At 71.9% G+C, this 103,392-nt stretch carries 60 protein-coding genes and 5 pseudogenes; 43 read left to right on the top strand and 22 right to left on the bottom strand.

Features of this window, described 5'->3' with window-relative positions; genetic code table 11:
* Both BMZ82_RS25620 and BMZ82_RS25615 read right to left on the bottom strand, forming a co-directional pair.
* Positions 1-435: pseudogene (locus tag BMZ82_RS25620) on the bottom strand (transposase); the annotation flags it as partial.
* A 739-nt stretch (positions 436-1,174) separates the two neighbouring features.
* Entirely contained in the window at positions 1,175-1,366 is a 192-nt protein-coding gene (locus BMZ82_RS25615; RefSeq protein ID WP_093779727.1) for a hypothetical protein, read from the bottom strand.
* Positions 1,367-1,629: 263 nt separating this feature from the next.
* Here BMZ82_RS25615 and BMZ82_RS25610 point away from each other — a divergent pair, with 263 nt between their 5' ends.
* From BMZ82_RS25610 to BMZ82_RS25590, 5 genes are all read left to right on the top strand, one after another.
* Positions 1,630-4,797, top strand: a complete 3,168-nt coding sequence (locus tag BMZ82_RS25610; RefSeq protein ID WP_256252107.1) for a DEAD/DEAH box helicase — start codon at positions 1,630-1,632, stop codon at positions 4,795-4,797.
* Between the two features lie 200 nt (positions 4,798-4,997).
* Positions 4,998-6,545, top strand: a complete 1,548-nt coding sequence (locus BMZ82_RS25605; protein ID WP_093779725.1) for a TIGR02677 family protein — start codon at positions 4,998-5,000, stop codon at positions 6,543-6,545.
* Positions 6,546-6,558: 13 nt separating this feature from the next.
* Positions 6,559-8,001 carry a TIGR02678 family protein gene (locus BMZ82_RS25600; protein ID WP_093779723.1) on the top strand — a complete coding sequence of 481 codons (1,443 nt, stop codon included), beginning with the start codon at positions 6,559-6,561 and terminating at the stop codon, positions 7,999-8,001.
* On the top strand, positions 7,998-12,107 hold the full coding sequence (locus BMZ82_RS25595) for a TIGR02680 family protein (RefSeq protein WP_093779721.1): 4,110 nt from the start codon (positions 7,998-8,000) through the stop codon (positions 12,105-12,107). Before BMZ82_RS25600 ends, BMZ82_RS25595 begins: the two co-directional genes overlap by 4 nt.
* A complete protein-coding gene (locus tag BMZ82_RS25590; RefSeq protein ID WP_093779719.1) occupies positions 12,097-13,392 on the top strand; it encodes a TIGR02679 family protein in 1,296 nt (431 codons plus the stop codon). The genes BMZ82_RS25595 and BMZ82_RS25590 overlap by 11 nt, the downstream gene beginning before the upstream one ends.
* On the opposite strand, the gene BMZ82_RS25585 is transcribed toward BMZ82_RS25590, so the two are convergent.
* Complete coding sequence (locus tag BMZ82_RS25585) at positions 13,386-13,937, bottom strand: Uma2 family endonuclease (RefSeq protein ID WP_037753081.1); 552 nt, start codon at positions 13,935-13,937, stop codon at positions 13,386-13,388. The two genes, BMZ82_RS25590 and BMZ82_RS25585, sit on opposite strands and share 7 nt — an antisense overlap.
* A 315-nt stretch (positions 13,938-14,252) precedes the next feature.
* On the opposite strand from BMZ82_RS25585, the pseudogene BMZ82_RS42770 reads away from it, so the two are divergent.
* Positions 14,253-14,450 (top strand): annotated as a pseudogene (locus BMZ82_RS42770) (IS701 family transposase); the annotation flags it as partial.
* Between the two features lie 764 nt (positions 14,451-15,214).
* Here the strand turns inward: BMZ82_RS42770 and BMZ82_RS25575 are convergent.
* The 3 genes and pseudogenes from BMZ82_RS25575 to BMZ82_RS25565 all read right to left on the bottom strand — a co-directional run bounded on the left by BMZ82_RS25575 (position 15,215) and on the right by BMZ82_RS25565 (position 18,003).
* Positions 15,215-16,632: pseudogene (locus BMZ82_RS25575) on the bottom strand (aldehyde dehydrogenase family protein).
* Positions 16,633-16,681: 49 nt separating this feature from the next.
* Positions 16,682-17,245: a hypothetical protein gene (locus BMZ82_RS25570; RefSeq protein ID WP_093779715.1), complete on the bottom strand. Its 564-nt coding sequence runs from the start codon at positions 17,243-17,245 to the stop codon at positions 16,682-16,684.
* Entirely contained in the window at positions 17,242-18,003 is a 762-nt protein-coding gene (locus tag BMZ82_RS25565; protein ID WP_256252106.1) for a thioesterase II family protein, read from the bottom strand. The genes BMZ82_RS25570 and BMZ82_RS25565 overlap by 4 nt, the downstream gene beginning before the upstream one ends.
* A 205-nt stretch (positions 18,004-18,208) precedes the next feature.
* Between BMZ82_RS25565 and BMZ82_RS25560 the strand changes: the two genes are divergently transcribed.
* Positions 18,209-18,556 carry an acyl carrier protein gene (locus BMZ82_RS25560; RefSeq protein WP_107487684.1) on the top strand — a complete coding sequence of 116 codons (348 nt, stop codon included), beginning with the start codon at positions 18,209-18,211 and terminating at the stop codon, positions 18,554-18,556.
* A gap of 263 nt (positions 18,557-18,819) precedes the next feature.
* Here BMZ82_RS25560 and BMZ82_RS25555 read toward each other — a convergent pair whose 3' ends face one another.
* Positions 18,820-20,106, bottom strand: coding sequence for a beta-ketoacyl-[acyl-carrier-protein] synthase family protein (locus tag BMZ82_RS25555; protein WP_093779711.1), 1,287 nt, complete (start codon positions 20,104-20,106; stop codon positions 18,820-18,822).
* A gap of 302 nt (positions 20,107-20,408) precedes the next feature.
* On the opposite strand from BMZ82_RS25555, the gene BMZ82_RS25550 reads away from it, so the two are divergent.
* The gene (locus tag BMZ82_RS25550) at positions 20,409-21,416 is read left to right on the top strand and encodes an ATP-binding cassette domain-containing protein (protein WP_093779709.1); all 1,008 of its coding nucleotides are present in this window, start codon (positions 20,409-20,411) and stop codon (positions 21,414-21,416) included.
* Positions 21,417-21,469: 53 nt separating this feature from the next.
* Here the strand turns inward: BMZ82_RS25550 and BMZ82_RS25545 are convergent, their stop codons facing one another.
* Positions 21,470-21,913 carry a hypothetical protein gene (locus BMZ82_RS25545; RefSeq protein ID WP_093779707.1) on the bottom strand — a complete coding sequence of 148 codons (444 nt, stop codon included), beginning with the start codon at positions 21,911-21,913 and terminating at the stop codon, positions 21,470-21,472.
* Between BMZ82_RS25545 and BMZ82_RS25540 the strand changes: the two are divergent.
* Positions 21,908-25,744 (top strand): annotated as a pseudogene (locus BMZ82_RS25540) (RHS repeat-associated core domain-containing protein); the annotation flags it as partial. The gene BMZ82_RS25545 and the pseudogene BMZ82_RS25540 sit on opposite strands and share 6 nt — an antisense overlap.
* A gap of 213 nt (positions 25,745-25,957) precedes the next feature.
* Here BMZ82_RS25540 and BMZ82_RS25535 read toward each other — a convergent pair.
* Together BMZ82_RS25535 and BMZ82_RS25530 are read right to left on the bottom strand one after the other, a co-directional pair.
* On the bottom strand, positions 25,958-27,133 hold the full coding sequence (locus BMZ82_RS25535; RefSeq protein WP_093779703.1) for a DUF6183 family protein: 1,176 nt from the start codon (positions 27,131-27,133) through the stop codon (positions 25,958-25,960).
* Positions 27,087-28,559, bottom strand: coding sequence for a polymorphic toxin-type HINT domain-containing protein (locus BMZ82_RS25530; RefSeq protein WP_177244665.1), 1,473 nt, complete (start codon positions 28,557-28,559; stop codon positions 27,087-27,089). Before BMZ82_RS25530 ends, BMZ82_RS25535 begins: the two co-directional genes overlap by 47 nt.
* 153 nt (positions 28,560-28,712) lie before the next feature.
* On the opposite strand from BMZ82_RS25530, the gene BMZ82_RS25525 reads away from it, so the two are divergent.
* From BMZ82_RS25525 to BMZ82_RS25515, 3 genes are all read left to right on the top strand, one after another.
* A complete protein-coding gene (locus BMZ82_RS25525; RefSeq protein ID WP_256252105.1) occupies positions 28,713-29,138 on the top strand; it encodes a sorbitol dehydrogenase family protein in 426 nt (141 codons plus the stop codon).
* On the top strand, positions 29,135-31,096 hold the full coding sequence (locus BMZ82_RS25520) for a GMC family oxidoreductase (RefSeq protein ID WP_256252104.1): 1,962 nt from the start codon (positions 29,135-29,137) through the stop codon (positions 31,094-31,096). Before BMZ82_RS25525 ends, BMZ82_RS25520 begins: the two co-directional genes overlap by 4 nt.
* 65 nt (positions 31,097-31,161) lie before the next feature.
* Positions 31,162-31,977: a hypothetical protein gene (locus BMZ82_RS25515; RefSeq protein ID WP_256252103.1), complete on the top strand. Its 816-nt coding sequence runs from the start codon at positions 31,162-31,164 to the stop codon at positions 31,975-31,977.
* 12 nt (positions 31,978-31,989) lie between these two features.
* On the opposite strand, the gene BMZ82_RS40305 is transcribed toward BMZ82_RS25515, so the two are convergent.
* Positions 31,990-32,382, bottom strand: coding sequence for a hypothetical protein (locus BMZ82_RS40305; protein ID WP_143098912.1), 393 nt, complete (start codon positions 32,380-32,382; stop codon positions 31,990-31,992).
* Complete coding sequence (locus BMZ82_RS25505; RefSeq protein ID WP_093779691.1) at positions 32,316-32,621, bottom strand: hypothetical protein; 306 nt, start codon at positions 32,619-32,621, stop codon at positions 32,316-32,318. Before BMZ82_RS25505 ends, BMZ82_RS40305 begins: the two co-directional genes overlap by 67 nt.
* A gap of 307 nt (positions 32,622-32,928) precedes the next feature.
* Here BMZ82_RS25505 and BMZ82_RS25495 point away from each other — a divergent pair, with 307 nt between their 5' ends.
* Positions 32,929-33,417: a MarR family winged helix-turn-helix transcriptional regulator gene (locus BMZ82_RS25495; protein ID WP_218159048.1), complete on the top strand. Its 489-nt coding sequence runs from the start codon at positions 32,929-32,931 to the stop codon at positions 33,415-33,417.
* Between the two features lie 13 nt (positions 33,418-33,430).
* Complete coding sequence (locus tag BMZ82_RS25490; RefSeq protein WP_093779685.1) at positions 33,431-34,759, top strand: alpha-amylase family glycosyl hydrolase; 1,329 nt, start codon at positions 33,431-33,433, stop codon at positions 34,757-34,759.
* Positions 34,760-34,989: 230 nt separating this feature from the next.
* On the opposite strand, the gene BMZ82_RS41235 is transcribed toward BMZ82_RS25490, so the two are convergent.
* Entirely contained in the window at positions 34,990-35,601 is a 612-nt protein-coding gene (locus BMZ82_RS41235) for a helix-turn-helix domain-containing protein (protein ID WP_256252102.1), read from the bottom strand.
* A gap of 485 nt (positions 35,602-36,086) precedes the next feature.
* On the opposite strand from BMZ82_RS41235, the gene BMZ82_RS25480 reads away from it, so the two are divergent.
* The 6 genes and pseudogenes from BMZ82_RS25480 (at position 36,087) to BMZ82_RS25465 (ending at position 41,900) form a co-directional block, all read left to right on the top strand.
* Positions 36,087-36,356: a phosphopantetheine-binding protein gene (locus BMZ82_RS25480; RefSeq protein WP_177244664.1), complete on the top strand. Its 270-nt coding sequence runs from the start codon at positions 36,087-36,089 to the stop codon at positions 36,354-36,356.
* Positions 36,349-36,636: pseudogene (locus BMZ82_RS42765) on the top strand (SDR family NAD(P)-dependent oxidoreductase); the annotation flags it as partial. The gene BMZ82_RS25480 and the pseudogene BMZ82_RS42765, both read left to right, overlap by 8 nt.
* A gap of 85 nt (positions 36,637-36,721) precedes the next feature.
* Positions 36,722-37,243 carry a beta-ketoacyl-[acyl-carrier-protein] synthase family protein gene (locus BMZ82_RS42010; protein WP_256252101.1) on the top strand — a complete coding sequence of 174 codons (522 nt, stop codon included), beginning with the start codon at positions 36,722-36,724 and terminating at the stop codon, positions 37,241-37,243.
* Positions 37,240-38,625 carry a beta-ketoacyl-[acyl-carrier-protein] synthase family protein gene (locus BMZ82_RS42005; RefSeq protein WP_256252100.1) on the top strand — a complete coding sequence of 462 codons (1,386 nt, stop codon included), beginning with the start codon at positions 37,240-37,242 and terminating at the stop codon, positions 38,623-38,625. Before BMZ82_RS42010 ends, BMZ82_RS42005 begins: the two co-directional genes overlap by 4 nt.
* On the top strand, positions 38,622-40,508 hold the full coding sequence (locus BMZ82_RS25470) for an acyltransferase domain-containing protein (RefSeq protein ID WP_093779677.1): 1,887 nt from the start codon (positions 38,622-38,624) through the stop codon (positions 40,506-40,508). Before BMZ82_RS42005 ends, BMZ82_RS25470 begins: the two co-directional genes overlap by 4 nt.
* A 333-nt stretch (positions 40,509-40,841) precedes the next feature.
* Positions 40,842-41,900, top strand: coding sequence for a DMT family transporter (locus BMZ82_RS25465; RefSeq protein WP_093779743.1), 1,059 nt, complete (start codon positions 40,842-40,844; stop codon positions 41,898-41,900).
* 142 nt (positions 41,901-42,042) lie between these two features.
* On the opposite strand, the gene BMZ82_RS25460 is transcribed toward BMZ82_RS25465, so the two are convergent.
* Positions 42,043-42,825: a helix-turn-helix transcriptional regulator gene (locus tag BMZ82_RS25460; RefSeq protein WP_177244663.1), complete on the bottom strand. Its 783-nt coding sequence runs from the start codon at positions 42,823-42,825 to the stop codon at positions 42,043-42,045.
* A gap of 269 nt (positions 42,826-43,094) precedes the next feature.
* Here BMZ82_RS25460 and BMZ82_RS40860 point away from each other — a divergent pair, with 269 nt between their 5' ends.
* The 18 genes from BMZ82_RS40860 to BMZ82_RS25375 all read left to right on the top strand — a co-directional run bounded on the left by BMZ82_RS40860 (position 43,095) and on the right by BMZ82_RS25375 (position 66,202).
* Positions 43,095-43,271, top strand: a complete 177-nt coding sequence (locus BMZ82_RS40860; RefSeq protein ID WP_177244662.1) for a hypothetical protein — start codon at positions 43,095-43,097, stop codon at positions 43,269-43,271.
* A 36-nt stretch (positions 43,272-43,307) separates the two neighbouring features.
* Positions 43,308-44,102, top strand: a complete 795-nt coding sequence (locus BMZ82_RS25455; RefSeq protein ID WP_256252099.1) for a thioesterase II family protein — start codon at positions 43,308-43,310, stop codon at positions 44,100-44,102.
* Between the two features lie 91 nt (positions 44,103-44,193).
* On the top strand, positions 44,194-45,096 hold the full coding sequence (locus tag BMZ82_RS25450) for an isocitrate lyase/PEP mutase family protein (RefSeq protein WP_093779673.1): 903 nt from the start codon (positions 44,194-44,196) through the stop codon (positions 45,094-45,096).
* Positions 45,093-46,058 carry a beta-ketoacyl-[acyl-carrier-protein] synthase family protein gene (locus BMZ82_RS25445; RefSeq protein ID WP_093779671.1) on the top strand — a complete coding sequence of 322 codons (966 nt, stop codon included), beginning with the start codon at positions 45,093-45,095 and terminating at the stop codon, positions 46,056-46,058. The genes BMZ82_RS25450 and BMZ82_RS25445 overlap by 4 nt, the downstream gene beginning before the upstream one ends.
* Positions 46,058-48,289 carry an iron-containing redox enzyme family protein gene (locus tag BMZ82_RS25440; protein WP_093779669.1) on the top strand — a complete coding sequence of 744 codons (2,232 nt, stop codon included), beginning with the start codon at positions 46,058-46,060 and terminating at the stop codon, positions 48,287-48,289. Before BMZ82_RS25445 ends, BMZ82_RS25440 begins: the two co-directional genes overlap by 1 nt.
* A gap of 10 nt (positions 48,290-48,299) precedes the next feature.
* Complete coding sequence (locus tag BMZ82_RS25435; protein ID WP_093779667.1) at positions 48,300-49,508, top strand: acyl-CoA dehydrogenase family protein; 1,209 nt, start codon at positions 48,300-48,302, stop codon at positions 49,506-49,508.
* Between the two features lie 66 nt (positions 49,509-49,574).
* On the top strand, positions 49,575-50,738 hold the full coding sequence (locus BMZ82_RS25430; protein ID WP_218159047.1) for a cytochrome P450: 1,164 nt from the start codon (positions 49,575-49,577) through the stop codon (positions 50,736-50,738).
* Positions 50,739-50,813: 75 nt separating this feature from the next.
* Positions 50,814-51,857, top strand: coding sequence for a saccharopine dehydrogenase (locus BMZ82_RS25425; RefSeq protein ID WP_093779665.1), 1,044 nt, complete (start codon positions 50,814-50,816; stop codon positions 51,855-51,857).
* Positions 51,850-53,016, top strand: a complete 1,167-nt coding sequence (locus BMZ82_RS25420; RefSeq protein WP_093779663.1) for a saccharopine dehydrogenase family protein — start codon at positions 51,850-51,852, stop codon at positions 53,014-53,016. Before BMZ82_RS25425 ends, BMZ82_RS25420 begins: the two co-directional genes overlap by 8 nt.
* A 177-nt stretch (positions 53,017-53,193) precedes the next feature.
* The gene (locus BMZ82_RS25415; RefSeq protein WP_093779661.1) at positions 53,194-54,537 is read left to right on the top strand and encodes a lysine N(6)-hydroxylase/L-ornithine N(5)-oxygenase family protein; all 1,344 of its coding nucleotides are present in this window, start codon (positions 53,194-53,196) and stop codon (positions 54,535-54,537) included.
* Positions 54,534-55,640 (top strand): NAD(P)/FAD-dependent oxidoreductase, encoded by a 1,107-nt coding sequence (locus BMZ82_RS25410; protein WP_093779659.1) that lies wholly within the window; start codon positions 54,534-54,536, stop codon positions 55,638-55,640. Before BMZ82_RS25415 ends, BMZ82_RS25410 begins: the two co-directional genes overlap by 4 nt.
* Complete coding sequence (locus BMZ82_RS25405; RefSeq protein ID WP_093779657.1) at positions 55,637-57,889, top strand: class I tRNA ligase family protein; 2,253 nt, start codon at positions 55,637-55,639, stop codon at positions 57,887-57,889. Before BMZ82_RS25410 ends, BMZ82_RS25405 begins: the two co-directional genes overlap by 4 nt.
* Positions 57,886-61,221, top strand: a complete 3,336-nt coding sequence (locus BMZ82_RS25400; RefSeq protein WP_256252098.1) for a non-ribosomal peptide synthetase — start codon at positions 57,886-57,888, stop codon at positions 61,219-61,221. Before BMZ82_RS25405 ends, BMZ82_RS25400 begins: the two co-directional genes overlap by 4 nt.
* Entirely contained in the window at positions 61,221-62,855 is a 1,635-nt protein-coding gene (locus BMZ82_RS25395) for an AMP-binding protein (protein WP_093779655.1), read from the top strand. Before BMZ82_RS25400 ends, BMZ82_RS25395 begins: the two co-directional genes overlap by 1 nt.
* 4 nt (positions 62,856-62,859) lie before the next feature.
* On the top strand, positions 62,860-63,132 hold the full coding sequence (locus BMZ82_RS25390; RefSeq protein WP_093779653.1) for a hypothetical protein: 273 nt from the start codon (positions 62,860-62,862) through the stop codon (positions 63,130-63,132).
* Between the two features lie 5 nt (positions 63,133-63,137).
* Complete coding sequence (locus tag BMZ82_RS25385) at positions 63,138-63,752, top strand: GNAT family N-acetyltransferase (RefSeq protein WP_093779735.1); 615 nt, start codon at positions 63,138-63,140, stop codon at positions 63,750-63,752.
* The gene (locus BMZ82_RS25380) at positions 63,749-64,813 is read left to right on the top strand and encodes a C45 family autoproteolytic acyltransferase/hydrolase (protein ID WP_256252097.1); all 1,065 of its coding nucleotides are present in this window, start codon (positions 63,749-63,751) and stop codon (positions 64,811-64,813) included. Before BMZ82_RS25385 ends, BMZ82_RS25380 begins: the two co-directional genes overlap by 4 nt.
* A gap of 276 nt (positions 64,814-65,089) precedes the next feature.
* Positions 65,090-66,202 carry a cytochrome P450 gene (locus BMZ82_RS25375; RefSeq protein ID WP_256252096.1) on the top strand — a complete coding sequence of 371 codons (1,113 nt, stop codon included), beginning with the start codon at positions 65,090-65,092 and terminating at the stop codon, positions 66,200-66,202.
* Positions 66,203-66,234: 32 nt separating this feature from the next.
* Here the strand turns inward: BMZ82_RS25375 and BMZ82_RS25370 are convergent, their stop codons facing one another.
* The 4 genes from BMZ82_RS25370 to BMZ82_RS25355 form a co-directional block, all read right to left on the bottom strand.
* Positions 66,235-67,380 carry an alpha/beta hydrolase gene (locus BMZ82_RS25370; protein WP_256252095.1) on the bottom strand — a complete coding sequence of 382 codons (1,146 nt, stop codon included), beginning with the start codon at positions 67,378-67,380 and terminating at the stop codon, positions 66,235-66,237.
* Positions 67,377-69,674, bottom strand: a complete 2,298-nt coding sequence (locus BMZ82_RS25365) for a thioester reductase domain-containing protein (RefSeq protein WP_093779649.1) — start codon at positions 69,672-69,674, stop codon at positions 67,377-67,379. The genes BMZ82_RS25370 and BMZ82_RS25365 overlap by 4 nt, the downstream gene beginning before the upstream one ends.
* 86 nt (positions 69,675-69,760) lie before the next feature.
* A complete protein-coding gene (locus BMZ82_RS25360) occupies positions 69,761-84,532 on the bottom strand; it encodes a type I polyketide synthase (RefSeq protein WP_093779647.1) in 14,772 nt (4,923 codons plus the stop codon).
* 145 nt (positions 84,533-84,677) lie between these two features.
* Entirely contained in the window at positions 84,678-86,444 is a 1,767-nt protein-coding gene (locus tag BMZ82_RS25355) for a fatty acyl-AMP ligase (RefSeq protein ID WP_093779645.1), read from the bottom strand.
* A gap of 282 nt (positions 86,445-86,726) precedes the next feature.
* Between BMZ82_RS25355 and BMZ82_RS25350 the strand changes: the two genes are divergently transcribed.
* Positions 86,727-87,176 (top strand): hypothetical protein, encoded by a 450-nt coding sequence (locus BMZ82_RS25350; protein ID WP_093779643.1) that lies wholly within the window; start codon positions 86,727-86,729, stop codon positions 87,174-87,176.
* 32 nt (positions 87,177-87,208) lie between these two features.
* Here BMZ82_RS25350 and BMZ82_RS25345 read toward each other — a convergent pair whose 3' ends face one another.
* Complete coding sequence (locus BMZ82_RS25345) at positions 87,209-90,697, bottom strand: DNRLRE domain-containing protein (RefSeq protein WP_143098911.1); 3,489 nt, start codon at positions 90,695-90,697, stop codon at positions 87,209-87,211.
* Between the two features lie 390 nt (positions 90,698-91,087).
* On the opposite strand from BMZ82_RS25345, the gene BMZ82_RS25340 reads away from it, so the two are divergent.
* The 3 genes from BMZ82_RS25340 (at position 91,088) to BMZ82_RS25330 (ending at position 100,194) form a co-directional block, all read left to right on the top strand.
* On the top strand, positions 91,088-99,310 hold the full coding sequence (locus BMZ82_RS25340) for an RHS repeat-associated core domain-containing protein (RefSeq protein WP_143098910.1): 8,223 nt from the start codon (positions 91,088-91,090) through the stop codon (positions 99,308-99,310).
* Positions 99,311-99,357: 47 nt separating this feature from the next.
* Positions 99,358-99,816, top strand: a complete 459-nt coding sequence (locus BMZ82_RS25335) for a hypothetical protein (protein ID WP_143098909.1) — start codon at positions 99,358-99,360, stop codon at positions 99,814-99,816.
* An 84-nt stretch (positions 99,817-99,900) separates the two neighbouring features.
* Entirely contained in the window at positions 99,901-100,194 is a 294-nt protein-coding gene (locus BMZ82_RS25330; protein WP_093779635.1) for a hypothetical protein, read from the top strand.
* A gap of 139 nt (positions 100,195-100,333) precedes the next feature.
* Here the strand turns inward: BMZ82_RS25330 and BMZ82_RS25325 are convergent, their stop codons facing one another.
* The 3 genes from BMZ82_RS25325 to BMZ82_RS25315 all read right to left on the bottom strand — a co-directional run bounded on the left by BMZ82_RS25325 (position 100,334) and on the right by BMZ82_RS25315 (position 102,876).
* Positions 100,334-101,683, bottom strand: a complete 1,350-nt coding sequence (locus BMZ82_RS25325) for a COG1361 family protein (protein WP_177244660.1) — start codon at positions 101,681-101,683, stop codon at positions 100,334-100,336.
* 132 nt (positions 101,684-101,815) lie between these two features.
* Complete coding sequence (locus BMZ82_RS25320) at positions 101,816-102,025, bottom strand: DUF397 domain-containing protein (protein WP_093779633.1); 210 nt, start codon at positions 102,023-102,025, stop codon at positions 101,816-101,818.
* Complete coding sequence (locus BMZ82_RS25315; RefSeq protein ID WP_093779631.1) at positions 102,025-102,876, bottom strand: helix-turn-helix domain-containing protein; 852 nt, start codon at positions 102,874-102,876, stop codon at positions 102,025-102,027. Before BMZ82_RS25315 ends, BMZ82_RS25320 begins: the two co-directional genes overlap by 1 nt.
* Positions 102,877-103,073: 197 nt before the next feature.
* On the opposite strand from BMZ82_RS25315, the gene BMZ82_RS25310 reads away from it, so the two are divergent.
* The coding region (locus tag BMZ82_RS25310) for an ATP-binding protein (RefSeq protein ID WP_107487683.1) at positions 103,074-103,392 on the top strand (319 nt) is incomplete at its 3' end.

Raw genomic sequence — 103,392 nt, 5'->3', positions numbered from 1 at the left:
GTGCGTGACCCAGTCCGCGGCGGCCAGCTTCGACGACGGGGCCAGGGCCCGGTTCGCGACCATGGAGAACAGCACCCGCTCCGTCACCGGCATGTCCCGGCGTCGGCCCCGTTTGGGCTGCCCGACCTGCCCGACGATCTTGTCGATCTGCAGCCGCCGCCACAGATGATCGAGGACGTAGGTGCCGCCGAACGGGACCGACGAGACGAACTCCAGGTCACCCGCCGCGGTCGACGCCAGTGCCTCGCCCGGTTCCAGCAGCCGCGATAGAGACGCGACCAGGCGCTTCACCGCGTCCCGGTCGAGGTCGTCCTCACGGCCGAACGAGAACAGCACCTTCGGGACCGCCCGGCCCTTCACCGGATCCCACTCGTTGTGAGCCAGGTGCAGGTACCGGACCGTGCCGGACTTGTTCTCCCGCTTCGTCGTCTTCACATACACGACTCCAGAACATACGGAGCAAGACCAGTTCAGCGCAGGTGAATCCGGAAAATCGCGTCTCTAGGCGAATCCGGCCGTGTCACCAGACTCCAGCCTGCTGACCTGCACCTTCACCTCGACAGGGACTCCAGAACCCCTGAATTGCGCGGAACGCAGGACAATGGCGTTCCGGCTGCCCGGGACACCCGTGGGTGTGGCCATGTGCGGCCAGAGTGCGGCCGGACGCCTTTGGACGGGATAACACAGGGTGTCATGGTGGAACTGTTCCCATGTGTTCTGATCAGGCAGAACAGCACCGGGCGGCACGAGCTGGAACCAGGTGTCACGAACCCCCGTGGTCTCGTAATGCGTAGGTCTCGGGTTCGAATCCCGAAGGCGGCTCCATGGTGAACCCCAGTTCAGGCCTCTGAGCTGGGGTTTCTTGTTTTGATTGACCTTGGAATTCGGGCCAATCGGGCTCGTGCGGTCCTGTGCATCGCAATGCGTAGGTCTGAAGTTGACGGCCAGTTTCGGTTGCGGATTGCGGGGCTGTGACCTCGGCATTTGTTCATGGCTGTCGATTTCCCCGGCTCCGTCCGGTTCGAGTTGGTGGCCATTTGGTGGCCAGGCGTGCAGAGGTCGTGCAGATGGCTCCTCGGTCAGCCTCGCCGTTTTCGCATGGGAGTTGTGCCATCCGGACAATCGCGCGGCCGGCCGGGTTTCCGGGGGGTGTGGGCGACGACGTGCTGCTTCACTATCGGCCGTCCCCGTAGGGCGAACCGAGCTGGATCGCGTCGTCGGCCGGTACGGCGACCTGCTGCGCGGAGGCTCCGGGGTCCTCGGTCGCCTGAGTGGCCGTGTACGCGTGACCGCCCGCGTCGACCGCGTCGGCGACCGTCTTGGCGGCCTCGGCTCCGTCGGCCCTGGACCTCGCGACCCACGACAACAGCCGTGACGGCCGATCCAGCCGGGGCCCATCTGTGCGGCGTCGGTGCACGGTGCGGGATGACTTGGGCTCGGCGGATACCGGTCAGGGCGCCGTGCTGTCGTGGCCGCTCGACAAGGCGCCATCCGTGGGCGTCCGCGCGGCGAGGCCGTGACTCCCTTGGCCGTTGGGTGTAGGCCGCGCTCATGGTCATGGAACCCGTAGTGGTGGAAGACGTGGAAACCGCCTGCGGGTGTGGATCACGACATGCCACAGTCGCGGGTATGCGCGGCGCTGACGGAGTGACGGACGGCTGTGTCCCGGCACAGTCGGGGGTGGGCACGGAGGCGTCCGTGACCGAGGTGGTGCGGCGGCGGTGGGGTGTCGCCCTGGGCGGGGAGCTCCCGGCGCGGTTCTTCGAGCCCGGCTGGGCCTACGAGGAACGGGTGGAGCGCCGTTGTCCCGTCTGTGAGGGGGAGTTGCACGCGCTGCGCAGGCCGTACGAGTCGCAGGGGCGGGTGTACCGGTATGTCGCGCTGGTCTGTCCTGGCTGCCCCACCGCGTTCAGTCTCGCTGACTTGGGGGTGAAGACGTACGACCAGCTCACGGCAGCGTCTTCGGCGGCCGTGTCCGTGCCGCTGGGGCCCTGCCCGAGTGGTCCCGGGGTCAGCGTGACCGCGATCCGCGGCCCCGGGCAGTTCCCCGGGGCAATGCGCGGGGGACACCCTCCGGCGTGGCCGGACGACCTGGCCGTGCCGGAGCAGGCCGAGCAGCGGGCCCTGTTGTGGTGCAAGGTGACCGATCCGGACTGGCGCCCCACCGAGGAGGCGGTCGCGGCGGCGGAGGACGTGCGGGTGATCCTGCCCGAGGGGCCGGGATACGACGCGCTGCGGACCTGGCTCGCGAAGCACGGCGTCCCGTACCGGGTCAGCCGCTACTGGGAAGAGGCCGAAGAGATCGGCACGGTCAATGAGTTGGGCGGCCGTACAGATGTGGTCGCGGTCGGTCCGGGTGGCGCTGTCCCGGCCGCGGGTCCCTGGGCGTTGGCGGCCAGGGATGCCTTCGCCGCGCAGTGGGACGGTTTGGAGAAGTTGCCGGAGGACGACGGCGATGCGTACGTGCCCGTTGGGGAGTTGGTGCCCGCCGAGTGGGCCGCGCTGCTGCCGCATCCGTCGTTCAACCCGGCCCAGGCGGCTGCCGTTCCCGTCGTACGGGAGGGCACCGGGCATCTGGTGGTGGTGGCGCCCACCGGCGCGGGCAAGACCCCGATCGGCATGGTCGCGGCGCTGGACGCACACGCCCGGGGCGAGAAGGCCGCCTGGCTGGTGCCTCAGCGCTCGCTCACCGACGAACTCGACCGGGAGCTCCAGCTGTGGCGGCGCCGGGGTCTGCGCGTGGTACGGCTGACCGGGGAGGCCGCCGTGGACTCCGGGCTGATCCGGGCGGCCGATGTGTGGGTGGCGACGACGGAGAAGTTCGAGGCGATCTGCCGTGCGGGATCGTTGCGCGACGCGCTCGCCGAGGTGGGCTGTCTGGTCGTCGACGAGATCCATCTCCTCGGCGATCCGGTGCGTGGCGCCGTACTGGAGGCGCTGCTCACGCGGGTACGGGAGGACGGTGCGGGCGCGCGGATCGTCGGGCTGTCGGCGACGGTCGCCAACGCGGACGAGGTCGCCGAGTGGCTGGGCGCTCGCCTGGTCCGCACCGCCTGGCGGCCCACCCGGCTGACCTGGCAGCTGCCGGTCCTGCCGACGGCGGAAGAAGCGGACTGGGCGGCGCGGGCCGCCGTCCGCACCGAGGCCGCTGTACGGATCGCCCGCGGGGTCGGTGCGGACGGCGGCAGCGTGCTGGTGTTCTGCGGCAGCAAGCGACGGGTGCGGGCGACCGCGCTGGCGCTGGCCGCCGACCGTGGCGTGTCGACCGCAGGCGTCGACGCGGACGACGCCGAACTCGTCGAGCGGCTGTGCACCAAGGCCGGGGTGCGGCTCCACTACCGGGACTGGCCCTACAAGCGGCACGCCGAGCAGGCCTTCCGAGCCCGCGAGGCAGACATCCTGGTCGCCACCTCCACCCTCGCCGCGGGCGTCAACCTCCCCGCCCGGGCCGTGATCGTCGCCGACACCACCATCGGCCTGGACCGCGTCGAGGTGTCCATGGTCCAGCAGATGTTCGGGCGGGCCGGCCGCATCGGCGCCGGAGAGCGCGAGGGCTGGGCGTTCCTGCTCGCCGACCCGGGGGAACGGGCGCACTGGCAGGCCCGGCTCGCCGCCGGATACACGGTGCGGTCACGGCTGGGCGACCACCTGCCCGACCACCTCCTGGCGGAGGCCGTCCAGGAACGGGTGGGCGGCGTGGAGGAGGCGGAGCGGTGGTGGTCGGGGACGCTGGCCGCACACCAGGGACACGCCGGCGTCGAACCACTGCGTGAAGCGGCGAGGTTCCTCACGGCGGCGGGTTGTCTGCGCGCCATCGCCGACGAGGGCTGCTGGGAGACCAGCCCGCTGGGCAGGCTGACCAGCCGCTTCATGGTCGACGCCGTCCTCGCCGACGAACTGGCCACCGCGGTGCGGGAAGCCCCCGTACCCGAAGACGCCTTCACCGCCGAGCGGTCGCTGGCGGCCCTGCTCAGCACCCGCCTCCCGGTGCTCGAACAGGCGCCGTTCACCGACCGGGCCCGCGTGGCGCTGCGGCGCGTCCTGCGCGAGACGGAGCGGGAGCACGAGGAGCCGGAGGAGAGCGACGAGCCGGAGGAGGACGCGTCGAAGCCGGTGGCCGGCGACCTCGCCCGCGCGGTCCTCCACCTCGTCGCCGACCGACCGGGCCTCTTCCGCGGCCGTCCCGGTTACGTCCTCGGCATCCCGGTCGACTCCATGACCGGCATCCTGGAAGAAGCCCAGCGCTATCTGGCCTGGCTCGGTGCGCAGGGTCCCCTCGGCACGGTCCACCCCTGGGCTGCCGTGGTCGCCGGTGATCTGGCCCAGCGCATCCGGTGGCGCGCCCTGGGGCCCGGACGGGGAGCGGGACGGCTGCTGTGGATGTGCGAGCGGATGGCCACCGCGCCGCTCGCGTCCGATCTCGTTCCCCGAATGTGGCGCGCGGCCCGCGCCCGCGGCGTCGATGCCCCGGACTGGAGCGGCACGACACCGCCGAACGACTGCGCCCTGACCCCGGATCGCTACCGCGCGCTGCTCGCGGAGCGTGCCACAGGCGTCCACCTGGACCTGCGGGAGGACAGGTTGCGGGTGGCGGCCCCACCGGGCTCGGTGATCCGGCTGTGGAACGGCGCGACCACCACGCTGCACAGCGGCGACGGCGAGGCGGCCACCTTGCTCCTGCCGCCCGACGACCCGTCGGAAAACTCGCCCGGCAGCAGCGGCGCGGCCGTCTTCACCAGGGGTGGTGACCGGCTGGGGACGGGGTGGCTCGGGGCGTACGCGGCGATCCGCCGCTGAGCCGGCCACAGGGCGGGTCCCTACGGGGGCCACAGCCCGGCAGGGAGCGTGAAACGGGCGCATAGTAGCACAAGTGGCATGGGCCGAGGAGCGGCTCACACGCACCGAGCGGGGTGCGGCAGACTGGTGTGGATCGGCTGGTACACCTTCGGCCGGACGTGTGCCGGCCGAAGCAGGGGAGAAGGGAAGCCCACAGTTCCGTGAGTGACGAGCCCGACGTCCCGGAGCCCGATGCCGCGGACCCCGTCGACGAGGGCGCGTTCGGTATCGACGCGTTCTCCCTCGACGACCGGCTGCGGCTGTTCCACTTCGCCGCCGCCGAGAAGCGTCACGAGTACCTGTGGCTGCTGCGGGCCTTCGACCGCGGACGTGCCAACTACCAGGTGCTGCTGCACGCCTCGGACGCGGTGGGACTGCTGGAGCGGCTCGCCGCCGACCATCCCGCCGCGGGCGCGGTGGGCGGGTCGGCCGGTGTGCAGCCGTTGCTCGACGCGCTCGCGGACTGGCAGGTGCTGGACCGGTCGTACGACGGGACGCGCGCCGCGAACCTCGCCGAGTACCGCAACCGGCACTACGTGTACCAGTTCACCCAGGCCGGGTACCGGGCGTACCGGGCGGTGGAGGACGTGCTCGGCGCGAGCCTGGAGGACGCCCAGCTCTCCCGCCTCGTCTTCCCCGACATCCTCGGTGACCTGCGAGCGCTGGCCGAGGCCAACACGGCGGGCGACGGCGAGGAGGTGTACCGCAAGCTCGGCCGTCTCGACTCGGTGCTGAACGAGATGGCGCAGCGTGCCGCCCGTTTCTACCTCATGCTGGGCGACCTGGCGCGCACCAACGACACCCGGCCCGAGGTGTTCCTCGCCCACAAGGACACGCTCCTCGCGCACATGCGGGAGTTCACCGCCGAACTCGGGCGCTACGCCCCGCTGCTCGCCGAGGCGGTCGAGAAGGCCGCGGCCACCGGTGTGGACCGCATGGTCGAGTTCGCGGCCGAGGCCGACGAACGGCTCTTCCGCAGCCCCGCCGAGCGCCTCGCGGACTGGCGGCACCGGTGGGACGGCATCGTCCACTGGTTCGCGGAGCGCGAGCACAGCGAGACCGAGCGGCTGCAGGACGCCACCGTCACCGCGATCCGCTCCGTCCTCGCCCTGCTGCGCCGGGTCACCGAGGCCCGCCGGGGCGGGGTGAGCCGGGAGAGCCAACTGCGCCACCTCGCCCAGTGGTTCACCTCCTGCGAGAACGACGAGGACGCGCACGCCCTGTTCCAGGCCGTCTTCGGGCTCGGCGCGCCCCGCCACATCGCGGTCCCGTACGCCGACCCCGAGCGGATCCCGTCTCGTACGTCCTGGTGGGAGGCCGAGCCGGTCGAACTCGCCCGCACCCTCGTCCAGTCCGGCCGCACCCCCGCCCTGCACGGCCCCGGCCGCATCGAACGCGACGACGACCGGCGGGCCCTGCTCCGCGCCGAGCAGCTCAAGGAGCAGGCCGAGCGCCGCGGCGCCGCGAACTCCCTCGCCTCTGACGGCGTGTACGGCCGGACCCTCGATGAGCCCGAGACACGCGCCCTGCTGGCCCTGCTGGACGTGGCGCTCGCCGCCCGCGTACCCACCAGCCGCCGGATCGCCGCCGCCTCTGGCTCCGCCCACGGGGTACGGCTCACCCTCACCCCCGCCGAGGGCTCCACCACCGTCGACACCGTGCGCGGCCGTCTCCATCTCGAGGGGCTGCGCCTGGAGGTCACCACATGAGCGAGGCCGTCGTATGAGCCGTGTTGCCGAAGGCATCACCCCGCTCGAACTCGCCGACTACCAGAAGGCGGTACGGCTCGTCCTGCGGCACCCGCTGGTCACGTCCGGGTACCCGGACAAGGCGGCGCTGGCGACGGTGCGCCGCTGGGCCGACCAGTTGCGCACCGACCTGATGGAGGCACTCGGGTACCGGCTCGTCACCACCGCCGACACCGTCCGGCTCCAGCGCGCCCAGGACGGCCTGGACACCACCCGCCCGGCCCTCACCCGAGCGGGCCGCCCCTTCGACCGCCGCCGCTACGCCTACCTCGTGCTCACCCTCGCGGCGCTGGGCCGCCACGGCGCGCAGGTGGCGCTCGGCGAACTGGCCGACGCGGTCGCCGCCGACGCCGTACGCATCGACGGACTCGGCCTCGACACCGCCCGCAAACCCGACCGGGACGCCTTCGTCGACGCCGTCACCTGGCTCACCGAACGCGGCGCGCTCACCCTCGCCGACGGCTCCGCCACCGCCTGGGCCGGCGATCCCGAACGCGCCGAGGCCCTGTACGACATCGACCGCGAGATCCTCCTCGCCGTCCACCACCCGACCCGGGTCCTGCAGCATCTGACCTCGGTCACCGCGCTGCTGGACTCCTCCGGCGCGCTGGGCCTGTCCGCAGGCCGTGCCGCTCAGCGCCGCGACCAGGCCCGCCGCGCCCGCCGCCTGGTGCTGGAGAACCCGGTCGCGTACTACGCCGACGCCGACACCGAACTCCTGGGCCAGCTGCGGGCCCCCGCCCTCGCCGAGGACCTGGAGCGACTGACCGGGTTGACGGTGGAGCGGAGGGCCGAGGGCGTGGCGCTCATCGACACCTCTGGCAGGCTGTCCGACATCCGCTTCCCCGGCGGCGGTACCGTCGCGCAGGCCGCGCTGCTCCTTGCCGCCCGGATCAGCGCCGCCGTGCAGCGTTCCGGACGGCACGCTCTCGAACTGCTGCCCGTGCCCACCGCCGCCGAACGCCTGACGGTCCGCGCCCGGCGTATCGACGCGGCCCTGCCGTCGCGTGGACTGGTCGCCGAACTCGCCGAGCCGGACGAGGAGTCGGCGTACGAGGTGTCTGTGTACGAGACGCCCGACGACGAGGGCCGGGAGCCGGCGGAGACCCGCTACCCCTTCGTCACGGACTCCTGGCTGCGGGGCAGGCTCAAGGAGATCACCACCGAGTACGGCGCGGGCTTCGCCGCCGATCTGCGCGGCGACCCGGACCGGTTGCTCGGCCAGGCGCTCGACCTGCTGGCCGCCATGTCGCTGATCGCCCGGGTCGACGGCGGGGCCCTCGCCCTGCCGCTGATCGCCCGCTATCGGGGGGTCACGGCCCGGGTGAAGACCCGTACGGTGGCCGGGCCGCCCTCTCAGACCGCCCTGTTCGCCGACGACACCGTCAACGACACCGCCGAGGACCCGACTCCGTGAGCACCCCCGCCCCAGCAGCGCGCTACGTCCCTACCCGCGCCGGGATCATCAACCTGTGGGACTACCGGGACGAGGAGTTCTCCTTCGCCGGCGGCTGGCTGGTGCTGCGCGGCCCCAACGGATCCGGCAAGACCAAGGCCCTCGAAGTCCTCTTCCCCTTCGTCCTCGACGGCCGTATCGACCCCAAACGGCTCAACCCGTTCGCCGCCGAGGACCGCACGATGAAGTCCAACCTGCTCTTCCGAGGGCAGGACAGCGCGCTCGGCTACGTCTGGATCGAGTTCACCCACCGGGAGACGGGCGAGGCCGTCACCTGCGGCATCGGGCTGCACGCCCAGCGCCACCGTGACACACCCGCCCGCTGGCACTTCGTGGCAGAGGGCCGCGTCGGCGAGGACTTCTCCCTCCTCACCCACGACGACCGGCCGATGACGAAGAAGCAACTCGCCGCCGAACTCGGACGCGAGCTGATCGCCTCCACGGCCGACTACCGCGCCGCCGTAGACCAGCGCCTGTTCGGTCTCGGCCCGGAGAGGTACGAGCAACTGCTCACTCTGATCCTCACGCTGCGCCGCCCGCAGCTCGCCAAGAACCTCGACCCGGCCAAGCTCTCCGACACCCTCACCGCCGGTCTGCGCCCCCTCGACGACGACCTGATCGCCGAGGCCGCCCGCTCCTTCGACGACATGGAGTCCGTGCAGCGCACCCTGGAGGGACTGGCCGCCGCCGACGACGCCACCCGCGCCTTCCTCGCGAGCTACTCCACCTACCTGCGGGTCCACGCCCGCGCCGCCGCGGACCGGCTCACCGTCCGCCGTACCGAGACCGCCGAGCGCGCCGCCGCGCTGCGCACCGCCACCACGGACCTGGCTCAGGCCCGTGAACGGCAGGCCGCCGCCGAGACGACCGCCGAGTCGGCCGACGCCTCGCTCGCCGCCCAGCGCGCCCGCCTCGACCAGCTGCGCTCCTCCTCCGCCTACCAGGCCGTCGAGCAACTGGCCGACCTGGAACGCCTGGTGCGCACCTGCGAGCAGACCGCCCGGCAGGCGACCGCCGACCGTGAACGCCGTACGGCTGCTACCGGCCGCGCTCGCGCCGAGGCCGAGCACGCCGCGCGGCTCGCCGCCGAACTCGACGCCGCAGTCTCCCGGGACGCCGCCGCCGTCGCCGACCACGCCCACACCGCCGGTCTCCCCTGGACCCCGGCCGACGCCGAGCCCACCCGCCTCGCCGAACGCTCCGCCGCACTCGCCGCGGCCCGCCACGAGGGCGTCCGGGCCGTGCGCGGCGCCCAGCAGGCGGCACGCGGCGCCGAGCAGACCCGTGACCTCGCCCGGGTCTCGCTCGACCGTGCCGAGGAGGCCGTCAGCGCGGCCGAAACCGCCGAGACGGCCGCCGAGTCGGCTCTCGAATCCGCTCGCGAGCAGGCCCGTGAGGCACTGGGACAGTGGACGGAGGCGCACGGTGAGCTCCTGACCGAGGAGGGGGTCGGCCGACTCGCCGAAGCCCTCGAACTCACCGGCGAGGCGGAGAGCTCGGGTGTGCCCGTCACGCTCGCGGACGCCTTCACCGAGGCCACCGCCTCCGCCGTACAGGAACTGCGTGACTCCCTCGCCGCCCTACGCGCCCAGCGCACCGATGTCGAGCGCCGACGCGCCGAGACCGAGGCCGAACGCGACCGGATCGCCGCCGAACACGACGACGCTCCGCCCCAGGCCCGTGGCCGCACTGCCGAGAGGGCGCCCGGTGAGGGGGGTGTTCCGCTGTGGCGGCTCGTCGACTTCGACGATCACCTGACGGACCGTCAGCGGGCGGACCTGGAAGCCGCCTTGGAGGCATCGGGCCTGCTCGACGCCCTCCTCTCCGCCGAGGACGCCCCTGTGGCGGCCGGTCGCAGCGAGGGTTGGCTGCGAGCCGGTTCCCCGGTGAGCGGACCGAGCCTCGCCGACCTCCTGCGCCCCGAGGTCCCCGAGGTCCCCGAGGCCGGCGATGCGATCCCGACCGCCGCTCGGATCACCGCCGTACTGCGATCCGTCGCCGTCACCGGCGACCTCGACACCGGCATCCCGCAGATCAGCCCCGACGGCCGGTACGCCGCAGGTGTCCTGGTGGGTGCCCACACCAAGGAGCACGCCGAGTACGTCGGCGCGACCGCCCGTGCCCGGCGGCGCGCCGCCCGGATCGCCGCCTGCGAGACGCTCCTGGCCGAACTCTCCGCCCAGCTCGACGAGTTGGCGCGTGTGCAGGCCCGTACGGACGCCGCCCTCGACGGGTACGCCGCGGCCCGCGCCGCCCTGCCCCGCACCACCGGCATCACCGAGGCGCTGCGCGAACTGGACAGAGCCGCGGCGAGGCTGCGCGCCACCCGCGACGCCGCCGACGCCGCCCAGGGTTCCTACGACGAGTCGGTGGCCGCCTGCTCGGTCGCCGAGCGCGCCCTGCGCCGCACCGCCGCCGAACACGCCATCGAGACCGACCGCGTCGACGCCGTCGAGACCGCCACCCGCGCCTTCGAGACGGCGGTCCGTGAACTGGCCGCCCGCCGCCGCGAACACGCCCGCCAGAGTGAGGCGGCCGAGGCGGCCACCGACCGACTCACCGTCGCCGCCGAGGACGAGGAGGCGGCGGCGGACACCGAGCGCGCGGCACGCCGCCGGTACACCGAGGAGGCCGCGGGACTTGAGGCCCTCCAGGAGGCCGTCGGGGCCGAGGCGCAGGAGGTGATGCGCCAGGTGCAGGAGACCGAGGACGGCATCGACGCCCTGGTGGGGGAGGCAAAGACGGCCCGCACCGCTCAGCACGGCGCGATCGCGGGTACCGCGGCGGCCGAGGCCCGCCGTACAGCCGCGGCCGAGGCCCGGTCGGTCGCCGCGGCGGAGGAGAAGGACACCGCCCGCTCCCTGCGCCCGTATGCCGTCAGGGAACTCCTCGACATCCTGCGCTGCCCGCCCGGCCTCGCCTGGCCCGCCCAGGAGGCCGACTGGGCCGGCGAGACACTCCCGCCAGCCGTGGCCGCCGCACACGAGGCGATCCTCGCCGCGACCCGCGACCTCACCCCCACCGAATCCAGCCTCAAGCAGTCCGTCACCCGTCTCACCAAGGCCCTGGACGACCTGCAGGCGCAGCTGGCCGCCGCCGGGCAGGACTACCGGCCCGAGTGGGACGGTTCCGACGGGGTCATCGTCGTCCGTGTGGCCGACGAGGAGGGCCCGCTGCCGGTGGCGGCCTTCGCGCAGAAGATCTCCGCCCATCGCCGTGACCAGGCCGAACTGCTCTCCGAGTCCGAGCAGCGCATCCTGGAGGACGCCCTGCTGACCCGGCTCGCCCAGCAGATCCACGACCGCACCATCGACGCCCGTGACCTGATCCGGCGGATGAACGCGGACATGCGCCGGCGCACCATGTCCTCGGGGACGACGGTCGGCGTGAGCTGGCTGCTCGCCGACCACCTCGACGACGAACAGCGCGGCGTCTGCGCCCTCCTCGACGCCGACGCCGTCCGCCTCGGCCCGGACGGTCTCGCCCGGGTGCGCACGCACTTCGCCGCGCAGATCAAGAACGCCCGCGCCCGCCACCGTGACCAGCCCTACCGCGAACTGCTCGCCGAGGTCCTCGACTACCGGCGCTGGCGGCACTTCGCGTTCCAGCTGGTACGCCCCGACAAGACGGAGGAGCGGCTCACCCGAGCCCGGCACAGCCGCCTGTCGGGCGGTGAGCAGTCGGTGTCGCTCCATCTGCCGCTGTTCGCCGCCGCGCACGCCATGCTCAACTCCGCCCACCCGCACGCCCCGCGCCTGCTCGCCCTCGACGAGGCCTTCGCGGGCGTGGACGACACCGGGCGCGGTGAACTCATGTCGCTGGCCGCGCAGTTCGACCTCGACCTGTTCATGACCGGCTACGACCTGTGGGCCGCCCACGCCTCCGTGTCCGCCGCCGCGCACTACGACCTGGCGCACACCGCCGTCGACCACACCGTCTCCGCGCTGCTGCTCGTCTGGGACGGCGACCGGCTCCTCGCCGACGACACCGGCGACCTCACCGCGGCCCTCGGCTCGCCCGGCACCCGGCGGGTCCCGGCGCCCGAGGGGGCCGCGGTTGTCCACTGAGCGTGAGCCGTCGGCGTACGACGAGCTGCGGGGCGAGGGATGGACCCGGCTGCTCGCCGCCGCCCGCCGCAGACTGGAGCGCACCGGCGGCGCGCTCGACGGCGACGTCGGGCTCACGGGGCCCAGCGAGGCCGAGCGCCGCACCGTCATCGGTGTCACCGGCCGCTACCGGCCCGAGACCGCCAGACGTCTCGCCGTACCCATACGCGAACTGGACGGGTACCTGTACGACCGCTACGGCACCGGTCTCCTCCAGACTCTCGGCCGTCTCCATGGCCCGCTGCGCGACCGGCCCGCCGAACGGGCCGACGAGGAATCGCGCCGCGACCAGGCCCTGAAATCCGTCCGCTCCAGCAGGCTCGCCGGGCAGGGATGGTTCGCCGCCTGGCTGGAGCGGATCGCCGCCGACGGCACCCTCACCCGTCTTGTACGCCGGGGGGACGTGCCGCTCCTCGACGCGGCGGCACGTGTCCTGGAACGGCTCTGCGACGACGGGGACCGCTGCACGGGCTCGCCGGAACGGTCTTCCGCAGTCCTGCCGCTTCCGGTCCTCGCCGAATGGGCCACCGGCGACACCAAGGCCCTGGTTCCCGGCACACCGCTCGAACAGCTCGTCCTGCGCGCCCTTGCCCAGCGCGTCGGCGACGGCCGCGCCGTACCGCGCGACCGGGCCGGGCGGCGCGCCCTGTGGGAGAGCGCCGGAGCCATCGCGGACGACCTCGCCAGCCAGGTACTCGTCCTCAACATCGGCGCCAGGGGCGACACCGTCGTCTGCGGCTGGCTGCGCGACGCCGCCGGCTTCGGCATACCCTTCCGGCTCACCCTCCACCAGCTCGCCACCGACCCCGTCGTCCCCGCAGCCCGCACCATCTTCGTCTGCGAGAACCCGGCTGTCCTGCGTGCCGCGGCCGGCGAACTGCAGGACACCGGCGCCGCCCTGGTCTGCACCGAGGGCGTCCCGTCCGCCGCCTGCCACAAACTGCTCGGCGACGCCGTCCGCGCGGGAGCCCGGCTGCACTGGCGCGCCGACTTCGACTGGGCCGGCCTGCGCATCACCGCGGACGCCGTGGCCCGCCACGGCGCCCACCCCTGGCGGATGACGGCCGCCGACTACACGGCCGCACTCGGTGAGGGCGAGTCCACACCGCTCGCGGGACCGCCCACGACCAGCCCCTGGGACCTCGAACTGGCCCGTGCCATGCGGGAGTCCGGCGGCGCGGTCATGGAGGAACGCCTCCTGCCCGCGCTCCTGTCCGACCTGGCCCGGCCGGTGTTTCCTCAGTGAGCGCCGGCTTCCGGCTCAGGGCGGGGGAGCTCGTCGAGGTCGAGGGTGAAGATGCGACCGTCGGCCAGGGGGACGGGGAGTTTGCCCGTGCCGTACGCGCGCTTGAGCGCGGTGCTGTAGCCGTTCGCGGTGGGCTGGGTGTGCAGGACGACTTCACCGGCGTAGGGGTCCACGACCAGGTAGATCGGGATGCCGTAGCGCCCGTACTTGGTGGTGCAGTCGTCATAGTCCTTGCGTGCCGAGGAGGTCGAGACAACCTCGGAGATCAGCAGGACGTCCTCGAAGCTGTAGCGCTTGCCTTCCTTGCGAGCGTCCTCGCGCAGGATGGCGAGGTCGGGGGCGGAGTTCTCGTCGGCTGGGAAGTCGATGTAGACGTCGGAGGTGACCTTCGCGTGACGACCGAGGGCGAGAGAGTCGATCTGCATCGACCTGATGGTGCTGGAGTGCTCTTCGCTCTGCGGGGTCATGATCACCTTTCCGTCGGCCCCGAACAGGACCGTGTACCCCTTGGGGAACTCGGTGTGCATGATCGAGTCGACGCTCATGGCGGGCTCCTTCCCGTGTGCGGTCATGATACGGCGGACAGCGCTGCTCCAGGGGTGGACTTCAGTGGCGTGCGCGCACACCGCAGCGGGGAGCCCTCCGCACGAGCGGGCGTTGTGACGCGGGGTGTGAGCTGGGCCCGTAAGTGTTCGGACCCAACAGGTGGCGTTGGGTGACTGCCAGGGGCAGCGGGCACCTTCCGGCGTGGCCATGGGGCGGCCGGACGCCTTTGGACGGTGCGGTACCAGTACCGGCGTCCGGTACGGCGCATGCGGTCTGATCAGGCACAATGGCATCTGGCGGCATCAGCCGTCACGGGGCTGGCCGGGCTGGATGAGCACCAGGTCCGCCGCTACCCCGCCTGGGCCCGTTGGGCCATCCTTGCGATGCCGGCCCACGCCTTCCTCGCCGTCGTCCGCGCCGACGAACACGCATACCGACCCACGTCGGACGACCTGATCCCGTTGTCCTGCGACGGGATCTGCCGCCTGTTCGTCGCGCTCGTCGTCCGGACCGCCGCGACGCGCCCCACCAACTTGCCTGTTCCGAAGGCGGGAGGACTTTGTCCGAGTCCGACAACGCAACGATTCGAGACCCGTTGCTTCGGGAGTGCCCGATCCGGTGGCCGCTCGGTGGCCGGACGTCGTTGGACGGGGCAGCATGAGGTAGCAGGGAGCAACCTGTCGCAGGTACTCTGATCAGGCACGACATCACTCGGCGGCATCAAGTGGTATCCAGCAACATGATCGCTCACGGTCTCGTAATGCGTAGGTCTCGGTTCGAATCCCGAAGGCGGCTCTTTGGTGAACCCCAGGTCAGGGATTTGACCTGGGGTTTCTTCCTTTGGGTGACCTTGGAATTCGGGCTATTCGGTCAGTTGGCTTCTATGCATCGCAATGCGTAGGTCGTTGATCTACTACCTGTCGGGTCTGGATAGCCCAAGGGGCCTTGACCTGTGGTTTTGCTGCACTGAAGCGTTGAATTGGTCCGAGGGGCGGCGCGTCCGGTGGACAGCCGGTGGGCAGCTGTGCGTGATGCTTCGTCAGAATCCTCTCGCTCCTCTCGATCGGTGGGTGATGGGTCGTGTATCCGAGGGAAGGGGACGGGCGGCATCGGGCTGTGAAGGGTCGACAGACAGCAAGGCTGGTTGCTGGGCTTGGCGAACACCACCCGGCCTGCGTCCGCCTCGATCAGCCGGGCGCGGAACTCACTGAGCACCGAGAAGTCGTGGCGTACGCGGACGGGATCTGACACTCACCACGGGCTCGGCGCCTCCGCCTCACACTTGCAGTGATTTCGTCTGGAGGTACTCCATCAGGCCGTGCCGGCCCAGTTCGCGGCCGATGCCGGACTGCTTCCAGCCGCCGAAGGGGGCCAGGGGATTGAAGCGAGCGCGTTGATGTCCACCTGGCCCGTGTTCAGACGGCGGGCGAAGGCCACCGCTTCGGGCGTTTCGGCTGACCACACTGCGCCGGAGAGCCCGTACACGGAGTGGTTTGCCATGCGTACGGCGTCGTCCTCGTCCTCGTACTTCATGATCGAGAGAACAGGGCCGAAGATCTCCTCCTGGGCGACGGACATGTCCGGGGTGACGTCGGCAAAGATCGTGGGGCGTACGAAGTAGCCCCGTGGCAGGCCATCGGGCGCCTCGGGTCCGCCGGTGACCAGGCGTGCGCCCTCCTTGATTCCGCGTCGTACACAGTCGCGTACGCGGGCGCGTTGACGGGCGCTGACCAGCGGGCCCATACGGGTCGCGGGGTCCAGAGGGTCGCCCGGGGCGTACGCGGCGGCGGCGTCGGCGGCCAGCGTGACGGCCTCCTCGTACCGGCTGCGGTGGACCAGCATGCGGGTCCAGGCGCTGCACGTCTGGCCGGAGTTGGTGAAGACGTTGGTGACGCCGGTGCGGACGGCCGTGGTGTGGTCCGCACTCGGCAGGACCACGTTCGGGGACTTGCCGCCGAGTTCCAGGGCGACGCGCCTGATCGCGCGGGCGGCGTGCGCGGCGACCTCCTTGCCGACGGCGGTGGAGCCCGTGAAGGACACCATGTCCACGTCCGGATGTTCGGCCAAGGCCCGGCCCGCCACCTCGCCCACCCCTGTGACCAGGTTGAAGACGCCGGGCGGCAGTTCCGCGGCGGCCACGCACTCGGCCAGCAGTCGGGCGGTGAGCGGGGTCTCCTCCGCCGGCTTGACGACGATCGCGCAGCCTGCGGCGAGGGCGGGCGCCACCTTGGACACCATCTGGTGCAGCGGATAGTTCCACGGCGTGATCGCGCCGACCACGCCGACCGGCTCCAGCAGGACCGTGGAACGGCCTACCCGCTCCTCGAAGGGGTGCCGGGCGGCCAGTTCCGCGTAGGAGTCGAGGACGGTGAGGGGGGTGCGGACGTGCGCCAGCCGGCTCAGTGCCAGCGGGGATCCCAGCTCCGCTGTGATCGTCTCGGCGAACTCTCTGACACGTGCCCGCAGTTCGCGCCCCAGGGCGGTCAGGGCCGCCGCCCGCTCGGCCGGAGCTGTCGTGGCCCAGCCGGGGAGCGCCGTCCGCGCGGCGGCCACGGCGGCGTCGACGTCGTGCGCGGTGCCGGCCGGCACCGTGGCGATGACACGCTCGTCGGCCGGGTTCACCACGTCCGTCGACTCGTCCGTGGCCGCCGGTCGCCACGCTCCGGCCCTGTACATCCCGTGGTGCTCGTACACCTTCATCGCGTCCGGTTCCCGTCCCTCGCTCGGTTCCTCGCGCCGTCCCTCATCGGGCCGCCGGTACCACTCCGCCGTCTGCGACGCGCAGCGGTGCGCCTGCCTTGCGGCGTGTCATGACCACGTGCTGCACGGCGAGCGTGACGCCCATGCCGAGCCAGAGCGCGTCGGCGTTGAAGGGTTCGTGGAACGCGACGGCTCCGATGCCGCCGAAGACCAGCCGCGCGGCCACGGTCAGGAGCCACAGGAAGAGGATCCGCCGGTCGCCCTTGCGGAAGACGCGTCCTTCGGCGTCCCGCCACATGGGGAAGGCCGCTCCCCGCCAGAGGCCGAAGGCGACCGAGGCGAGCAGGGAGAGGACGAGCAGGGCGATGCTCGCCGGCTTCATCTCCGCGGGTCCCGGCGGAACACAGCCGCGGACGATGAGCACGGCTACCCAGAAGAACATGCGGTTCGTGACCTGCTGGGCGGTGAACTGGCGTATGACGATGATCGTCGTGATGCCGACGATGAGGAGGGTGTTGAAGTAGGTGGTGAAGTTGCTGCCGTCGTCCTTTGCGGCAAGCTCGCCCGCCAGCGTCAGCCCGGCGTGCAGGGTGTGGGGGTCGGTCACGGTCGTTCCTCCTCGGGAGTCCCGTCGGCCGGCAGGATCTCCCGCACGAATTCCATCAGTTGGGGGGCGTGCGTCTGGTGATAGGAGTGACCGCCCGGCATGACCGTGAAGGAATGGCCGCCCGCCGCGCACTCCTTCCAGTGCCGGACCTGCTCGGCGGTGACGACCTGGTCCTCCTCACCGCAGAGCGCGTGCAACGGGGTGCGCACCGGTCTCGGATCGCTTACAAGATACCGTTCGGCGAAAGCTAAGTCGGTGCGTATCGTGCGCAGCAAATAGGCCACATAGTCTGGGTACTTCAGCAATTCACGGGGCAGCCCGTCGCTGTTCACCAGCCACGCCAGCAGCTCCTTGTCGGGGGCGTCCGAGATGGTGCCCGTGGGGGGTGTCTGCGGAGCGCGCGAGGCGGAGACCAGGGTGGCGAGGGGTATCGGCGCGCCGCGTTCCTCGATGCGGAGCGTGAGCTCGTAGGCGAGGGTGCCGCCGAAGCTGTGCCCGAACAGGACGTAGGGCACGTCCAGTTCGGGCAGGAGCCCTTTGTACAGGGCGTCCACGAGGTCGTCGAACCGGGCCGGCATCGGGTCGGCCTCGCGGGTGCCGCGGCCCGGCAGTTCCACCGGCGCCAGTTCGACGCCCTCGGGCAGGTGCGCGCGCCAGCTGGAGAAAGCGCCGGCGCCCCCTCCCGCCTGCGGCAGGCAGATCAGACGTACGCGCGGTGCACCCGCCGTGAGGCGCCCTGTGATCCAGCGGTTCTCCATGCCGGGCATGGTGTCCCGCCGCCGAGGGCCGGGACCAGGCAGGATCTCCGGCAGTCTCGCGGCAATTGGCGCCGGGCAGGCCGCGCGCGGGCAGGTGTCCGCTTGCCGGTCGGCTTGCCTGGTGAGCGGGGACCGTGCCCCGGCACGATGACGCACGCCGAGCCTCGACACCCGGCTCGCACGTCGTCAGAAAGAGAGCTCGCACATGTCCGAAACCGATGTCGTGGTGAGTCCGGCGGAGATCCCCGACCTGGTCTGCACGCTCGTCCGCCTGGTCGCTCCGCAGAAGGTCGACAAGGTCACCCCCGACCTCCGCCTGATCGGAGACCTCGGCTTCCACTCACTGGCGCTGGCCGAGCTCGGCTTCACCATCGAGGACCTGTTCAAGCTGGAGGCGATGACCCCCGAGGTCGCGATGTCCCTGGAGCGGGTGGAGGACATCGTCCGGCTGATCGGCGGCCACGTGGAGGACGGCTCCATCTCGCTGCCGGACACCTTCGAGGTGAACTCCATCTGCGCGCGCTACGGAGCGTCCTGGCCGGCCCAGGGCTGAGGCCGACGCCGGCCGCGGAGCGTACGGCACGGAACACGGCGGTGGCGCCGACGGGGAGTTGCTCCCCGCCGGCGCCACCGTGCTTGTGCCCTCGTACGAGCTACTCGGCCTCCCTCTCCCGTGCCAAGCCCTCGGCGCCGGCGCATGGCCCGCCGCCCCCGTCCAGGGAAGCAGCACGGCCCGTGTCAGCTCCCACGCGCACGCCAGGTTCCCCAGGTCCAGGTCGCCGGACGTCTCCCGGGGCGCGATGCCCTCCGCCGCGCTCACTCGTGGTCCCGGAAGGCGAGGACGACGTTGTGGCCGCCGAAGCCCGCCGAGTTGCTCACACCCGCGAGGGCACCCCTGGGTAGGGCCCGCGGCTGGTCTCGTACGACGTCGAGGCCGATCCGCGGGTCGAGGTGCTCGATGTTCATCGTCGGCGGCGCCGTCCTGTCGCGGAGCGCCAGCACGCTGACGAGTGCCGCCAACGCCCCCGAGGCGCCCATGAGATGCCCCGCGGTCGACTTGATCGCGGAGACCGCGTAGTCGGCGCCCGCGCCTCCGTCGTCGCCGAGGACGGAGCGGATCGCAAGGCTCTCGGCGAAGTCGCCCTGCGGGGTCGAGGTGGCGTGCGCGTTGACGTGGGCGATGTCCCGCGGACTCAGGTCCGCGTCGGCCAGCGCCTTGCGCAGGGCGGCGGACGCGCCCCGGCCGCCCGGCTCGGGCGCCACGATGTGGTGGCCGTCGGCGCTGATGCCCGCTCCGGCCAACTCGGCGTGGACGTGGGCTCCTCGGGCCCGAGCGTGCCGTGCCGTCTCGAGGATCAGGACGGCGGCGCCCTCGCCCATGACGAAACCGTCGCGCTGCGTGTCGTAGGGGCGGGAGGCGTGCTCGGGGTCGTCGTTCCTGCGGGACATCGCCTTCATGCTGGTGAACGCCGCGACGGTCAGAGGATGGATGATCGCCTCGGTGCCTCCGACGGCCACGACGTCGGCGCGGCCGAGCCGGATCATGTCCAGGCCCGCGGCGATGGCCTCGGCGCCGGCCGCGCAGGCGGAAGTGGGGGCGTGCACTCCGGCCCGCGCGTTGATCTCCAGACCGACCTGCCCGGCGGAGCCGTTGATCATCATCTTCGGCATGGTGTGGGGCGACAGGCGCCGGGCTCCCCGGGCGCGCATCTGCTCGTAGCCGTCGACGAGGGTGCTCAGCCCGCCGATGCCGCTGCCGAGGACGACCCCTACGCGTTCCGCGTCCGGCTGGCCGGTCTCCCCGGCCCGGCCGAAGAAGCCGGCGTCCGCCCAGGCCTCCCGGACGGCGATCAGCGCGAACTGGCTGGCCCGGTCCAGTCGGCGCAGTTCTATGCGGTCCAGTACGGCGTCGGGGTCCGTGGCGGCGCGCGCCGCGATGCGGACCGGCAGATCCTCGGGCCAGTCGTTGTCGAGGCGCACGGCCACCCGGCGGCCGTTGAGCAGTGCGGCCCAGTTGGACTTCACGTCCCCGCCGAGCGGTGTCGTGGCGCCCATTCCGGTGACGACCACGTCGTCGACGCGGACCCGTTCGGTCGCAGACATAAGAAGTCCCCCAGCCGTTCGGCGAATGCGATGGGAAAGGAATCTGGCTGGACAGTGCGCCCCGTGGAGAATCCCCTGGAATCTGGTCATGGGTCGGCTGCCATCCGATCATCTCGCATCATGACCGTGCGCCGATGCGCGGGACAGGTATCGGTTCCGGCAAATGGGTCGATGCCGTCGAACCGTCAGCGGCAACATTGCGGCAACCCGTCAGCAATTACGGCCGCATCCATTCCACGTCCCACTCGGCCGCGCCAATCATGGAATTCCCATCCGCGAGGAAGACACCGAGGAAGATACCTATGACTCCAGCCATCCGTGCGGAGGGCCTGGTCAAGACATACCAGGGCAGGACACCGGTACGAGCCCTGGACGGCCTGGATCTCGAAGTGCCCGCCGGCACGCTGCTCGGGCTGCTCGGGCCCAACGGCGCGGGCAAGACGACCACGGTGCGTGTGCTGACCAGCCTGCTCAAGGTGGACGCGGGCCGCGCCACCGTCCTCGGCCGGGATGTCACCACCCAGCCCGACGAGGTGCGCGGCATCATCGGACTGTCCGGCCAGTACGCGGCCGTGGACGAGACCCTGACCGGCCGCGAGAATCTCGTCATGGTGGGGCGCCTCTACCACCTGGGGCGGAAGGCCGCGCAGGCCAGGGCCGCCGAACTGCTGGACCGCTTCGCGCTCACCGGCTCCGCCGACCGCCCGGCACGGACGTACTCCGGAGGTATGCGCCGCAGGCTCGACCTGGCCGCGTCCCTGGTCGCGGCGCCGCCCGTGCTGTTTCTCGACGAACCCACCACCGGCCTCGACCCGAGCAGCCGGATCAACATGTGGGAGGTCATCGGGGACCTGGTGCGGGACGGGACCACCGTGCTGCTCACCACGCAGTACCTGGAGGAAGCTGACCGGCTCGCCGACTCCATCGCCGTCGTGGACGCCGGGAAGGTGATCGCGCGCGGCACCGCCGACGAGCTGAAGCGGCAGACCGGCGGGGAGCGGATCCGCCTGGTGGTCCGTGATCCGCAGCGGCTGCCCGAGGCCGCCGAGGTGCTCACCGGGCTCGGTGCGCGCCCCGCCGAGTACGACGAGCGCAGCCGCGAGGTGGCCGTCGCCGTGCACGGCGGCACTCCGGTGCTGGCCCGCGCACTGCGGCTGCTGGAAGACGCGGGCATCGCCCTGGAGGACGCCGGGCTGTCCCGGCCGACGCTGGACGACGTCTTCCTCAGCCTCACCGGCGACGGCGGGCGGCGCCGCGACGGCGACGCGGCCGAGGCCGCGAGGGACGACCTGGTGCCGGCCGACGCGTGAGGCGTCCCGGCCGGGTCGGTACGCGCTTGGCGTCCGTGCGTTGAGGACCGGGCTCAGGCGAGGTTGCGGAACGCCTCGGGCCGCGCCAGGTTCTCCGTCAGGAACAGGTCCCTGAGCTTCGGGGTGAGCAGCCCCAACTGCCGCAGCAGATGGATGACCTGCTGGAAGAGGAGCTGCCGGTAACCGAACATCATCGGGTCCGTCTGCGCGAACTTCACGCCCTTCTCGACGTCGAGCTCCATGCGCTCCCAGACCTCGCGGAGCAGGAAGCGCCGGGACATCAGGTGGACCGCCTCCAGCAGGAACTTCTCCCGCTCGTCCAGCTCCTTGGACGTCATCCCGTCGTACAGGCCCGCGAGCGCGACCGAGCCGAACCCGACGTGCCGTGCCTCGTCCCGGGCGATCATCTTGGTGATCGAGGTGATGATGGGGTCGCCGAAACCGCTGCCTGCGAGCCGGGTCGCGGCCAGGGCCAGCCCCTCGACGATGACCTGCATCCCCAGGTAGACGACGTCCCAGTTGGACTCCGCGAAGTCAAGGAGGTGAACACCCTTGGTGCGAAGAAGGCTCGGGAGAAGGCCGCCGAGTACCGGAAGCTGAACACCGAGCAGGCCCAGCGTGCGGCCGAGGACCGCAAGGCCGCCTGGCCGAAGGCCGGCGAGGCCGTCGTCGAACTCGGCGGCGGGAAACGGGCGGCGGTCTCGACGTCCGGCGTCCCGGTGCGGGTGCAGCCGTCCTCGAAGGCGCTGACCAAGGCAGGCATCGAGGCCCGCGTCACGGTCCTCGACCAGAAGGCCGCCCTGCGTGCAGGCGTCACCGGCGTGCTGCTCACCGCCGAGGCCGACACCTCGGTACGGGCCCGCGTCAGCGTGGGCTACGACTCGTTCGCCGGTGTCATCGGCGGCGGGTGGGCCGGGCGGCTGCGCCTCGTCCAGCTCCCGGCGTGCGCGCTGACGACGCCCGAGAAGGACGAGTGCCGCCGGCAGACGCCGCTGAAGTCCGACAACGACCAGACGTCCCGGATCGTCTCGGCCGAGGCACCGCTCGCCGCGGCCGGCAACGGTCCCTCCGCCCGGCTGGGCGCCCCGGCGGCCCCGACCGTGCTCGCCCTCACCGCCCTCGCGGCGGGGTCCGGCGAGTCGCCATCCGGCACCGGCGACTACTCGGCGACCGAGCTGTCCGCGGCCTCGTCCTGGGAGGCGGGCGGCAGCTCCGGCGCCTTCACCTGGACGCACAAGTTCCCGCTGCCGCCTGCCGCGGCCGACCCGACCCCGACGCTGACGATGTCGTACGACTCCGGGAGCGTGGACGGCCGTACGGCGACCACCAACAACCAGGGCACCGCGATCGGTGAGGGCTTCAGCCTCACCGACTCCTACGTCGAGCGGTCCTACGGCAGCTGCGACGACGACGGCCACGCGGACGTGTTCGACCGCTGTTGGAAGTACGACAACGCGCGCCTCGTGCTGAACGGCAAGTCCAGCCGGCTGGTCAAGGACGACGACACCAGGCGCTGGCGTCTGGAGGACGACGACGCCTCGCAGGTCACCCGGACCACGGGCGCCGACAACGGCGACGACGACGGCGAGTACTGGACCGTCGTCACCGGCGACGGCACGAAGTACGTCTTCGGCCTGGACAAGCTCGACGGGGCCGGGGACCAGCGCACCAACTCCGTGTGGACCGTGCCGGTCTTCGGCGACGACTCCGGCGAGCCCGGCTACAACAAGGGCGACGCCTTCGGCGACCGCGCGCTGACCCAGGCCTGGCGGTGGAACCTCGACTACGCCGAGACCACGCGCGGCAACGCGGCCACGTACTGGTACGCGAAGGAGACGAACTACTACAAGAAGAACAAGGCCGAGACCGCGAACACCGTCTACACGCGCGGCGGCTACCTCAAGGAGATCAAGTACGGACTGCGCAAGGGCGCGCTGTTCACCAACGACGCCGACGCGAAGGTCACCTTCGCGCAGGCCGAGCGCTGCACCGCCGACGACTGCTCCTCGCTGACCAAGGACACGGCGAAGAACTGGCCGGACGTCCCCTTCGACGCGATCTGCTCCAACGGCGACAAGGAGTGCAACTCCTCCGGGCCAGCCTTCTTCACCCGCAAGCGCCTGACCCAGATCAACACGTTTTCCTGGTCGGCCGCCGAGAGCGGCTACAAGGCCGTCGACACCTGGGACCTCACCCAGAAGTACCTGGACGGCGGCGACATCGGCGACAGCAGTGACCAGACCCTGACACTGACGTCGATCCGTCGTACGGCCAAGGCGGGCACCGCGATCGTCAACGAGCCGATCGGCTTCACCTACCAGATGCGGCCCAACCGGGTCGACGGGACCGACGACATCCTGCCCCTCCACAGGCCCCGCATCGCGACCGTCACCTCCGAGACCGGCGCCCTGACCACGGTGACGCTGTCGGGCGAGGAGTGCGTGCGCGGCAGCGTCATCGACGCCCCGCAGGACACCAACACCCGCTCCTGCTACCCGCAGTACTGGAACATCAACGGCGCCGAGAACGCGTCCGTCGACTGGTTCCACAAGTATCGCGTCCTCGCCGTGGTGACCTCCGACCCGGCCGGCAACAACGACGCGGTTGAGAACTCCTACGACTACGCGGGAGCGGCCTGGCACTACAACGACGAGCCGTTCACCCCCTCGGACGAGCGGACCTGGTCCGACTGGCGCGGCTACCGCGAGGTGACCGTCACCAAGGGCGCGGTCGGCACGATCCGCTCCAAGACCGTCTCGCTCTACATGCAGGGCATGGACGGCGACAGGAAGTCGGACGGCACGACCCGTTCGGTCTCCCTCGCCCCGCTGTCCGCCCCCGCCCTGGACCTCGCCGCGCTGACCGACAGCTCCCAGTACACCGGGCAGCTGCGCGAACAGGTCGTCTACTCCGGTTCGGCGCCCATCACGGCGACCGTGAACAAGCCGTGGTCCAAGGAGACCGCCCACCAGACGGTGCCCGGTGCCGCCGACCACCGCGCCCGCTATGTGCGCGGCGCGGAGACCACCACGTACACCTATCTGACGGGTTCGAAGACGTGGCGTGCCCGCACGGTCGCCAAGACCTACGACGGCTACGGCATGGTCTCCTCCTCTGAGGACACCGGTGACACCGCCAAGAGCGGCGACGAGAGCTGCACGCGCACCTGGTACGCGCGCAACGACGACGTCGGCATCACCGGCCTGACCTCCCGGGTCCGAGCCGTCGGCAGACTGTGCTCGGTCACCGACGCTTCCCTGGCGCTGCCCGCCAGCACGGACAAGCGCGGCGACGTCCTATCCGACACCGCCACCGTGTACGACACCGCTGGCGTCACCACTTGGAAGGCTGCGCAGGAGCCGACCAAGGGCGAGGCAACCTGGACGGGCCGGGCTACCGGCTACGCGGCCACGGCCGACACTGCAGGCCTGCGCATGCCGTCCGGCTGGCAGACCGTTAGCACCACGACGTACGACACCCTGGGCCGGGTCGTCGGCGTCTCTGACGCGAACAAGCAACCGACCACCACCGAGTACACCCCTCCCGCGGCGGGCCCGCTGACCAAGACGGTGGTCACCAACGCCAAGGGTCACAAGACCACCACGTTCCTGGATCCGCGCCGCGGTCTGGCGGAGCGCACGTACGACGCGAACCTGAAGAAGACGGAACTGACCTACGACGCGATGGGCCGGCTGACCGAGGTCTGGCTGCCCAACCGCAGCAAGGGCGGGGGCGACGTCCCCAACAGCAAGTTCGCCTACAGGCTCAGTGCCACCAAGCCCTCCTGGGTGTCCACTTCCACGCTGAGGGCGGACGGCAAGACCTACAACACGACGTACGACCTGTACGACGCGCTGCTGCGCAAGCTGCAGACGCAGTCGCCCACTCCCGCGGGAAACGGGCGCATCCTGACCGACACCCGTTACGACTCGCGCAGCCTGCCCTACGAGACGTACGCCGATATCTTCGACAGCACCAGCATCCCCACCAACACCTACACCCGCACCGAGTACGGAGAGTCGCCGACGCAGACCGCCACGACATACGACGGCGCCGGGCGGGAGATCAGTCGCACGGTCTCCTTCTACGGGGTGAAGCGCTGGACCAGCACCACCGCGTACACCGGTGACTCGACCGCGACCTCGGCCCTCAAGGGCGGCGTGGCCAAGCGCACCATCGTCGACGCGCGAGGCCGGACCGTCGAGACCCGCGAATACGCCGGACAGAGCCCGGCGGACCGGGAGTTCGGCGACAGCGTGGGCGCCTTCTACACCTCGGTGCGCACCACCTTCACGCTGGACGACAAGGAACTCGTCGTCACCGGCCCGGCCGAGCGGATGCAGGCTGCACTCAGAGCGGGCAACGCGACGCAGCCCGTCTTGCATTTGATCAGCGCAGCCGCGTAGTGCCGTCCTGTGATCTGCGGGTGCCGCAGAAGGATCTTCCCGTGTCGCGTGTGGAATCGTGGGTTCCAAAGCGGTGTGGAGGCGTGGCTCTTCTGATGCCTCGCCCGCCGCACCCACTGTGCTGTTGGGAATCGGTCAGTCGGTGTCCGTGGCAGTGAGGACTGCGATGTCCTGGCCGCCCGGTCGCAAGGCGGCTACGGCGAGGTCCCAGGCCACTTGGTGGAACCAATCCGATGAGGGGTCGGCGATGAACCAGTGGGCCTGTTCGACCAGTGTGGCCGTGTGGCTGATCGGCGCGTCCGGGGCGGCACCGACCAGGCCGCCGAGGGAGCGCCAGGCAGCGAGCCGCCCATACGCACCGAACATGCCGTTGCCGTAGGCGGGGCTGCGCACCGCCGTGGTGAGCAGGACCTGCAGCACTCTGTCGGAGCTGGCCGGGTGCAACCGGGCCCTGGTCTCTCCCGTTGGCCAGGCGGTGAGGGGCAGCCGCTCGAAGACGGCTGCGAAGTCGTCCGGTGAGACAGCGGACGCGGACCAGAACTCCTGCGCGGCGACCATGCCGTTGGACTCCTCGAGCCAGTGCCGCACCGCGGCGCTCATGGCCTCGGCCACCTCCGGATCGGTGATCTCCGCCGGATCGACCGCGACACTCCGCCGGCGCATCTCCGGCGAGACACGGACTTCGGGTTGGCCGCTGTGCTTCTCCACCGATGCCGGGGGCAGGGCCCACGTCCAGTCGTGCGGAGCAGGCGTCGGCCTGAGCAGCGCACGCTCCGTCGGCAGCAGGTGGAGTGGCAGGGGCGCGAGCGGGTGATCCTCCGTCACGAGCGCTTCGCCGAAGGACCGCAGAAGGGGGTACTCCGGGACTGCGACGCCTTCGAGCACCAGCTCTTGCAGCAGGCAGGCCTTGAACTCGTCCGACGCCGCAGTGCCGAGCTGCTCGCCGTAGACGACCGGGACGATGTCCGCAGGCCGGTGCCCCGTGGCCACCATCTGGGCCAGGCGCCGCTCAGCCCTGGCCTGTGCCGGCTCTCCGGCGCGAAGGCTGCTTGGCAGGCACAGCAAAGCGCGCAGGCTCCGCTGTCCCGCCGTGGTGGCGAGAGCCGTCTGCAACCGGTCGAGCAGGAAGGCGAGTTCAGACGAGTCCTCGCCTTCATGGGCGGCTCGCCGGGCGAGCTCCGCGCCGAGCAGCGTCGCCCACTCGAAGTCTTCGGACGAAACCCGATGCCGGATCTCTTCGCCAAGCGCGGACGTAGCCGAGAGGTCACCGTCTAGCTGTTCTTTGATCCGTTGAGTCGGGTCGCTGCGCATGGTGGAATCTCTTCGCCTCGGGTTCGTCAGGTGGGGACTCGGCCCACGCCTCGTCCACCAGGGCGAGCACCTTGCCGGGGTCCTTCTCGATGAACACCGTGTGGCTCACCTTCGAGGCATCGGGCACCGTGTGGGCGAGCACATGGTCGATCTTGTTGCCGTATTTTTTGTCGAAACCGTAGATCAGCCCGCCGGGCGATTCGAGCTTGCCGCCGCCCAGGTCCGCGAAGCCGATCGGGCAGAACGTGTTGTGCACGAGAACCGGCGTGGTCCCCGCCAGCACATAGTAGGTGTGGAGCTCGGCGACGCTGAGGTTGTACGCGGAGTGGAGCCGCTGGTAGCGGTGGACGCGTACGACGGTGACGGTCTCGCCGCTGCTGGTGCGCAGCGTCTGGCCGGGCTGGAGATCGCCGGCGTCGACCCATCGGTCGGCGCTGGGCGACCAGAACGGGTGGTGGTGGGTGGCGGTGATCCGTGACCGGCCGGCGTCGATCGTGATGTCGGCGAAGTCGGTGTCGTCCGGCGTGTAGATGGTGTCGGTGACAGTGCGGCCTGCGGTCCGGCCGCTTCCGGGATCGGTGGCGAGGACCGTGTCACCGATCCTGACGTCCTCGATCTCCTTGGTCGTGCCATCGGCCATCAACACGTGCGTGGTGCCGGGAAAGCTGTTGGGCCGACATGCCAGGCGCAATTCCTCGTAGGCGTTCACCGACCGCTCGATGCTCGCCAGCGCCTCCGCGTCGACGTCCAGGGCCCGCAGTGCCTTCATCGCGTCGGCGACGCCGATGCCGGTACGCATGGCGGCGTCCACGGCACGGATCGCGTCGGCGACCTTGGCGATGGGCCCGCCGAGCGGAAGCCAGCTCGCGGCCCAGAAGCAGTCGCTCGCGCTGCCCTCGCCGCCGCCGAAGGCCTTGTGACAGCAGCCGGTGAAGTCACCCTTGATCGACTTGGCGATGCCCGTCCAGACGTCGACGGTCGCGTCCCACGTGGAGATCTTGACCGTCTTGGTCTGGTCCTCGATCGTGACCGTCTTCAGGAAGTGCGTGTCGTCGGACGGGCAGCCGGCCGGGGTGGCGGGCACGTCCGGGTTCGCGCACAGGTAGAAACTGACCACCGCGTCGAAGTGCGCGATGTACACGATCTTGTCGCAGACGATGAGGTCGTGGCACTCGTTGGGGAGGCGCTCGGGCTCCCCGCGCGGCCTGATCTCGTCGATGACGGAGAAGAGCCCGCCGACACCGGTCCCCGAGCCGTTCTTGACGTTCTTGCCGGCCTGAGCCGTCTCCGCTTCCGTGGCGGCCTTCAGGGAGGTACTGAGAGCAGGCGAGGGCGAAGGGGGCGAGGCCGACGCTGGGGCCGTGGCGATCGGGGTCGGTGTCTCCTCGCCGAGGACCCCCTCGGGTCGGGCGTACCGCCGCGCCATGTCCGTGGAGTTTGTCCGGATCCGGGCGGTTGGGTGGGCTGGGGGTGGGCAGTGATCACAGCCGTGTGCTGCTTTCGGACGCATGTCCGGATGGCCGGTACTGCCGGGTGACGGGCTGCTGTCGGAGTGGTTGGAGAGGGATTTATGGCGGGCGTGGACAGGGGATTGCCGGGGCGGGGCGGTGAGTTCGTCGCCGTGTCCGCCTTGTTGACCGGGTTCAGTGTTGACGAGCTGGAGGCCTTGGGGCTGGCGGAGGAGTACGCGGGCGTCGTGGCGGAGCGGGTCGAGGCCGGGAGTCTGGGGCGGCTTGCCGGTGTGCTGGAGCGGGGCGGCGGGCTGGATGGGGTGCGGGACGAGGGGTTACTGGAGACGGCCAGAGCGGTCACGCACCTTTGGTACACCGGGTGTTGGCCCGGAGGGGGAGGCGAGAGTCCCTTCGTCGTCTCGCCCCGGGCCTATGCCGGGGGGTTGGTGTGGCGCACGTTCGGGGGGAGCGCGCCCGGTGCTGAGCGGCCTGGGTTCGGGGTGTGGGGCGAGCCGCCCGGCGTGCCCTCCTCGAATGTGGAGGCGGGCCGGTGACTGCGGGAGAGGGAGTGACGGGCGGGGCGCGTTATGACGTGATCGTCGTGGGGGCGGGGATCGCCGGGTCGCTGGTGGCGAAAGCGCTGGGGGAGCGGGGGCGGCGGGTGCTGGTCCTGGAGGCCGGTGTGCGGGCGGCCGATCCTGAGCAGGGTCATCTCAAGGCGCTGGAGACTTACTACTCTGCGGCGGCCAAGGTGCCCGGCTCTCCCTATCGGGCCCGGCCCGCGGCGCCCTGGGCCGAGGTCACCGACGTCGCGGGTCTCGACGGTGGCGGCTATCGGGCCGACGGCCATCTCCTCCAGCGCGGTGAACTGCCATATGGCAGCGGGTACGTACGGGTCAACGGTGGAACCGGCAATGTGTGGACCGGACTGACCCCGCGGATGCATCCCGAGGATTTCCGGACCGAGGACTTCGGCTACGGCCGTAGCTGGCCGATTGGTTATGGCCAACTGGAGCCCTACTACCGGGCCGCCGAACGGGAGATCGGGGTCGCCGCCGACGTCGAGGAGCAGCGCGCCCACGTCGGGCTGCCGTTCCCGGACGGTTATGTCTTTCCCATGCGGTCGCTGCCCGCCAGCCACCTGGACCGGGTCATGGCCGAGCGGCTCGACGGGCGCTGCGTCAAGGATCCGGCCGCTCGCGTGCCGGTCGAGTTGCGGGTGACCGGTACACCGCAGGGACGCAACGGCGACCCGAATGCGTCGTACGACGGTGGGGCCGGGTTCGTGCCCGTCGGCGCGGGTGGCCGGGCGGAGCCGGGCAGCCGCTGCAGGGGCAGCGCTAGCTGTATACCCATCTGCCCGTCCCACGCCAAGTACACGCCGCTGAAGACCCAGGCGCAGTGGGGGCCGACCGTACAACTGGTCGACCGTGCCGTGGTCAGCCGGGTCCTCGTCGACGGCAACGGCCGTGCCACAGGGGTCGAGTATCTCTCCCACGGTGGGGGAGGGACGGGTGCGGTGGTGGGCACGGTTGTGGCTGATGTCGTCGTGCTTGCTGCTCACGCCATTGAGAACGCTCGGCTGCTGCTGCTCTCCGGTCTGGCCAATCGCAGTGATCAGGTCGGGCGCAATCTGATGGACCATCCGGTGCTGCTCACCTGGGGGCTGATGCCCGAACCGATCGGGCCCTATCGCGGTCCCGGTTCCACCTCGGGGCTCGAGGGCTTCCGGTTCGGGCCGGCCCGCCGCTCCCGTGCCCCGTTCCGGGTCGAGATCGGGAACTGGGGCTGGGTGTGGGCGAAGAACCCGGTCGATGGCGAGGTGGCGGAACTGCTGCGCACCGGGGGCGAGGACGGGCGCGGGCTGTTCGGAGCCGGGCTGCGCAGCGCGCTGGGGGAGCGCATCGGGCGGCAGTTCGCCCTGCAGTTCGAGATGGAGCAGAGTGCGGATCCGGCCAACCGGATCACCCTCGACCCCGAGCGCCGCGATGCGCTGGGTCTGCCCCGCCCCGTGGCGACGTACGACCTCTCGCAGCACGTCAGGAACGGGATGGCGGCGGCCAAGGCGGTCTCCGACCAGATCTTCGCGCTGCTCGGCGCCGAGGATCACACCGACTACCCGCCCGGCCCGGCCTGGCCGGGACACTTCGTCCACGAAGGGCGGTCGTACGCCTACCGGGGCGCCGGGCATGCCGCGGGCACCCACATCATGGGCGGTTCGCCGGACTCCTCCGTGGTCGACGAGTGGCAGCGCTGCTGGGACCACCCGGGTCTGTACGCCGTCGGCTGCGGCAGCATGCCCTCGGTCGCCACCTCCAACCCCACCCTGACGATGGCCGCCCTCGCCCTGCGCAGCGCCGAGCGGATCGAGCGCGATCTTTCGGTGCGTGACCGGCCCGTCGGCCTCGCGGGCCCAGACCCCGTCGCCGCCCCCGTCGCCGCCGATTCCTCCGACTCCCCCGATTCCCTCGACTTTTCCGTCGACCCCGACTCTCCCGGAGCTGCCTTATGACCCCCGGTCCGCTGAGCCTGCCGCCTGTTGCGGCTCCCTTTCAACTCCCCTTTCATTACGGGGCGTTGCACCATATAGGCCTGGACTTCCTGGTCGATCCGGAGCCGGTGCGCGAGCTGCTGGCCAAACACCATCCGGCCCTGAGCGCCGCGGAGTTCGACGACGGTGCCGCTCTGGTGTCGCTGAACTACCAGCTCTACTTCGCCCAGTACTCCTTCGGCGGCGGTGTCACGCAGGAGATCGAGTGCAACATCGTCGCCTTCCCCACGGCCGCCGCCGGCCGTCTGCCGCACCTGACGTACGACGAGTACGCCCACGGCTACGACCAGACGAAGCTGCTGGGCATCGCCCGTATCCATGTCCTGTGCGACAACCCCTTCGCCATCGACGCCGGGCGCAAGTTGTACGCCGAGCCCAAGTACCCCGGCTGGTTCGAGACGACGATGCCCTCCCTCAACGGGCCCGGTGGGGATGCCTGGTCGGTGCGGTGCAAGAAGGCGTCCCCCGGACCGGACGCCGAGAGCATCACCCGTCACGAGGCCGACCTGTTCTCCTTCACCGCCGACCTGACCGGGCTGGACCACACCCCGGCGAACAACACCCCGATCACCGGCTACGGCACCGACGAAGCGGGCCGGGCACTGGCCGGGCCGATGAACGTCTACCAGCCCTACCGTCAGTACACCCTCGGCCCGGCGACCGCCGCCCGCGTACGGCTCACCGTCCAAGACAGCACGGCGGAGGCCGGTCAGGACCTCACCCGGCTGATCGGCGACACCCCCGCGGCCGGGGTGTGGACCTACCAGTCACCGCCGGTCGCCGCCCACAACCGGCCCTACTACCTCGGGCCCGCGCCCCAGCCCGCGGAGGACAGTCCTTGAGGAGGACAGTCCTCAGGGTGCGGCTTGGGTCGCCGGGGCCCGCGCTCCGCCGCGTTCGGTCGGGGGGTGGCCGAACAGCTCGGTGAGGGTGTCGAGTTGGAGGCTGATCGCGTCCAGGGCGGCGCGGGCGGTGGTCGCTTCGGGCGATCGCGGGGTGGTGGCGGCCTGGGCTTCGCCGTCCGTCGGGGGCTCTCGGTCGGTCGGCGTCGGGGGTGGGCGGCGGCCGATTGCGCGGCGGATCGCCACCCCGTGTGCCGTGATCTCGCGGAGTCGACGCGACAGGTCGGGATCGGCGGTGACCGTGTCCGGGGCCGCCGTGACCGCTGTGGTGTAGGCGGTCAGGGGGCGGCGCAGCGTCCCAGGGCGGCCGGTGCCGCCAGGATCGCCAGGCCGCCCTTCCGCCATCGCGCGGCCAGCGCCGACGGCACCGGGAGCGACTGCGCCACGCGCAACGGGGCTGCCGCCAGGGTGAGTTGGTCCAGCCGGAACAGGAAGCGGGCCCGGGCCACCCGTACCGCCCGGGTGTCGTGCGGGTCGGCCGACAGGGCCTCGCCGAGGGCGGCCAGTGCCGCCGCGGTGCGGGACCGTACCGTCCCGGAGGTGGGGATGGGCAGGACGAGCCAGGAGGCGGCGATCCCCAGCACCGCGCCGACCGCGATCCCGGCCAGCCGGGTGTGCAGCAGGCTGCCGGCGTCCTGGCCGAACCAGTCGTACAGCAGGGTCGAAGTGCAGCGCGTGGTGGAGGGCCTGGCGGAGACTTTGGCGCAGCAGCGTCCAGAAACTAAGCATCGCGTAACATCATCGTCGCTTCGGTGTCACTTCTCTGGCCTCAGGATGGCTTCGATGGGGGCTCTGTAGGGGTTTTGGCGGGGCTCTGGCGTGGGTCGGTCGCCCCTACTTAGTAAGTGGTATCTTACTCATGTGACGTTGCAGAGGCCAGGGCGCATCGATGTGGGTGGCACGCTTGGAGCGGTCGGTGGGCAGGAGTCCGCCGAGATCCGGCAGGGGGTCGTGCGGCTCGCGCGTCGGCTCAGCGCCGAGCGGCCGGCGGAGGGGCTGAGCCTCAACAAGAGCAGCGTCCTCGCGCATCTGCGGCGCAACGGGCCGATGTCCGCCGGGGCCCTGGCGGCGGCCGATCACCAGCAGCCGCAGTCCCTCACCCGGGTCTTCGCCGAACTGGAACGGGACGGGCTGATCAGCCGCGCCCGGGACGAACACGACGGCCGGCAGCGGGTGTTGGAGCTGACCGAGACCGGCCGGGACGCCCTCGCCGAGGACATGGCGCGGCGCGACGCCTGGCTCGACGTGGCCCTCGCCGACCTCACCGAGACCGAACGCCAGGTGCTGCTGCTCGCCGCCCGCCTCCTCCGGCGGCTCGCCGACTCCCCGGCCGAACTGCCCGCATCCGCGCCCACACACGTACCCTCGCCCTCCCACTGACGAAGGGGCACCCGTGTCCTGGTCCGATCACGCCATCTGGTGGCAGGTCTATCCCCTGGGCTTCCTCGACGCCGAGCGCGCCGCCCTGCCCGCCGGCTCCGCCCCGGTTCACCGGCTCCCGGTACTCACCGGCTGGCTGGACCACCTGGTGTCCCTCGGCTGCAACGGGCTCGCGCTGGGCCCGGTGTTCGCCGCCGAGACCCACGGGTACGACACCGTGGACCACTTCCGGATCGACCCCCGCCTCGGCACCGAGGACGATCTGACCAGGCTGGTCGAGCGGGCCGGCGAGCGCGGCGTACGGGTCCTGCTGGACGGTGTGTTCAACCACGTCGGCCGGTCCTTCGGGCCGTTCGCCGATGTCACGGCCCACGGCGCCCGGTCCCCGTACGCCGACTGGTTCGTCCCGGAGGGGGACGACCACAAGGTGTTCGAGGGCCACCGTCACCTGGTCGCCCTCAACCACGCGGCCCCGGCTGTCGCCGACCACGTCGCCTCCGTCATGGAGTACTGGCTGGACCGGGGGATCGCCGGCTGGCGGCTCGACGCCGCGTACGCCGTGCCGCGCCCCTTCTGGCGCGCCGTCACCGACCGGGTCCGGCGCAGCCATCCCGGTGCCTGGTTCAGCGGCGAGGTCATCCACGGCGACTACAGCGCGTACGTCACCGAGGGCGGCCTCGACACCGTCACCCAGTACGAACTGTGGAAGGCGGTCTGGAGCTCCCTCAACGACACCAACCCGCACGAACTGGCCTGGGCCCTCAAGCGCCACAACGCCTTCCTCGACGTCTTCGCCCCCCAGACCTTCGTCGGCAACCACGACGTCACCCGCGTCGCCAGCCGGCTGCGCGAACGACGCCACCTCGCGCACGCGCTCACGCTGCTGTTCACCCTCGGCGGTGTCCCGTCGGTGTACGCGGGGGACGAGCGGGCGATGCGCGCCGTCAAGGAGGACCGGGTGGGCGGCGACGACGCGATCCGGCCCGCCTTCCCCACGGATCCGGCCGGGCTGGGGGAGGCGGGACTCGACGTCCAGCGGCTGCACCAGGCGCTGATCGGGCTGCGCCGCCGGCACCCCTGGCTGGTGCGCGCCCACACGCAGGTCCACACGCTGGGCAACGCGGCGCTCTCCTACACCGCCGTCGACCCGGCGGGCGGCTCCGCCGTCGCCGTCGCCCTCAACTTCGGCACCGCGCCGGTCACGGCGGGCGTCCCGGCCGCGCCCTGGGCGCACGCGGCCGGAGACACCGTCATCGAGCCGGGCAGCGGTACGGCCGTCCTGCCCCCGCTCGGCTGGTCGGTCGCCGCCTCGACGGTCGCGCCGGACCGACCCGCATGGTGATCACCCGACGCCCGTTAATTCCGGGGGGCGGTAAGTGTCATGGCCGGTTTACGGAATCGGCCGGTTTCCTCTGCGGTTATTTCGACGCGATAAACATGCTGTGTCGCCGCCGATCCGCTGATTGATTCGCCGGTCGATGTGTTGAAAACGGCGGGCGTTAATGTGGAATTTCCCGTTCCCTGGGGGGCCGGCGCGCTCCGCTTGTCAACCCGGTTCGTTGACCAGGTCCGTCAACCCGGTTCCGCGTTCACCGCCCGTGCCCAGGCCCGCCGCCACTGGACGACGTGCGGGTCGTGCTGTCCGCAGGCCCGTACGTAGGCGACGAGCAGTTCCTCCGACGGCATCCGCAGACCGGCCAGTACGTCCGCGACCGTGCTGCGCGGCAACGGGCCGGCGCCCAGTTCACGCGCCCGTCTCTGCATTTCGCGCAGCGACGGCTGCCCCGCCGCCAGCCGCACCCGGTGCATCGCCTCCAGCAGGTGGGCCGGGTGGTAGACGAGTTCCAGGCGGCGCCCCGCCCGGGGGGCCACCGGGGGCTGCGGACCGCCCGCCGTGGACTCGGCGCCCACCGCCGCTCGTTCCCAGCGCAGCCGCGCCTCGCGCCGGGTCGCGCCGCAGACCTGCGCATACGTCTCCACCACCTGCTGGCGTGGCAGGGCCGTCCCGCTGTCGGCGCGGCACAGGGTGACCGCCGAACAGGCCGGCCCGGCGACCCGTGGCCGCTCCGTCAGCTCCGACATCTGCCGGTACGTCAGCCCCGCACGCTGCCTCAGCGCGCGCAGCCACTGCGCCAGTTCCTCGTACCGCGCGGACGACGGCACGGGTTCTCGCAAGCGAACCACCACTGCTCCTCTGGACGGCAAGACCCTTGGACGTGCGGCATTCACGGCGCGGACGGATCGCGCATGCATCGCTCGGATTGTCTACGGATCACTAAAGGATCACTTACGTACCGAAATCGACTATCCCGGACAACCTTATGGAGGGGTCCGTTGAGGGGTCAAGAAGACTTTACTCAGCTTTACCGGCAAACCCTCTTGCGTCTTCTTGCCGTCCTCTCGCGTCCTCTCCCGTCTTCTTGTGGCCGCGCCCGGCGACCCCTTGTTTCAATCCGTCCGGGAAGTGGAGAAACCAATTCCGTCGATCGACCAGTTTCTTTTTCCGGTAGCTGACTCGGACGCCCCGGAAGGTGTCCGGCGCCCGGCATCCGACGCGTCTTGCCGCCGCATTCCACGCTCTGTTGGCATGGATGAGCCGGCCGCTCGGGCCGGGTCGACAGCGCCCCCTCATCGAGGCGGGCCGCGCCCCTCCACGAAGGAGTCCTTCGATGACGACCGCTTCCCACGCCACCCTCGACGAGATCATCGGCCTGATCAAGGAGGTCAAGCCGGGGATCGCCGACCAGTCCGTCACCGCCGACCAGTCCGTCGTCGAGGACCTGGGCCTCGACTCCCTCGACCTGCTCCAGCTCTCCCGGCGCATCAACCGCCAGTTCGGCGCCGAGTTCGACCTCGACAGTTGGAACGCCGAGGCCGACGACCACCACCGCAGCGTCGCCTCCATCGCCGCCGCCGGCGCGGCCGGCAGCCATGCCTGAGGCGACAGCGACCGGGGCCGCCGCGACGCCCACGACCCCCCCCCGGGTCGCGCTGGTCACCGGCGGCTCGCGCGGGATCGGCGCGGCCATCGCCCACCGCCTCGCCGCCGACGGCCTCACCGTGCACCTGGTGTGCCGCAGCGCGCGGGACGCCGGACTCCGGGTCGTCAAGGAGATCGAGGAGTCCGGCGGCCGGGCGGCCCTGCACCAGGCCGACGTCGGCGTCGAGGCCGACGTGGTGGACCTGGTGGAACTCACTGGCCGCCTTCGACAGTTACGAGGCGTTCGGCACCCGCGCGACCACCGGTGCCGGACCCTTCGCCACCGACCGCGCCGGCACCCTCCCCGGCCAGGGCGCCGCCGCCGTGCTGCTGGAACGCGCCGACCGGGCCCGGGGCGTACCGCTCGCCCGGTTCCTCGGCTGCGAGGTGCTGGCCGCCCGCGACCCGCAGAGCGCGTCCCGGTACGCGGTCGACGCGGTCCTCGCCGCCGCCCCGCCGCCCGACGTCTGGTGGGCGCACGGCGCGGGCTCGCGCACCCTGGACGCCGTCGAGGCCCACACGGTCACCACCCGGGCCGGCGTCCTGCCGGTCACCGGCTCCAAGGGCACCATCGGCAACGCCTTCGAGTGCGCGGCGCTCCTCGACACCGCCCTCGCGGTGGAGAGCCTGGTCCGCCGCGAACTCCCCCCGGTCGGCCTGCTCGACCGCCCCGACCCGGCACTGGGCGCGCTCGACCCGGTCCTCGGCGGACCCCGCCCGCTCGCGGACGGTACGACCGTCCTGCTCACCGCCTTCAACCAGGGGCGCGGCGCGGCGGCGGCGGGCGCGGCGCTGATCGCGACGGTGACCGGCACCGCAGAAGCAGAGGGAGAGGCACCCGCATGAGTTTCCCGAGTCACGAGAACCCCGGTACCGACGATCCCCTGGACCGCCCGGACGACATCGTCATCACCGGCCTGGGCGTGGTCACCCCCATCGGCGGCGACGTCGAGACGTTCTGGGCGGCCAACCTGGAGGGCCGCTCCGGGATCGTCCTGGAGGAACGGATGGACACCCGGGGCCTGCCCTGCGGCTGGACCGCCGGACTCAACCCGGACGACGTCAAGGACACCGTCCGGGCCGGGCACGGCGCCCTCGACCGGTCCTGGGGCGACTCCCTGATGCACGCCTGCGTCGAACAGGCCCTCACCGACGCCGACTTCGCGGGCCGCCCGCCCGCCGACGGCCCGGCCGCCCTGGTCTACGCCCGGGTCTGGCCCGGCCCCACCGGCTCCTTCCCCCAGGACTACGTCACCCACATGGCGGACCTCGCCGACCGCTACGACGCCGTCGGCAACGACCCCGTCGGCATTCTGGAACGCCTGCGCGGCCGGCGCCTCTCCCTGGAGACCCAGGACCTGTCCGCCTTCCCCCGCGAGATCGCCGAACGCCTCGGCACCGCCGTCCTCCCGGTCCGGCTGGAGGCCACCTGCTCCGGCGGCCTGCGCGCCATCGCCGAGGCGGCCCGGCTGCTCCGCTCGGGCCGCGCCGAGTACGCGGTCGTCTCGGCCGCCGTGTCCCGCAACACCCCCTACGCGCTGTCCCAGTACGGGCAGTTGATGGCGCTGTCCCGCTGGCAGGGCGAGCCGGGGCAGGCGTCCATGCCGTTCGACAAGCGCCGTACCGGCATGGTCATCAACGAGTCGGCGGGCGCCCTCGTCCTGGAGACCGCCGCGCACGCCGCCCGGCGCGGCATGACCCGTCCGCACGCCGTGATCGGCGGCTGGCGGCTGGCCGTGGACACCGCCCACATGACCGCGCCCCGGGTCGAGATGATCGAACGGGTCATGCGCACCGCCCTCGCCGAGGCCGGGGCGCAGCCCGAGGACGTCGACTCGGTCAACGCGCACGACACCTCCACCCGCCTCAACGACGTCACCGAGGCCCGCGCCCTGCACCAGGTGTTCGGCGAGCGCATGGCCGAGATCGACACCTGCGCCGTCAAGTCGCTCACCGGGCACGGCTCGGCCGCCTCCGGCGTGGTGGAGACCGCGGTCGCCGCGCTCACCCTGTGCCGGGGCGTCGTACCGCCCGTGGTGACCTGCACGGAACCCGACCCGGCGTGCGGGGTCAAGACCTCGCTCACCCCGGTACGGCGCCCGGTCGCCGCGGTGCTGAAGAACTCCTTCGGCTTCGGCGGCCAGTACGCGTCGATGCTGTTCCGCCGACCCGCGACGCCCCGCCCGGCACCCGAGCAGGCGCCGTCGCACGAGCCCCAGCCGGCATGAGCGCCGCGGCCGTGGACCGGCTGGACCACGAGGAGATCGAACCGGCCGGGCAGCATCTCGCCACCGTGGTGTGGCTGCACGGCATCGGCCAGGTCCCCGGCGACCTGGCCGAGGTGGCCGGCCGGCTGCGGCTCGCGGAGGCGGGCGTGCGCGGGGTCTTCCCGCGCGCGCCCGTCACCGCGCCCAGCCTCCTCACCGGACTCCCGGTGACCTGCTGGTTCCCGCAGAGCATGCTGGCGATCGACCGCATCGACACCGAGGGCCTGGACGCGGTACGCCGCCCGCTGGCCGCCCTGCTCACCGAGGAGACCGGGCGGATCGGCGCGGACCGGGTCCTGCTCGCCGGCTTCTCGCAGGGCGCCACCGTCGCCGTCACCCTCGCCCTGTCCCACCCCGAGCCCCTGGCGGGCGCCGCCCTGTACGCCCCCTACCTGCCCCCCGACCTGCCCGCACTGCTCGAAGAAGGACGCCCGCACCCCGCCAACGCCGGGCTCCCGGTGTGGATCGGGCACGGGGCGCGGGACTGGGTCGTCCCGGAGCGCAGCGGCGAGGGCCTGCGCGACCTGCTGCGCTCCTGGGGCCACCCGGTGACCTGGCAGCGCTATGCCGACGGCCACGAACCCTTCGCGGGGGTACGGGCGTCCCTCCCGGACTTCCTCACCAAGGCCCTCGGCACCCCCGTCCCGCACGTCCCGGCCCCACCACCCCGCCGCCCCCCGTCCCGCCGCCCCGGACTGACAAGCACTGGACCGACAAAGACTGAACTGACAAGGACTGAACTGACAAGGACTGAACTGACAAGGACTGGAAGGTCGTCGAGAGTGTCCGCGCCGATGTCTACGATGCCGTCCACCATGCCGCCGACCACGGCTGACCCCCTATCCGTGCCGACGCCGATGCCGGTGGCGGTGGCCCCCGCGACCGCGCTCCTCTTCCCCGGCCAGGGTGCCCAGCGGCCCGGGATGGGGGAGCCGTGGCGGGACACCGCGCACTGGAAGGTGGTCGACCGGCTGTCCGAGGCCTGCGACCGTGACCTCGGCCGGCTGCTGCTGCACGCCGACGCCGCCGAACTGACCCGCACGGACAACGCCCAGCTCGCCACGTTCACCCTGGAGATGGTGATCCTCGACGCGCTCGACACGGCCGTCGGCGGGGTCCGGCCGGCCGTGTGCGCCGGGCACAGCCTGGGCGAGTTCGCCGCGCTGACCGCCGCCGGGGTGCTCACCCTGGAGGACGCCGGACGGCTGGTTTGCGAACGCGGCGCGGCGATGGCGGAGGCGGCCCGCCGGGTGCCCGGCACCATGGCCGTGCTGGTCGGACCCGATGTCGCCGCCCACGCCGAGCGGCTCGCCGCCCGGCTGCGGGCCGGCGCCGAGGCGCGGATCTGGGTCGCCAACCTCAACGGCCCCGCCCAGGTCGTGGTCTCCGGCACCGCCGACGCCGTCGCCGCGCTGACCGAGCAGGCGGAGGCGGCGGGCGCCCGGGTGGTCCGCATCCCGGTCGGCGGGGCCTTCCACACCCCGCTGATGACGGCGGCCCGCCCCCGCCTCGCCGCCGCGGTCGCCGCCGTCGAACTGCACCCCGCGCACTGCCCGGTGATCGCCAACGTCGACGCCCGCGCGCACCGCAGCGACCCCGAGCGCTGGCGGGACCTGATGCTGCGGCACCTGGTCATGCCCGTGCGCTGGGCGGGCTCGATGCGCACCCTCGCCGCCGTGGCCCGGGGCCCGCTGCGGCTGGCCGAACTCGGCCCCGGCAGCACCCTCGGCGGACTCGCCCGCCGCCTGCTGCCCCCGGAGGTGCCGGTCCGCTCGGTCGCCACCCCGGACCAGTTGGCGGCCCTGCTCTCCGACTGGTGGCCCGCCGGGCCGGCATCGCTCTGAGGTTTTGCTCGCGTGAACCTTGGATACGTCTTGTCGGGGCCCCGCTGCGCCCCGTGGACGCGTCGTCCGCGTGGTGGCGGCGGCTGAAAGGAGGGAGGGTGCGTCGGCGCGCCCGCTCCGGCGGTGGCCGGGAGGTGCGGACTATGGGGGTCGGTCGCGGGAGTGTCTCGTCGACCCTGCGGGGAGCCGGATGGGGGAGGTGACGGGCCGTGCCGGGGGATCGATGCGGCTTGGGCAACTCGGCTTCGGCAGGCGCTGGTCGAGACAGTTGAGGGTGGCTGGAACGTGTCTACTGCTCTGGTCCGGTTCCGGGTTCCGGTCTACGTTGCCGACATGGATCACTCGATTTCGGAAGACTCGCGGATCGACCGACGTGCCCTGGTGGCGGCCTCGATAACCGTTGTTCTGTGGGCATCTGCGTTCGTTTCCATCCGGGGTGTGGCCGATCACTTCAGTCCTGGTGCGCTGGCGCTCGGGCGTCTTCTGACGGGATCCGTCATCATGGGCGCGTTGCTGCTCATCAAGGGAATCGGTTTTCCGCCACGTGAAGCATGGCGGGGCATTCTCATTTCCGGCGTGTTCTGGTTCGGCCTCTACATGGTGGCGCTGAACTGGGGCGAGCAGATGGTCGACGCCGGCACCGCCGCGATGGTCGTGAATGTGGGACCCGTGGTGATCGCGATTCTCGGAGGGTGGCTGCTGCGGGAAGGATTTCCGCGGATGGTGCTCATCGGGATGGCGATCTCGTTCGCCGGAGCAATCGTGGTCGGCATCTCCTCCTCGGGAGGCGGGAATTCGTCCCTCGGCGGAGTGCTGCTGTGTCTGCTGGCGGCGGTCACCTACGGCATCGGTGTGGTCGGCCAGAAGCCGGCGCTGCGCCACGCGTCCGCGTTGCAGGTGACGGCATTCGGCTGTTTCACCGGTACGGCCGTCTGTCTGCCGTTCGCCGGGCAGTTGGTGTCGCAGGTGTCGCAGGCGCCCCTGTCGGCGACGCTGAACATCCTCTACCTGGGCGCGTTCCCCACCGCTTTGGCCTTCACCACCTGGGCTTACGCCCTGGCCCGTACCACCGCCGGGAAGCTGGGGGCGACCACCTACGCCGTACCGGCACTGGTCGTCGCGATGTCCTGGGTTCTTCTCGGCGAAGTCCCCGCATGGCTGGCCGTGGTGGGCGGTGCGCTGTGTCTGGGCGGCGTCGCGGTCTCGCGGCTGTCGGGACGCGCGGCCACGCCCGCGCGTACGTCCACTGGTACGTCCGATTCCCCCGTAACGGACAGCGGGCCGGATGCCGGACGCTCGGCCGAGCCTTCCGCCACCGCCACCGCCACCGCCACCGCCACCGCCAACTCCACGCCTTCCGCCACGTCCACCGGCTCCGCCACGTCCGACTGAGTCGGCTGCTGCGAGGCGGTGACCACACCCGGTCGAGTTCGTTCACTGCCTCGCAGACCGCTCCAGGCGGTCGGGCGGGCAGATCGGTGCTTGCAGTTCGGTATGTGCAGAACGCTTCACATAGGTGACCGCCGGCGTTCGGCTACAGGACGTATTCGGCTTCGTTGCGGCCCAGCAGGTAGCCCAGGTGCAGCCGGTTGTGCGCTTTCAGTTGTTTCTTCATCGACGCCACGTGCGCCTGGAGCGACCTCTCGCTGATTCCCAGCCGCCGGGCGATGTGCTTGTCCGAGTGGCCCTCGATCAGCATGCGCCTGATGGACTCCCGAATGGCCGGGATGACTTCCCGGGCCGCCTCGGTAGCGGCCACCGGGACGAACGGAAAGGGTTCGGCGCGAACCCATGAACGTTCGAAGACATCGCAGAGAAACCTCACCACGGCAGGCTCCTCCACGGCGACCGCCGCGGTGCGTTCGTCGTTCTCGGCAATGAACGCGATCCTCTTGTCAATGATGATGAGCCGGTCGAAGAACTCCTCCAGCGTACGTACTTCCGCCCCGTACTCGGCGACTCTGCGGACGTATTCCTTCGTCGGCTCGTCAAAGCGCGCCGTGTGTTGGTAGAGCGTCCGCATTCGCACTCCGCCGGTGATTCGGCCGCGTACCGATTCCAGGGCGTCTTCCAGTACCGGGCCCGGTCGTGGGCCATCCGGCTGAGCTGTGAGGATCTCCTCCTTCGCGTCCTCGAGGACGGCGTCGATGGCCTCGTTTATCTCTTGGACGTCCCGAAGGTGGACCACCCTCAAGGGCATTCCGGTGTTGCCCGAAGAGGCTTCCTCGGTGCCCCTGAGGGCAGCCTGGTCAAGCATGATCCGCGATAATTCGGCCAGCTTCTCCCCGACATCCCCCAGGTCCACCGAGGTGGTCACCCCGGGCTCCAGCAATCGCCCTGAAGCGGCACGTACAACCACACCTCGAATGTCCATTTCGTTGCCCTTTCCTGCATTTGTCACGGGCGCCATCCCTCAGGTTTCCGTATTGCCGATACCCGAACCATCGTAGAACTTTCCACCGCCACGGAGATGGAGGAAAGTGGATTCACAGGAAAGACCGCCAACCCGGGCAGGTTCCACCATCAACCACTCTCCGGCCGATGGCGTGAACACCCGACGAGGTAACGGAAAGTAGGTGTCCAGCCGTGCCGAGTAACATCAAGGGCGATATTTCTTCGTCGTCGGCTTCGAAAAAAAATCAGCTCAGGCCCTTTCTGGTTCCGGGAATATTTCTCACCCCTCATACCTCTCTCACCTCTCCCGTCGACCCGCTCGCCACCGACGTCGGCTGGAACAGCGGCAAGCCGGCCGCCGGCCGCTGACCAGGGATTCGCGAACGTGAACAACGGAGGTGTCTCTTGCCCACTCCCAGCCCGTTCCTGACGTCCGACCTCGCCGGGCCGGACACCCGCCCCGGCACCCTCGTCTTCTGCTTCCCGCCCGCCGGCGGCAGCCCCCGGGCCTTCCTTCCCTGGCAGCGCGCGCTCGGTGACGACGCCGAACTGGCCGCCTTCTGCCCGCCGGGCCGCGGCCACCGGCACCGCGAACCACACGTCGCCTCGGTGGCGGAACTGGCGGCCGGGGCCGCCGAGGCCGTGCGGGCCGCCGCCGACCGGCCGTTCGTGCTCTTCGGGCACAGCCTCGGCGCCGTGGTCGCCTTCGAGGCGGCCAGGCTGCTGAGCGGCCACTCGCATCTGCGTCATCTGATCGCCTCCGGCTGTTCGGCGCCGTCCCTGCTGCCCACGCGCCGGGTCGTGGACATCGCCCGGCTGGAAGGAAAGACGTTCACAGAGGCCGTAGGGTTCTTCGGCGGACTGCCTCCGGAAGTGATCGCCGACGAGGAACTCGCCGAACTCCTGCTGCCGTCCCTGCGCGCGGACTTCCGCGTCGTCGCCGGTTACGAGTACCGGCCCGGCGCACCGCTGGACATACCGGTGACGCTGGTCAACGGGCGGGACGACCCCCATGTCGACGCCACCGCGCTCACGCCGTGGGAGCGGGAGTGCGTGCGCCCGCCCGAGCTGCGCTGGGCCGACGGCGGACACTTCTACTTCGAACCCGACCCCACCGCTGTGACGGCCGTCGTACGGTCCGTGATAGCCGATGCCCGGGACGCGGGCGGCGAGCGGTGGCAGCACGTCGAGGTCATCTGAGCCGCCGTCGGCCCGGCCCCGGCCGATGCCACGAGCTCCCGGCCGACGCCACGAGCTGACGAGAACAGACGAGAACAGAAGGGCGGTCCCCATGCCGTCACACGCCGTGCCGGAACCCTCCACCGGCCCCACCGACCTCACCGGCCCCACCGACCAGTACCGCAAGGGCGCCGAGTTCCGGGCGCTGCACGAACGGCGGGAGGCGTTCGTCATCCCCAACCCGTGGGACGCGGGCACCGCGCGGCTGCTGGCCGGCCTCGGCTTCGCCGCCCTCGCCACCACCAGCGCGGGCCTCGCCTACACCCTGGGCCGCGGCGACGGGACGAGCGGGGTGGACCGCGACGAGACCCTCGCCAACGCCCGGGCGATCGTCGAGGCGACCGCGCTGCCGGTCTCCGCCGACCTGGAGAGCGGCTTCGGCCCCACCCCCGACGACGTGGCGACCACCATCCGGCTCGCCGCCGCGGCCGGGCTGGTCGGCGGCTCGATCGAGGACTCCACCGGCAACCCCGACGACCCGATCCTGCCCTTCGAGGTCGCGGTCGAGCGGGTCGCCGCGGCAGTGGAGGCGGCCAAGTCCCTGGACTTCCCCTTCACGCTCACCGCCCGCGCCGAGAACCACTTCCACGGCCACCACGACCTCGCCGACACCATCCGCAGGCTCCAGGCGTACGAGGCCGCGGGCGCCGATGTGCTCTTCGCCCCCTCGCTGCCGGACACCGACGCCGTCCGCGCGGTGCTCGACGCCGTGTCCCGGCCGGTGAACGTCCTCGCCGGCGGCCCCGGGCGGCCGTCCGTGGCCGAGCTGCGGGCGCTGGGGGTACGGCGGATCAGCCTGGGCTCCTCGCTCTCCCGGGCCGCCCTGGGCGCGTTCCTGCGCGCCGCCGAGGAGGTCCACGAGCACGGCACCTTCGCCTACACGGCCGACGCCGTGCCGTACCCGCGGGCCAACGCCCTCATGCGCGACACGGACCCGGCGGGAGGCCCGGCATGACGGCACACCCCGTCCTTTCAGCCCACCCTGTCCTGTTAGGCGGCGCCGCCTACGTGCTCGGCGAGACGGAAGTGCACCACTCGCGGCTCGAGGGCCTGGCGGAACGGGCCCGTGAGCTGTCCATGGCGCCCAAGGCGGAGCTGTGGGGCTGGGGCAACGTCCGCCGCACGGACCGGCCGCTGGAGGACCTGGCCGCCGAGGCGGGCCGGGCCGCGCTGGCCGCCGCCGCGGTCGCCCCCCAGGACGTCGACGGGCTGGTCCTGTGCTCCACCCGCTTCCCGGGCGGGCCGCGCACCCACGGCGGCTTCACCGACGCCGTCCTGACCGGCATCGGCCTGACCGCCGCCACCTGCACCGGCGTCACCCTGAACCGCTGCACCACCCTGCTGGTCGGGATCCGGCTCGCGCAGGCCCTCGTGGTGTCCGGGCAGCACCGCCGGGTGCTGGTCGTCACGACCGACCGGGTCACCGACGAGAGCACCCGGATGGAGAGCTACGCGCTGTTCAGCGACGGCGCGGCGGCCTGCCTGATCACGTCGGCCGCCGACGGGCGCACCGGCGGCGCGTACGAGATCGTCACCGGCGCGCACGTCCAGCGCCCCGGCACGCTCGACTGGTCCCACGAGATCAGCCCGGACCTCGCCCGCGAGGTCAACGACCGGATGCTCACCCCGCTCGGCATGAAGACCGGCGACCTCGACCTCCTGGTCCACCCGAACCTCTACACCCCCGTCGTGGTGCTCAAGGAGCGCCAGGCGGGCTTCGCCCAGCAGCAGTTGTTCACCGACAACATCACCCGGATCGGCCACTGCTTCGCCGCCGACCCGCTGATCAACCTCGTCGACCTCGACACCGCCGGACGGCTGCGGGCCGGGGGCCACTGTCTGCTGGCCTCCAGCGTGCCCGGGGCACGCGCCGCCGTACTGCTCCGCAAGCCGGACGACGACGAAAGGCAACCGTGATGACCGCCTCCGCCGGACCGACCACCGCCGCCGGATTCCCGCTCCCCGACCTGACGACGTCCCTGCCCCGCGCCCCCTTCGCCGGCGATCCCGTGGCCGTCGCCGAGGCCGCCGCGCTGCGCACCGCGCCGCCCGGCGAGCTGCTGCGCCGGCTGCTGAGCGACCAGGAGTCCGCCACCGCGCTGCTGCTGGCCCGCCACGTCCTCGCCGCCTTCCTGCCCGAACCCGACGCCGATACGGCCGACACCGACATCGGCGCCGACGACATCGCCGCGCTGGTCGGCGGGGTACGGGACGAACTCGCCGCGGACCTCGGCCGGTTACGGGACGCCGTCCCCGCGACCCGCCGGGCGGTGCTGCGGCAGCGGGCGCCGCTCGCCCTGCTGACTGGCTGCTGGCTGGACACCGTGTCCCAGCCCGCGACCCAGCCCTCCGTGGTCGTCAACCGGCTGTTCGGACAGCACTTCCGGCTGCTCGGCGCCGGGAACCCGCAGCGCGGGCTGCCGCGACTGCGGCGGCGCGCCCTGGAGGACCTCGGGGTGTTCCTGCCGGAGATCGAGACCGCCGACTTCCTCCACAAGGCCGGGGCCCGTCCGCTCACCGAGTGGCACGGCTGCTTCCAACTGGCGCTGTCCCGGCTGCCCGCCGCCTTCCTCCCCGAACTCGTCGGCGTGCACTACGCGCTGCTCGCGCTCGGCGTGGACGACCTGCTCACCGGCGCGGACGCGTTCCTGCCGGAGACCGAACTGCGCGAAACCCTCGCCGAATACCTGGAGTTCACCCGCGACGCGCCGACCGGGCCCGAGGACCGGCGCAGGCTGCTGGCCGGCGTGACGCTCGTCCTGCGGCTGGAGCGCGAGCACGTCGCCGCGCTCACCGAGCTCGCCGCCTGGCACGACGGGCTGTCCCCGGACGCCAGGGTCGCCGCGATCGTGGCCCGGCACGCGCCCTTCGCCGGCCGCCAGCACCGCGCCGTGCGGATCGGCAAGGAACGGCTCACCGACTGGTTCGCCGACCCCGAGCAGCTCGATCTCGCCGCGTTCATGCGGGAGTTCCGCGCCTCACGCCAACTGCGCCCCACGGCCGACGGCAGTTGCCGCTTCCTGCAGTCCATCAAGTTCGGCGGGCCGATGTTCGGCATCTTCGACGAGCAGGAGGCGGCCGACTTCACCGCCTGGGCGGCCGCCATCGCCGCGGGCGACCCACCCGACCTGGACTTCCGGCCCTGCACGGCGGGCGACGAACAGGCCGCCGTCTGGAGCGCCGCGCTCGCCGCCTCGACGCCGGACGACATCGTCACCGTCCCCGCCGCGCCGGCCCCGGCGGACGACCGGGAGTTCTTCCACCGCCTCGTCAACATCGAGCACTTCCCGCACCTGCTGCCGCACGCCCGCGAGCGCGCCGAGGCCGGACTCGCCGCCGCCGAGGAGCTGTTCGAGCACGGGACCGAAGGCCGGCACACCGACGCCTCCTGGTTCGAGTACACCCCCGAAGCGCTGCTGGAGCGCGTCGACCGCATCTACTGGGACAAGCTCGTCGACCCCTACCGGCCGCTGACCGAGATCCCGGACCGCGACGAGGTGGTCTTCGGCCAGAAGACGTTCGCGCTCGGCAGCCTCATCGACGGCACCTGGGCCTACCGGATCGGCAACCTCGGCCGCCGCCACCGGGACGGCGACACCATGCTCTTCTCCATCTACGCCGACGAGATGGGCCGCGGCGACCTCGCCAAGAACCACATCACGATCATCCACCAGGTGCTGGCCAGCATGTCCGTCCACCTGCCGCACATCCGCCAGGACGCCTTCCTGGACCAGGATGAACTCCCCGACCACCTGTACGGGTTCTCCATCCACCAGATCAGCCTGGCCCTGTTCCCCGACTCGCTCTACAACGAGATCCTCGGCTACAACCTCGGCATCGAGATGTTCGGGCTCGGCCAGATGCGCCTGCACGAGATACAGAAACTGCGCGCCCACCACTTCGACATCGCGTACGAGGAGGCGCACCTGTCGATCGACAACCTGTCGGCCGGACACGCCCGCCAGTCCGCCGAGATCATCGTCGGCCACCTCGACGGGGTGCGGCGCGACGCCGGTCCCGAGGCCGTGCGGCGCGAGTGGCGCCGGATCTGGCGCGGGTACGCCTCCTTCGCCCACTTCGTCGAGCACGAGCTCGTCAAACGGCTGCGCACGGCCCCGCCCGCAGCCGCCGCCGACCTGGTCATCTGAGGTGCCCGCCATGACCCCGCCCCTCCGCCACCTCGACCCGGACCTTCTCCAACTGCCCTTCTACGACGAGCCGCACCGCCGTCTCGCCCACGCCTTCGACGCCTGGTGCGCCGAGCGCGCCGACCGCTGGAACGCGGACGCGCTGGCGAGCGGCCCCGACAAGACCGGCGTACGGCTCACCCGCGAGCTGGGCGCGGACGGCTGGCTCGCCTTCCTCGACCCCGACGCCGTACGGACCGGCGGGCACCCCGGTGACCTGCGGGCGCTGTGCCTGATGCGTGAGACCCTCGCGCACGCCGAGGACCTGGCCGACTTCGCCCTCTCCATCCAGGCGCTGTCCGCCACCCCGCTGCTGCGGTACGGCAGCGAGGAGCAGCGGCGCAAACACCTTCCCGGGCTGGCCGACGGTTCCCGGATCGGCGCGTTCGCGATCTCGGAGGAGGGCGCCGGTTCGGACGTCGCCGCCCTCACCCTCGCCGCCCACCGCGACAGCGACGGCGGGTACGTCCTCGACGGCGGCAAGGCGTGGATCGCCAACGGCACCATCGCCGACCTGTACACCGTCGTCGCGCGGACCGGCGAGGGCCCCGGTCCGCTCGGGCTGACCGCGTTCCTCGTCCCGGCGGACACCCCCGGGCTGCGGGTGCGCGAGAGCATCGACGCCATCGCCCCGAGGTCCTTCGCGCACCTCGCGTTCGAGGACTGCCGGGTGCCCGCGGACAGTGTCGTCGGCCGGCCGGGCGGCGGCTTCGTCATCGCCATGGACCTGCTCGAACGGTTCCGGATGACGGTCGGCGCCGCCGCCCTCGGCTTCGCCCGCCGGGCCACCGACACCGCGCTGGCCCGGGCCCGCAGCCGGCCCGCCTACGGCGGCAAGCTGCTCGATCTCCAGCTCGTCAAGGCGTCGTTGGCCGACATGGAGGTGCGGCTCAACGCCGGGTCCCTGCTGGTGGCCCGCGCCGCCTGGGAGGCCGACCGGGGCAGCCGCAACTTCGCCAAGCACTCCAGCATCGCGAAGCTGTACGCCACCGAGACCGCCCAGGAGACCATCGACGCGGCCGTCCAGGTGATGGGTGCGGCCGGGCTGGTCAAGGACAGCGTCACCGAGCGGCTCTACCGCCAGATCAGGTCGCTGCGGATGTACGAGGGCACGTCGGAGGTCCAGCGGCTCACCATCGCGGGCGCACTGGACACGCGCCGCGCGAACCTCGTTGGCTGACTCCGCACCACCCGGCCTCGTCAGTAAGGGGCCTTGTTGCCCCAACCCCCTCTTGGAGAACCTCCCTTGACCTCCCCGTCCTCCCCGACCTCCCCGATCTCCTCGACCTCCCCGATCTCAGCGGTGCGGCTGCCGGACCCGTACCCCTACTACGCCACCCTCGTCGCCGAGCGGCCCTTCGCCTACGACGACGACCTGTCCGCCTGGGTGGCGAGCGACGCCGAGGCGGTGACCGCGGTGCTGCGCGCCGAGGCGCTGCGGGTGCGGCCGCCCGCCGAGCCGGTGCCCGCCGGGATCGTCGGCACACCGGCGGGGGAGGTCTTCGGCAGCCTGGTGCGGATGACCGACGGCGATGTGCGGGGGCGGCTGAAGCGGGTGGTCGTCGACGCGCTGGGCCACGCCGACCTCGCCGCGGCCGCCCGGCTGGCGGCCGACCGGACCCGGGCCGTCCTCGCCCGGGGCGGCGAAGTCCCGTACGAGGAGCTGATGTTCGGGGTGCCCGCCCGTGTGGTGGCGGGGCTGTGCGGCCTGGACGCGGGCGTCGACGACGAGGCCGCCCGGCTGATCGGCGACTTCGTCCAGTGCATCCCCGCGACCGCCACGCCCGATCAGCAGCGGGCCGCGGCCGAGGCCGCCGGCCAGCTCCAGAAGCTGCTCGGCCCGGGCATCGAGCGGGCCGCGGACGGTCTGCTCGGCGACCTCGTCCGCGCGGCCCGCGCCGCCGACTGGGCGGACACCGCCCCGCTGCTCGCCAACGCGATCGGTTTCCTGTCCCAGACCTACGACGCCACCGCCGGGCTGATCGGCAACACCCTCGTCGCCCTCGCACGCGGGCACGCCGTGCCCCCGACCGCCGACGGGCTGGAGCTCCTGGTCCGCGAGGTCGTCCGGTACGACGCCCCGATCCAGAACACCCGGCGCTTCGCCGCCCGCCCGTTCCGCCACCGGGGCGCGGAGGTCGAGCCCGGCCAGTCGGTGCTGGTCCTGCTGGCCGCCGCCAACCGCGACCCGGCCGCCAACGCCGACCCGCACACCCTGCGCCCCGGCAGGCCCGACCCGACGGTGTTCACCTTCGGCGCCGACGCCCACCACTGCCCCGGCCGCGACCTCGCCGTCGCCATCGCCACCGCCACGATCGACACCCTGCTCACCTCCGGCGCACACCCGTCCACCCTGCCCACCACCCCCGCCTACCGCCCACTGGCCAACGCCCGCATCCCCCTCCTCTGACCGCCCCCACCACAGAGCACAGAGCACAGAGCACCGAACACAGCACACAGCGCACAGAACAGGGAGCACCGCACCATGCCCGACGACGTCCCACGGTTGTGGATCCGGCACGAGAGCCGGACGAGCGAGCGCCGCGCGCCTCTGACGCCCGAGGATGCCGCGACCCTGGTCGCCCGGGGCATCCCGGTCACGGTGGAGGAGTCGCCGCAGCGGGTCTTCGCGATCGGCGACTACCGGGCCGCCGGCTGCGCGATCGCCCCGGCGGGCTCCTGGACCGCCGCGCCCGCCGATGTGTACGTCGTCGGACTGAAGGAACTCCCCGACGAACCCGCCAAGTTGACGCACCGGCACATCTTCTTCGGCCATGCCTACAAGGGCCAGACCGGCGCACGGCTGCTGCTGGACCGCTTCGCGGCGGGCGGCGGCGCGCTGCTCGACCTGGAGTACCTCACCGACGAGGACGGGCGTCGGCTCGCCGCCTTCGGCTACTGGGCCGGATACGTCGGCGCGGCCCTCGCCGTCCTGCACCGCAGGGGACGCCTGACCACGCCCCTCGCCCCGCTCGGCAGGGCCGAACTGGACGCCGCCCTACGGGAATCCCGTACCGACGACGGGCTGCGCGCGCTCGTCACCGGCGCACTCGGCCGCTGCGGCAGCGGGGCCCGGGACGCGCTCGCCACCGCCGGGATCGACCCGACCTGCTGGGACCTCGCCGAGACCCGCGACCTCGACCGCCCGGCGCTGCTCGACCACGACATCCTGGTCAACGCCGTCCTCACCGGCCGCCCCGTGCCGCCGTTCCTGACCGCCGGACACCTGGACGCACCCGGCCGCCGGCTCTCCGTCGTCAGCGACGTCACCTGCGATGTGACCTCCGACTGCAACGTCCTGCCGTTCAACGACCGCACCACCACCTGGGAGCGGCCGGTCAGGCGACTGCGGGACGGGGAGCGGCCGTTGGACGTGATCACCATCGACAACCTGCCCTCCCTGCTGCCCGCCGAGGCCGCCCGCTCCTTCTCCGCCGACCTGCTGCCGCACCTGCTCGACCTGGGCGGCCCGCCCTGGGAGCGGTGCCTGCGCACCTTCCACACCGCCCTGGAGTCCGCCCATGTCTGAGCCCACCCCGACGCCCGCCCCCGTGCCCGCGAGCGGCACCGTGCACTGGATCGGCACCGGCCTGTCCACCGGCCGCACCGGACTCGGCCTGCTCCGCGAACAGGCCGGCACCGTACTGCTGTGGGGGCGCACCGAGGAGCGCGCCGCCGCCCGGATCGCCGAACTCGGCCTGACCGGCACGGTCTCGCCCCGTGCGTTCGACCACGAGGCGCTGGCCGCCGAGGTGCGGCCCGGCGACGTCGTCGTGTCGATGCTGCCCGCCACCGAGCACCCCGCCCTGCTGCGGCTCTGCCTCGACGCGGGCGCCCACTTCGCCTGCTCCAGCTACGTGTCCGACGCGCTCCGCGAGGGCGCGCAGGACGCCGCCCGCGCCGGGCTCGTCGTCCTCACCGAGGCCGGGCTCGACCCGGGCATCGACCATCTGCTGGCCCACCGGCTGGTCGCCGACGCCCGCGCCGCGCTCGGCGACAGCGCCGAGGACGTCGTCCTGACCTCCTACTGCGGCGGCATCCCCGCCGAGCCCAACGACTTCCGCTACCGCTTCAGTTGGGCGCCGTACGGGGTGCTCGCCGCCCTCGGCTCGCCGGCCCGGTACATCGAGGACGGCGCCGAGCGCACCGCGCCGCGCCCCTGGGAGGCCACCCGTGAACTCCGGCTGGGCGGCGAGGAGTTCGAGGTCTACCCCAACCGTGACAGCGTGCCGTTCGTCGCCCAGTACGGCGTCCCGGACGGCTGGCGGACGCGTACGTTCGTCCGGGGCACCCTGCGCAACGCGGGTTGGCGGCAGGCCTGGGAGCCGGTCTTCGCCACCGTGCGCGGCGGCGACCAGGCCGAGATCGCCGCGCTGGCCAAGGAGCTCGCCGACCGCTATCCGACGACGCCCGCCGACCGCGACCGCGTCGTCCTCGCCGTCGCGCTGACCGCCCGTACGCAGGCGGGCGAGAGCTGGCGGGGCGAGTACGTGCTCGATCTGACCGGCACGGAGCAGGAGAGCGCCATGGCCCGGTGCGTCTCCCTGCCCCTCGCCCTCGGCATCACCCGCGTCCTCGCCGGCGCGCTGCCCGCCGGGCTCAACCGGGCCGCCGAGGACCCGGCGGAGGCCGCCCGCTGGCTGACCGCCCTGGCCGGCCACGGGCTGCGCCCCGCCTTCCACAGCTAGCCCCTTCTCCAGCCTCTCCTCCAGCCCTCCTCGTCCCACGGAGCGCACCCGTGCACCGTCACGCCCTGAAACAGGGAAGAAATACACCGTAATAGCAGGAAAAAACACGCCGAAAGAACCAGAAGAAGAGCCCGAAGAAGAGCCAGCAGCAGAACCGGAAGAAAGGGAGTCCCGGACATGGGACAGAAGAGTTCCCCGCACGATCCCTCCCCTCGCCCTTCGGCGCACTACCGCTGTGTCGGGGTGGGGGTGGGCCCCGCAAACCTGAGTCTGGCGTCCCTCCTGCACCGCTACCCGGAGGTGCCGAACCTCTTCCTCGACCGCCGGGAGGCCTTCGGCTGGCACGACAGCCAGCAGATACCCGGCACCACCCTCCAGGTGTCCCTCTTCAAGGACCTCGTCAGCCTCTCCGACCCGACGAACGCCTTCTCGTTCCTGTCGTATCTGCACGACCAGGGGCGGATGTACCACTACCTCAACGCGCAGTTCGACAGCGTGCCGCGCAAGGAGTTCCGCAACTACCTGGAGTGGGCCAGCAGGCGCAACGAGAACATCGCGTTCGGTGAGACCGTCGCCGAAGTCGGCTTCGAGGACGGCGTGTTCACCGTGGGCACCGACCGCCGCCGGGTGACCGCCGACAACATCGTGATCGGCGTCGGCAGCCGGCCCTGGGTGCCGCCGCAGGCCCAAGGGCTGCTGGGGGACACCCAGTTCCATGTCAACGAGTACCTGGAGCGGGCCGGCGACCTCGCCGGGAAGCGCGTCGTGGTCGTCGGCGGCGGGCAGTCCGGGGCGGAGGCGGTCCTCGACCTCGTGTCCCGTCCGCACGACCGGCTGCCGCGCCAGGTCTGCTGGATCTCCCGGCGGCGCAGCTACTTCCCCATCGACGACTCGCCGTTCACCAACGACTTCTACATGCCGTCCCACTCGGACTACTTCTACGGCCTGCCCGCCGAGGACCGCGCCGCGTTCAACACCGAGCACATCCTCAGCAGCGACGGCATCTCCGAGTCCACGCTCCGCGACCTCTACCAGAAGGTCTACATGCACCGCTTCGTCGACGGCGACCCGCGCCTGGTGCGGTTGCAGCCCAACCGCGAGGTGACCGGGGTGACCGGCGCGAACGGCGGCAGCGGGCCGTGGGACATCACGGTGCGGCACAACGCCGACGCGGGCTCGACCGAACACCACGAGGCGGACGTCGTCGTCTGGGCCACCGGCTTCCGGCCGGCGCCCATGGACTTCCTGGCCCCGATCGCCGACCGGCTGGAGCGCGAGGGCGACGAACTCCGCGTCGACCAGGACTTCGCCGCGCAGTGGGACGGCCCGCTGGACCGCAACATCTTCGTGCAGAACGCCGTACGCGGACAGCGCGGCCTCGCCGACCTCAACCTCAGCCTCAACGCCTGGCGCAGCAGCCGGATCGCGGGCCGGCTGCGCGGCGTGCACAGCGACGAGCAGTTGCCGTCGTTCATCGAGTGGTCCTCGAAGACGGCCAAAGAGTCCTGGAGCGCGTCATGACCGACGCCGACACCGGGAACACGGACCCGGCACACACGGACCCGGCTTACACGGACGTGGCGGTCGTCGGGGCCGGGGTGCTCGGCTGCATGACCGCCCTGGAGATCCTCGCCCGCGACCCCGCCGCCTCCGTCACGGTGCTCGACCGGGACATCGTCGGGGCCGGCGCGAGCCGCCGTTCGGCCGGACTGCACTTCCCGCGCGGGATCACCGAGCGGGTGCGCCGGATGACCGCCCACAGCCAGGACCGCTACGCCAAGCTCCTCGCCGACCGCCCCGAACTGCCCATCCACCCCGTGCCGATGACCGTGCTGGCGGCCCGCGCCTCCGAGCCCGGGGTGCGCGAGGTGTACCTCGACAGCGCGGCGCTCACCCCCGTCGACGCGGTGGCCGGGGTGCGGCTCCCCGAGGGCCACGCCGCCTGGGACGTCCGGGGCGGCCAGTACGCCGACGTGCACGCCCTGACGCAGGCGCTCGCCCGCGACCTGCGCGGCCGCGCCACCCTCAGCGAGGGCACGGCGGTGACGGCCCTCGAACCGGGGCCGGACGGCGTCCAACTGGGCCTCGGCACCGGGCGGACCCTGACCGCGGGCCGGGTCGTCCTCGCCCCCGGGCCCTGGCTCGCCGCGCCCGCCTGGCGGGAGCTGGTGGCGCCGCTGGGGGCCCGGGTGAAGAAGATCGTCGCCCTGCACATCGACGTCCCGCCCGCCCCCGGCGACCGGGTGAGCGTCTTCCACGACGAGGACGCCTTCCTGCTCCCGCTGGCCGACCGCGGGCACTGGCTGTTCAGCTACACCTGCCAGGAGTGGGACGTCGACCCGGACACCGTCGGCGACGACGGACTGTCTCCCGCCGACCTGAGGGACGCGCTGGCCGTCCTGGACCGCTACGCCCCCGGCCTGGGCGACCCGCGCCGCGTCTCCGGGCGGGTCTTCTGCGACGCCTACGGACCGGCCGGCGAGCCCCTGGTCAGTGCCCTGACCGCCGACCGCCGCGTGGTGTTCGCGGGCGCCGCCAACGGCTCCGGCTACCGACTGGCGCCCGCCCTCGCGGCCGAGGCCGCCGACCTGATCGACCTTCCCGCAGAGAGGCGAAAGCCGTGATCATCGACACCTATGACGACAGCGTCCTGGAGGACGCCTTCGGCATCGACATGAGCGACATCGAGGGCCTCGGCACGGGGGCCGGCTGGGGCCGGGTCCGCCCGGGGCACGCCTCGGACAGCCACCAGCACGACGAGACCGAGATGTTCGTGATCGTGGCGGGCGAGGGCGAGTTCGTCGTCGACGGCCGCCGGCACCCGGCGCGGCCCGGCACCGTGGCGCTGTTCGAGCCCTTCGAGTCGCACGTCCTGGAGAACACCGGCGCCACCGACGTCGTCTTCCTGACCCAGTACTGGCGCGACCCCGACCGCGCCCTGCGCTCGGCCGCCGACACCGGGCGCAAGAGCTTCGGCGACCGTCCGGTCTTCGTCTTCTCCACGCCCCCCACCCCCAACGGCGACCTGCACCTCGGCCACCTCTCCGGCCCCTACCTCGGGGCCGACGCGTACACCCGCTTCCAGCGGATGAACGGCGCGCGGGTCTGGCACCTCACCGGCAGCGACGACTTCCAGAGCTACGTCACCGCCGCCGCCCGCGCCGAGGACCGCACCCCCGCCGAGACCGCCGCCCACTACAGCGCCGAGATAGCCGAGACGCTGCGGCTGATGGACATCCCGCTGGACCAGTACACCGTCACCGACACCGCGCCCGGCTACCGGGACGGCCTGCGGGAGTTCTTCTCCAAGCTGGTCTCCTCCGGCTCGGTCGCCCCGACGCCGGGCGACTCGCTCTTCGACCCGGAGACCGGCCAGTACCTCTACGAGGTCGACGTCAAGGGCGGCTGCCCCGGCTGCGGCCACGGCACCAGCGGCAACATCTGCGAGGAGTGCGGCGAGCCCAACACCGTCGCGGACCTCACCGACCCGGTCACCAGCCGCTCGGCGGCCACCCCCCGCCGGGGCACCGCCACCCGCTTCTCCCTCCCGCTGCACGAGTTCAAGGACGCCGTCGCCGACCACCACCGGCTCGGCCGCACCCCGGCCCGGCTGCGCGAACTCGCCGACCGGATCTTCGCCAAGGCCCGCCTGGACATCCCCGTGAGCCACCCCTCGTCCTGGGGCGTCGGCCCCGCCGAACCGGCCGGCGAGGGCCAGGTGATCTGGGTCTGGCCGGAGATGAGCCACGGCTTCCTGCACGGCGTCGAGGCGCTCGGCGCCGGGCTCGGCGAGTCCTGGCGGGCGGGCGAGCCGGAGCAGGACTGGAAGATCGTCCACTTCTTCGGCTACGACAACAGCTTCTACCACGGGGTGCTCTACCCGGTGCTGTACAAGCTCGCCTTCCCCGACTGGACGCCCGACATCGACTACCACGTCAACGAGTTCTACCTGCTCGAAGGCTCCAAGTTCTCCACCAGCAGGCGGCACGCCATCTGGGGCAAGGAGATCCTGAACCCGGACACCGTCGACGCCGTCCGCTACTTCCTGTCCAGCACCCGCCCCGAGGGCGAGCGCACCGACTTCCGGCGCGCCGCGTACGAGACGGCGCTGCGCGACACCCTCGTCGGCACCTGGCAGACCTGGCTGAACGACCTGGGCGTCCGGGTCGCGAAGACCTACGACGGCGTCGCGCCGGACGCCGGCACCTGGACGCCCGAGCAGTCGGCGTTCCTCGCCCGGCTCGGCGGCCGCCTCACGGCGCTCACCGCGAGCCTCGGCCCCGAGGGCTTCTCGCTGCGCGAGGCCGCCGCCGAACTCACCGGACTCGTCGAGGACACCGTACGGTTCAGCCGCCGCGAGGCCGCCCTGCTGGCCGGGCGCGCGGACTGGCACAGCGAACTGCGGACCGCGACCGCCCTGGAACTGGCCGCCGCCAAGCTGCTGGCGCACGGCGCGGCCCCCCTCATGCCGCGCTTCGCGGCCCGCCTCACCGACGCGCTCGGCCTGCCCGAACCCACCGCCTGGCCGCGCACCGTCGAACTCCTCGCGCCCGGCACCCCGGTGAACCTCGCCGACGCGGTGTTCTTCAAGCTGCCCGAGGACGCGGCGGCCGAGCCCGCGCCGCTGCCCTGGTTCAGCGAGGTCGTACGGGAGATCCTCACGCTCGCGCCGGACGAGGACCTCACCGGCCGCACGCTCAGCGCGCTCGGCACCACCTCGCTGTCCGCCGTCACCCTCCAGTACAAGATCCTCGAACACCTCGACGTGGACGTCACCATGGAGGAACTCCTCGGCGACCTCGATGTCCCCGCGCTCGCCGCACTGCTCGCCGAACGCGCCGAGCGTGCCGCGCCGGAAGGGGACCGGTCGTGAGCTCCCACCTCGACCTCCTGAAGGAGATGGAGCAGCGGGGCCTTGCGATCACCCTGGAAGGCGGTGACCTGCGGCTCCAGGGCGTACGCGAGCGGATGGACCCCGAGTTCGTGGCCCGGATCAGGGCCGCGAAGGAAGGCCTGGTCGCCCATCTCGCCGACCAGGCCCGCCGCACCCGCGGCTTCCCGCTGACACCCCTGCAACGCGGCTATCTGCTCGGCCGGGACGGCCTCTTCGAGATCGGCGACGTGGCCAGCCACGTCTACCACGAGGTCGAGGGCGTCTGGGACCTGGACCGGCTGGAGGCCGCCCTCACCCACGTCGTCGACCGGCACAGCGCGCTGCGCTCCCGCTTCCCCGCCGACGACCGGCAGACCGAGCAGCCGCCCGGCGCGGCGCTCCGCATCGCCCGGCTGGACCTGCGCGGCGAGAGCGCGGAGCGGCGGCGCGAGATCCGCTCGGCGCTGCGCGCCGAACGCTCGCACCGGGTGCTGCCCGCCGACGGCCCGCTGATCGCCGTCGAGGCGACCGTCCTCGCCGACGACCTGACGGTGCTGCACATCAGCCACGACGGCCTGGTGATGGACGGCATCAGCATGTTCCTGTTCTTCCGCGCCTGGTGGCAGGCGTACGAGCAGGGACCGGACGTCGACGCCGACGGCCCCGAGGAGCTGCGCTTCAGCGACCATGTGGCCGCCCTGGAGCAGGCCGCCGCCCGCGCCCCGGCCCGCCGCTCCCGCGCGTACTGGCTCGACCGCCTCGACGACCTCGCGCCGCACCCGGATCTCCCGCTGCGGGTCTCTCCCGCGTCGATCACCGGGGCGCGGTTCGTGCCCCGGGAGGTGCGGCTCGACGCGCGGCGGTGGACGGTGCTGCGGGGGCGGGCGGCCGAGGCGGGGCTCACCCCGTCCGCGCTGCTCCTTGCCGCGTACGCGGAGACCCTCGCCACCTGGGGCGCGGGGTCCGCGTTCACCCTCAACACCACGGTCGCCAACCGCCCGCCGGTGCACCCCCGGGCCTTCGACGCGATCGGCCAGTTCTCCGACACCATGCTGGTGGAGGTGGCCGTCGACCGCCGGATGCCGTTCGTGGAGCGGGCCCGCGCGGTGCAGACCCGGCTGCGCACCGACCTGGACCACCGGCACTTCTCCGGCCTGGACGCCCTGCGGGAACTGTCCCGCAGGCGCGGCGGACCGGCCGGGGCCCGGATGCCGTTCACCTTCAACAGCGCCCTCGGACACGGACAGGACGGCGTGGACGGCTCCGCGCTGGAACTGTTCGGCCCCGAGACGTACACGGTGAGCCAGACCCCGCAGGTGTGGCTCAACGTGTTCGCCATGGAGCGACGCGGCGGGCTCGTCGTCCAGTTCGACAGCGTGGACGAGCTGTTCCCCGAAGGGCTGCCGGCCGCCCTCGTGCACGGCTACCGGACTTTGCTGGAGACCCTCACCGAGGAACACGCCTGGCAGGCAACCGACTTCGACCTGCTGCCCGAGGCCCAGCGCGCCAGGCGCAGGGCCGCCAACGACACCGCCGTCGCACTGCCGGACACCCTGCTCGGCGAGGCCTTCGTCGCCCGCGCCCGGCAGTCCCCGGACGCGCCCGCCGTCATCACCTCCGACGCCACGGTGACGTACGGCGAACTCCTCGCCCGCGCCTCCCACGCCGCCCACTGGCTGCGCGAACGGGGCCTGGCACGCGACGAGTTGGTCGGCCTGGTGGCGACCCGGGGCCCGGACCAGATCACCGGCATCCTCGCCACCGTCCTGGCCGGCGGCGCCTACCTGCCCGTCGACGCCGCGCTGCCCGCCGCCCGCCGGGAGTACATGCTGCGCGACGGCCGCGTCCGACTGGTCCTCACCAACACCGGCTACGAGGACACGGACCGGGAAGTACTCGACCTGACCGGCAGCGCGGCGGCACCGGCGGCGACCTCGCCCGCCCCGCCCGCGCCGCTGCCCGGTGCCTGTCCCGACGACCTCGCGTACGTCCTCTACACCTCGGGGACCACCGGGGAGCCCAAGGGCGTCATGGTCAGCCACCGCAGTGTGGCCAACGTCGTCGCCGACTGCGCGGAGCGGTTCGGCATCGGCCCCGCCGACCGGTTCTTCGCCGTCAGCGCGTTCAACTTCGACCTGTCGGTGTGGGACGTCTTCGGCGCCCTGTCGGCCGGTGCGGCCCTCGTGATGCCCGACGCGGGGCGGGCCGCCGACCCGGCGCACTGGCTGGAGCTGTGCGCCTCGGCCGGGGTCACGGTGTGGAACTCGGTGCCCGCCATCGTGTCCCTGATGCACGATCAGGCGCTCGCCGACTCCGCCGTACCGCCCGCGCTGCGGCTGGTGATGATGAGCGGCGACCGCATCCCGCCCACGCTGCCCGCAGCGCTGCGCCGGACCATGCCGGAGCTGTCGGTGGTCTCCCTCGGCGGCCCCACCGAGACGACCATCTGGAACATCCTGCACCCCGTGGGCCCCGACGAGGACGGCAGCGAGTCCATCCCGTACGGCCGCCCCAACGCCAACAACCGGGCGTACGTCCTGGACCGGGACGGCCTGGACGCCCCCGACTGGGTCACCGGCGAGATCTGCGCCGCCGGCGCCGGTCTCGCCCGCGGCTACTGGGGCGACGAACAGCGCACCGCCGAACGGTTCCGGCACGACGCCCGGCGCGGCGAACGCCTCTACCGCACCGGTGACCTGGGCCGCTATCTGCCCGACGGGTCGATCCAGATCCTCGGCCGGGGCGACTTCCAGATCAAGGTCAACGGCTACCGCATCGAGGCGGGCGAGGTGGAGACCCGGCTGGTGGCGCTGGACGCCGTACGGCAGGCGGTGGTCGCGGCGCGGCCCGGCGCGCGCGGCGACCGGCTGGTGGCCCACCTCGTGCCGGCCGGCGAGGACCGTCCCGCGCTGGCCGAACTGCGCGAGGCGCTCCGCCGCGACCTGCCCGACTACATGATCCCGTCGGTGCTGGTCTGGCACCCGGAACTGCCGCTGACCCGCAACGGCAAGGTCGACCGCAAGGCGCTGGCCGCCACCGCCGTCGATCCGGCCGCCGAGGGGAACCCGGTCGCGGAGGGCGGCGGCGCCGCCTTCGCCGACGAGACGGAGAAGACCCTCGCCGGCATCTGGACGAAGGTCCTGCGCACCGAGGCGGGCCCGACCGACAGCCTCTACGACCTGGGCGGGGACTCCCTGGCCGCCGCCCGCATCATCACCGCCGTGCGCAAGGAGTTCCGGATCAGCATCCCCCTGGAGCGGATGGCCGACCTGGAGACGCTGCGCGCCATGGCCGCCCACATCACCCTGACGAAGAAAGGAGCGGACGCCTGATGACGGCCCCCACGGACTCGTACCCTCCCGACTCGCCCCATCCGGACTCGCCCCATCCGGACTCGCCCCATGCGGACTCGGCCCATCCGGACTCGCCCCATGCGGACTCGGCCCATGCGGACTCGTACCTGAACCGGATCGTCTCCGCCCCGCCCGTCCACCCCGGCCGGATCTCCTTCGCCCGCCTCGACGGTACGGAGACCCTGAGCCTCGCCGACCTCTACGAGCGGTCCGGGCGGCTCGCGGCCCGGCTGCGGGAACGCGGGGTCGGGCCCGGGAGCCGGATCGGCATCCTCGCCGCCAACAGCCTGGAGTGGGTCCTGCTGGACCTCGCCGCGCTGCGACTCAAGGCGGAGACCGCCGGTTTCGAACCCGGCAAGTTCGAGCCCTCCGCCGAACTGATGGACCGCTACGGCATCACGCTGCTCTTCACCGACCGCCCCGGCACCGCGCCGGGCACGGTGCCCATCGCCGACGTACGGCCGATGTCCGAGAAGCCGGGCGAGGAGAGCGAGCCCCTGCCGGCCGTGCGGTACGCGCCGCTCGACACCACCACCGTCAAGTTCACCTCGGGCAGCACCGGCGTGCCCAAGGGCCTCGCGGCGACGGCGGGCAGCATCGACGGCTCGCTGCACGCCGTACGGCAGATCTTCGCGCACGGCCCCGGCGACGACGTGTTCGTGTTCCTGCCGCTGTCCCTGCTCCAGCAGCGCTACTGGATCTACTCGGCGCTCGTCGACGGCCACGACGTCACCGTCAGCACCTACGAGGCGGCCTTCGCCGTGCTGCCCAAGGCGCGGCCCACCGTCGTCATGGGCGTACCGGCCTTCTACGAGAGCGCCCGCCGGCACATCGAGGCCCGCGCCCGCCGGGCCGGCACCCCGGTGGCGGAGGTGGCCCGCGGACTGTTCGGCGACCGGGTCCGCTACCTGTGGACGGGCTCCGCCCCGGCGAGCGCCGCCGTGCTGAGCTTCTTCAACGGCGCCGGACTGCCCATCTTCGAGGGCTACGGCCTGAACGAGACCTGCATCGTCACCAAGAACCACCCCGGCGCCCACCGAGAGGGCAGTGTCGGGCAGGTCCTGCCCGGCAAGGAGGTCATCATCGGCGAGGACGGGGTGATCAGCGTCCGCAGCGACCACCCGGTCAACGTGCGCTACGCCTACGCCGCGCCCGGCGACTCCGAGCGCGTCTTCGGCCCCGACGGCACGGTGCGCACCGGCGACCTCGGCCATCTCGACGACGACGGCTTCCTCTTCGTACAGGGCCGGGCCGACGACGTGATCGTCCTGGACAACGGCCGCAAGATCGTCGTCCGGCCGATCGAGGAGCGGCTGCGGGCGAGCGGTGAGGCGATCGCCGAGTGCGTCCTGTACTGCCCCGCGCAGACCGACCTGGTGGCCGTCGTCTCCCCGGCCGGCCTGCCCGCCGACCACGAGGCGATCGCCGCCCAACTGGCGCTCGCCAACAGCGACTTGGAGCCGGACGAGCGCATCCGCCGGGTGATCGTCGCGAAGGAGCCGTTCAGTATCGAGAACGGCCTGCTCACCTCGCAGTTCAAGCCCCGGCGGAAACAGATCCACGAAGTCCACCAGCAAGAGATCAACGACAACAGCGAGGGAATCCATGCCTGAGTCCATGCCCGAGGCAGTTCAGCACATCGAGCAGGCCGCCCGCGAGAACCTGGCGACCGTGCTGGTCGAGGACCCGGCCCCCGACACCCTGGACCTGAACGCGGACATGACCGACGTCTACGGCCTGACGTCGCTCAACAAGGTGCTCTTCCTCACCTCGGTCTGCCAGGACACCGGCGTCGACCTGGGTAGCTTCACCGAGCACGACCTCGCCGACATGCGCACCCTGGGCGATGTCGTGGCGGCTCTGTCCCGGCACTCCACGAAGGCGGTGTGAACAGCATGAACTGGTCCGAGAGCGCGGCCACCACGCTGGCGAACGACCACGTCCGGCTCACCCCGGTCACTCCCGAGGACCGGGAGGCGATCCGCGCGGTCGCCATGGCCCCGGAGATCTGGCGCTACTTCGTCTCCCTCATCGAGACCGACGCCGACTTCGAGACGTTCTTCGACGCCACCCTCGCCGACCACGCGGCCGGCCGCCGCGCCGTCCACGTCATCACCGACCTGCGCACCGGCCGGGTCGCCGGCAGCATGAGCTACGGCAACATGGCCGAGGCCGACGCCCGGCTGGAGATCGGCTGGTCCTGGCTCGGCGTCGACTTCCAGGGCAAGGGCGTCAACCGCTGGGCGAAATATTTGCTGTTGGAGCACGCCTTCGAGCGGATGGGGGCCGAGCGCGTCGAGTTCAAGACCGACGAGCTCAACGTCCAGGCCCGGCAGGGGCTGCGGAACATCGGCGCCACGGAGGAGGGCACCCTGCGCAGCTTCAACTACATGCCCGGCGGGCGGCGCAGGGACGCCGTCTTCTACAGCGTCCTGCGCCCCGAATGGCCCGAGGTGAAGCGGCAGTTGGCGGCCGGACCCAAGGTGTCCCGGCTGGACGCCGTCCGGTGACCGGCGGCGCGGGCATTCCCCTCGTACCCGTCCACGGAGACCCGTTCGCCGCCGGACGCGCCCACGGTGAACGCCTCGCCGCCCCCCTGCGCGCCTTCCTCGGCGACTCCCTCGCCCGGCTCGGCCGGGTCATGGAACCCCCGGTCACCCTGGCCGGGCTGCTGCCCGCGATCGCCGCCCACCGGGCGTCGGTCGCGGCGGCGGCGCCGGAGCTGGCCGAGGAGGTCCGGGGGCTCGCGGCGGGCGCGGGCCTCGACGAGTCCGAGGCCTGGCTGCTCCAACTGCGCCGGGAGATCATGGGCTACCGCAGGGTTCCGGTGCCGACGACGGGCGACTGCACGACGTACGCCCGGACCGGGCCGGCCGCCGACGGACACCCCGTGCTGGCCCAGAGCGTCGACCTCAACGGCGACCTGGACGACCACATCGCCGTACTCGACGTGGCGCGGGCCGGCACGAAGCGCCGCTCGCTGGTGCTCAGCTTCGGCGGGCTGCTCGGCTATCTCGGCCTCAACAGCGACGGCCTCGCCGTCGGCATCAACCTCGTCCTGGGCGGGGACTGGACGTACGAGGGCCTGTCGCCGTACCTCGCGGTCCGCCACCTGCTCGACACGGCGGGCAGTGTGGACGAGGCCCTGGCCGTCCTGTCCGACCTGCCCCTGACCAGCTCCCGGGTGCTGACGCTGTGCGACGCCCGCCGGGCGGTGTGGGTGGAGCACCTCGAGGGCGAGTACCGGACCCGCGAGGCGGCGACCCTGGTCCACACCAACCACTACCTGCACCCCGATTTCACGGCGGCGGACCAGATCAACATCTTCGCCCGCAACTCCTCCCTGCGGCGGCTCGACGCCGCCACGGCGGGCCTCGCGGCGCTCCCCGTCGACGCCGACCCGGAGAAGCACTTCGCCGTCCTCGCCGAGCCGCCGATCCGGGTCCCGGACAGCGGCGACATCCGGCGCGAGCGGACGGTCGCCGCGGTCGTCATGCTGCCGACCCGAGGCGAACTCCACGTACGCCGAGGCGACCCGGCCCTGTCGACCACCGAGGTCTTCCGCCTCTGACCCGATGAATGCCAACGGCCCCCGCTCCGGCCCGGACGCGTCACCGCGCCCGGGCCGGTGGGCCGCTGACGGCGGTCGGGTGACGCAACCCGGGCGGCCCCCGCTCCTCCCGTGCGCGGCAATGCGAAAATGGTCAACGGCGTTGTTCTGGCGCTGAGTTGATTGGCTGGAGGGAGATCGTCTGTGGAGAGCAGTGGTGGGATAGGTGGGGTGCCGTTGGTGCCGATGCACTGTCCGCGGGGCAAGGGGGTGCTCGGGCCGCCGTTTCTTTCCGCGTTGCGGACGGGGACGCCGGTGTGGGTGGTGCAGCGGCACGCGGATGTGCGGCAGATGCTCGCCGACTCCCGGTTGAACCGGGCCCATCTCTATGACGCCGACGCGCCGGCGCTGACGCCGTATCCGAATCTGATGGACAACCCCGACGTTCTCAACAACACCGACGGCGTCGAGCATCAGCGGCTGCGGCGGACCGTCAGTCGGGCGTTCACTCCCCGGGCCATCGCGCGGTGGCGGCCGTGGGTCGCCTCGGTGGTCGACGAGTTGATCGACCGGCTGGTCGAGGGGGATCGGCCGGTGGACCTCGTCGAGGGCTTCGCGCGGGCGTTGCCCGTCGCGGTGTTCAGTCGGCTCATGGGGCTCGACGATCTCGACCACAAGCGGCTCGCCTACTGGGGCGACCACGCCTTCGCCACCACGGCCTTCCCGTCCCAGGACGTGCAGGACGCCCTCGCCGACTTCGTCGCCTTCGGCGGCGAGCTGCTGGTGGAGCGGCGCGCCCGTCCCGGCGAGGACCTGGTCAGCTCGCTCATCCAAGCCGCCGACCAGGACGGTGAGATGACCGAGGAGAAGATCGTCGGGCTGGTCGTCCTGCTCGTGATCGCCGGGCACGAGGTCACCACCACCGTGCTCGGCAACACCCTGGTCTATCTGCTGACCGAAGGGCGCGACACCTGGCTCGAGTTGGGCCGGGACGAAGCCAAGGCCCCGGCCGCCGTCGATCAGTTGCTGCGGGGCATTCCGATCAGTGACCTGGACGTGCTTCCGGGGTTCCTGCGGCGGGCCACGGAAGACGTCGAGATCGGCGGGGTGTTGATCCCGGCGGGCAGCGTGGTCGCGGCGGACACGATGACCGCCAGCGTGGACCCCGAGGTGTATCCGCAGGACTGGCGCGACCAGCCGTTCAGCCCGCCGGGCACCATGCATCTGGCCTTCGGGGCCGGCCCGCACTACTGCCTGGGCGCGTGGCTCGCCAAGATGGAGATGGAACTCGCCCTGCACAAGCTGCCCCAGCGGCTGCCCGAACTGCGGCTCGCCGTCGCCACCGAGGACATCGACTGGCGGCAGGGGCTGCTCACCCGCAGCCCGCAGACCCTCCCCGCCACCTGGTGAGGTAGCCGGGAAGGAGCCTGCGGACGGCGTCGTCAGCGGTGTTCGGCCAGGAAGTCCAGGATGTGGCCGAACACGTCGAGGGCGGCGCCTCGTCCGATGAACGTGTCCAGATGGCCGTAACCGGGGATCTCCCGGTAGGTGACGTCCAGTTGGGGCTGGCGGTGGGTGAGGACGTCGTGGCAGAGCTTCTGGGAGTCCAGCCACAGGCCGTTCGCACTGCCGGCCAGGAGCAGCACCGGGGTGTCGATGCGGGCCGCCGCGTCCAGGGCGTTTTGCGGCAGCGACCGGTAGCGGTGGTCGGTGTCGTGCCAGCGCACCACACTCCGGGCCAGCTCGATCCGGCGCAGATGCGGCACGATCCACAGCGGCGCCGGGCCGAGCAGCTCGGTGAGCCGGTGATGGGTCGTCTCGGACAGATGGCTGTGGACGAAGAGCGAAGCACCCATGCCCCAGGCCGAGTTGTGCAGCATCTGGCACGTCGGGTCCGGGCAGTCCGCCTTGCGGGAGGCCAGCGCGAACAGCGGGGTGTACTTGGACCGGAAGCCGACCTTGCGGAAGTCGACCGGCACATGGTCCATCCGGTTCTTCAGCAGCTCGTTCGCCACCGACATCGCCAGCGACGTACGCCCGCCGAGCTTCGGCGTCAGGAACACGCCCTGCGAGACCACGCCCGCGAGCCCCGGCACCAGGCCCGCCGTCATGCTCATCGACAGCGTCAGCGAGCCGATGCAGTGCGCGACGACGAACAGCGGCCGCTCACCGATGCGTTGCCGGATATGGGCGACGGCCTCGGGGATGTCGTACAGGGCGACGTCGTCGTACGTGTACTTCCTGCCGGTCTCGTTGTACGGCAGCCGGCAACTGCCCCGCCAGTCCAGGAGCCACGGCTCGTAGCCGTCGTCCAGGAGGCTGTCGACCAGGTTGCGGGTCTCGGGCAGCAGGAACATGTCGGCGGACGCGGTGTGTCCGTGCAGCAGCAGGACGGCGGGGCGGTCCTCCTCGCCGGTCCTGATGCGGGTGAGGCCGAGCCGGACGCCGTCCGAGGTGTGGAACGGGATCTCCTCGACGGCCGCGGGGTCGAGCCGGTGGTACAGGGGACGCAGGGTGGCGCCCGTGCGGACCTTGCGCAGCGCCGGCCGCCCTGTCTTGGTGGACTTGGTGGTCCTGCCGAACATCATCGGTTGCGCTCCGTAAGGGTGGGGTTGCGGCGCAGGTCGAGCAGGTCCGCCGCGGCGCGGGTGAAGGGACCGAGCATGCCGCGGCCCATTTCCATGCCGAACCAGGCCAGCCAGGTCAGCTTCGCGGCCCGCTTCTCCCGGCCGGTGAGCCGCGGGTCGACCCTGATGCCGTCGATCTGGTCGCGTACGTAGCTGTCGGCGGGGACGACGACCTCACCCGCGTACCGCGCGGGCTCGCCCTCCGGGCCGATCTCGACGCTCAGCGCGCGGGTCTGCCGCCACAGGTCGCGCCGGGCGCGGGCGAACTTACGGCCCTCCAGCCACCAGGTGCCGCCGTCGGCGTCGCGCAACCACAGCCGGTAGAGCAGGAGTTGGTGGCGCAGCCCGTCCTCCAACGGGATGCCCTCCTCCGGGCGGACCCAGATGTCCCCGTGCTGGATCACGAGCGGTTCGGCGTGCAGGGCCGGACAGGTCAGCTCCCCGGCGACGTCGATCCGGCGGTCCTTCACCAGCTGGTACATGCTCGCGATCGAGAGCGTGAGAGCCATCGAGCAGGGGACGGTGGCGGGGGCGGGTTCGCCGGCCGGGCCGACCGCCCCGACCGTGCCCTCGGTCGTCTCCGAGAACCACAGGTACGGCTGGTCGTCCTTGTGCGGCAGCCGGGACAGACCCGTGCTCGCCAGCCGCTCGAACGTCCTGAGCTGGGCCTGGGTGTCGTAGCGGGCCGCGGCCGGAAGTTCCAGCGCCTCGACCAGCGCGGCGGTGCGCTCGTCGGTGGCCGCCGGTCCCTTCAGCGTGGCCTCGCACAGCTTCAGCGCCGTGGGGCTCTCCAACACCCGGGTGAGGAAGCCCAGTTCGGGGACGGGCTCGGCCTGGAGACGGGCCAGCGCGTCGACGCGCCACTCGTCCCAGTCCTGGACGCGCACGTTCATCCCGCCGAGCGCCATGTCCTGTACGACGTCGTCCAGCGTGTTGGGCACACCGGTGAGGTTGTAGTCGTAACCCCAGGCGTCCGGTTCGCAGACGACGGCGACCGCGACGCGGCTCACCCAGTCGACGGGGGCCGCGTTCAGGTAGCGGAAGGCGGGCACGGTGCGGAAGCGGGCGAACGCCGAGATCAGACCGCTGCTCAGGTCCTGGGAGTTGAACGCGCCGGTGACGGTGTGCCCGCCGATGCCGCCCGGCCGCATCGCGCTGACCACCAGACCGTGGTCGCGGGCCCGGCGCAGGGCGACCTCCGCCGCCCACTTCGTCTGGTCGTAACCGGAGATGAGGCGGTCCGCGTGGGCGAGCGGGTCGTCCTCGCCCATCGCGGTGATGCCGACCTCGTTGAAGACGGCGATGGACGAGATGTGGTGCAGCGGCTTGGGGCGGCCGGTCGACGCCAGTTCGGCCAGGGTCAGCGCGCCGAGGACGTTGCTCTGCCGCAGCGACTGGTAGCCGCGCAGGAAGTCCACGGCCGCGGCCACGCCGACGACGCTGTCCAGCTCGTGGGCGAGGGTGTTCCACACCTCGTCGGAGAGACCGAGGTGCGGGCGGCGGATGTCGCCGGGCAGGACGGTCACCCGGCGGCGGATCTCGGCGGACCACGGCAGCTCGTAGCTGCGCAGCGCCTCGCCGAGCCGGGCGAGCGCCGCCTCCTCGTCGGCGGCGCGGACCAGGCAGTAGACGTGCGCGTCGCTGTGCCGCAGCAGGTCCAGCAGCATGTGGCCGCCGAGGAAGCCGGTCGCGCCGGTCAGCAGGATCCGGGTGGGCGGCAGCGGCTCGGGGACGTCGGTCCACGGGAGCCGGTCGGCGAGGGAGAGGTCGGCGAGGATCTGGTCCAGATCCTCGGCGCGGGCCGTGGTGACGGGGGAAGCGGGGGCCGCCTGGGTGCGGGGGACCGGGAGGGGCGCGGCGGGGGCGGGTGTTGTGGCGGGGGGTGCCGTGGTGCCCAGCCAGCGGGTGGCGAGGGTGCGGGGGCGGGCGTCGGCGAACACGTCGTCGAGGGCGATCTCCATGCCCAGTTCGCGTTCGAGCGTGGCGACGAGTTCCACCGCGTGGACGGAGGTTCCGCCCGCGTCGAAGAAGTCCGTGTCGGGTGACAGGTGCCCGTCGGGTACGTAGCGGCCCGCCTCGGCGGCGATGGCGGCGGCCAGACCGTCCACGGTCCGCGGGGTCCGCACGGCCGGGTGTGCGGCCGGGTGGGCGGGCGGCTCTGACGTGGGTGTGGCCATGACCTTGGCCAGGAGGTCGGTCACGCTGAGGCCGTTGCCGCCCCGCTCGATGGACTCGCCATCGTTCACCTCACGCATGGTGCGCTCTTCACGGTGTGTTCTTCCTTCACTGTTCGTCATCGGTTGGGTCACTGCCGCGGATACCGCTGCGGATACCGCTGCGGTTACTGCTGCTGCCAGGAGCGGAACGTCCGCAGGTGGTCCGGTGTCGCCACGAGGCCGAGGCTCTCGTCGTCCGCGTCGCCGCCGCCGAGGGCGGCGAGCAGCCGGCGGGCCGGTACGTTGCGCGGGGTGCGTTCGGCCGACAGGCGGATCTTCGAGCAGCCGAGTTCCCCGGCGCGGTCGGCCAGCCACCCCAGCAGCCGTTCCTCGACGCCTCGGCCGAGCGCCCGGCAGCTCATCGACCAGGCCAGGACGTCGAGTTGGTCGCCGTCGCGGCGGACGGCGAGGAGGGCGATCTGCCCGTAGTCGCCGAACCGGTCCCGGGCCGCCGCCGTCCAGACCTCGCCGGACTCCCGCCACCGCGCCACGTCGAGGCCGTCCTCCGAACGGGCCCGCATCGTGAACTGGTTGGTGCGGCGCACGAGTTGCTCGGCCCGCTGGACGTCGTCCTCCGTGACCTCACGGATGTCGACCTCCAGCTTCAATTCGGCGAGGAACTCCTCGAAGCCGTTCTCCTCGCGGGCCGCGTCGCGCTCCCGCTCCTGCGCGTAGAAGCCCGCCCGCAACGAGTCCTCCGCCGTGCCCGCCGGCGGCACCAGCGGCCACAACCGGCCGAGGAACTCGGTCAGTTCGGACGCGGGCGGGCAGGTCACGGACAGCACCTCGGGCAGCGCGGCGCGCACGCCCGCGATCTCGACGGGGTTGTCGTCCAGGAACAGGAAGCTGTCCACGCCGACGTTGAGGTCCCGCGCCGCCCGCGCCAGCCGGCCCGACTTGGGACCCCAGGTCGCGGAGAACGCGCTGAAGTGCTCCGCCTTGAGCAGGCTGTCCGGACGGTCGAGGACGGCCCGTACCGTGGCCTCGTCGTTGTTGCTGACGAGGGCCAGCAGGACGCCCGCCGCCCGCCACTGGAGCAACCGGCGGGCCAGGAGCGCGCGGGGGCCGGTCAGGTCCACGGCCTCCGGGCCGATCTCGCCGGCGACTCCGCCCCACAGGGTCTCGTCGCCGTCCACCGCGATGACCTTCGGCACGGGACGCCGTACCGCTCGTACCGCCTCCGCCAGGGTCAGGGCCACCGCCGCCTGGAAGGGCGGGCTGAAGGGGAGGTGGGCGAGCCGGTCGGTGCCGGTGTCGAAGGGCTCCTCCACGGTGTGGTGCCGGGTCCAGTCGCCGGGGCGCAGCACCGCGATGCCGGGCGTCTCCGCCAGCTCGTCGGCGACGTCCTGTTCCCAGCGGGCCAGGCGCTCGTCCGGGGCGGCGGTGGGCGGGAAGCCGACGATCAGGGGCTTGCGGGTGCGTTCGGCCAGGGAGCGCAGGGCCGCCGGGTACTGGGTGCGCAGGTCGGCGAGGAGCGTGTCGTCGACCGGGCCGAAGCGCTCCAGGTCCGTCGCCCGCAGCAGGACGACGCCCACCGCCGCCGACGGGTCGGCGAAGACCCCGGCGGGGTCGTGCAGGCTCGCCAGCACCTGGTGGTACGGGGCTTCCGCGACCGTCACGGAGGCGTCGCCCGGTGCCCCGTCACTCAGCGCCGCCTCGCACATCAGGGGGAGGTTGCCCAGCGCGAAGGTGGCGGCGAGGGCGAGTCCGAGTCCGCGTTCGAGTCCGACGGGCGGGCTCGGGGGCGGTGTCGGGCGGACGGGGGCGGTGGGGTCGTCGACCGTCTCCGTGAGCAGGCGCACGAAGTCCTCGCCCAGTTCGGCGGTGGCCGCCGCGTCGAGGATGTCGAGGTTGTGGTCGAAGCGGATCCAGCGCCCGTCCGGGAACATCGTGATCATCAGGTCGAGGTCGGAGTAGCCCGTCCCGACCGGCAGGACGGCGAGGTTCTCGAGCCGGCCGCCGCCCGCCGCCCGTACGAAGTTGAAGTACACCTCGACGAGCGGCGCGGCCGGCCGGTGCAGGCCCTGGCGGGCGAGGGTGGGCAGCACGTCGGAGAACATCGCGCCCCGCGCGAGGACCCGGTTCAGCCGGCCGTCCGTGCGGCGCAGCACCTCCTCGACGGGTTCGTCGCCGAGTGCCTGCGCCGGGAACGGCACCGGCACTCCGAAGAAGCCGACCGCGTCGTAGGCGTCGGCGTGGATGCGGGTGTCCACGGGGACGGCGAGCACGAACCGCTCCTGCTGCCGCCTGCGCGCGAGGAGCACGGTCAGGGTGCCCAGGCAGAACGCGGCGGGCGTGATCGCGAGCCGGCTCGCCCGCTCCGACACGCGCTCCATGAGCCCGTCGGGGATCGCCACGGTCACGCTGCCGGCCCGGAAGGAACGGGTCTGCGGGCGTGGCCGGGACAGTTCCAGGTCGAGGCGCGAGCTGCCTTCGAAGGCCGCGCGCCACTCGGCGGCGGCAGTGGCAGCGGCAGCGGCCTGGCCATCGGCGGCCCCGGCCGGTGGTGTCTGCTGGGCCTCGATGAGGAGGTCCAGGTCGCGGTTGGTGACGGTGCCGGGCAGCGGGGTGCCGGACAGTTCGGCGTCGATCTCGGCCGCGACGAGCAGCAGCGACTGGAGGTCGCTCACCGCGTGGTGGCCGCCGAAGACCAGGATCTGGCCGCCGCCGTTGCTGTCATCGCCGCCGTGACCGCCGTCGAGCAGCTCGAAACGCCAGAGTGCGGGGACGGTGAGGTCGAACGGGGGCTCCAGCAGCTCCCGCAGCCGCTCACCGGCGTCCAGCGCACCGGTGACGACGGTGTCCACCGGCGTCCAGCGCAGCAGCGGGCCCGCCGGGTCGCGGTCCACCCGCAGTTGGCGTTCGCCCTGCGGGCCGGTGACGATCGCCGTGCGCAGCGCCGCGTGGCGTCCGGCCAGCCGGGCCAGGATCGCCGTCAGCGCCTCGGCGGTGGTGGGCGTGGCGAGGCGGACGGCCATGCCGATGGCGTGCGCGGCGCTCGGGACGCCCTGCTGGGCGGTGCGCAGCAGGCGTACGACGTCCCGGGTCGCGGGGCGCAGTTCGGTCGCGGCGACTTCGGGGGCGGGGGTTTCGGGGGCGGCCGCCGGGCCGCTCGTCTCCGCCGGGCCGGTGCGCTCCGGCAGGGCCTCGCCCACGGTACGGGCGAGAGTGCGGATGTCGGCGGACCCGAACACGGCCTCGGCGGGCAGATGGACGCCCAGTTCGCGGGCGAAGACGTTGCGCAGCCTGACCAACATGAGGGAGTCCAGGCCCAGTTGCTTGAGGGCGGTGGTCGGGGACGGTTCCGCGGCCCCGCCCGCGACCTCCGCGACCCTGGCCGCCACGTACGCCTCGAGGCGTACGGCGCGGTCCTGGTCCGTCGTGGCCGCGAACACCCTCTCCGCCAGGTGGTCCGAGCCGGTGGCGTCGCCGGTGGAGACGGTGACGACGTCGCCGAGGATCGGGCGGGTCCGGATCAGGTCCGGGTCGAGGGCGAGGGTCTCCCAGTCCAGGGCGACGGGGGCGAGTTGGCGGCGGGTGGAGTTCAGGACCCGCTCGAACAGCTCGCCGCCGTCCTCGGGGGAGAAGCCCTTCAGACCGGACCGGCTGGTCGAGGCGGCCCGGGTGTCGGACTCGGCGACCATGCCGACGCCGGTCCACGCGCCCCAGTCGAGGCTGAGCGCGGGGCGTCCGGTGCGGGAGAGGTGGTGTGCCCAGGCGTCGAGGAAGGCGTTCGCCGCCGAGTAGGGGCTCTGGCCGGGCGAGCCGAGCAGACCCGCCACGGAGGAGAAGAGGACGAGGGTCTCGGCCTCCGGGATCAGTTCGGTGAGCAGGGCGGTGCCCAGGACCTTGGGCGCGAGGACCCGCAGGACCCGCTCGTCGGTCAGATTGGGCACGGTGGCGTCGTCCAGGACACCGGCCGCGTGTACGACGCCGGCGATCGGGCCGAGCCGGGTGCGGGTGGCGGCCAGCGCGGCGGTGAGACTGTCGCGGTCGGCTACGTCGGCGCGGGCCAGGTGCACGAGGACGCCGCGCTGTTCGAGGGCCGCGATCCAGCGCGCCGCCTCCGGCGCGGGCGTACCCCGGCTCAGCAGGGCCAGACGGCGGACACCGCGCCGGACCAGCCGCTCGGCGACGACCCGGCCGAGCCCGCCCAGACCACCGGTGACGAGATACGCGCCGTCCGGGCGGATCGGTGTCGCCTTGCTGTTGCTGCCGCCGTCACCGTCACCGTCACCGTCGGTGTCGGCGTCGGGGCGGGTGGGGGCCAGGCGCGGTACCAGGCGGCCGGTGTCGCGCAGGGCGACGAGGCGTTCGTCGTCCGCGTGCCGGAGCTGTGTCCACAGGGCGTCGATACCGCTGTCCGTCGTGCCGTCGGACGGCAGGTCGATCAGCGTGGTCGACAGTTCCGGGTACTCCTGGGCCACCGCGAGGCCGAAGCCCCAGGCCAGGGCCTGCTGCGGGGAGGTCACTTGCGTGCTGTCACCGGCGGCCTGGCTGCCGCGTGCGACCACGAACAGGCGGGGCGAACGGCCGCGCGGGCGTTCGGCGAGCGCCCGCACGAGGTGCAGGGTGCCCAGGACGGCCAGCCGGGCCGCCTCCGCCGCCGTGTCGGCCGCGTCGACGGCCGGGGCGTCGAGCGCGGACAGCAGGACCACCCGCTCGGGCAGTCCGCCGTTCTGCCCGCCACTCTGTCCGGCGTCCGGGAACGCCTCGTCCAGCAGGCGAGACACGTGCTCGGGGTTCACCGGGTCGAGGACGTAGCGGCCGGGTGCCTCGGCCGTGAACGCCGTACCCCTGCGGGCCACGACGTGCGGCAACTCGCCCAGCCGGGCGGAGAGTTCGGCGGCGACGCCGGTCTCGTCGGCGACGATCAGCCACGGGCCGCGGGTCGGCGGCTCCTGGGCGGCGGGGCGGGGCTGCCAGCGGACCTCGAAGAGGGCGTGGTCCAGCGGGGACAGCGACGCCAGCCGGAAGCCCTCGATCTCCAGGACCGGGCGCTCCTCCTTGTCCAGCAGGGAGACGTCCAGGGTGACGCTGTCGCCGTCCACGGCGCGCAGCCGGCAGGCCGTCCAGACCGGTGCGGTGCCGAGGCCGGTGAAGCGGAGCCGCTCGAACCCGGCGGGCACGAACGGCCTGCCGGACGGTGTGTCGCCGGGCAGCGCCATCACATGGAACGCGGCGTCGAGTAGCGCGGGGTGCACGAGGTGCCCGTCGAGCGGCCGTTCGGCGAGGCGGGCCAGGGCCTGCCGGGGCGCGGCACGGCCGTCCAGGAGACGGCGGAAAGCGGGGCCGTAGTCGAGACCGGCGGCGGTGAAGCGGGCGTAGACGGCGGACGTCTCGACGGAGTCGGCGCACTGCTCCCGCAGGGCGGCCGGGGCCAGCCCCGGGAAGTCAGCGAGGTCTGCGGTGGTCGTGGGACTGTCTGCGGGGGCCGGGCCGACGCGGCCGGTGACGTGCGGGGTCCACGGGCCGGGCCGGCGGACCCCGGCCGGTGCGGACGGGCGGGAGGCGATGGTGAAGCCGCGCAGACCGTCCTGTCCCGTCTCTGCCGCCTCTGCCTTCTCTGCCTTCTCCGGTCGCAGGATCAACTGGAGTTGGACCGGTCGGTCGGCGTCCAGCCGCAGCGGCTCCATGAACCCGACGTCGGCCAGGCGCAGTTCGCCGCCGTCCTGGAGCGTGGCCGCCGCTTCGAGCGCCATCTCCAGGAACGCGGCGGCCGGCAACCAGACCTCACCGGAGACCCGGTGGTCGGCGAGATAGCCGAAGCGGGCGTCGCGCAGGTCGATCACCGTCTGGAAGACGTGCCGGTCGGGTTCGTCGCTCGGCTCGACGTGCGTGTCGACGAGGGGTGCGCCACTGGACCCGGCGGTCAGGGCGGGAGCCAGGTCCGTCCAGTGCCGTTCGGGGGCGAAGGGGTAGGTGGGCAGGTCGGCGCGGTGGCCGGTGGGGAACATGACGGACCAGTCCGGGGTGTGCCCGGCCGTGTACAGCCGGCCGGTCTGGCGCAGCAGGTCCGGCAGGCTGCCGCCGTCGCGGCGCAGCGAGCCGACCGTGACCGCGTCCACGCCCGCCGCGGCGGCGACCGCCTCGATCGACGCGGCCAGCGACGGATGCGGGCTCAGCTCGACGAAGTACCGGTAGCCGTCGTCCAGCAGGCGTCGGACGGTGTCGGCGAACCGCACCGGTTCGCTCAGGTTGGCGTACCAGTAGTCCGCGTCCAGCAGATCGCCGGGAACCGGCTCCGCCAGCACCGACGAGTACAGCGGGGTGTGCGCCCGGGAGGCGGTGACGTCGGCGAGCGCCGCCGTCAACTCCGTGCGAACGGCGGCCATATGGGGGCTGTGCGAGGCGAACGGGGTGCTCAGTCCATGGACCTTGACGCCCCGCTCCTCGCAGGACCGGCGCAGCTCCGCCAACGCGTCGACGTCGCCGGAAACCGCCGTGGAATCAGGGCTGTTGACCGCCCCGACGAACAACCGACCCTCGTACGGGCGGAGCAGTTCCGCCACTTCGGCCCGCGGGCGGTCCAGCGCCAGCATCCCGCCCTGCCCCACCAGCGGGGCCACGGCGGCGGCCCGCCGGGTGACCACGGCGACCGCGTCGTCCAGCGACAGCGCGCCCGCCGCATAGGCGGCGGCGATCTCGCCCAGGCTGTGCCCGACGACCGCGTCCGGAGCGACGCCGAGGGCGCGCCATACGGCGGCCAGCGCGGCGTTCACCGCGAACAGCACCGGCTGGAGCACCTCGGTGCGGCCGAAGGCACGGTCGAAGTCGGCCTCGGCCTGCGCCGAGCCCAGGACGTCGACGACCGACCAGCCGGCCTGTCGCCGCACCGCCTCGTCGATCCGGTCCAGCTCCGCCCGGAACACCTTCGAATCGGCCGCCAACTCCAGGGCCATGCCCGCCCATTGGCCACCGTGCCCGGAGAACACGTACGCGACCTTGCCCGTCATGTCGTCTCGTGGCGAGGCCAGTTGGGCCTGCCGGTTCGCCAACGCTTCGAGGCCCGCGAGGAGTTCGTCCCGGTCGGCCGCGACGACGGCCGCGCGCCGCGCGAAACCACTGCGGTGCCGGGCCAGCGTGAACGCCACGTCCGCGAGGGGCAGTTCGGCACCGGCGACGGTGACATGCTCGGCCAGCCGTCCCGCCTGCGCTTGGAGGGCGGTGTCGCTGCGGGCGGAGAGCACGAACAGCCCAGGTGCCGACCCAGGTGCCGACCCCGGTTCCGTTGCCGACTCCGAAGCGGGTGCGGCCGGCGGAGCCTCCTCCACGATCACATGGGCGTTGGTGCCGCTGATCCCGAAGGCGCTGAGCCCGGCGCGCCGGACCCGTCCGCCCTCCGCGACCGCCTCCGCAGGCCAGGCGGCCGGTTCCTGGAGCAGCCGCAGCCCGCTCTGCTCCCAGTCGACGTGCCGGCTCGGCGTGTCCGCGTGCAGCGTCCTCGGCAGGGTCTCGTGCCGCAGCGACTCGACGACCTTGATCAGCCCGGCGACGCCCGAAGCCGCCTGGATATGGCCGATGTTGGACTTCAGCGAGCCCACGTACAGCGGACGGCTCTCGCGAAGGTCGCTGTCGAACACCTCCGCCAGGGCGTTCGCCTCGATCGGGTCGCCCAGGGTGGTGCCCGTACCGTGCGCCTCGACGAAGTCGATGTCGTCGGGCGTCAGCCCGGACTGCTCCAACGCCCGCCGGATGACCTGCACTTGAGCCGGACCGTACGGGGCGCTGAGCCCCTGGCTGCGGCCGTCCTGGTTGACGGCCGTGCCGCGCAGCACGGCCAGCACCTCGTCACCGTCCCGCCGCGCGTCGCTGAGCCGCTTCAGGACGATCATCCCGACGCCCTCGCCCCACACGGCACCGTCAGCCTCGTCCGAGAAGGACCGGCAACGGCCCGACGGGGACAGCCCGCGCAGCCGGCTGAACTCGACGAAGATCTGCGGCGTGACCATCAGCGTCACACCGCCGGTCAGCGCCAGATCGCATTCGCCGGAGCGCAGCGCCTGCGCCGCCAGATGCAGCGCCACCAGCGACGACGAGCACGCCGTGTCCACCGTCAGCGCCGGACCGTGCAGGCCCAGGGAGTACGCGAGGCGGCCCGACGCCACACTCAGCGCGGAGCCCGTGCCGACGTAGCCGTTGAACTGGTCGAGCCGCGAACCGGCCAGGTACTCGCTGCCGAACATGCCGATGTAGACGCCGGTGGTGCTGCCCGCCAGGTCGGCGGGCACGATCCCGGCGCGCTCCAGCGCTTCCCACGCCGTCTCCAGGAGCAGCCGCTGCTGCGGATCCATGGCCGCCGCCTCCTTCGGGGTGATCCCGAAGAACGCCGCGTCGAAGGACTCGATCCCGTCCAGGAAACCGCCCTCTTGGCCGTACGACTTGCCGAGCGCGTCCGGGTCCGGGTCGTACAGCGTGTCCACGTCCCAGCGCTCCGCCGGGAACGGGCCCACCGCGTCCCGGCCCTCCGCGACCAGCCGCCACAGCCCGTCGGGGTCGCTGACACCGCCGGGCAGCCGGCAGGCCATGGAGACCACGGCCACCGGCTCGTCGGTCGTCGTCGCCGAAGCCGCCGTCCCAACGGCAGGCGGTGCGTGGGTTGTTGTACGGGGGCGTACGGCGTGCGAGGCCGTGGCCGGGAGGGTGCCCAGCAGATACTGGGCCAGTCGGGCCGGCGTCGGGTGGTCGAAGAGCAGTGTCGCCGGGAGCTTGCGGCCGAGGCGGGCGCTGAGGCGGTTGCGCAGTTCGACGGCGAGGAGCGAGTCGAGGCCGAGCTCGCGCAGCGGCAGGTCGGGGCGGACCGGGTCGGCGGTGCCCAGCTCCAGTACGCCGCTGACCTCCTCGCGGACCAACGCCATGATCTGCTCGGCCCGTTCGGGCTCGGGCAGCCGGTCCAGCCGGTCGACGAGCGTCCCCTCGGTCGGCTGGTCCGTGTGCGCGGTGCGGCGGACCGGGGCGGGCGCGGGGGCGAGGCCGCGCAGCAGGGGCGGGACGGCGGGGCCGGTGAAGCGGCTGGTGTCGAGCTTGACGGGGATCACGGCCGCGAGGCCGGTGTCGAGGGCGGAGTCGAGGAGCGCCAGGCCCTCTTCGGCGGTGAGCGCGCCGGTGCCGGCCCGGGCCAGGCGGCGCAGCTCCGCCTCGCCGAGGTGCCCGGTCATGCCGCCGGTCGGGGCCCACAGGCCCCAGGCCAGCGACAGCGCGGGCAGACCGGCCGCCCGCCGCCGCTGCGCGAGGGCGTCCAACGCGGCGTTCGCGGCCGCGTAGTTGGCCTGGCCGGCGTTGCCGATCACCCCGGCCAGCGACGAGAACAGCACGAACTGCGCGAGGTCGAGACCGGCGGTCAGCTCGTGCAGCACCAGCGCGGCGTCCGACTTGGGGCCCGTCACCGCCGCCAGACGGTCCGGGGTGAGGTGCTCGATCACGCCGTCGTCGAGGACGCCGGCCGCGTGGAACACCGCCGTCAGCGGGTGGTCGCCGGGTATGCCCGCGAGGATCGCGGCGACCGCGTCCCGGTCGGCGACGTCACCGGCCACCACGGACACCGTGGCCCCAAGTGCGCTGAGTTCCGTGGTGAGTTCGGGCATGCCGTCGGCCGCCGCGCCCCGCCGTCCGACGAGCAGCAGATGCCGGACGCCGTGCCGCGTCACCAGATGGCGGGCGGTGAGCCGGCCCAGGGTGCCGGTCGCGCCGGTGATCAGTACGGTGCCCCGCGGATCGAGCGCGGCGGGGATCGTGAGCACGACCTTGCCGAACCGACCCGCCCGGTTCGCGTGCCGGAACGCCTCCGGCGCGCCGCGCACGTCCCACACCGCGAGCGGCAACGGCGTCAACACGCCCTCGCCGAACAGCCGCAGCACCTCGGCGAGCATCTCCCGGACGCGCTCGGGCGACGCCTCCAGGACGTCCGCCACGCCGAGTTCCACGAGTCGGCCGCCGTCGGCCGGGGTACGCGAGGACACGAGCCGCGGCTCGGCCCCGAGATGCCGGGCGAGCTGCGCAGCCGCCGTACCCACCCCGTCATCGGCCGCATGGATCCGTACGGACTCACCGGCCCGGAGACCGGCCACGTCCACCAGGCCGTGGTACGCGGTCAGGTACGCCAGCGGCACCGACGCCGCCCGCGCGAACGTCCAGCCGACGGGGATCGGGGCCAGCGTGCGGTGATCGGCCACGGCCGACGGGGCGAAGGCGTGCGCGGGCACCAGGCCCATGACCCGGTCACCGGGCGCGAGGTCGGTGACGTCCGGGCCGGTCTCCGTGACGATGCCCGCGGCCTCCCGGCCGAGGGCCGTGTCCTGGCCGTCCTCGGCCCCGGCCTCGGTCTCGGCCTCGGCGAGGGTGATCGCCACGTCGTGCAGGCTCAGACCTGCGGCGCGTACGGCGATACGGACCTCGTGCGCGGCCAGGGGCCGGTCGGCGGTCTCGTACGGTACGAGCGCCAGGGCGTCCGGCGACGCGCCGCCGGTGGCCTGGAGCCGCCAGGACGACGATCCGTCGGCCGGGGGTACGAGCATTCCGCGCCCACTCAGGGCGGCCATCCGCGGCGCGAACAACTCACCGCCGCGCACGGCGAGTTGAGGCTCGCCTGTGGCAAGGGCGGCAGCGAGCGCCGACTCCGCCGCGCCCTGCTCGTCGTCGTCCACGTCGACGAGCACGAACCGGCCGGGGTGCTCCGACTGGGCCGACCGCACCAGTCCCCATACGGCGGCCTGGGCCGGGTCGGGGGCCCGGTCGCCGGGACCGGTGGTGACCGCGCCCCGGGTGACCAGCAGCAGCCGGGTGTCGGCGGCGAGGCAGGACTGCACGGCGGACAGCGCCTCGGTGAGGGTGGGGGAGGTGAGGACCGTCGCCGCCGAGGCAGTCGTATCCGGGGCGGCGGCTTCTTCCGGGGCGGCCGGCTGTACGGCCGTCCACTTCACCTCGTACAGCGAGTCGAGGCGGGCGGGCAGGGGGCCGTCCGTGGTCAGTTCCCGCAGGGTGAGCGCGTCGGCCGTGAGCACGGGCGCGCCCGTGGGGTCGGCGGCGAGGAGGTCGATCTCGTCGGGGCCGGTGCGGCGTAGCCGCAGCCGCAGCCGGGTCGCGCCCGTCGCGTGCAGCCGGACGCCGGACCAACTGAACGGCAGCATGACGCGGGTGTCGTCGTCGTGGTGTCCCACCCGCAGTGCGTGCAGGGCCGCGTCGAGGAGCGCGGGGTGCAGGCCGAAGCGGTCGACGCCGTCCACCTGTTCGGGGAGCGCGACCTCGGCGTAGAGGTCGCCGTCGCCCGACCGCCAGACGGAGCGCACCCCCTGGAAGGCGGGTCCGTAGCCGTAACCGGCCGCGCGGAACCGGTCGTACAGGTCGTCGACGGGGACCGGCAGGGCATCGGACGGCGGCCACTGACGCAGATCGTCGGTCGCTGTCTCCGATACGGCGGCGGGGGCCAGGGTGCCGGAGGCGTGGCGGGTCCAGGTCCGGGCGCGGTCCGGGGTGTCGGGGCAGGAGGAGACGGTGAGGGCGCGGCGGCCGTCCGGGTCGGGGGCCTCCGCCCACACCTGGATCCGTACGGCGTCGCCGGGGGCGAGCCGCAGCGGGGTGTGCAGGGTCAGTTCCTCGACGACCGGGCAGCCGACCCGGTCACCGGCGCGGATCGCCATCTCCGCGAAGGCCGTACCGGGGAGCAGGACCTCGCCGTGGACCGTGTGGTCGGTCAGCCAGGGCTGCGTCTCGGCCGACAACAGCCCGCTGAGCAGGCACTGTTCGGTCCCGGCGACCATGGCCGCGGCGGTCAGCAGGGCGTGCCCGGTGTCCTCAAGACCGGCCCCGGTGACGTTCGGGCCGCCGGCGGCCGTGGCGTCCAGCCAGTACCGGGTGTGCTGGAACGCGTACGTCGGGAGGTTGGCCGCCGGGCCGTCGGCGACCAGCCGACGCCAGTCCACCGGCCGTCCGTGGACGTGGAGTTCGGCGGCGGCGCGGTCCAGACAGGCCGACCCGTCCTCGTCCCGGCGCAGCGAACCGACCACGACCAGTTCCCGGTCGGCGCTCTGGGCGTCCACGGCGTCCGCGGCGTCCGCGGCGTCCTCGGCGATGGTCCGCAGGGCGGTGAGGAGGGCGGGGTGCGGGCTGAGTTCGACGAAGCAGTTATGGCCGTCGGCGATCATGCGCTCCACGGTGGGGGCGAAGCGGACCGGTTCGCGCAGGTTGCGGTACCAGTAGTCGGCCTCCAGCTCCTCGGTCACCGGCTCCCCGGAGACCGTCGAGTACCAGGCGACCGGGGTCGGGGTGGTCAGCACGCCGTCGAGTTCGGCGAGGAGCGTCTCGCGGACCGGCTCGACCTGGGCACTGTGCGAGGCGTAGTCGACGTCGATGCGGCGGACGAACACCTGCTGCCGGTCGAGGTCGGCGAGCAGGGCCTCCAGCGGCTCCACGGCACCGGCGATCACTGTCGACCGGCCGCTGTTGACGGCGGCGACGGAGACCCGGCCGCCGAACTCGGCGAGGAGCGCCGTGACTTCGTCGTGCGGCAGGGCCACGACGGCCATGGTGCCGGTGCCTGCCAAGCCGGTCAGGGCCTGGCTGCGCAGGGCGACCACGGCCGCCGCGTCGCTGAGGCTCAGCGCCCCGGCGACACAGGCGGCGGCCACCTCGCCCTGACTGTGCCCGATCACCGCGTCCGGACGTACCCCGCGCGAGCGCCACACGGCGGCCAGCGACACCATCACGGCGAACAGCACCGGCTGCACGACGTCGACCCGGTCCAGCGGCGGGGCGGCGGCGTCGCCGCGCAGGACCCGCGTCACCGACCAGCCGGTGAAGGGGCGCAGGGCGGCGTCGCAGCGGTCGAGTTCGTCCGCGAACACGGGGGAGCGGTCGAGCAGGTCGCGGGCCATCCCGGCCCACTGGGACCCCTGCCCGGGAAACACGAACGCCACCTTGCCGGGCGGGAGCACCCGACCGGGCCCGACCACCGACTCCGAGCCCGTGTCGGACCGGGCTTCGGCCAAGTCGTTGAGAGCGGCCAGCAGTTCATCGGCGTGAGCCGCCTGGACGACGGCCCGCTGCTCGAAGTGCGTACGACGCCGGCCCAGCGTCGCGGCCACTGCAGGGAGCGACGGCCGGGGTTCGGCGGCGAGCGCGTCCCGCAGCCGGGCGGCCTGCCCGCGCAGGGCGGGAAGGGTACGGGCGGAGAGTGGGAAGAGGAACGCGGCGGGCGGCGGGGTGCCGGGCTGCTCGCCGACGGCCGGTTCCCCCGCCCCGGCCACCGGCTGATCGGCCTCCGCCAGATCCTGCGGCGCTTCCTCCAGCACCACGTGCGCGTTCGTCCCGCTGATGCCGAAGGCGCTGACGCCCGCCCGGCGCACCCGGGCCTCGTCGCGCGGCCAGGGCTGCGCGCAACTCTGCACGCGCAGGCCGCTGTTGGCCCAGTCGACGTGGTCGGTCGGGGTCTCGGCGTGCAGGGACGGCGGGAGGGACTCCTTGCCGAGGGCCAGCACGGTCTTGATGACCCCGCCGATGCCCGCCGCCGCTCCGGTGTGCCCGAGGTTGGACTTCATCGAGCCCACACCGAGCGGGAGTTGGGCGGAACGGCCCGGCCCGAAGACCGCGGCGAGCGCCCGGCCCTCGATGGGGTCGCCGAGCTTCGTACCGGTGCCGTGCGCCTCGACGTAGTCCACGTCGTCCGGGGCGAGCCCGGCGGCGTCGAGGGCAGCGCGCAACACCCGTTCCTGGGCAAGGCCGTTGGGGGCGCTGAGCCCCTGACTGCGGCCGTCCTGGTTGATCGCGGAGCCCTTGACGACCGCGAGCACGCGATCGCCGTCCCGCCGCGCGTCGCCCAGCCGCTTGAGCAGCACGAGACCGCACCCCTCGGCCCACACCACCCCGTCCGCGTCGGTCGAGAACGGGCTGCACCGCCCGGACGGCGACAGCCCGCGCAGCCTGCTGAACTCGACGTGGCCGCGCGCCGAGACCAGCAGCGACGCGCCGCCCGCCAGCGCGAGATCGCACTCACCGGCGGCCAGCGCCCGCGCGGCCAGATGCAGCGCTACGAGCGACGACGAGCAGGCGGTGTCCACGGTCACGGCCGGTCCCTGGAGACCCAGCGTGTACGCGATCCGGCCGGACGCCACACTGGACGCCGAGCCCGTACCCACGTGCCCGTCGAGCTGGTCCAGCCCGGCCGCCGCCAGATATCCGCTGTCGTACAGGCCTACGTAGACGCCCGTGGAGCTGCCGTTGAGCGTTTCGGGGACGATGCCGGCGCGCTCGATCGCCTCCCAGGACGTCTGGAGCAGCAGCCGCTGCTGGGGGTCCATCGCGGCGGCTTCGCGGGCCGAGATCCCGAAGAACGCGGCGTCGAAACCGTCGACGTCGGCGAGGTAGCCGCCGCGCAGGCTGTACGCCTTCCCGGTGGCCTCCGGGTCGGGGTCGTACAGCCCCCGGGTGTCCCAACGCCCCACCGGTGCCTCGGAGATGACGTCCACGCCGGCGGCCAGCAACCCCCACAGGCGCTCGGGGTCGTCCGCGCCGCCGGGGAACCGGCAGGCCATGGATACGATCGCGATGTCGTCCGCGACGACGGACGCGCCGCCCGCCTGCGCCGACCTCATGCCCGCCCGCACGCCCACCTCGGCCCCGGCCGGGCCGTCGTCGAAGACGGCCTCGGCGATGGCCGCGATGGTGGGGTGGTTGTAGAGGAGCGACGGGTCGAGCGGGCGGCCGAGCAGCTCGGAGAGGCCTGCGGCCAGGGTGACCAACTGGCGTGATCCCAGGCCGAGTTCGGCGATCGGACGGTCCAGGTCGACGGCGTCGGGGTGGAGCGCCGCCTGCTCGGCGACGGCCGCCGCGAGCCAGCCGGACACGTCCTCGGCGGTCGTCGGGGTCGGTGCGGGGGAGGGCGTACGGGCTTCGGGCGCAGACATCTGGAAGGCGTTCCTCGTGAACTCGGGTCAGGTGCCTCGGCCGGGACGAGCAGGTCAGCACGTCCACAGGTCAGCAGGACACGCCGAGGCCGAGGTCAGGAAGACAGGTGCGTCCCCCGCCGGCGGGCGGCGGGGGACGGGAGCGTCACCTCGCGGCGGGCTCGTCCAGCACGGCGAGCGTGCCGCCGAGGTACGCCTCGCGGGTGGCCCGGCGCTGGATCTTCCCGCTGGACGTCTTGGGGATGGTGCCGGGGCGGACCAGGACGACATCGCGCACCGACAGCCCGTGCGCGTCGGCGACCGCGGCACGGACCCGGCCGACGATGCCACCGTGCTCGTCCGCAGCCTCCGCGGAATCCGCAGCAGCCTCCGGCGTCTCCACCGCCACCTCGGCGACGATGACGGGCTGTTCCCCATCCGCGCCGTGCTCGCCCGTCTCGACGGGGAACGCGGCGGTGCAGCCGGGCCGCAGGGCCGGGTGGGCCATCTCCGCCGAGAGTTCCAGGTCCTGGGGGTAGTGGTTGCGGCCGTCGATCACCATCAGGTCCTTCAGACGCCCGGTGATGAAGAGTTCCCCGTCGCGCAGGAAGCCGAGGTCGCCGGTCCGCATGAAGTGGGTGGAGTCGTCGTCCGCCAGGGTGGCGCGGAAGGTCTCCCGGGTCGCGAGGGCGTTGCGCCAGTAGCCCTTGGCGACGCTCGCGCTCGCCACCCACACCTCGCCGGTCTCGCCGTCGGCGAGCGCCTTGTGCAGCTCGGGTTCGGCGATCACCACGCGCATGCCGGGGCCCGGCCGCCCGGAGCCGACCGCCGCCGCGTCCGCGACCCCCGCGTGCGGTCCGCTCTCGGCCGCCTCGATCAGGGTCGGGCCCGCGCCGACGACACCGCCGGACACCATCAGCGTGGCCTCGGCCAGCCCGTAGCAGGGGTAGTGGGACCCGTGCCGGAAACCGGCGGCCCCGAACGTCTCGGTGAACCGGCGCAGGGTCGCGGCCCGCACCGGTTCCGCGCCGTTGAAGGCGACCTCCCAGCGGCTCAGGTCGAGGCGGCCGAGGAGTTCGGGCGTGGCGTGCTTCAGGCACAGCTCGTAGCCGAAGTTGGGGCCGCCGCTGGTGTGCGGGCGGTACTTCGTGACGGCCGTCAGCCAGCGCTCGGGCTTCTGGAGGAAGTGCAGGGGCGACATGAGCGTGGTGGTCGCGCCGAGGTACAGGGTGTTCAGGACGGGGAGGATGAGGCCCATGTCGTGGTAGACCGGCAGCCAGCTCACGAAGAGCTCGTTGTCGTGCGCGGCGATCGCGTCCGGGGTGTGCCCGAACCGCTCGGTGAGGACGCGCTCGTTGTCCACAAGGTTGCTGTGGGTAACCATTACGCCGCGAGGGGCGGAGGTGGAGCCCGAGGTGTACTGGAGGAAGGCGACCGAGTCGGCGGTGAGGTCGGGTGCGCGCCAGGCCGCCGCCAGGTCGTCCGGGATGTCCTCGGTGTCGACGCAGTTCAGCTCGGCCAGCTCGGGCAACTGCTCGGCCATGGCGGCGAGGGCCGCGGTGCCGCCTCGGCCGCTGAGGACGACCTTGGCCCCCGCGTCCGAGATCAGCCGCTTCATCCGGGTGAGCGCCCGGTGGTTCTGCGAGCGCCCCTGCGGGGGCACGCCGGGTACGGCGACGACGCCGGCCGCGAGGCAGCCCAGGAACCCGCCGATGAACTCGACGCCCGGCGGGTACAGCAGGATCGCGCGGGAACCGGCGAGGCCGCGCTCCTGTAGCCAGGCGGCGACGGCCCGGGCGCGGACGGCCAGCCGCGCGTACGTGATCTCGTGTATCTCCCCGTCGCTGTCACCCGTGGCCAGGTAGCGGTACGCGGTCCGTTCGGGATGCGCCGAGGCCTGGAGGGACAGTGAATCGACCAGGGAATGAACCATGTTTGTGCCACCCGTCTTGACCCGCGCTTGAAGTGCTCCTGCCACCCTTCATATTGAGTGGATCACTTGTCAACGCGACTTATCCGTACGGGAGCTGGGGGCATAAGTGCTTAACGAGAGCAAACCCGGCTGGCCGCGGAAGGGCGGAGTGAGGCATTCCCCACCGTGTGAAGTGGCGTTTCACGCAGAGGTAATTGGTGGACATGGCGGGCGTCACAGTGTGTGGTGTGTGGTGGGCGTTGAGCGGCAAATCACATGGACGGTCGACGAAGGAGTTCCGGTATGGCCGACGAGCGGACCCACCCCGAGCAAGTTCACCCCGAGCAAGTCCACTCCGAGCGAGTCCACCCAGAGCCGGTCCACCCCGAGTTGATCCGGGACGAGGATCCCTGGCAGTCCGACGGCGGCCGGCACGGCCCCGCGCATGTGCGGGTGTGGCGGACCTGGCCGGACCAGGTGATCGTGGTGCTCAGCGGCCGGGGTGCCGAGTACTACCCGGAGCGGGTGCTCCCGCTGCTTCGCGCCGAATACCCGGACGACACCGTCGAGTTCTTCCTCCACCGCCCCACGGACTGGGGCACCCTCGGCTACTACGCCGAGCTGACGCCGCACGCCGACGGCACGGTGTCCCGGACGGTCATCGCGGGCGACATCCTCGCCGCCCGCCTCGGCCCCGCCCTGTACGAGACCGAGGATCCGGACGACGAGTCGACCGGCTGGGGCGGCGCCTGAGCGACGCCGCCCCGGCGGTGGGGCCGACGGGATCAGCCCAGTTGCTTCGTCGCGGTGCTGTCGGGGGACCGCAGGGTCGTGACCGCGCCGATGGCGGCGGCCCCGCCCTTGTACAGCAGGAGCGCACCGGCGGCGTTGGTGGCGACGATGTCGGGGATCTTGTCGCCGCTGATGTCCGGGCTGCCGTAGAGCAGCGGGAACGCGGCCCGGGTCATCGTGCCGGAGACGTACGCGTTGTCGCCGTCCAGGCTCGCCGCCGCCGTGCCCAGACTGGTGAGGACTGTGCCCACCCCGTCACTGTCCAGGACCCCCTTGCGCAGCCAGACGTTGCCCGCCGAGGTGCGGTAGGTCAGGTCGGCGGCTCCGTCGTCGTTGTAGTCCGCGACGGCCACGAAGTCCCGGTCGGCGTCGGCCCAGGCGGAGCTGGTCAGCCGGGTCGCGGTGGCGAAGGTCCCGCCGCTGTACCCGGTGAACACCCACAGCTCGGCACCGCCCGCCCCACCGGCCACGAACAGCTCGGGCTGCCCGTCCCCGGTGATGTCCCCCGCCGACTTGATCTCCGAGAAGGTCGAGGGCGCGGGCGCGTTGGACGGCAGCCGCACCTCGACGCGCTTGCTCACGTCGATGGCCCCGTACCCGTCCCCGGCGTAGAGGAACAGCCGCCCCTCGGGGGTGCGCACGACCCAGTCGGTGACGCCGTCGCCGGGGGCGAAGTCGCCGTTGTGGGTGACCAGGGAGTACGTGCCGGTGCCGTTCCAGATGTGCGGGACGGTGGTGTCGTCGGCGAGCGGGGTCCCCTTGTCGTGCGTGCCCACGGTGCTCGCGATGAACGTGCCGTTCTGCGACAGCGACTCGATCCACAGGTTGCCGGCGGCGTCGACGCGACCGAAGTCGGCCGAGCCGTCGCCGTTCAGGTCGCCGGCGCCGTCCGCGGTCGAGCGGGGCGTGACGTAGAAGAAGTACTTGCGGGGGTTCGGCGAGGCGTTGCCGGCCGAGTCGAACTCCTTGACGTACAGGGTGTTCGGACCGGCGGACGGCGGCTGGACCGCGGTGACGGTGGCCGACTTGACGGGCGTCGTGCAGGACGCCGTGAGACCGCCCGTGGTGCCCTGCTTGCCGTTCGCGCAGACGTAACCGGCGTAACTGGTGGAGTTGATGGAGTAGGCGAACTTCACGATGTCGGTCTCGGAGGTGTCACCGACCGCGAAGGTGAAACTGCCCGCGTTGCCGAACGGCTTGGGCGACCAGACCTCGGGGTTGCCGTCCTCGTCCTCGTCACCGGGGAAGTCCGTCGAGACGACCGGCGCGGGCGAGTCGGGCAGGTCGGTGTCGTACACGAACCGGCAGTACAGCGTGCCGCCCGTCGGTGCCCAGGCACTGGCCGCGTCGGCGTCCCAGGCGCGCACCCGCCACTGGTAGGTGACGCCGTTGGCGAGCCCGGTGAGGGTCGCCGAGACGGCCGCGCCGCTGGTCGTCGCCCGCTTGTAGACCGTCTTCGCACCGGTGTCGGTCCGGGTGAGTTCGAACTCCAGCTCCTTCAGCACACCGTCCGGGTCGGTGGCCTTGCCGCTGACGGAGATGCTCGCCGACTTGCCGATCTTGATGTACGGGGACGTGCTCGTGTCGCAGGAGCCGGGGCTCATGGTGAGCGACGTCGGCGTGTTCGGCTTGCGGTTGTAGGTGATGGACAGCGAGGGCGAACCGCCGCCCTCCGCCTGGAACTTCTTCCAGGAGTACGTGTCCGTCTCCAGGCTGCTGGAGGAACCCGTCGGCGCGGAGGACGCCGTCGAGGCGACCAGGCCCACGTTGAAGTCGGTGCCGCCGCTGTTCGCGACGTCCTGGGCCAGCGTGGTGACGGTGAAGTTGACGTACGCGTTCGGGCAGGCGCTGTTGGACTTCCAGCCGTAGGCGAACGACTTGGACGTGATCTTCTTCTTCCAGTCGGGCTGGTTGTTCCAGGTGGTCTTGGTGCCGAACGGATCGGTGCGCCACACCTGCACGGTGCGCTTGCTGCACGACCAGGAGTGCGTCTCGAGGACCTTCAGGGTGGCCGAGGAGACCGTCGCGCCCTTGATCGCGCTCTTGATCTTCAGCTTGAAGAAGGACCGGGCGGTGCCCCAGGTCTGCTTCTCGAAACCGACGCGGGCTTCCTTCGTGTCCTCGTTGTAGTTCGCGCCGTCGTAGAAACTGGAGCCCGGGTAACGCTTGTAGACCGTCGTCCAGTTGGCGCGCACGCCGGTGGTGGACGGGTCGATGAACAGCGGGTACGTCAGGTTCTCGGTGGCGGTGAGGTACGTCTTCGGCGGGGTGACGGTCAGGACGCCGCCCTCGAAGCTCGCGGCCGCGGTGGCGGCGTGCGCGCCCTCGCCTGGGCCGTTCACGGCGGGCAGGGCGAGCGTGCCGTTCGCGGCGGCGGCCACCGCGGCTTCCACGATCTCCGGGTCCTCGTTGGTGCCGGTCGCGGCCTCCGGGTCGGCGGACTCCGCGGCCCCGCCGTCCGTGTCGTCCGTGCCGTCCGTGTCGTGCGTCCCGGCCGAGTCCCACAGGAACGGCGTGGGGGAGACGGCTATCTCCGCGCCCGCGCCGTCCTTGGCCGTCAGCACGTCGGTCGACGGGTCGAGGGAGAAGGTGAGGCTGTCGGAGGTCACCCGGTAGCGCGGCGGCGCGGCGGCCAACTGCGCGGCGGCTTCCGGCGTGTGCACGACCAGGACGTGCGTGAAACCGGTGTCGCGCGCCGACAGCATCAGGTCCACGCCGGGCAGGACACCCTCGTACAGCGCCCGGTTGTCCTCGACGACGGGCTCGGGCAGCGTGCCCGGCCAGTCGATGTCGATCTCGTGGCCGTCGGCGGTCATCGTCAGCAGCCGGGTCCAGGCCGTGTCGGCCGTCTCGGCCGCGTCGTCGACCTGCCGGGCACCGCCGCTCCCGGCCCCGGCCCGGAAGACGGCCGTCCGGACAGCGGAACCGGAGCCGGAGCCGGAGCCGGAGCCGGAGTCTGAGCCGGTGCCGGACTCGGGGGTGCGCGCCGCCGCCGTGCGGGCCGGGGCGCGGTCCGGGTCACCGGCCGCGAAGGTCACCGGGTAGGGGCTGTTGGCCGAGCGCCAGCCCTTGCCGCCGTCACCGTCACCGCCGTCGCCGTCGTCGTCCCGCTTCAGGGTGGTGTCGATCGGGGCCCACACGCCCTCGGCGTTCTTCGCGCGCACCGGCGCGACCGACGCCTCGTAGGTGAACGTCCCGTCGGCGTTGGCGTACGTCCTGGAGAACTCGTCGGTCAGCGTGGCGACTTCGACCTTCTTGCCGCTCGCGCGGGCCCGCCGCTGGGCCTCGTCCTCGTCGACCGGCCGCGCGGCCCGCTCGGCCTTGGCGTCGGCGGGGGCGTCGTCGTCGCGCAGGGTCAGCACGGCCGCGCCGCCGGCCAGCACGGCCAGGGCGACGGCGGCGGCCAGCATCGCGCGCCGGGCGCGCCGAACGGGCCGTCTGCCGGGCGGACTTGATTCCGGGGCGGTGTCGAGGTCGCTCAAGGGCCGTTCTCCAACGGGCTGGGCCGCCGTGGCGTCGGGCCGGGTGGCGGCAGGGCTCTTCCAGGGGTGCCCTCGGGCCTGGCGACAAGCCGTGACGAGCACGCGACGCGTCGGATTGGGCGGTTGGAGTATGAACAGCTACTCCGGGCGAGATCAACACCCTTCGGACGGGATCGGCTTGGCAATGCCGACGCAAAGCGCCCTAGAGCGTTTCTTTGCTGTTCTTTGTCTGTTTTTGATTGGTGACATAGCTAACACAGATACGGCACACCTTGACGTGGATCTTCACATCGCCTTTATGTTCATGCTCGGTTAGTTAGTTTTTGATCACCATGTGCCATCGGTCCGCATGTTTCTGATGGTTTGTGACTCGGAAAGGGTCGATTGGCCGTGCGTGCGGTGCTGTCTTGGTGCGGGAAGGGTTCGCTGGCGAGATCGCCACGCGAGCGCCTGGTCCGTCGTAGAGCCCGGGTCGGCGTCATAGCCGGGCTGGTCCTCGCCCTGAACGTGACCCTCCTGCCCGGCGCCCTCGCGTTCGGCCCCGGTGACCCCCGTACCCCGGTCGACCTCGCCGAACTCCAGGAGACGGACCCGGTCCCGGTCGACGAGGCACTGACCGACGGGCTCGAGAAGCTGTCCGGCCAGGCCTCGACCACGCCGCGGGAGCCCTACGAGCCGGCGGCCGTCGCCGAGGTCCCGGAGGCGTCCGGCAGCAAGCCCGTCGCCACCATGACCGCCGGCGTCACCACCGAGATCGCCAAGTCCGCCGACGGCGCCATGACCATCGGCGTCGGCGCCCCGGACGGCGCCACGCCCGCCCAGGCCGACGCCCTCGAAGGCCAGTGGAGCGTCGCCGCCGCGTCCGAGGACCAGGCCGTGGCCAACGGCGCGCAGGGCTTCCTGGTCGCCGTCGACGCGCCCGACACCGCCACCGGCGACGCCGTCGTCTCGATCGACGCCACCAAGCTCGCCGAGAGCTACAGCGCCCAGTGGCTCGACCGGCTCTCCTTCACCCTGATGCCGTCCTGCTACGCCCAGACGCCCGACGTCGAGGAGTGCACCACCGGCATCCCGGTGACCACCGACATCGAGCGCACCGGCAAGACCGTCAGCGTCGCGGTGGACGCCGGCGACTCCTCGGGCTCCGAGGCGGACACCGGCGAGGACGGCGCGGCCGACGAGGTCGTCGGCTCCACCGCCACCGCCAAGCCGGTCCCCGAAACCCTCGTCAACATCACCCTCGACACGGCCGCGCTCCAGACCCTCTCGGGCACCACGTCGACGACCGACACCGCTGCCGCCACCGGCAACGACTCCACCGTCAACTCCGCCGTCTGGCACGCCGGCCGCCCCGCCGACGCCGTACGGCAGATCGCCGACTCCTCCGGCGGCGGCCTCCTCGTCGGCAGCTCCTACGGCGCCGGTTCCGGCGGCGACTTCTCCGCCAGCCCGATCGTCTCCGCCGGTTCCTGGACGGCCGGCGGCTCGGCCGGCGCGTTCACCTACGCGTACACGATGGCCGCCCCGCAGGTCCCGGCCGGCCCGTCGCCCAACGTCACCCTCAGCTACAACTCGCAGACCTCGGACGGCCGTACGTCCGCCACCAACAACCAGGTCTCCTGGGTCGGCGAGGGCTGGGACTACAACCCCGGCTCCATCACCCGCACCTTCGTGGGCTGCGCCGCCGACACCGCCGGCGCCAACAACAAGGACCACTTCACCGGCGACCAGTGCTGGGGCTCGTACAACGCGGTGCTCTCGCTCAACGGGACCACCACCGAGCTGGTGCGCGACGACACCACCAAGCAGTGGAAGAGCGCCCGCGGCGACAACATGCGCGTCGAGCTGCTCGACGCCGCCGACTACCAGCGGATCACCGGCATCGACGGCTCCGACAACGGTGACGACAACGGGGAGTTCTGGCGCGTCACCACGGACGACGGCACCCAGTACTACTTCGGTCTCAACCGGCTGCCGGGCTGGACCTCGGGCAAGCCGGAGACCAAGTCGGTGCTGGCGGCGCCCGTCGCCGGCAACCACGACTCCGACCCCTGCTACAAGCCCGCGTTCAAGGACTCCTTCTGCGACCAGGGCTGGCGCTTCCAGCTCGACTACGTCGTGGACACCACCGGCAACGCGATGACGCTGTGGTGGGAGAAGGAGAAGAACGCCTACGCGCGGAACATGAAGGAGAAGCCCCCGGTCGTCTACGACCGCGGCGGCTACCTCACCCACATCGACTACGGCCAGCGCGCCGGGACCCTGTTCAGCGAGGAACCCCTCGGCCGGATGCGCTTCCACGCCGCCGAGCGCTGCTTCGACGACAACTCGTTCAACGTGGACTGCTCGCAGGCGAACTTCGACTCCAAGCAGTCCGACCGCACCCGGCCCTGGTTCGACACCCCCGCCGACCTGTCCTGCGAGTCCGGCAAGAAGTGCCAGACGTACGCCCCGACCTTCTGGTCGCGCAAGCGCCTCGCCTCCGTCGACGCCTGCGCCCAGCGCGAGCAGGGCGTCCGGCTGACCGAGTACACCTCGGACGCCGACGGCAACGAGACCGGCCAGCGCAACGCCTGCGGTGTGGAGGGCGACTCGGCCACCACGACCCTGCTGTCGAAGGTCGACTCCTGGGGCCTGAAGCAGTCCTTCCCGTGGAACCTGACCGGCGAGTACACCGCGCTGTGGCTGGAGTCCATCGGCCGCACCGGATACGCGGTCGACGGCTCCACCGCCACCCTCAACCCGGTCTCCTTCGGCCACAACGAGGAGGCGCTGCCCAACCGCGTCAAGAACGGCACGTCCGACCCGGACGAGGTGTTCGCCCGGCTGCGCATCCAGGACGTCGTCTCCGAGTACGGCGGCCGCACCCGCGTCGACTACAAGGCCCCCGAGGACAAGTGCCTCGCCGGTTCCGCCCGCCCGGCGATCGACAAGAACGACCAGCTCTGCTACCCGGCCTACTGGCACGCGGACGGCGAGCTGGAGGACAAGCGGATCTCCTGGTTCAACAAGTACGTCGTCGAGAAGATCACCGAGTTCCCGCGCCTCGCGGACGCCAAGGAGATCGTCACGCGGTACACGTACGAGACGCTGCCCGACGCCGTGAACGGCGCGCTGTGGGCCAAGAACCAGTCCGAGTTCTCCCGCCCCAAGAAGCGCACCTGGGACGACTGGCGCGGCTACCCCACCGTCACCACCATCACCGGCACGACGGACGCCGCCGAGGGCACCGCCGCCGCCAAGTCGGTCACCCGCTACTTCCGCGGCATGAGTGACGACGTCCTCGCCGACGCCACCCCGGAGAAGGCGTCCGACGACGTCACCCGCGACTACGACATGACGGACGTCACCGGCACGGTCCTGGGCAAGGACCGCAAGGCGTACGCCGGCATGGTCGCCGAGTCGCTGACCTACCCCGACACCGGCGCGGCCACCGACACCGGCTGGACCGCCCGCAGCATCAACTTCCCCGACGCCCCGGTCCGGCTGGCCACCCGCAACCGCACCGACGGCCCCGACGTCGTGTCCGAACGCGTCACGCTCGGCGAGACCAGGACCATCAGCAAGGCCTCGGTCAAGGGCCCCGACGGCTCGTTCCTGCGCACGCTCACCACCCGGACCGACTACGACGCCACGTACGGCCTGCCGACCACGGTCCGCGAGTTCGGTGATGTGGCCGTCACCGGCGACGAGTCGTGCACGGCGACCTCGTACGTCCACAACACGTCCGGCGAGAACTACCTGGTCGGCCTGGTCGCCCAGACCGTCACCACCACCGGCACCACCGCCTGCACCGCCGACCTCTCCGCCGCCACCGGATCGACGCTGGTCAGCGCCTCGCGGATGTTCTACGACGGCGCCACCTCGCACACCGCCACGCCCACCAAGGGCCTGGTCTCCAAGACCGTCACGCCGACCGGCGCGGGCACCGGCTGGGAGACCGCCAACCCCGAGTCGCGCACCGAGTACGACCCGACCGGCCGCGTCGTCAAGGTCACCGACCCGACGGGCGTCGTCAACACGACCAAGTACACGCCGGACAGCGGCCAGGTCTACCGGATCGACACGGTCACCGGCAGCAAGGTCGTCGACGGCGCCGAGACCGGCTTCACCGACATCACCACCCTGGAGCCCGGCCGCGGCACCACCCTGACGTCGACCGACGCCAACAGCCGCGTCGAGTCCTACGCCTACGACCCGCTGGGCCGCGCGGTCGCAGCCTGGGACGCCACCCAGGCCACCACCGACGACCCGACCGTCCGCTACACCTACAACACGGCGTCGGACAAGCCGGTGTCCGTGGTCACCGAGTCCCTCTCGGACAACCCGGGCGCCGCCGCCGGCGACGGCACGTACAAGTCGTCCACCGCGATCTACGACGGCCTCGGCCGCGAACGCCAGACCCAGACCCCGGCGGTGGGCGGCGGCCGGCTGATCACCGACACCCTGCACAACAGTTCCGGCCAGGTCCGCTACACCCGTAACGCGTACTACATGGAGGGCGACCCGGACACCGCGCTCGTCGTCCCCGACTCCGAGTCGCTGGTCCCCAACGCCACGACGTACACGTACGACGGCCTGGGCCGCGTCCTCACGGTCACGCCGGTGCACAGCTCGTACCCGCAGACCGGCCAGAAGTTCACCAACGCCGGCAAGGACGTGCAGACCACCGACCGCCGCACCCGCTACGAGTACGGCCTCGACTTCACGATCGTCCGCCAGCCGAACGGCACCCCCGCCTCCCGCGTGTGGACGGACGCCCTGGGCCGCACCACCCGCCAGGACACCTTCACCGACACCGCGCTGACCGAGGCGGGCGCGGTCAGCACGAGCTACGCGTACGACCTCCGCGGCGACATGGTGACCAGCACCGACGACGTCGGCAACACCCGCACCTGGAAGTACGACGCGCTGGGCCGCGTCACCGACACCACCGACCCGGACGCGGGCGCCGCGCACACCGACTACGACGCGTTCGGCCGCGTCGACAAGGCGACCGACGCCCGCGGCCAGACCGTCTCGTACTCCTACGAGCGCCTGAACCGCGTCGAGCAGGTCAAGGTCACCCCGAAGGGCTCGACCACGGCGACCGTCGCCCAGACCTACGCCTACGACGGCGCGAGCGGCGGCAAGGGCCAGCTCTCCTCGTCCACCCGCATCAACGACGGCAAGGCGTACACCACCACCATCGGCGGCTACACGGCCGACTACCAGCCGACGGCGATGACCACGGCGCTGCCCCCGGGCTCCACCGCGGGCCTGACGTCGGACGGCTTCGCCACCCAGTACACGTACTCATACGCCTACAACAAGGACGGCCAGCTCGAGAAGTACACCGCCCCGGCGGCGGGCGGCCTCAGCGCCGAGGCCGTGATCACCCGCTACAACGAGGCCGGCCTGCCGACCTCGGTCTCCGGCCAGGACTGGTACGCCTCCGAGACGTCCTACTCGCCCTACGGCCAGGTGCTGCGTGCCACCGTCGGCAAGGTGGGCCGCCGCCTGTGGCAGGAGAACACCTTCGACGACTCCACCGGCGAACTCCGCACCAGCAGACTCGTCCGGGAGACCCCGACCCCCGACACGGCCGTCGTCCCCGGCAGCGAGGTCAGCAAGCGCTCCTACACCTACGACGCCTCGGGCAACGTTCTGTCGGTGGCCGACCACATGGGCACGACGACAGACCAGCAGTGCTTCACCTACGACACACTCGGCCAGTTGAAGCAGGCCTGGACCACCCCGGGCGGCGGAGCGTGCGCGGCGACGGGCAAGACGACAGCCGAACCGGTCTACCCCGACGGCACGGTCAACGTCTCGTCCAACAACGCGGGTTACTGGCAGTCGTACGACTACGACGTCCTGGGCAACCGCACGAAGAAGACGGCGTACAAGGCCGACCCCACCCTCGCGTCCGGCGTCCGCGACACGAGCGGTGACACGGTCACCGACTACGCCTACGGCACCAGCGACACGGCGAAGAACGACCAGCCGCACACCCTCACCTCGTCCACGACGACGTCGAAGCCGACGGCGACGGGCCCGACGGTCACGACCCGCTCGGAACAGTCCTACGACAGCGCGGGCAACCTCGAGAAGCGCAGCACCGGCGGCGACACCGCCCAGGCCCTCACCTGGACCTGGGACGGCAAGGTCGAGTCGGTGACGGGCTTCGGCGCGGACGGGTCGGGGGCCTGGGTGGGCACCGGCGACATGTGCCTGGACCTGGCCGGCGGCGTCCCGAACGCCGGCACCGCCGTCCAGCTCTACGTGTGCAACGGCAGCAAGGCGCAGAACTTCCGCGTCCAGGCCGCCGACACCGACAAGAACGGCACGGTCGAGGACGCCACGATCGGCGCACTCGTGGTCGGCGGCCGCTGCGCCCAGCCGAACGGCACCGCGGCGGGCGCGGCGGTCCTTGTCCAGGCGTGCGACAGCGTGGTGGCGGCACAGCGCTGGCAGACCCTGAGCACGGGCCAGATCAAGAACCTGTCGACGGGCCTGTGCCTGTCGGCCCCCGGGTCGACGATCGGCACCGACCTCACCCTGGCGGCCTGCAACTCGACCGTCGCGACCCAGTTGTGGAAGCCCGCGTCGAAGACGACGTACGTCTACGACGCGATGGGCAACCGCCTGCTGGAACGCACCAGCGCGGGCGCGGTCCTGAACCTCCCGGACACGAAGGTCTCGCTCACCACGACGGGCAGGATCCGCTACACGGAGCGCACCTACGCGGGCCTCGGCGGCCCGGCGGTGACCCGTTACCGCGAGAGCGCCAACAACACGGCCGGCGTCAGCGAGCACCTGTTCGCCCAGGCCACCGACCTGAACGGCACGCCGCTGGCCGAGGTCCGCCTCGACGCCACCATGGCGATCCGCACGGCGAAGCGGGACCCGTGGGGCGAGGACCGCGCCCCGAACCTCTCCCCGCGCTCGCACACCGGTTTCCACACGGGCGACGAGGACAACGAGACCGGCCTGACGCACATGGGCGCCCGGGAGTACGACCCGGGGACGGGCCGCTTCATCTCGGCGGACCCGGTCCTGGACGACAGCGACCCGCTCCAGGCGAACGGCTACTCCTACGCCAACAACAACCCGGTCACGCACGCGGACCCGTCGGGCCTCACCTCCTCGGCCTCCAACTTCGACGCGTCGATCGCCGCGCTGGACGCGAAGATCGCCTCGTTCCAGAAGACGCTGAACCGCTCGATCGGCGATGTGATCCTGGCGACCGGCTGGGCCGTGTTCAAGGAGTTCATCGGCTGGAACGACGTGGTCGGCTGCTTCACCCAGGGCGACCTGTGGGCCTGCGGCAGCCTGCTGATGGACGCCATCCCGTGGACGAGCGTCTTCTCCAAGGGCAAGAAGATGTGGCGTGCCTTCAAGGGCACGATGAGCGCGGTCAAGGCCTTCCGCGCCGCCAAGCGCGCCGCCGAGATCGGCATCAAGGCGGCCAAGGCCGCGAAGGCAGCCCTGATCAAGGCCAAGAAGGCCGCGGAGGCGGCAGCCGCAGAAGCCAAACGCAAGGCAAGAGAAGCGGCGAAACGAGCAGCAGAAGCAGTAAAGAAAAAGTCCCACACAGGCTCCAAGGGAGCCAGAGGCAACCCGGCCCAGGTAAAGGCCGGCAGAGGCGCCCAATCGAAGGGCTCCTCGGGCGGCGGCAAGGCCGAGAACAAGTCCGGCGGGTCGCGCGGCGGCTCGGGCAAGGAGGACTCGGGCGGTAAGACCGACGGGGACGGAGGCAGTGCCGACGCCTGCACGGTCAACAGCTTCACGCCTGAAACCCGTGTCCTGATGGCCGATGGCTCCACCAAGGCGATCAAGGACGTCAAGGCCGGCGACAAGGTGATCGCCAGCGACCCTGAAACGGGCGAGACCCAGGCGGAGGAAGTCACCACCGAGATCAAGGGCCAGGGCCTCAAGCACCTGGTCAAGGTCACCATCGACACCGACGGTAAGAAGGGCTCGAAGACCGCCGAGGTCACTGCGACCGACGGCCACCCCTTCTGGGTTCCGGAACTGCGCACCTGGATCCAGGCGACCGACCTCCGGGCGGGCGAGTGGCTCCAGACTGGTGCTGGCACCCGTGTCCAGATTTCCGCGATCAAGCGCTGGACGGCGCTGGACGCGACGGTTTACAACCTGACCGTCAGCATGCTGCACACGTACTACGTGCTGGCGGGTGCCACCTCTCTCCTTGTCCACAACTGCAAGACGGACGGGGATTTGCAGGCGGATGCGAATGCCATCCACGAGACCTGGAGGGCCAGGTACGGAGACCGTGCCTACAACGGAACGACGGTGACCACGGCCGAACTTGACGGTGAGCTGGTCTACGCGGTGAACCGAGGAAAGATTCAGCCGGACGCGGCCGCGTTGGCGGAATCCCTTGGGTACAGGAGGGTCTACGGCAAGCGGTTCACCGGTCCCAACCAGACGGATGCCGAACAGATCCTGCTCAACGCAGTCGACGCGGGCGAAGTGGGTTCGACAGGCCGTATGGCGACGTCCCGTGTGCCGTGCGGTGAGCAACGACAGAATTGTGGTGGAAGAATCGGCGGTGCCGTCTACCAAGCGATCCGAGTCGTGGGTAAGTGGGGGGCTGGTGTTGGTTAGCGAGCGGGAGGTTCGTCGTGTACTTGTGGGATCGTGAAATGCGCTCATTGCGCGAGGAGTTGCAGAACATTCAGCCCACTGGCCGACTGGCCACGGCTCTCAAAGTGATGGACTGGACCCTAGACGTCATGGGTCCCATTGAGACGGTCGAGATCCGGGACTATCTTGGCGAGGGGCTGAGGCAGGGGCACGAGGATCTCCGCGAGGGCCGAGATAAAATCACGCTCGCGGAGGACGTGCTCGATCAGTACGAGGAACTCGACGAAATCGCGGAGGAATACGGCACTTCGCAGATGCTCTCGGCGCTTCTCGCATGCAGTGATGCACCCGAAGGGCTGAGTGGAGAAGTACTGTATGGCGTTCTTGGCTTCTGCTATGAGGCAGTGCTCGACCGTGAGGATGTTCCGGTCTACAGCCTTGAGGCTGAGTTGGAGAACGCCCGGTGCCGTGAGGTCATCGAGTTCCAGAAACAGGCTGTCTCTGAGGCCCTCGGAAACTCCGGTTGATCGCTTTCGAGCTCCCGCTACCGGGCTTGCTCACATGGGGTCGTGACGGCCTTGGCCCATATGCCTGCCAGGAGGTGGGCGAGGGTGGACCGGGGCGACGGTCAGGATCCTGGTGGTGCTGTCGTTTTCGTGTCGGCGGAGGATGGCGGCGCTGATTACGATGGAGGGGCTGCCCGACCCGTCAGCCAGACCTGGCTCGACTCCGGGCTGGAACTGGCCTGGTCGGCGGCGGCCGGTGAGGAAGTGGCGGACGAGTGCGCGGAACTGCTCGACGCGCTTGGGGCCGAGAGCGACGAGGACGAGGGCTGTGAGGACGAGCCCACGTCGCGTGTCGGCTTTCACGCCGACCAGGCCATCGGGCTCGTGTGGCCGCGGTGACTCCCGTTTTGGAAGAGTTCGGGGACAGCCCACCTCTTTGCAGTGGTCCGACCTTCTGAACATGAAACAGGCCGGTGAACCCGAAACCCCGCCAGGTGATGGACGATCCCATCCCCGACGGGGTTTCTTCGTGCGTTTCTCAGGCGGACGGGTTGACGATCACCGTGGCCGAGTTGTTGCTGGTGTTCGGGTCGAAGGCGTCGGACTTGTCGGAGTGGGGGTGGACGGTGACGTGGCCCGTCGCGTCGGGGACGACCGTGTCGATGCGCAGTTGGAAGGGGAAGGCGACCTTCAGGTCCGGCTTGGCCCACGTCGGCAGGGTGCAGGCGTAGTGGCCGATGGTCGGGTCGTCGCCGGACGTCCAGGCGGTGTGGCAGGTGGCGGGCACGGACGTGGCGGTGGTGCCCGGCGGGAGGTAGTAGTCGATCACGGCGACCGGGTCGCCGGAACCGACGTTGCCGACCCAGGCCGGGCCGTGGTTGGCGAAGCGGAAGCCGGCGGTGACGGTGTCGCCGGCCGCGCCGTTCACCTTGGTGCCGTGCACGGCGAAGTCGGCGGTGTTGTCGGCGTCGACGTGGAAGGAGCGGCCGTTGTCCGAGCCGTCGAGGTCGGTGACGTCCCCGGCGGGCTGGACCTCGTAGTCGAACCGGTCGTACAACGCGTGCTCGGTGACGGCGAGTTGCAGCGGCGCGGGCAGCTCCACGGTGGCGCCGGGCGCGACGTCGGTGTCGAAGGAGCACGTCACGTACGTCATGGGCGTGTACTCGCCGCCGCTGTCCGGCCCGGTGTACGTGCACTGCGGGTAGCGGGTGACGACGTCGAGGCCGTACGTCGCCCACATCTTCACGCTGAAGCTGTGGGCGGTCTCGTTGCCGGTGTTGGTGATGGAGAAAGGCACCGTGATGCCGGCCCCGGGCGCGACGCCGGTGACGTCCTGCGGGGTGCTGAGGCCGAGGTCGGGGCCGGAGCCGACGGTGACGGACGTCTCCGCGGAGTCCTCCGGGGCGACGAGCGTGCCGTCGGGTCCGCCGGTGGCCTGCGCGGAGTACTTGATCGCACCCTGCGCCCCCACGGCCGCGCCGACGGCGGCCCGCACCTTCAACTGCACCTGCGCGTGGTAGCGCGTGGGCACGTCCCCGGTGTCGCACACGGCGACGGTGCCGGCGTCGTCCGGCGTGCAGTTGGCGGGCCAGAGCACCTCGGCGACCCCGGCGAGCCCGGAGGCGTCGACGGTCAACTGCCCGTTCGTCACGGTGAAGTTGTCGTTGTCGTGGTAGAGCCCGAGCGCCAACGACCGGTACTGCGCCGCACCGCTGTCCGGAGCGACGGTGACCGCCTGGTCGTACGGCGCCTGGATCCACAACTGATCGCTCTGCGCCGCGTCGTCGGCGAAGGCGACCCCACTCCCGAGCCCGGCGACGACCAACGCCCCCACAGCACCGGCACACGCCCCGCGACGCAGCACACGCCCGACGGAGACAGAACCCATGACATCCCCCAGATAGGAAAACAGACATAGCTCCCGGTAAGTGACCTACACCGGGCGCGAGTTGGACGACCTACGGAGAAGGAAGGTTGTAGGTGGGGGGCGTGCGGCGCGTGGTTCTTACCGTCTTCTTGATCAATTCGAGGGAGGGGCGGGTGTGGACCGTATGCCTGCCAGGAGGTGGGCGAGGGTGGTGGGGGTGGTGGTGAGGATCGTGGTGGGGGTTTCGCTCTCGCGGAGGTGGAGGGTGGTGGCGGTGGAGGTGAGTTCGAGGCAGTTGTTTCCGTCACCGAAGCCTGAGAAGGACGACTTCTGCCAGTTGTCGGGGGGCGTCGTAGCGCGCATCACAGTTCCTTGGCCAGCCTGTGGATGAAGTCACGCGAACGTTCGGGGTTCAGTGACACTGCTTCCACCCTACGGAGAAGCGTTCGAAGCGCGCTGAGTTGAGCCTCCGAGTCCAGGTAGCCCGTGCCATGGGGGGTGTCACGCAACGCGGTGTCCAGTTTGGGCACGGGACCGCCCGCGTACCCCATCGCGCTACCGGCCCCGGCGAAGCCGTCCAGGTCGAAGGGGATGACACGCACGGTGACTTGGTCCGCTTCGGAGAGTTCCAGGACGCGAGCGAGCTGAACGCGTGAAGCGGACCGGTCGCCGACCCTGATGCGCAGCGCCGACTCGTGGATCACCGCCGCGTAGGGGATCGGGGCCGGCCCCTCGATGACGATCTTGCGGTCCATCCGGTGGCGGACACGCAACTCAAGGTCGCTGCAAGGCAGTTCCGGGACCTGGTAGGAGAAGAGGGCGCGGGCGTAGCCCTCCGTCTGGAGCAGGCCTGGGATGTACAGGAACTCCACGTCGTGCCGGTAGGTGGCGTGGTGCTCCAACTCGGCCAGGTCCATGAACGACGAGGGCAGTCGGCCTTGGTACTCCTGCCACCAGCCGCGGGTCCGATCGGTCGCCATGGCCGACAGCGCATCGATGAACGCCTCGTCCTGGCAGGCGTAGTGCGCTGCCAGGCTCCGCAACCGCTTCTCGCTCACGCCGGTGAGGCCGTATTCGATCTGGTTGATCTGTGCGGAGCTCACCCCGAGCAGTGCTGCTGCTTCGCGGCCATTGAGGCCCGCAGCCTCGCGGAGCCTGCGCAGTTCGACCGCCAACCGTAGCTGACGTGCTGTTGGCTCGCGCCGCAACCCCATCGACCGCTCCTCCCAACATGCCCGTAAGCGCGACTCGTTCGGGTGTCAGGTTACGCGATCCACTTGCTCAACCTTGAATTCAAGGTCTACCGTCGGTGATGCAACGCACACGCTGCGGAAGCGCACCGCTCCGTCCTGCCAGGACGGCTGAGGCATGCCACCGCGCACAAACCCCACCCCACCTCTGGAGCTACCCCATGCCCGAAACCGCTCCCGCTCCCATTCCCGCCCTCACCCCCGCCCCCGACTCCTGGGAGTACTCCCTCTACATCCCCCACGACCCCAGAGCCGTCACCGTCTGTCGTCTCACGCTCCGTCCGATCCTCACCGTGCACGGCCTCGCCGGTCTCCTCGACACCGCCGAACTCCTCGCCTCGGAGCTGGTCACCAACGCCGTACTCCACACCAAGGGCCCCGCCTGCCTCCGCCTCCGCTTCCGGGACGGCGTCCTCCAGATCGGGGCCTGGGACGCCGACCCCGAACCCCCCGAGCCCGCACGCAAGTTGGAGGACCTCG

Source organism: Streptomyces sp. yr375 (assembly GCF_900110755.1).
GTDB lineage: Bacteria > Actinomycetota > Actinomycetes > Streptomycetales > Streptomycetaceae > Streptomyces.
The sequence above is the reverse complement of the archived record's forward strand: the minus strand, read 5'-3'. Positions and strand labels throughout refer to the sequence as shown.

What these genes read in the sequence shown, in the direction of transcription:
- BMZ82_RS25420 (WP_093779663.1), top strand. Translation starts at nt 51,850, where the DNA reads ATGTCTGAGCCCACCCCGACGCCCGCCCCCGTGCCCGCGAGCGGCACC.
- BMZ82_RS25465 (WP_093779743.1), top strand. Translation starts at nt 40,842, where the DNA reads ATGGATCACTCGATTTCGGAAGACTCGCGGATCGACCGACGTGCCCTG.
- BMZ82_RS25425 (WP_093779665.1), top strand. Translation starts at nt 50,814, where the DNA reads ATGCCCGACGACGTCCCACGGTTGTGGATCCGGCACGAGAGCCGGACG.
- BMZ82_RS25555 (WP_093779711.1), bottom strand. Translation starts at nt 20,106, where the DNA reads ATGTCTGCGACCGAACGGGTCCGCGTCGACGACGTGGTCGTCACCGGA.
- BMZ82_RS25530 (WP_177244665.1), bottom strand. Translation starts at nt 28,559, where the DNA reads ATGGCGCGGCGGTACGCCCGACCCGAGGGGGTCCTCGGCGAGGAGACA.
- BMZ82_RS25410 (WP_093779659.1), top strand. Translation starts at nt 54,534, where the DNA reads ATGACCGACGCCGACACCGGGAACACGGACCCGGCACACACGGACCCG.
- BMZ82_RS25365 (WP_093779649.1), bottom strand. Translation starts at nt 69,674, where the DNA reads ATGCGTGAGGTGAACGATGGCGAGTCCATCGAGCGGGGCGGCAACGGC.
- BMZ82_RS25565 (WP_256252106.1), bottom strand. Translation starts at nt 18,003, where the DNA reads ATGGAGAACCGCTGGATCACAGGGCGCCTCACGGCGGGTGCACCGCGC.
- BMZ82_RS25325 (WP_177244660.1), bottom strand. Translation starts at nt 101,683, where the DNA reads ATGGGTTCTGTCTCCGTCGGGCGTGTGCTGCGTCGCGGGGCGTGTGCC.
- BMZ82_RS25350 (WP_093779643.1), top strand. Translation starts at nt 86,727, where the DNA reads ATGGCCGACGAGCGGACCCACCCCGAGCAAGTTCACCCCGAGCAAGTC.
- BMZ82_RS25450 (WP_093779673.1), top strand. Translation starts at nt 44,194, where the DNA reads ATGCCGTCACACGCCGTGCCGGAACCCTCCACCGGCCCCACCGACCTC.
- BMZ82_RS25550 (WP_093779709.1), top strand. Translation starts at nt 20,409, where the DNA reads ATGACTCCAGCCATCCGTGCGGAGGGCCTGGTCAAGACATACCAGGGC.
- BMZ82_RS25385 (WP_093779735.1), top strand. Translation starts at nt 63,138, where the DNA reads ATGAACTGGTCCGAGAGCGCGGCCACCACGCTGGCGAACGACCACGTC.
- BMZ82_RS25415 (WP_093779661.1), top strand. Translation starts at nt 53,194, where the DNA reads ATGGGACAGAAGAGTTCCCCGCACGATCCCTCCCCTCGCCCTTCGGCG.
- BMZ82_RS25355 (WP_093779645.1), bottom strand. Translation starts at nt 86,444, where the DNA reads ATGGTTCATTCCCTGGTCGATTCACTGTCCCTCCAGGCCTCGGCGCAT.
- BMZ82_RS25600 (WP_093779723.1), top strand. Translation starts at nt 6,559, where the DNA reads ATGAGCCGTGTTGCCGAAGGCATCACCCCGCTCGAACTCGCCGACTAC.
- BMZ82_RS25610 (WP_256252107.1), top strand. Translation starts at nt 1,630, where the DNA reads ATGCGCGGCGCTGACGGAGTGACGGACGGCTGTGTCCCGGCACAGTCG.
- BMZ82_RS25535 (WP_093779703.1), bottom strand. Translation starts at nt 27,133, where the DNA reads ATGCGCAGCGACCCGACTCAACGGATCAAAGAACAGCTAGACGGTGAC.
- BMZ82_RS25545 (WP_093779707.1), bottom strand. Translation starts at nt 21,913, where the DNA reads ATGCAGGTCATCGTCGAGGGGCTGGCCCTGGCCGCGACCCGGCTCGCA.
- BMZ82_RS42005 (WP_256252100.1), top strand. Translation starts at nt 37,240, where the DNA reads ATGAGTTTCCCGAGTCACGAGAACCCCGGTACCGACGATCCCCTGGAC.
- BMZ82_RS25370 (WP_256252095.1), bottom strand. Translation starts at nt 67,380, where the DNA reads ATGATGTTCGGCAGGACCACCAAGTCCACCAAGACAGGGCGGCCGGCG.
- BMZ82_RS25445 (WP_093779671.1), top strand. Translation starts at nt 45,093, where the DNA reads ATGACGGCACACCCCGTCCTTTCAGCCCACCCTGTCCTGTTAGGCGGC.
- BMZ82_RS25440 (WP_093779669.1), top strand. Translation starts at nt 46,058, where the DNA reads ATGACCGCCTCCGCCGGACCGACCACCGCCGCCGGATTCCCGCTCCCC.
- BMZ82_RS25560 (WP_107487684.1), top strand. Translation starts at nt 18,209, where the DNA reads ATGTCCGAAACCGATGTCGTGGTGAGTCCGGCGGAGATCCCCGACCTG.
- BMZ82_RS25390 (WP_093779653.1), top strand. Translation starts at nt 62,860, where the DNA reads ATGCCCGAGGCAGTTCAGCACATCGAGCAGGCCGCCCGCGAGAACCTG.
- BMZ82_RS40305 (WP_143098912.1), bottom strand. Translation starts at nt 32,382, where the DNA reads ATGGCGGAAGGGCGGCCTGGCGATCCTGGCGGCACCGGCCGCCCTGGG.
- BMZ82_RS25480 (WP_177244664.1), top strand. Translation starts at nt 36,087, where the DNA reads ATGACGACCGCTTCCCACGCCACCCTCGACGAGATCATCGGCCTGATC.
- BMZ82_RS25435 (WP_093779667.1), top strand. Translation starts at nt 48,300, where the DNA reads ATGACCCCGCCCCTCCGCCACCTCGACCCGGACCTTCTCCAACTGCCC.
- BMZ82_RS25395 (WP_093779655.1), top strand. Translation starts at nt 61,221, where the DNA reads ATGACGGCCCCCACGGACTCGTACCCTCCCGACTCGCCCCATCCGGAC.
- BMZ82_RS25320 (WP_093779633.1), bottom strand. Translation starts at nt 102,025, where the DNA reads ATGCGCGCTACGACGCCCCCCGACAACTGGCAGAAGTCGTCCTTCTCA.
- BMZ82_RS25470 (WP_093779677.1), top strand. Translation starts at nt 38,622, where the DNA reads ATGAGCGCCGCGGCCGTGGACCGGCTGGACCACGAGGAGATCGAACCG.
- BMZ82_RS25360 (WP_093779647.1), bottom strand. Translation starts at nt 84,532, where the DNA reads ATGTCTGCGCCCGAAGCCCGTACGCCCTCCCCCGCACCGACCCCGACG.
- BMZ82_RS25315 (WP_093779631.1), bottom strand. Translation starts at nt 102,876, where the DNA reads ATGGGGTTGCGGCGCGAGCCAACAGCACGTCAGCTACGGTTGGCGGTC.
- BMZ82_RS25585 (WP_037753081.1), bottom strand. Translation starts at nt 13,937, where the DNA reads ATGAGCGTCGACTCGATCATGCACACCGAGTTCCCCAAGGGGTACACG.